General features: G+C 65.8%; 100 protein-coding genes, 2 tRNA genes and 1 riboswitch. Of the genes, 54 read left to right on the top strand and 48 right to left on the bottom strand.

Annotated elements, in window-relative coordinates:
• The first annotated feature begins 92 nt into the window (after positions 1-92).
• On the top strand, positions 93-1139 hold the full coding sequence (locus ACYVH8_RS09950; RefSeq protein WP_460488699.1) for a tyrosine-type recombinase/integrase: 1047 nt from the start codon (positions 93-95) through the stop codon (positions 1137-1139).
• 43 nt (positions 1140-1182) lie between these two features.
• Here the strand turns inward: ACYVH8_RS09950 and ACYVH8_RS09945 are convergent.
• The 8 genes from ACYVH8_RS09945 to ACYVH8_RS09910 form a co-directional block, all read right to left on the bottom strand.
• Positions 1183-1258: transfer RNA gene (locus tag ACYVH8_RS09945), tRNA-Asn, on the bottom strand.
• Positions 1259-1281: 23 nt separating this feature from the next.
• Positions 1282-1357 (bottom strand) — tRNA-Lys (locus ACYVH8_RS09940).
• A 65-nt stretch (positions 1358-1422) separates the two neighbouring features.
• Positions 1423-2172, bottom strand: coding sequence for a tRNA threonylcarbamoyladenosine dehydratase (locus ACYVH8_RS09935; RefSeq protein WP_460488698.1), 750 nt, complete (start codon positions 2170-2172; stop codon positions 1423-1425).
• 16 nt (positions 2173-2188) lie between these two features.
• The gene (locus tag ACYVH8_RS09930) at positions 2189-3304 is read right to left on the bottom strand and encodes a YeeE/YedE family protein (protein ID WP_460488697.1); all 1116 of its coding nucleotides are present in this window, start codon (positions 3302-3304) and stop codon (positions 2189-2191) included.
• 29 nt (positions 3305-3333) lie between these two features.
• Positions 3334-4110: a tol-pal system protein YbgF gene (gene ybgF, locus ACYVH8_RS09925; protein ID WP_460488696.1), complete on the bottom strand. Its 777-nt coding sequence runs from the start codon at positions 4108-4110 to the stop codon at positions 3334-3336.
• Positions 4111-4131: 21 nt separating this feature from the next.
• Positions 4132-4656: a peptidoglycan-associated lipoprotein Pal gene (gene pal, locus ACYVH8_RS09920; protein ID WP_460488695.1), complete on the bottom strand. Its 525-nt coding sequence runs from the start codon at positions 4654-4656 to the stop codon at positions 4132-4134.
• Positions 4657-4698: 42 nt separating this feature from the next.
• Complete coding sequence (gene tolB, locus ACYVH8_RS09915) at positions 4699-5988, bottom strand: Tol-Pal system beta propeller repeat protein TolB (protein ID WP_460488694.1); 1290 nt, start codon at positions 5986-5988, stop codon at positions 4699-4701.
• Positions 5988-6842 (bottom strand): glycosyltransferase family 2 protein, encoded by an 855-nt coding sequence (locus tag ACYVH8_RS09910; RefSeq protein ID WP_460488693.1) that lies wholly within the window; start codon positions 6840-6842, stop codon positions 5988-5990. Before ACYVH8_RS09910 ends, tolB begins: the two co-directional genes overlap by 1 nt.
• A gap of 70 nt (positions 6843-6912) precedes the next feature.
• On the opposite strand from ACYVH8_RS09910, the gene ACYVH8_RS09905 reads away from it, so the two are divergent.
• The 5 genes from ACYVH8_RS09905 to ACYVH8_RS09885 are packed head-to-tail and all read left to right on the top strand — an operon-like array spanning position 6913 to position 11726.
• Entirely contained in the window at positions 6913-7701 is a 789-nt protein-coding gene (locus ACYVH8_RS09905; RefSeq protein ID WP_460488692.1) for a glycosyltransferase family 2 protein, read from the top strand.
• Entirely contained in the window at positions 7701-9434 is a 1734-nt protein-coding gene (gene msbA / locus ACYVH8_RS09900) for a lipid A export permease/ATP-binding protein MsbA (RefSeq protein WP_460488691.1), read from the top strand. The genes ACYVH8_RS09905 and msbA overlap by 1 nt, the downstream gene beginning before the upstream one ends.
• A 14-nt stretch (positions 9435-9448) precedes the next feature.
• Positions 9449-10147 (top strand): polysaccharide deacetylase family protein, encoded by a 699-nt coding sequence (locus ACYVH8_RS09895; RefSeq protein WP_460488690.1) that lies wholly within the window; start codon positions 9449-9451, stop codon positions 10145-10147.
• Positions 10140-10823 carry a class I SAM-dependent methyltransferase gene (locus ACYVH8_RS09890; RefSeq protein WP_460488689.1) on the top strand — a complete coding sequence of 228 codons (684 nt, stop codon included), beginning with the start codon at positions 10140-10142 and terminating at the stop codon, positions 10821-10823. Before ACYVH8_RS09895 ends, ACYVH8_RS09890 begins: the two co-directional genes overlap by 8 nt.
• 12 nt (positions 10824-10835) lie before the next feature.
• Positions 10836-11726, top strand: a complete 891-nt coding sequence (locus ACYVH8_RS09885) for a DUF6492 family protein (RefSeq protein ID WP_460488688.1) — start codon at positions 10836-10838, stop codon at positions 11724-11726.
• Here the strand turns inward: ACYVH8_RS09885 and ACYVH8_RS09880 are convergent.
• The 15 genes from ACYVH8_RS09880 to ACYVH8_RS09810 form a co-directional block, all read right to left on the bottom strand.
• The gene (locus ACYVH8_RS09880; RefSeq protein WP_460488687.1) at positions 11723-13090 is read right to left on the bottom strand and encodes an O-antigen ligase family protein; all 1368 of its coding nucleotides are present in this window, start codon (positions 13088-13090) and stop codon (positions 11723-11725) included. The genes ACYVH8_RS09885 and ACYVH8_RS09880 overlap by 4 nt on opposite strands.
• Complete coding sequence (locus ACYVH8_RS09875; RefSeq protein ID WP_460488686.1) at positions 13060-13992, bottom strand: glycosyltransferase family 2 protein; 933 nt, start codon at positions 13990-13992, stop codon at positions 13060-13062. Before ACYVH8_RS09875 ends, ACYVH8_RS09880 begins: the two co-directional genes overlap by 31 nt.
• Positions 13989-15326 (bottom strand): glycosyltransferase, encoded by a 1338-nt coding sequence (locus ACYVH8_RS09870; RefSeq protein ID WP_460488685.1) that lies wholly within the window; start codon positions 15324-15326, stop codon positions 13989-13991. Before ACYVH8_RS09870 ends, ACYVH8_RS09875 begins: the two co-directional genes overlap by 4 nt.
• The gene (locus ACYVH8_RS09865) at positions 15326-16456 is read right to left on the bottom strand and encodes a glycosyltransferase family 4 protein (protein WP_460488684.1); all 1131 of its coding nucleotides are present in this window, start codon (positions 16454-16456) and stop codon (positions 15326-15328) included. The genes ACYVH8_RS09870 and ACYVH8_RS09865 overlap by 1 nt, the downstream gene beginning before the upstream one ends.
• 16 nt (positions 16457-16472) lie before the next feature.
• Positions 16473-16790 carry a CcdB family protein gene (locus tag ACYVH8_RS09860; protein ID WP_460488683.1) on the bottom strand — a complete coding sequence of 106 codons (318 nt, stop codon included), beginning with the start codon at positions 16788-16790 and terminating at the stop codon, positions 16473-16475.
• On the bottom strand, positions 16790-17062 hold the full coding sequence (locus tag ACYVH8_RS09855) for a type II toxin-antitoxin system CcdA family antitoxin (RefSeq protein ID WP_460488682.1): 273 nt from the start codon (positions 17060-17062) through the stop codon (positions 16790-16792). Before ACYVH8_RS09855 ends, ACYVH8_RS09860 begins: the two co-directional genes overlap by 1 nt.
• A gap of 57 nt (positions 17063-17119) precedes the next feature.
• Entirely contained in the window at positions 17120-18598 is a 1479-nt protein-coding gene (gene rng / locus ACYVH8_RS09850; RefSeq protein ID WP_460488681.1) for a ribonuclease G, read from the bottom strand.
• 161 nt (positions 18599-18759) lie between these two features.
• Positions 18760-19437, bottom strand: coding sequence for a Maf family protein (locus ACYVH8_RS09845; protein ID WP_460488680.1), 678 nt, complete (start codon positions 19435-19437; stop codon positions 18760-18762).
• Between the two features lie 5 nt (positions 19438-19442).
• Positions 19443-19910 carry a 23S rRNA (pseudouridine(1915)-N(3))-methyltransferase RlmH gene (rlmH, locus tag ACYVH8_RS09840; RefSeq protein WP_460488679.1) on the bottom strand — a complete coding sequence of 156 codons (468 nt, stop codon included), beginning with the start codon at positions 19908-19910 and terminating at the stop codon, positions 19443-19445.
• Complete coding sequence (gene rsfS, locus ACYVH8_RS09835; RefSeq protein WP_460488678.1) at positions 19907-20677, bottom strand: ribosome silencing factor; 771 nt, start codon at positions 20675-20677, stop codon at positions 19907-19909. Before rsfS ends, rlmH begins: the two co-directional genes overlap by 4 nt.
• On the bottom strand, positions 20677-21258 hold the full coding sequence (nadD, locus tag ACYVH8_RS09830; protein ID WP_460488677.1) for a nicotinate (nicotinamide) nucleotide adenylyltransferase: 582 nt from the start codon (positions 21256-21258) through the stop codon (positions 20677-20679). Before nadD ends, rsfS begins: the two co-directional genes overlap by 1 nt.
• Before the next feature lie 140 nt (positions 21259-21398).
• A complete protein-coding gene (gene hemF, locus ACYVH8_RS09825; RefSeq protein ID WP_460488676.1) occupies positions 21399-22322 on the bottom strand; it encodes an oxygen-dependent coproporphyrinogen oxidase in 924 nt (307 codons plus the stop codon).
• Positions 22323-22326: 4 nt separating this feature from the next.
• Positions 22327-22974: a 1-acyl-sn-glycerol-3-phosphate acyltransferase gene (locus ACYVH8_RS09820; RefSeq protein WP_460488675.1), complete on the bottom strand. Its 648-nt coding sequence runs from the start codon at positions 22972-22974 to the stop codon at positions 22327-22329.
• Entirely contained in the window at positions 22971-24251 is a 1281-nt protein-coding gene (gene purD, locus ACYVH8_RS09815; RefSeq protein WP_460488674.1) for a phosphoribosylamine--glycine ligase, read from the bottom strand. The genes ACYVH8_RS09820 and purD overlap by 4 nt, the downstream gene beginning before the upstream one ends.
• Positions 24252-24401: 150 nt before the next feature.
• Entirely contained in the window at positions 24402-25121 is a 720-nt protein-coding gene (locus ACYVH8_RS09810) for a YebC/PmpR family DNA-binding transcriptional regulator (protein ID WP_460488673.1), read from the bottom strand.
• Positions 25122-25180: 59 nt separating this feature from the next.
• Here ACYVH8_RS09810 and ACYVH8_RS09805 point away from each other — a divergent pair, with 59 nt between their 5' ends.
• The 3 genes from ACYVH8_RS09805 (at position 25181) to ACYVH8_RS09795 (ending at position 28980) form a co-directional block, all read left to right on the top strand.
• Positions 25181-26767 (top strand): helicase HerA-like domain-containing protein, encoded by a 1587-nt coding sequence (locus tag ACYVH8_RS09805; protein WP_460488672.1) that lies wholly within the window; start codon positions 25181-25183, stop codon positions 26765-26767.
• Between the two features lie 572 nt (positions 26768-27339).
• Positions 27340-27813, top strand: coding sequence for a TIR domain-containing protein (locus tag ACYVH8_RS09800; RefSeq protein ID WP_460488671.1), 474 nt, complete (start codon positions 27340-27342; stop codon positions 27811-27813).
• Between the two features lie 381 nt (positions 27814-28194).
• The gene (locus tag ACYVH8_RS09795) at positions 28195-28980 is read left to right on the top strand and encodes a hypothetical protein (protein WP_460488670.1); all 786 of its coding nucleotides are present in this window, start codon (positions 28195-28197) and stop codon (positions 28978-28980) included.
• 75 nt (positions 28981-29055) lie between these two features.
• On the opposite strand, the gene ACYVH8_RS09790 is transcribed toward ACYVH8_RS09795, so the two are convergent.
• A complete protein-coding gene (locus tag ACYVH8_RS09790; RefSeq protein ID WP_460488669.1) occupies positions 29056-29832 on the bottom strand; it encodes a 3-hydroxybutyrate dehydrogenase in 777 nt (258 codons plus the stop codon).
• Between the two features lie 79 nt (positions 29833-29911).
• On the opposite strand from ACYVH8_RS09790, the gene ACYVH8_RS09785 reads away from it, so the two are divergent.
• Positions 29912-30811 carry an alpha/beta fold hydrolase gene (locus ACYVH8_RS09785; RefSeq protein ID WP_460488668.1) on the top strand — a complete coding sequence of 300 codons (900 nt, stop codon included), beginning with the start codon at positions 29912-29914 and terminating at the stop codon, positions 30809-30811.
• Positions 30812-30818: 7 nt separating this feature from the next.
• The gene (locus ACYVH8_RS09780) at positions 30819-33047 is read left to right on the top strand and encodes a RelA/SpoT family protein (protein WP_460488667.1); all 2229 of its coding nucleotides are present in this window, start codon (positions 30819-30821) and stop codon (positions 33045-33047) included.
• A 143-nt stretch (positions 33048-33190) separates the two neighbouring features.
• Here ACYVH8_RS09780 and ACYVH8_RS09775 read toward each other — a convergent pair whose 3' ends face one another.
• Both ACYVH8_RS09775 and ACYVH8_RS09770 read right to left on the bottom strand, forming a co-directional pair.
• Entirely contained in the window at positions 33191-35689 is a 2499-nt protein-coding gene (locus ACYVH8_RS09775) for a protein kinase domain-containing protein (protein WP_460488666.1), read from the bottom strand.
• Between the two features lie 69 nt (positions 35690-35758).
• Positions 35759-36475, bottom strand: coding sequence for an SIMPL domain-containing protein (locus tag ACYVH8_RS09770; RefSeq protein ID WP_460488665.1), 717 nt, complete (start codon positions 36473-36475; stop codon positions 35759-35761).
• A gap of 161 nt (positions 36476-36636) precedes the next feature.
• Here ACYVH8_RS09770 and ompR point away from each other — a divergent pair, with 161 nt between their 5' ends.
• Positions 36637-37368 carry an osmolarity response regulator transcription factor OmpR gene (gene ompR, locus ACYVH8_RS09765; RefSeq protein ID WP_460488664.1) on the top strand — a complete coding sequence of 244 codons (732 nt, stop codon included), beginning with the start codon at positions 36637-36639 and terminating at the stop codon, positions 37366-37368.
• Between the two features lie 71 nt (positions 37369-37439).
• Positions 37440-38834: a sensor histidine kinase gene (locus ACYVH8_RS09760; RefSeq protein ID WP_460488703.1), complete on the top strand. Its 1395-nt coding sequence runs from the start codon at positions 37440-37442 to the stop codon at positions 38832-38834.
• A gap of 143 nt (positions 38835-38977) precedes the next feature.
• Here ACYVH8_RS09760 and ispF read toward each other — a convergent pair whose 3' ends face one another.
• Entirely contained in the window at positions 38978-39457 is a 480-nt protein-coding gene (gene ispF, locus ACYVH8_RS09755; RefSeq protein ID WP_460488663.1) for a 2-C-methyl-D-erythritol 2,4-cyclodiphosphate synthase, read from the bottom strand.
• On the bottom strand, positions 39454-40164 hold the full coding sequence (gene ispD, locus ACYVH8_RS09750) for a 2-C-methyl-D-erythritol 4-phosphate cytidylyltransferase (protein WP_460488662.1): 711 nt from the start codon (positions 40162-40164) through the stop codon (positions 39454-39456). Before ispD ends, ispF begins: the two co-directional genes overlap by 4 nt.
• A gap of 103 nt (positions 40165-40267) precedes the next feature.
• Between ispD and mfd the strand changes: the two genes are divergently transcribed.
• Together mfd and serB are read left to right on the top strand one after the other, a co-directional pair.
• Complete coding sequence (mfd, locus tag ACYVH8_RS09745; RefSeq protein WP_460488661.1) at positions 40268-43840, top strand: transcription-repair coupling factor; 3573 nt, start codon at positions 40268-40270, stop codon at positions 43838-43840.
• Between the two features lie 26 nt (positions 43841-43866).
• Positions 43867-44580: a phosphoserine phosphatase SerB gene (serB, locus tag ACYVH8_RS09740; RefSeq protein ID WP_460488702.1), complete on the top strand. Its 714-nt coding sequence runs from the start codon at positions 43867-43869 to the stop codon at positions 44578-44580.
• Between the two features lie 2 nt (positions 44581-44582).
• Here the strand turns inward: serB and ACYVH8_RS09735 are convergent, their stop codons facing one another.
• Both ACYVH8_RS09735 and ACYVH8_RS09730 read right to left on the bottom strand, forming a co-directional pair.
• A complete protein-coding gene (locus ACYVH8_RS09735; protein WP_460488660.1) occupies positions 44583-45572 on the bottom strand; it encodes a DUF481 domain-containing protein in 990 nt (329 codons plus the stop codon).
• A gap of 52 nt (positions 45573-45624) precedes the next feature.
• Positions 45625-47205, bottom strand: coding sequence for an alkaline phosphatase D family protein (locus ACYVH8_RS09730; RefSeq protein ID WP_460488659.1), 1581 nt, complete (start codon positions 47203-47205; stop codon positions 45625-45627).
• Between the two features lie 134 nt (positions 47206-47339).
• Here ACYVH8_RS09730 and ACYVH8_RS09725 point away from each other — a divergent pair, with 134 nt between their 5' ends.
• A complete protein-coding gene (locus tag ACYVH8_RS09725; RefSeq protein ID WP_460488658.1) occupies positions 47340-47549 on the top strand; it encodes a hypothetical protein in 210 nt (69 codons plus the stop codon).
• A 12-nt stretch (positions 47550-47561) separates the two neighbouring features.
• Positions 47562-47864, top strand: coding sequence for a hypothetical protein (locus tag ACYVH8_RS09720; protein WP_460488657.1), 303 nt, complete (start codon positions 47562-47564; stop codon positions 47862-47864).
• A gap of 73 nt (positions 47865-47937) precedes the next feature.
• On the opposite strand, the gene rlmB is transcribed toward ACYVH8_RS09720, so the two are convergent.
• Positions 47938-48672 (bottom strand): 23S rRNA (guanosine(2251)-2'-O)-methyltransferase RlmB, encoded by a 735-nt coding sequence (gene rlmB / locus ACYVH8_RS09715; protein ID WP_460488656.1) that lies wholly within the window; start codon positions 48670-48672, stop codon positions 47938-47940.
• Between the two features lie 217 nt (positions 48673-48889).
• On the opposite strand from rlmB, the gene ACYVH8_RS09710 reads away from it, so the two are divergent.
• The 9 genes from ACYVH8_RS09710 (at position 48890) to ACYVH8_RS09670 (ending at position 57474) form a co-directional block, all read left to right on the top strand.
• Entirely contained in the window at positions 48890-49879 is a 990-nt protein-coding gene (locus tag ACYVH8_RS09710; RefSeq protein WP_460488655.1) for a nucleoside hydrolase, read from the top strand.
• Positions 49880-49973: 94 nt separating this feature from the next.
• A complete protein-coding gene (locus ACYVH8_RS09705) occupies positions 49974-50765 on the top strand; it encodes a sulfite exporter TauE/SafE family protein (RefSeq protein ID WP_460488654.1) in 792 nt (263 codons plus the stop codon).
• 6 nt (positions 50766-50771) lie between these two features.
• The gene (locus ACYVH8_RS09700) at positions 50772-52583 is read left to right on the top strand and encodes a nitrite/sulfite reductase (protein ID WP_460488653.1); all 1812 of its coding nucleotides are present in this window, start codon (positions 50772-50774) and stop codon (positions 52581-52583) included.
• A gap of 13 nt (positions 52584-52596) precedes the next feature.
• Positions 52597-52980 (top strand): DUF934 domain-containing protein, encoded by a 384-nt coding sequence (locus tag ACYVH8_RS09695; protein ID WP_460488652.1) that lies wholly within the window; start codon positions 52597-52599, stop codon positions 52978-52980.
• Positions 52977-53606: a phosphoadenosine phosphosulfate reductase domain-containing protein gene (locus ACYVH8_RS09690; RefSeq protein ID WP_460488651.1), complete on the top strand. Its 630-nt coding sequence runs from the start codon at positions 52977-52979 to the stop codon at positions 53604-53606. The genes ACYVH8_RS09695 and ACYVH8_RS09690 overlap by 4 nt, the downstream gene beginning before the upstream one ends.
• Before the next feature lie 19 nt (positions 53607-53625).
• Positions 53626-54570 carry a sulfate adenylyltransferase subunit CysD gene (gene cysD, locus ACYVH8_RS09685; protein ID WP_460488650.1) on the top strand — a complete coding sequence of 315 codons (945 nt, stop codon included), beginning with the start codon at positions 53626-53628 and terminating at the stop codon, positions 54568-54570.
• Positions 54570-55904, top strand: a complete 1335-nt coding sequence (locus ACYVH8_RS09680) for a sulfate adenylyltransferase subunit 1 (protein ID WP_460488649.1) — start codon at positions 54570-54572, stop codon at positions 55902-55904. The genes cysD and ACYVH8_RS09680 overlap by 1 nt, the downstream gene beginning before the upstream one ends.
• Before the next feature lie 112 nt (positions 55905-56016).
• Positions 56017-56346, top strand: coding sequence for a ferredoxin FdxA (gene fdxA, locus ACYVH8_RS09675; protein WP_460488648.1), 330 nt, complete (start codon positions 56017-56019; stop codon positions 56344-56346).
• Positions 56347-56373: 27 nt separating this feature from the next.
• Positions 56374-57474 carry an NAD(P)/FAD-dependent oxidoreductase gene (locus ACYVH8_RS09670; RefSeq protein WP_460488647.1) on the top strand — a complete coding sequence of 367 codons (1101 nt, stop codon included), beginning with the start codon at positions 56374-56376 and terminating at the stop codon, positions 57472-57474.
• A 180-nt stretch (positions 57475-57654) separates the two neighbouring features.
• Positions 57655-57759: riboswitch (TPP riboswitch) on the top strand.
• A gap of 62 nt (positions 57760-57821) precedes the next feature.
• Here the strand turns inward: ACYVH8_RS09670 and thiD are convergent.
• Positions 57822-58664, bottom strand: coding sequence for a bifunctional hydroxymethylpyrimidine kinase/phosphomethylpyrimidine kinase (gene thiD / locus ACYVH8_RS09665; protein WP_460488646.1), 843 nt, complete (start codon positions 58662-58664; stop codon positions 57822-57824).
• Between the two features lie 24 nt (positions 58665-58688).
• Between thiD and ACYVH8_RS09660 the strand changes: the two genes are divergently transcribed.
• The 4 genes from ACYVH8_RS09660 (at position 58689) to ACYVH8_RS09645 (ending at position 61833) form a co-directional block, all read left to right on the top strand.
• Positions 58689-59786: an FAD-dependent oxidoreductase gene (locus ACYVH8_RS09660; RefSeq protein ID WP_460488645.1), complete on the top strand. Its 1098-nt coding sequence runs from the start codon at positions 58689-58691 to the stop codon at positions 59784-59786.
• On the top strand, positions 59783-59980 hold the full coding sequence (gene thiS / locus ACYVH8_RS09655) for a sulfur carrier protein ThiS (protein ID WP_460488644.1): 198 nt from the start codon (positions 59783-59785) through the stop codon (positions 59978-59980). The genes ACYVH8_RS09660 and thiS overlap by 4 nt, the downstream gene beginning before the upstream one ends.
• Before the next feature lie 153 nt (positions 59981-60133).
• Entirely contained in the window at positions 60134-60931 is a 798-nt protein-coding gene (locus tag ACYVH8_RS09650) for a thiazole synthase (RefSeq protein ID WP_460488643.1), read from the top strand.
• Between the two features lie 11 nt (positions 60932-60942).
• Complete coding sequence (locus tag ACYVH8_RS09645; protein WP_460488642.1) at positions 60943-61833, top strand: thiamine phosphate synthase; 891 nt, start codon at positions 60943-60945, stop codon at positions 61831-61833.
• Positions 61834-61944: 111 nt separating this feature from the next.
• Here ACYVH8_RS09645 and ACYVH8_RS09640 read toward each other — a convergent pair whose 3' ends face one another.
• From ACYVH8_RS09640 to purL, 3 genes are all read right to left on the bottom strand, one after another.
• Positions 61945-62436, bottom strand: a complete 492-nt coding sequence (locus tag ACYVH8_RS09640) for a Crp/Fnr family transcriptional regulator (protein ID WP_460488641.1) — start codon at positions 62434-62436, stop codon at positions 61945-61947.
• Between the two features lie 119 nt (positions 62437-62555).
• Positions 62556-64424: a sensor domain-containing diguanylate cyclase gene (locus ACYVH8_RS09635; RefSeq protein ID WP_460488640.1), complete on the bottom strand. Its 1869-nt coding sequence runs from the start codon at positions 64422-64424 to the stop codon at positions 62556-62558.
• A gap of 17 nt (positions 64425-64441) precedes the next feature.
• The gene (gene purL / locus ACYVH8_RS09630; RefSeq protein WP_460488639.1) at positions 64442-68437 is read right to left on the bottom strand and encodes a phosphoribosylformylglycinamidine synthase; all 3996 of its coding nucleotides are present in this window, start codon (positions 68435-68437) and stop codon (positions 64442-64444) included.
• Between the two features lie 167 nt (positions 68438-68604).
• On the opposite strand from purL, the gene map reads away from it, so the two are divergent.
• Together map and ACYVH8_RS09620 are read left to right on the top strand one after the other, a co-directional pair.
• Positions 68605-69417 carry a type I methionyl aminopeptidase gene (map, locus tag ACYVH8_RS09625; protein ID WP_460488638.1) on the top strand — a complete coding sequence of 271 codons (813 nt, stop codon included), beginning with the start codon at positions 68605-68607 and terminating at the stop codon, positions 69415-69417.
• Positions 69418-69440: 23 nt separating this feature from the next.
• Positions 69441-72032 (top strand): [protein-PII] uridylyltransferase, encoded by a 2592-nt coding sequence (locus tag ACYVH8_RS09620; RefSeq protein WP_460488637.1) that lies wholly within the window; start codon positions 69441-69443, stop codon positions 72030-72032.
• A 133-nt stretch (positions 72033-72165) separates the two neighbouring features.
• Here ACYVH8_RS09620 and def read toward each other — a convergent pair whose 3' ends face one another.
• On the bottom strand, positions 72166-72705 hold the full coding sequence (def, locus tag ACYVH8_RS09615) for a peptide deformylase (protein WP_460488636.1): 540 nt from the start codon (positions 72703-72705) through the stop codon (positions 72166-72168).
• Between the two features lie 54 nt (positions 72706-72759).
• On the opposite strand from def, the gene ACYVH8_RS09610 reads away from it, so the two are divergent.
• Positions 72760-73185, top strand: coding sequence for a YbaN family protein (locus ACYVH8_RS09610; protein WP_460488635.1), 426 nt, complete (start codon positions 72760-72762; stop codon positions 73183-73185).
• Between the two features lie 5 nt (positions 73186-73190).
• On the opposite strand, the gene ligA is transcribed toward ACYVH8_RS09610, so the two are convergent.
• The 3 genes from ligA to smc are packed head-to-tail and all read right to left on the bottom strand — an operon-like array spanning position 73191 to position 79836.
• On the bottom strand, positions 73191-75227 hold the full coding sequence (gene ligA, locus ACYVH8_RS09605) for an NAD-dependent DNA ligase LigA (RefSeq protein ID WP_460488634.1): 2037 nt from the start codon (positions 75225-75227) through the stop codon (positions 73191-73193).
• 21 nt (positions 75228-75248) lie between these two features.
• Positions 75249-76298 carry a cell division protein FtsZ gene (locus ACYVH8_RS09600; RefSeq protein ID WP_460488633.1) on the bottom strand — a complete coding sequence of 350 codons (1050 nt, stop codon included), beginning with the start codon at positions 76296-76298 and terminating at the stop codon, positions 75249-75251.
• Positions 76299-76320: 22 nt separating this feature from the next.
• Positions 76321-79836, bottom strand: a complete 3516-nt coding sequence (gene smc, locus ACYVH8_RS09595) for a chromosome segregation protein SMC (RefSeq protein ID WP_460488632.1) — start codon at positions 79834-79836, stop codon at positions 76321-76323.
• Positions 79837-80042: 206 nt separating this feature from the next.
• Between smc and ACYVH8_RS09590 the strand changes: the two genes are divergently transcribed.
• From ACYVH8_RS09590 to ACYVH8_RS09550, 9 genes are all read left to right on the top strand, one after another.
• The gene (locus ACYVH8_RS09590) at positions 80043-80711 is read left to right on the top strand and encodes a PilZ domain-containing protein (RefSeq protein ID WP_460488631.1); all 669 of its coding nucleotides are present in this window, start codon (positions 80043-80045) and stop codon (positions 80709-80711) included.
• A gap of 108 nt (positions 80712-80819) precedes the next feature.
• Entirely contained in the window at positions 80820-81572 is a 753-nt protein-coding gene (locus ACYVH8_RS09585) for an MHYT domain-containing protein (RefSeq protein ID WP_460488630.1), read from the top strand.
• Positions 81573-81647: 75 nt separating this feature from the next.
• Positions 81648-82868, top strand: coding sequence for a succinyldiaminopimelate transaminase (dapC, locus tag ACYVH8_RS09580; protein ID WP_460488629.1), 1221 nt, complete (start codon positions 81648-81650; stop codon positions 82866-82868).
• A 51-nt stretch (positions 82869-82919) separates the two neighbouring features.
• Positions 82920-83744 carry a 2,3,4,5-tetrahydropyridine-2,6-dicarboxylate N-succinyltransferase gene (dapD, locus tag ACYVH8_RS09575; protein ID WP_460488628.1) on the top strand — a complete coding sequence of 275 codons (825 nt, stop codon included), beginning with the start codon at positions 82920-82922 and terminating at the stop codon, positions 83742-83744.
• Positions 83745-83957: 213 nt separating this feature from the next.
• On the top strand, positions 83958-85100 hold the full coding sequence (locus tag ACYVH8_RS09570) for a PilT/PilU family type 4a pilus ATPase (protein WP_460488701.1): 1143 nt from the start codon (positions 83958-83960) through the stop codon (positions 85098-85100).
• A gap of 7 nt (positions 85101-85107) precedes the next feature.
• Positions 85108-86253: a succinyl-diaminopimelate desuccinylase gene (gene dapE, locus ACYVH8_RS09565; RefSeq protein ID WP_460488627.1), complete on the top strand. Its 1146-nt coding sequence runs from the start codon at positions 85108-85110 to the stop codon at positions 86251-86253.
• Positions 86254-86264: 11 nt separating this feature from the next.
• Positions 86265-87140: a 50S ribosomal protein L3 N(5)-glutamine methyltransferase gene (gene prmB / locus ACYVH8_RS09560; protein ID WP_460488626.1), complete on the top strand. Its 876-nt coding sequence runs from the start codon at positions 86265-86267 to the stop codon at positions 87138-87140.
• Positions 87137-89110: an ABC-F family ATP-binding cassette domain-containing protein gene (locus ACYVH8_RS09555; protein ID WP_460488625.1), complete on the top strand. Its 1974-nt coding sequence runs from the start codon at positions 87137-87139 to the stop codon at positions 89108-89110. Before prmB ends, ACYVH8_RS09555 begins: the two co-directional genes overlap by 4 nt.
• 69 nt (positions 89111-89179) lie before the next feature.
• Positions 89180-90223: a TRAP transporter substrate-binding protein gene (locus ACYVH8_RS09550; protein WP_460488624.1), complete on the top strand. Its 1044-nt coding sequence runs from the start codon at positions 89180-89182 to the stop codon at positions 90221-90223.
• 64 nt (positions 90224-90287) lie between these two features.
• Here the strand turns inward: ACYVH8_RS09550 and ACYVH8_RS09545 are convergent, their stop codons facing one another.
• From ACYVH8_RS09545 to acuI, 3 genes are read right to left on the bottom strand one after another with little or no spacing between them, the layout of a single operon-like run.
• On the bottom strand, positions 90288-90836 hold the full coding sequence (locus ACYVH8_RS09545) for an Lcl domain-containing protein (protein ID WP_460488623.1): 549 nt from the start codon (positions 90834-90836) through the stop codon (positions 90288-90290).
• A 25-nt stretch (positions 90837-90861) separates the two neighbouring features.
• Entirely contained in the window at positions 90862-91485 is a 624-nt protein-coding gene (locus ACYVH8_RS09540) for an isochorismatase family protein (RefSeq protein ID WP_460488622.1), read from the bottom strand.
• A 10-nt stretch (positions 91486-91495) separates the two neighbouring features.
• Complete coding sequence (acuI, locus tag ACYVH8_RS09535) at positions 91496-92473, bottom strand: acrylyl-CoA reductase (NADPH) (protein ID WP_460488621.1); 978 nt, start codon at positions 92471-92473, stop codon at positions 91496-91498.
• A gap of 106 nt (positions 92474-92579) precedes the next feature.
• On the opposite strand from acuI, the gene ACYVH8_RS09530 reads away from it, so the two are divergent.
• The 3 genes from ACYVH8_RS09530 (at position 92580) to ACYVH8_RS09520 (ending at position 94705) form a co-directional block, all read left to right on the top strand.
• Positions 92580-93197, top strand: a complete 618-nt coding sequence (locus ACYVH8_RS09530) for a C40 family peptidase (protein ID WP_460488620.1) — start codon at positions 92580-92582, stop codon at positions 93195-93197.
• Between the two features lie 93 nt (positions 93198-93290).
• A complete protein-coding gene (locus tag ACYVH8_RS09525; protein ID WP_460488619.1) occupies positions 93291-93674 on the top strand; it encodes a DUF302 domain-containing protein in 384 nt (127 codons plus the stop codon).
• Positions 93671-94705 (top strand): alpha/beta fold hydrolase, encoded by a 1035-nt coding sequence (locus ACYVH8_RS09520; RefSeq protein WP_460488618.1) that lies wholly within the window; start codon positions 93671-93673, stop codon positions 94703-94705. The genes ACYVH8_RS09525 and ACYVH8_RS09520 overlap by 4 nt, the downstream gene beginning before the upstream one ends.
• 53 nt (positions 94706-94758) lie before the next feature.
• Here ACYVH8_RS09520 and ACYVH8_RS09515 read toward each other — a convergent pair whose 3' ends face one another.
• The 4 genes from ACYVH8_RS09515 to aceE all read right to left on the bottom strand — a co-directional run bounded on the left by ACYVH8_RS09515 (position 94759) and on the right by aceE (position 101149).
• The gene (locus ACYVH8_RS09515; protein ID WP_460488617.1) at positions 94759-95034 is read right to left on the bottom strand and encodes a hypothetical protein; all 276 of its coding nucleotides are present in this window, start codon (positions 95032-95034) and stop codon (positions 94759-94761) included.
• 87 nt (positions 95035-95121) lie between these two features.
• The gene (gene lpdA / locus ACYVH8_RS09510; protein ID WP_460488616.1) at positions 95122-96951 is read right to left on the bottom strand and encodes a dihydrolipoyl dehydrogenase; all 1830 of its coding nucleotides are present in this window, start codon (positions 96949-96951) and stop codon (positions 95122-95124) included.
• Positions 96952-96960: 9 nt separating this feature from the next.
• The gene (locus tag ACYVH8_RS09505) at positions 96961-98328 is read right to left on the bottom strand and encodes a dihydrolipoyllysine-residue acetyltransferase (RefSeq protein WP_460488615.1); all 1368 of its coding nucleotides are present in this window, start codon (positions 98326-98328) and stop codon (positions 96961-96963) included.
• 97 nt (positions 98329-98425) lie between these two features.
• A complete protein-coding gene (gene aceE, locus ACYVH8_RS09500; protein ID WP_460488614.1) occupies positions 98426-101149 on the bottom strand; it encodes a pyruvate dehydrogenase (acetyl-transferring), homodimeric type in 2724 nt (907 codons plus the stop codon).
• A 164-nt stretch (positions 101150-101313) separates the two neighbouring features.
• Between aceE and ACYVH8_RS09495 the strand changes: the two genes are divergently transcribed.
• The 5 genes from ACYVH8_RS09495 (at position 101314) to ACYVH8_RS09475 (ending at position 108208) form a co-directional block, all read left to right on the top strand.
• Positions 101314-103875, top strand: a complete 2562-nt coding sequence (locus ACYVH8_RS09495; RefSeq protein WP_460488613.1) for a PAS domain-containing sensor histidine kinase — start codon at positions 101314-101316, stop codon at positions 103873-103875.
• Complete coding sequence (locus tag ACYVH8_RS09490) at positions 103872-104495, top strand: response regulator transcription factor (RefSeq protein WP_460488612.1); 624 nt, start codon at positions 103872-103874, stop codon at positions 104493-104495. The genes ACYVH8_RS09495 and ACYVH8_RS09490 overlap by 4 nt, the downstream gene beginning before the upstream one ends.
• Positions 104496-104558: 63 nt before the next feature.
• Positions 104559-105422 (top strand): bifunctional methylenetetrahydrofolate dehydrogenase/methenyltetrahydrofolate cyclohydrolase FolD, encoded by an 864-nt coding sequence (gene folD, locus ACYVH8_RS09485; protein ID WP_460488611.1) that lies wholly within the window; start codon positions 104559-104561, stop codon positions 105420-105422.
• A 68-nt stretch (positions 105423-105490) separates the two neighbouring features.
• Positions 105491-107524 (top strand): M3 family metallopeptidase, encoded by a 2034-nt coding sequence (locus ACYVH8_RS09480; protein ID WP_460488610.1) that lies wholly within the window; start codon positions 105491-105493, stop codon positions 107522-107524.
• Between the two features lie 33 nt (positions 107525-107557).
• Positions 107558-108208 (top strand): glutaredoxin domain-containing protein, encoded by a 651-nt coding sequence (locus ACYVH8_RS09475; protein WP_460488609.1) that lies wholly within the window; start codon positions 107558-107560, stop codon positions 108206-108208.
• A gap of 33 nt (positions 108209-108241) precedes the next feature.
• Here the strand turns inward: ACYVH8_RS09475 and rpiA are convergent, their stop codons facing one another.
• Positions 108242-108916, bottom strand: a complete 675-nt coding sequence (rpiA, locus tag ACYVH8_RS09470) for a ribose-5-phosphate isomerase RpiA (RefSeq protein ID WP_460488608.1) — start codon at positions 108914-108916, stop codon at positions 108242-108244.
• A gap of 59 nt (positions 108917-108975) precedes the next feature.
• On the opposite strand from rpiA, the gene ACYVH8_RS09465 reads away from it, so the two are divergent.
• A complete protein-coding gene (locus ACYVH8_RS09465; protein WP_460488607.1) occupies positions 108976-110034 on the top strand; it encodes a quinone-dependent dihydroorotate dehydrogenase in 1059 nt (352 codons plus the stop codon).
• Between the two features lie 15 nt (positions 110035-110049).
• Here the strand turns inward: ACYVH8_RS09465 and ACYVH8_RS09460 are convergent, their stop codons facing one another.
• A complete protein-coding gene (locus tag ACYVH8_RS09460) occupies positions 110050-111006 on the bottom strand; it encodes a LysR substrate-binding domain-containing protein (protein WP_460488606.1) in 957 nt (318 codons plus the stop codon).
• Positions 111007-111167: 161 nt separating this feature from the next.
• Between ACYVH8_RS09460 and ACYVH8_RS09455 the strand changes: the two genes are divergently transcribed.
• From ACYVH8_RS09455 to ACYVH8_RS09445, 3 genes are read left to right on the top strand one after another with little or no spacing between them, the layout of a single operon-like run.
• Entirely contained in the window at positions 111168-112037 is an 870-nt protein-coding gene (locus tag ACYVH8_RS09455) for an alpha/beta hydrolase (RefSeq protein WP_460488605.1), read from the top strand.
• Between the two features lie 30 nt (positions 112038-112067).
• Complete coding sequence (locus tag ACYVH8_RS09450) at positions 112068-112982, top strand: alpha/beta hydrolase (RefSeq protein ID WP_460488604.1); 915 nt, start codon at positions 112068-112070, stop codon at positions 112980-112982.
• 5 nt (positions 112983-112987) lie between these two features.
• Positions 112988-113965, top strand: a complete 978-nt coding sequence (locus ACYVH8_RS09445) for a Bug family tripartite tricarboxylate transporter substrate binding protein (RefSeq protein WP_460488603.1) — start codon at positions 112988-112990, stop codon at positions 113963-113965.
• Positions 113966-114094 lie beyond the last annotated feature (129 nt).

Raw genomic sequence — 114094 nt, 5'->3', positions numbered from 1 at the left:
TTCGGGCGGCGCTGCGTTTATGACCGGGTTGACTTGGATGCCTGGCTGGACGAACATAAGGGCGAGCGAAGACGGGCCGGAAAGGAGAATTTATGGCCCGTAATGAAGGGGTCTACCGGCGGCCGGATTCCGGTAACTGGTGGATCAATGCAACGCTCCCCGACGGCAAAAGAGTACGCCAAAGCACTGGGACTGAAAACCGAGAGGACGCCGAAGCGTATCTAGCGAAACTCAAGCTGGATGCGTACCGCGAAACCCACTTCGGGATCAAGCCTCAGCGCAGTTGGCAAGAGGCCGTGGTTCGGTATCTCGAACTGAAACAGGGACTGCGAAATATTGCGGGGGTTCGGCAGATTTGCCGCCACTTGGACCGCTACCTGGGCGACAAGCTGCTTAGCCAAATCAATGGCGACATGGTTTGGACCATCATCCAGGGCGAGCTCAAGAAGGGCAACAAGCCGGCCACGGTGAACCGCTACTTGTCAGCCGTCCGGGGCATTCTCAGAATGGCTCGCGATGAATGGCAGTGGATCGACACCATGCCCAAGATTCGCATGCTTCCTGGCGAAGTCGAGCGCGACCGCTGGTTGACGCATGAAGAGGCGGAACGGTTGATCCGCTGTTGTGCGCCCCATCTGGCGGCCCTGGTTCGGTATGCCCTGGCAACAGGCTGCCGCGCTGGCGAGATCACGGGGTTGGAATGGAACCGGGTGGACTTGAACCGCAGGACCGCCTGGCTGAACCAGACCAAGAATGGAACGCCTCGGGGAGTGCCGTTAAATGAAGATGCGATAGAGGTATTGAAGGAGCAAATCGGCAAGCATCTGCGCTACTGCTTCACCTACGAAGGCCAGCCCCTAAGGGCGGACGTGACCAACACGGCCTGGCATACAGCGTTGGAGCGAGCGGGGATCGAGGACTTCCGGTTTCATGACTTGCGCCACACCTGGGCGTCTTGGCATCGTCAGGCGGGAACCTCCTGCGACGAACTCAAGGACCTGGGCGGCTGGAAGTCGCGGAACATGGTGGACCGCTATGCCAAGTTTGCAACGGAGAATTTGTTGGCCGCAGCGTCTCGAATCGAGCGCGGGGGGAGTGGCAAGAACGTGATTGCTTTGTCACGTTTTAGTCACGGCTGAAAAGAAAAAGAGCCAGCACTTTCGTGCTAGCCCTTATCTTTATTGGCTCCTCGACCTGGGCTCGAACCAGGGACCTACGGATTAACAGTCCGGCGCTCTACCGACTGAGCTATCGAGGAATATTCGGTATTCGAATTGTAATTGGTAGGACGTGCGGGATTCGAACCTGCGACCAACGGATTAAAAGTCCGCTGCTCTACCAACTGAGCTAACGTCCCCCAGACCGGGACGCTTACGCTAGCCCCGACAAGCCTTCAATTATAGCGTGATTTTCTCATGCCTTTCAAACCAGTTTCACGATCTCATTGAGCACCCAGCCGGCCGCGCACTGGCCGAAGGTGGCCGTGACGGCCACCTGCGAACCATAGCCGCTGCAGTTGAGCGAGCCATCGCCCTCGACGGCACAGGACGCATCGGGGCCGCTGACAGCCTCGCGGCTGAACACGCAGGTCACGCCCATCTTGCGTCCCTCTCGCGCTGCGCCATGTTCCTTGCGCAGGCGGTAACGCAGCTGCGCCAGCAGCGGGTCGTGTGTGACACGGCCCAGGTCTTCGATGTCCACCGCATGCGCCAGGCGTTTGCCACCCGCGGCGCCGGCACTGATGAAAACGATCTTGCGCTTGAGCGCCCAGGCCGCCATGGCAGTCTTGGCGCGCACCTGGTCACAGGCGTCGATGACGGCGTCCACCCCCGGGGGCAGCAAAGCCGGCCAGTTGCCGGGCTCCACGAACGCCTCGATGCCCTGCACCTGGCAATCCGGGTTGATCTGTGCGATGCGATCGCGCATGGCCAGCACCTTGGCCTGGCCCAGCGTGGCCTCCAGGGCGTGGATCTGGCGGTTGATATTGGATTCGGCCACGTGGTCCAGGTCGATCAGCGTCAGACGCCCCACGCCGCTGCGCGCCAGGGCCTCCACAGCCCAGGAGCCGACCCCGCCGACTCCCACCACGGCCACATGGGCGGCACGGATGCGCTGCGCTGCGGCGACGCCGTAGAGACGGACCAGGCCGCCGAAGCGGCGCTCTGCATCCATGGCAGCAGACGTCACGTCAGGCCATGCGCTCCAGGCGCCACATCTGGTACTTGAAACCCAGCACGGCACCGGCCACGATGGCCGCAAAGGCCACCAGGCTGTTGAGCCCCAGGGTGGACAGGCCGGTCAGGCCCTGGCCGATGGTGCAGCCCATGGCGGTGACGCCGCCCACGCCCATGAGCACGGCGCCCACCAGATGGTTGGCCACGTCCTCGGTGCTGCCAAAACCCTCCCAGCGGAAGCTGCGGTCCCACAGGGCCACGATGGCGGAACCAACGATGACGCCGAAGACGGAGACGATGCCCAGAGTAAGCACCTTGCTCTTGTCGCTGTAAAACAGGAGCCAGTCCAGCGCATAGGACACCGGGGCCACAAAGCTCAGGGCTTCGGCGCGGCCCGAGTTGGTGGCGAGATAGACCTCTTCCAGGGTCTGCGGATGCTCGACCACATGGCCCAGGGAGCCGCTGACCCACCACATCGCGACGATGATGCCGCCTATGCCCAGGCCGGCCAGGAGGTTGTCGATATGCAGGAACTGTTCTCCGCGCAGGGCCCAGACGATCAGGACAAGCCCCAGGCCGAGACCGAGCAGCAAGCCAGCCAGAGCGGGCGTGAGCCCCAGGAGGGAGGAAGCCAGAGAGGGCAGATTGGCCGTGCCGGCAAAGTCCACGCTGACCCGGTCCACGGTGGCCACGCGCAGCACGGCGGTGATGCCCTTCATGGTGGCAAAACCCGCCAGGCCCATGACCAGCAGCACCACCAGGGACTTGAGGTTGCCCGCACCCACGCGCACCAGGGTCTTGCTGCCGCAGCCCGAGGCCAGCACCATGCCAAAGCCGAACAGGGCGCCACCGATGGCGGCTGAGAGCCAGAGCCAGCGGTTGCCGCCATGCAGAGTCCTGGCCGGGTCGATCAGACCGGCATAGGCCAGCAGGGCAAAACCCGCCATGGCTACGCCGATGGCCAGGCCCCACTGGCGCATGCGCGTCCAGTCGCCCATATTGATCACGTCGCTGACGGCGCCCATGGTGCAGAAATGGGTGCGCTGCGCGATGGCGCCAAAGAGCAGAGAGAGAAAAAAGGAGGCGCTCAACACCAGGGTGTTGAGCGCGGTGAGGTCGGAGGTATGCATGACCCGGATTCTAAAGCCGGGCCCAAAACCTACTTGAGCCGGGGCAGGCGCTGCTTCGCGGCGGCGGCGGCCTCGGATTGCGGATAGGCCTTGATCAGGTCTTCCAGCGTCTTGCGCGCCGCCTTGGTGTCCTTGAGCTCGACCTGGCAGTTGGCGATGGACAGCACGGCTTCAGGGCCGCGCAGGTGGTCCGGCGCCTGCGTGAGCAGGTTACGGAAGTTCTGGATGGCCACCTGGTAGTCCCGCGTGGCGTACTGGGCATTGCCCAGCCAGAAAAAGGACGATGGCGCATAACCGCTGCTGGGGTAACGCTTGAGGAACTCGACAAAGGCGGCTTGCGCTGCGACGAAGTCCCCCTTGCGGAAGATGCCCAGCGCGGCCTCGTAGTCACGCTTTTCAGCCTGGTCGGCCAGGAACTCCCGGCCATCCACCGTGACCTTGGTCGGCTCGAACTTGCGCAGGCGCTCGTCGATGCCGGCCAGCAGATCCTTCTGCTGACGCTGCATTTCGGCCACGTCGCGCGTGAGTTGCTCGTTCTGCCCGACCAGGCGGGCCATGTCGGCACGCAGGGTCTCGATCTGGGTCTGCAGATCCAGCAGGCTGCGGCGCAGCTGGGCGTTCTCTTCCGTGCTGCGCGCGGCCTGCTCGGCTGAGCGGTTTTCGGTGTCCTGACGCACACTGTCCACACGCTGGCGCAGGTCGAGGATGGCACGACGGGCCTCTTCGTCATCGAAAAGGCCCGCCTGCGCTACGGTGGCGCCGCAGGCGCACAGCAGCAGGGCTGCCAGGCGGAGGGTCTTGCGCATCGCAAAGTCTCCAGCGGGTGATCAGCGATAGCGGATTTCGGCGCGGCGGTTCTTGGCCCAGGCTGCTTCGCTGCTGCCCTGCTCGACCGGCTTTTCCTTGCCGAAGCTCACGGCCTCGATCTGGCTGTCCGCCACACCCAGCAGCACCAGCGCACGGCGCACGGCTTCGGCACGGCGCTGGCCCAGGGCCAGGTTGTACTCGCGGCCACCGCGCTCGTCGGTATGGCCTTCGATCACGACCTTGCGGCCGCGCTCGGCCTTGATATAGCCGGCATGCGCGTCGATCAGGGCCTGGAACTCGGGCTTGATGACGTAGCTGTCGTAATCGAAGTAGACCAGGCGGGACACATTGGCGATCGCTGCCTGGGACGCCTTGCCGTCATCGACCGGGGCGGCAACCGAGGTCTTGGCCACGACGCTGTCACCGGCGGTGGCGTTCGCACCGCTGGAGCGGTCCTCCACCGGGGGGTTGTCCAGGTTGACGGACGAGCAGCCGGCCATCACCAGGGTGAGTGCGCCCAATAGCGCGAGTTTCTTCATCGACATTTTTTACTCCTGTGGGATCGATCGTGAAATGGTAAAGGGTGTTCAGTTGGACGTTTTCTGGAACGGCCCCCAGTCGGGCTCCCGGATATCACCACCCTGCCCGGCCAAGCGGGCCTTGATTTTCCCGTCCAGGGTGGTGGTCATCAGGGCTTCGCGTTCCTGCTGTTTGGTCGCATAGAGAAGCAGGCGGCTGTTGGGAGCGAAACTCGGGTTCTCGTCGGCGCTGGTTTCGGTCAGGGCCGTGACATTGCCGGTCAACAACTCCATCACATGGAGTTTGAAAGCGCCGCTGACCCGGGAAATATAAGCCAGCCAGCGGCCGTCGGCGCTCAGCGTAGGGGAAATGTTGTAAGTGCCGGTAAACGTCACCCGCTCCGGGTTGCCGCCGGCGGCGGGCATGCGATAGATCTGCGGACTGCCACCGCGGTCACTGACGAAGTAGAGGAACTTGCCGTCGTGCGAATAGATGGGTTCGGTGTCGATGCTGGAGGACTGGGTCAGACGGCGCGGCTCGGCGCCCACGGTGGTCACGTCCAGCGTGTAGAGCTGCGAGCCACCGTCACGGCTCAGCGTCACGGCCAGGCTGCGCCCGTCGGGCGACCAGGCCGGCGCGCTGTTGGAGCCGCGGAAGTTGGCCACCAGACGGCGCTTGCCGCTTGCCACGTCGTGGATATAGACCACCGGCTTGCGAGACTCGAAGGACACATAGGCCAGTTGCCGGCCGTCGGTCGACCAGCTCGGGGAGATGATGGGCTCGGGGCTGGTCAGCGCGGGCTGGGCGCCCTCACCGTCGGCATCGGCCACCCAGAGGCTGTAGCGCTGCTCTGCCTTGGTGACATAGGCGATGCGGGTCGAGAAGACGCCCTTGTCCCCGGTGAGCTTCTCGTAGACGAAGTCGGCAATGCGGTGCGCGGCCAGGCGCAGATCGGCCTGGCTGACGGCATAACTCTGGCCGCCCAGGTCACGACCGGCCACCACGTCCCAGAGGCGGAAGCGCACGTCGTAACGGCCGTCGGCCAGGCGGGAGATGCTGCCGGCCACCAGGGAGTCGGCGCCGCTCTGGCGCCAGGGCACCAGGTCCGGGCGGGCGTTTTCGTCGAGCGAACCCGAGCGGGCCGCCACACTGCGGAACTGGCCGCTGCGCTCCAGATCGGCCTGCACGATGGCGCTGATCTTCTGGGGCGAGGCATCCTCGCCGCGGAAAGGCGCAAAGGCAATGGGCAACTGCGTCAGGCCCACGCCGGACACCTCCACCCGGAACTGGGCGTAGGCCGGCCAGGCGGCCAGCAGCGTGATCAAAGTCAACAGGTAGCGTCTCATCATTTTTTGCATTATCCCAGCCTTGTCATGACAACATCGTCATCCGGGCGGGCCTGAGCATAACCCGAGGCCGCACGCACGATGTCCGACTGTGCCCGCTCGCGGACCGTGCGGGCGTTCTGCGATTCCTGGTCGCGTGCGGCCTCCTTGTGCCAGAGGTGGAAGACCTCGGTCGCGCAGAAACCATTTTTGCGCGCCACGCCGGCATGGTGCAGGCGCAGCACAAAATCGGCGTCCTCGTGCCCCCAGCCGACGAAGGACTCGTCAAAACCGTCGATGCACTCGTAATCGCTGCGCCAGACACCCATATTGCAGCTGCGTATGCCCTTCCAGTAGAAGTCGGCATGCACCCGCCCGCGCCAGTCGGGCAGGCGCAGCAGATGGGTCAGCTTGCTGGCCCGGCCGCGCAGGCGCTGCCTCAGCCAGTAGAAGGCGCTGCGACCGCAGATCTGCTCGGCGCCCGAGATCACGCTGCGGGTCAGTTCGGGCGAGAGCAGCACGCGGCTGCCGTTGACGAAATGCCCGGTCGCGGCCAGCTGTTTGTGGCGGGCGATGAAATCCACCTCGGGGACGCAGTCGCCATCCATGAAGATGAGGTAGGCGTGGCGGGCGGCCGCCACGCCGCGGTTGCGGACCCTGGAGGCGGTGAAGCCGACGTCGGGATGCCAGACATGCGTCAGGCCCAGTTCACGGGCGACGGGGGCATCCAGGATGGTGCGGCGATGCTCTACACGCGAACCATCGTCCGCCACAATCACCTCGAAAGCCCGGTCGGTCTGCCGCGCCAGGCCCTGCAGCACGGCCAGCAGGGCGTCGCTGCGGTTATAGGTCGTGATGACCACGGAAACGGGCTCGGAGGGGCTCATTTTGAACTAGACTACACGACTGATATCGGCCCGCGCCACACAGGCGGGCCGCCGAATACTACCACCCCCGATGCGCCAAATTTCCGTCTACATCATCGCCTACAACGAGGCCGAAAAGGTCGCGGCCACCATCGAGAGCGCGAAGTGGGCGGACGAGATCATCGTGGTCGATTCCCACAGCACCGACGGCACACAGGACATCGCCACACGCTTGGGCGCGCGCGTCGTGCAGGTCGAATTCAAGGGCTTCGGTGACCTGCGCAATAAGGCCATTGCAGCCTGCACACACGATTGGATCTTCAGCATCGACGCCGACGAGCGCTGCACGCCCGAGGTGGCAGCCGAAGTGCGCGCCATCGCCAACGACCCGGATGCGCTGGACGTCTGGCGCGTGCCGCGGCGCAACTACTTCATGGGCCGCTGGATCCGGCATTCCGGCTGGTACCCCAACTTCCGCCAGCCGCAGCTCTTCCGCAAGGGCAAGATGAGCTACGACCTCAAGCCCGTGCACGAGGGCTACGTGCTGCACACTGACAAGCCCATCGGCACGCTGCAGAACGTGATCTGGCAGTTCCCCTTCAAGAACATGGCCGAGGTCATGCACAAGGCGAACCGTTATTCGAGCCTGGGGGCCGAGAAGATCGTGCACAAGCGGATCTCCATGGGCTCGGCCCTGGCGCACGGCATCTGGTCCTTCGTCAAGCACTATGTCTTCAAGCTCGGTTTCCTGGACGGCTGGGCCGGTTTCATGATCGCCCTGGGCAACTTCGAGGGCACCTTCTACCGCTATGTGAAGGCGCTGGAGATGCAGAAGGGTGAAGCCTGGAAGGCGCCCAGGTCACAGGCCCGCGCTCCCTGATGCCCCCGACCAATCGCTCCCTGTACCTGCGGCTGCTGTCCTACGTACGGCCGTACTGGAAAGCTTTTGCGCTGGCTGTGGTCGGCATGGTGGCCACCGCGGCAACCGAGCCGGTCTTCCCGGCCATCATGAAGTACCTGCTGGACAAAGGTTTCCAGACGAACGACCCGCGCATGGTCTGGCTGATCCCGGTGGGCATCGTGACCCTCTTTCTGGTGCGTAGTCTGTTCGTCTACTTCACCGGTTACCTGATGATGTGGATTTCCAGCCGTGTGGTCACCGATCTGCGGCGCGCCATGTTCGCCAAGCTGATCACCCTGCCCACGCAGCATTTCGACCAGCATTCGGCGGGGCAGTTGATCTCGCGACTGGTCTATGACGTCAGCCATGTCTCGGAAGCCGCCACCAGCGCACTGGTCACGATGGTCCGTGAATCCCTCACGGCGATCGCGCTTCTGGCCTATCTGCTCTACCTCGACTGGAAGCTCACCCTGATCACGCTGGCGATCGGCCCGGTCATTGCGTACACCGTGAAATCCTTCGGCAAACGCATGCGTGCGGCCAGCCAGAAGAGCATGCTGTCGATGCGTTTGATCTCCCACACCATCGAGGAAACGGTCAAGGCGCAGAAGGTGGTCAAGATATTCGGCGGGCAGGCTCATCAGGTCCAGCGTTTCGGCGACGCGACCGAGCAGTTTCGCCGCGCTCAGATGCGCGAGGCCATCCCCGCCTCCGCCACCACACCCATCACCCACATTGCGGCGGCGATCGCTGTGGCCGTCATCACCTACCTGGCATTGAGCCAGGCCACGGGCAAAGCGGGCGCCTCCGCTGGCGGTTTTGTCTCTTTCATCACGGCCATGTTGCTGCTGATTGCGCCGCTCAAGCAACTCACCACCATCAGCACGACCCTGCAGAAGGGACTGGCCGCTGCGGAAAGCGTCTTCGATCTGCTGGACACCCCCGAGGAGGCCGATGGCGGCACGCGTGTGCTTGGACAGGCCCGTGGCGACATCACTTTCGAGCAGGTCAGCTTCCGTTATCCCGGCGCCGAGCGTCTGGCACTGAACGACATCAGCTTTCATGCCGCAGCCGGGCAAAGCGTCGCACTGGTCGGAGCCTCCGGCGGCGGGAAGACCACCATCAGTGCGCTGATCCCGCGTTTTTATGCCGCCAGCGGCGGCAGGATCCTCGTGGACGGAACGGACATCCAGGACCTCACCCTGATGAGCCTGCGCCAGAACATCGCGCTCGTCAGCCAGGACGTGGTCCTGTTCAACGACACGCTGGAAGCGAATATCGCCTTTGGCACCCTGGGCACACACAGCCGTGACGACGTGATCAATGCAGCCCGGGCTGCCTACGCCTGGGAGTTCATCGAGCAACTTCCGGAGGGGCTGGACACGATGATCGGTGAAAATGGCGCCCGCCTCTCGGGCGGCCAGCGCCAACGTATCGCCATCGCGCGCGCGCTGCTGAAAAACGCCCCCATCCTGATCCTGGACGAAGCCACCTCGGCCCTGGACACCGAATCCGAGCGCCAGGTCCAGGCCGCCCTGGCGGTGCTGATGAAAGACCGCACCACCCTGGTCATCGCTCACCGCCTGAGCACCATCGAACATGCAGACCGCATCCTCGTGCTGGAGCAGGGACGCATCGTGGAAAGCGGCACGCACGCTGAGCTGCTCGCAAGCGGCGGCTATTACGCCAACCTCATACGCGTACAGACATGAACATCCCTATCCTCATGTACCACCAGATCGATGTGCCGCCGCCCAGCGGCACGCCGCTGCGTGGCCTGGTTGTGTCGCCTGGCTCGTTTGACCGCCAGATGCTGCTGCTCAAGTTACTGGGTTACCGCGGCCTGTCGATGCGGGATCTGGAGCCCTACCTCAAGGGTGAAAAAAAGGGCAAAGTCGTCGGCATCACCTTCGACGACGGCTACCAGAACAATCTGCACAACGCTCTACCGATACTGAAAAAGTTCGGCTTCACCGCCACCTGCTATGCCGTCAGCGGCATGATCGGCGGCACCAACAGCTGGGACCAAGGCCTGGTCGCCGAAAAACCTCTCATGAGCGAAGCCGACTGGGGGGCTTGGCTGGCCGGCGGCATGGATGTCGGCTCACACACCCGGACTCATGCGGACCTGAACGAGCTTGACCTCGTGCAGGCGCGTGAACAGATCGCCGACTCGAAGCGGGAACTGGAAAACACCCTGAGTTGCGAAGTGCGGCATTTCTGCTATCCCTATGGCCGCTTCGGTGTCGAGCACAGCCAACTGGCCCGGGAGGCGGGCTACGTCACGGCCACCACGACACGGCGCGGCCGTGTGCATGCGGGTGATGACCTGATGACGCTGCGCCGGGTGCTCGTGGCGCAAGCGACGCACGTACTGCATTTCTACTTGAAAATCCAGACTCAATACGAGGACCGTCGTGGTTGATTCATCTACTAATCTCTACGCTGACAAGACCAGGGAGTACTTCTCGCGGGCGCGAATGGAAATAGCCCCTCTGCTGCCGAAGGGGATCGTCTCCCCTCTGCGCGCGCTTGAAATCGGATGCTCCGAAGGGCACACACTCGAGTGGTTGAAAAAAATAGGCGTGTGCAATTGGACTGCAGGCGTAGAGCCCTATGCCGAATTGCGAGCAAGCCCGGGAGCTGTTGATCAATTCTTCAAATTGGACATCGAAAAAGCCTCGCTCAACCTCCCCCCCGCATCGGTTGACCTGATTTTGTGCTTGGATGTCCTTGAGCATCTTGTCAATCCTTGGGAGACTGTCCGCAGGCTTGATAACTTGCTCAGGCCGGGTGGTTTGTGGATTATTAGTATCCCAAACATCAGGAACTACCATATCCTCATGGACCTCGCATTCAACGGTCGGTTCGATTACACGGAGTCTGGAATTCTCGATCGTACGCATCTGCGCTTTTTCACGCGAAAATCGGCCATTGAACTCATCGAATGCAGTGGCGCCAAACATGTCATGACCATTACCGATGACGCCTCAAGATGGCAGAAGAAAATGCTCAAGGCACTCGGACTTGGGGATCTGCTTGCAAAGCAACTTATCCTGTCGGCTAGAAAAAGCGACGCACCTTACCAGCCATCAACCTGAAGCAGTCAAGCGATGGACTCTACTGTCGTACTTTATTGCAAGAGCTACAGGACCGATCTCAAACGTACTTGCAGATTGGCGAAAAGCATCGACGACTTCAATACGGAAAAAATTCCGTTTTACATCTCGATTCCTCAAAAGGATTTCGCCTTATTCAAGGAGCACTTGTCGGGACTCGATGTCAACCTCATCGAAGATGAGTCCATCATCCGAGCGAACCCTCGAATAGACGCCCAAAAGCTCGCTCAGCTTCCGGGCGGGCAATCGCAGCAGATCATCAAGTCCGAGTTTTGGCGCCTAGACATTTCCGACAGCTATGTCTGTCTTGACTCAGATTCCTTCTTTATTCGCCCATTCACGAAACGTGAATTTCTGTCAACGGATGGGACCCCGTACACCATCATTAACGAAGGTCACGATATTCTTGATCTGTCGCTCAGGACAGGAAAAACCGGCGTTATCGATGACTTCTTCAGGGAGTCCGAAAGTTTCAAGAAGATATTTGAAAGGAATGGCCCATCGTACAGCTATGGTCCGAATCCACTGATTTGGCACAAAGCTGTCTGGCAGAGCCTCGAAAAGAATTTCCTCGATACGCGTGGCATCAGCTTTCTGGAAGCGACGCTCATGAATGCTCTGGACGCAAACTGGTACGGAGAGGCATTGCTGAAGTACAAGGCAATTCCCATCATTCCCAGAGAGTCACTTTTCAAGGTCTACCACTACGCTTGGCAACTCGATATCGACAGTAGGAATCGGATCACCCCCAATGAACTTGCCAAGCTCTATTGTGGTGTGATCTATCAATCTGCCTGGGACCGCCAGATGGACTGGCCACGCGAGGCAGGCTCGCTGGGTTCGCGTCTCTCACGCCGCGTGAAGCGGCTATTTGGCAGGATTTAAATTACCGACTGCGCTTGCCTGGGTTCGACATGACGATAGCTGGCACTCAGTAGAGCGTAGGCCAAAACAAAGCCCTGCATTTCGAACATGTGATCACGAAAAACAGAGTCGGTCCAGGCGCGCAGCATCCAGAAAATCGACAGGGCAATCAGGACCAGTGCCCATTCATTCAGTTCAGAGTTGTCCCGCAGATGCATGAAGCCCTGGACGCAGAAATACGCCAGAACCCAGAAATAGAGCAGGACGCCCATCCATCCAATGGCAAGTGCCGTATCAACCCATCCATTGTGCGCATGCGCCAGTTTCAGAACCGGATCAGCACACTCCTGCCTCAACAGCTTTTCGAATGACTGCCTTGAGCCATCCAGGCCCCAAGGATGCTTGTAAGCCAATTCCAGACCCGCACGCAGTATCACTATGCGAGCGCCATCCCCATCACGCACCCCGGCGATGACGCGCTGCGCGCGTTCAGCAGGAGCAAAGCGTGAAGAAATCTCGGCTTCGATGGAAGCCGTCCCCTCGCATTCAATAAGGATCGGATCGCCCAGGAAGCCTGCTGCGAACTTGACGGTCATGTCCTGCCAGCGCGGGTCAACCTTGACCGCCACACCTATGACCGCCACGCTCGCCAGCAGCAAAGCTGCCGTGCCTCCCAATACATACCGCCGGGTCGCGCCGGCCTGGGTCAGCACCACCGCGAGAAAGACAAGCAATCCGCCCAGGACGGCAAATGCGAGCCCCGCGCGCGAGTACGCCAACGCCGGAGAAATGAGAGCGCAAGCCACGAGCAGCAGTGCCCAGAGCCGGTACCGCCTTTGGCCGGCGATCAGAGCCGTCATCAGCAGGACCACGGCCTGCCCGGCGGCATAACCCAGATCGGCATGATGACTTTCCCTCCCCCAGTAACCCCAGGGAATCTGGCCAGTCTGCAGTGCCTTCCAGGCCGCCAACGACAAGAAAACCAGCAGGGTCACGGAACTGACCAGCCCGAGATAAAACGCGGACCCTATATTTTTTTTGCGCAGCACCAACGCCGTACCGGCACCGGCCAGCATGGCCAGTATTCCGCGAGCCCACTGGCCTTCCAGGCTTTGCAATGCAACACGGTGATCGTCAGCAATGAATGGGAAAATCAGCAGATAGATCGCCCAGAGCAGAATAGGCAGGCCCAGGCGAAACTCAGGACGTATCTTTGGGAACTGCCAGACCAGGCACAGGAGCAAGGCCAGGAGGGCGACATTGCGTAGCGCAATGGTATCGGCCATGGGCAACACGGCGAGATAGATCGCCGCAAAAAGTCCGGTCCAGACTGCCGGATCGGATAGGCACGCTTTCAAAGCGTGCGTGCAACTTTGTTTTTCCATAACCATCTCTTGAAAAAGCTGCGCGGCGCATCACCGCTGAGCGCACCCAGCCGCAGTTGTCTCCTGGACTCGAGCAGGGGATTCCAGGAGCCGCCAGACTCCAATTGTTTGTAGGCCTGCAGCACCGCCAGATTGCCCAGGCGTGTATGTTCGAAGCGGGCCTCGGGATGCTTGGACTTCAGCAGCTTCTTGTTGCGTTTGATCAGTGCCCGCGCCGAGGGACTGGCCTTGAAAGTCGCACTGCCCACATGCAGGATGAACACATCCTCGGTGATCATCTGCCGGTAACCGGCCTTGGCCAGACGCAGGCTGAAATCGAAATCCTCGTAATAGCCCAGACCGAAATCCAGATCGAGGCCGCCGAGCCGGTCCCAGGCATCGCGCCGGATGGCGATGCAGAAGAAATCGCAGCGATAGGCCGGCATCAGCTGGTGCGCCGGGTTTTCGTTCAGCCACTGCCCGATCTGCAGCCAGTCTTCGTGCGTGGCACCTGGTTTCCACAGGCGTTGCCCGTTGCCTGCTGCATTGGTCACCGGCCCGAGCATGGCCACGTCGGCCGGAGCCTCGCGAACCGTACGCTTCAAAGCGTCCAGCGTGCTCATTGGGAAAACGGTGTCGTTGTTGACCAGCAGCAGCCAGCGGCCGCGTGCCTGCGCTGCCCCCCAGTTCATGCCTCCAGCGAAGCCACGATTGGTGTCGCTCAGCAGACATTTCACTTGTGGATGAGCCACGCACCAAGCGGCGGTTTTCGCGGCCGAATCGTCGGGCGACCCATTGTCGACGACCAGAACCTCGATCTCCGGGTCATCGAAGCAGGGCACCAGCGACTCCAGGCAAGCGCGCGTGGTCACATCGAAGTTGCGAAAACCGAGAACGACCAGGGACAGCAAAGGTGTCGTCACTCCGGGCTCCTCTTCAAATCAGCCACCCAGTCCAGCAGGCGCGCCACGGCAGCCTGGGTGGTGTAGGGACTGGTGCGATCGCTGTCTGGCAGGCCCGCACCGCACCAGCGGTCGAACAGCTGCACCAGTCCGCGAGAAAATTCAGACGCGCAAGCCTCTGCACCCTGTCCCGACTCGCCCGTCTGCACAACCACGTGGCCTTCGCCACGCAGCATGGCCGCCATCTGCGGATTGCGGTGCACCGTGGCCAGGATGGGACGCTGCATCCACAGGTATTCGTAGAGCTTGGAGGGGATGTATTCCTCGCAAATCGGCTCCTCACCGTGTAGCAGCAGCAGCACGTCCACGCCGCGCATGCGACGCAGGATCTGCTCGCGGCCACTTTGCCCCGTGATGGGATCGGCTTCGATGCGTCCCAGATGGCGCACACAGGCCCGCACCGGCGACAGCGCGAGCTTCGCCGCCGAGACGGCATCCAGCGGGCCACCCGTGACCTGCAGTTCGGTCGCGGCCACCAGGTCCGGTCGGCTCGCCTGCAAGGCTTCAAGCGCCAGGATGAAAGGCGTGAGATTGCGCGTGGCCGAGAGCGAGCCGAAATGTCCGACGATGAATTTCGAGTCCGGCTGGTAGGGCGGCAAGGTGCGGAACGGCGGGTCGATGCCCGGCAGCAGCATCTTGCCGCGCCCACCCAGCGCGGGGTGGCGTGCCCGCGCGCTGGCCAGGGCCTGCTCGGTGAACCAGATGGCCACGTCGGCTTCGCGGCAGATCAACGCCTCCACACGCGCCTGCATCTTCTGCTGCGCGGTATGCGGCGTGCTGCCAGGCGTGATGAAGGGGTCATGCACCTCGGCCAGCCAGGGGGTGCCCGTGGCGCGCTTCAAGGCCCGCCCGGCCAGATGGGCGGCAAAAGCGCCACCCGTGGAATAGATCAGGTCGAAGGGCTGCTGGCGCGCCAGCGCCCTGCCCGTGAGCCAGGCGCTGAACCACCAGGACCAGGAGCTTTCCACCGGGCGCAGCAGCTTCTCGATGATGAGCCCGGGCAGCAGCACGAGCGTAGCCAGGGTCATCAGCAGGCGGTAGGCGACAGGGTTGGCAAAGCGCCGGCGCAGCACATGTCGCAGCTCGAAACGCAAGCCGGCGGGCCCCGCAGGCCAGAGCTGGTGATGTTCCACCACCTTGTCCTTGCTGCCTGACACGCCGCTGAGCACCACAACTTCAATGCCGGCTTGGCGCAGGTGAGGGAGCTTGTCGGTGATGGTCTGGCTGGCGGCCCGGCCATCCATGTTGAAGGCATGGGCCAGGATGAGCCAGCGTTGCCGGGTGGGTTCAGTCATCAGGATAGGGCGGCGGCCTGCTGGTAAAGCGCTTCGTATTGTAGGGCGGCACTCTCCCAGGTATGGGCCCGAGCGAACTCCAGCCCGCAGTGGCGCAGCTTTGCGGCCAGTTCGGGCTGGTCGAGCACGGAACGCAGCAGGCCCGCCAGGGCCTGGGCATCACGCGGATCGTGCAGGAGCAGGGCTTCGTGCCGGTCCTGCAATTCGCGCGAGATGCCGCAATGCACCGGACCACTGACCACCACCGGCAGGCCGTGCGCCATGGCTTCGAGCACCACCATGGCAAAGCTGTCTTCCAGGGTGGGATGGGCCAGGCAGTCGGCCGCACGGTAGGCCGGGCCCAGCTCGTCCAGCGACCCCAGGAAATGCACCCGGGTCGCCACGCCCAGCTTGTCGGCCTGCTGCCGGTAGTGTGCAATGGGTGCCGGATTTCCGGCCACAGCCAGATGTACCTCGGCTGGCAGCTTGGCGAGTGCCTGCAGCAGCGCATCGAGCCCCTTGCGCTTGTAATCGTTGGCCACAAAAAGCAGCAGCGACGCATCGCTGGGCAGTTCCAGCTGGCGGCGCGCCATATTGCGTGTCATGGTGTCCTGCCGCAGATAGGTGCCCGGCGTGATGATCGCCAGGCGCTTGCGGCTGGCCGGATAGGCCTGTTCGCACTCGAGCTTGAGTGTCTTGGACGTCGCCACGATGACCCGCCCCGGCCTGCGCTTGAAACGCGCGCCTTCCAGGCAGACATAGGTGATCAGGCGCAGACTCAGGCACACCTTGAGCCAGCGCAGTGCGCGATCCAGGCCACGACGTCCGTGCAGCAGGTTGTGGCGCAGCGGCCGCACGTGCACGGTCTGGACCTGGCCATGCCAGGTGTTCTCGTGCGAATGCACCACATCAAAACCCTTGCGTGTGCGCCACCAGGTGGTGACGGCAAACAGCAGCTGGTTGATCCAGCGCGGCTTCTGGCTCAGGCAGAACACGGGGTGATAGTTCACCCCCTCCACGGGCTGGTTCGTTTCCTGCGCAAAAACATGGATCTCATGCCGTGCGGCCAGTTCCTGCGTGATGGCCACCGAATAGCTCTCGGCACCGCCGGCAGATCTGGAAAAAACGCGGTTGATGATGGCGATGCGCAAGCTGAGAATCCGGAAATCAGTAGCCTTGGAACAGGAAATCCAGCGCGGCGGTAATTTGTGCCTGCTCATTGGCCAGGGAAGCCGCCACAGTTTTCAGGACGCGCTGGGGCACGGCGGCCATCTTGGGCGTTTCCAGCAGGTAATCCTGATCCTCGATGCGAAGCACTGGGGTCAACCGCGTCGACAGTTTGACCTTGGGAAAATGCGCCAGACTTCTCAATGGAATCACGACCCTGCTGTCCAGACCATCCAGCAGATTACTCTGCACATCGAGGAGATAGGGGGTCGTACTGGCATGCTCACCAGGATTGGCGTACACATCAAAGCGGGCCATCAAAACGTTCTCCACTGGTCCAGCGGCAGTCCCTCGGCTTCGAGGGTGGCGTTGTAGGCCTCGATGAATCCCGCGTGCTCTTCCCGCCATCGCCGATTCTGTTCACGCCTCACGGCCTCACGCAAATACTGATCGCATAACTGAGAAACATTGAGGCGCAACTCCTTGGCTGCATCCAGCACCTCAGCGCTCAAGCTGAGGTTCGTCGCCCGCTTTCCAGCCGAACGTGTACGCGATAGACCTTCAGATGGTTTAGATTGGGGCATAGGCATCACACCCTCCATGCGCAGATTAATATGCGCATAGTCTATCACCATCAAACATGCGCATCAGAGCAGGACGATGTCGTACTGCTCCTGCCACATGGCGGCCTCGCTCTGCAGGGAGATCGGTTTGCCGATGAAGTCGGAGAGCCCCGCCAGGTGCTGGCTTTCCTCGTCCAGCAGCAGTTCGATCACCTGCGGTGCGGCCACCACCCGGAACTCGCGCGGGTTGAACTGGCGCGCTTCGCGCAGGATCTCGCGCAGGATGTCGTAGGCCACGCTGCGCGCGGTCTTGACGATGCCCTTGCCCGTGCAGCTCGGGCAGGGCTCGCACAGCATGTGGGCCAGCGATTCACGTGTGCGCTTGCGAGTCATCTCCAGCAGACCCAGCTGCGAGAAACCGCCCAGCATGGTCTTGACGCGATCCCGCGCCAGCTGCTTGCGGAACTCGGTCAGCACCGCCTCGCGATGGTCCTCGCGTGTCATGTCGATGAAGTCGGCAATGACGATGCCACCCAGGTTGCGCAGGCGCAGCTGGCGGGCAATGGCGCCGGCCGCCTCCAGATTGGTCTTGAAGATGGTGTCGTCGAAGTTGCGCGCGCCGACGAAACCGCCGGTGTTCACGTCGACCGTGGTGAGCGCCTCGGTCTGGTCCACGATCAGGTAACCACCCGACTTGAGCTCCACACGCCTGCCCAGGGCCTTGGCGATCTCCTCGTCAATGCCGAAGAGGTCGAAGATGGGCCGCTCGCCCTTGTAATGCTGCAGCTTGCCCACCGCGGCCGGCATGAACTCCATGCCGAAGGCATGCAGCGCTTCAAACTGTTCGCGTGAATCCACCTTGATGGACACCGTGTGCTCGCTCACCAGGTCACGCAACACGCGCTGCAGCAGGTTCAGGTCCAGGTGCAGCAGGGACTTCGGCGGCAGACGCATCGAAGCGTCCTTGATGCGGGCCCAGGTCTTGCGCAGGTAGGCGATGTCCTCGCCCAGCTCGGCATCGCTGGAGTCCTCGCCGTTGGTGCGCAGGATGAAGCCGCCGCCCTGCTCGCCCACCAGTTTCTGCAGGCGCGTGCGCAGCTCGTCGCGCTGGGCCAGCGGGATCTTCTGCGACACGCCAATGTGGTCGTCCTGCGGCAGGAAGACCAGCAGGCGCCCGGCGATGCTGACCTGGGTGGACAGGCGCGCGCCCTTGGTGCCGATGGGGTCCTTGATGACCTGCACCATCAACGCCTGGCCCTCGAAAACCTGTTTCTCGATCGGCACCTGAGGCTGCGATGCACGCGAGGCGCTGAGCGACTCGCCTTCGGCCGGTGGGTGCCAGACATCGGCCACATGCAGGAAGGCCGCCTTGTCCAGGCCGATGTCGATGAAAGCCGACTGCATGCCGGGCAGCACACGAGAGACCTTGCCCAGGTAGATATTGCCCACCAGACCGCGCTCGCTGGTGCGCTCCACGTGCAGTTCCTGCACGGCCGCGTTTTCCACCACGGCCACGCGCGTCTCCTGTGGCGACCAGTTGATCAGGATGTCTTCTTGTGGCACTTAAAACACCCCCAGGCTGCGCGCACTACGTGTCGCTACGCCCCCCCCCTTGCAGGGGGCGACACCAGCGGCCCGGCAGAGCCGGTTCCACGGTGTCCCTCGGTTTGGAAATCCGCTCTCGCTGGGTCGAAGGTTGAAAGTGAACATATTGACTGGCGGGGCTAGATCTTGAAGCCTAAGGACAAGAGCAATTGTGCCGTCTCGTGCATGGGCAGTCCCATGATGCCAGAGTAGGAGCCCGAGATGTGCGAGATGAAGGCGGCCGCCCTGCCCTGCACCGCGTACGCACCCGCCTTGCCCATGGGTTCGCCGCCGGCCACATAGGCGCTGATCTGCCGCCGGCTCATGGGAGCGAAGCTCACACGCGAAGTGCTCAGAACCTGCACCCGGCGGCGCGGGGTCCCGAGGGCCACGGCGGTCAGCACCCGGTGGCTGCGAGCGGCCAGCTCGCCCAGCATGCGGCGGGCATCGGCCGCATCGGCTGGCTTGCCGTAGATGGCGCGGCCCAGGGCCACGGTGGTGTCCGAACAGAGGACCGGCGCGGCCGGCAGGCCGCGGCGCCTCAGGCGCGCCAGCGCGGCATCCAGCTTGAGCTGGGTCACGCGCTGCACATAGGCGGCAGGCGCCTCGCCAGGCAGAACGGCCTCGATGCCTTCCGCGTCTTCATCCTTCCCAGGCAGCAGCAGTTCGTGGCGCACGCCCAACTGCTCCAGCAACTGGCGGCGGCGCGGGCTTTGGGACGCGAGATAGATAAATTTCCCGTTCGCCCTGAGCTTGTCGAAGGGCTCCAGGGCTTCGACGGGTTCAGCCCGAACGGAAGGGGTAGCGCGGCCGGTCATGAAGACTATTCCCGGTGATACGGATGGTTGGCGTTGATCGACCAGGCCCGGTAGAGCTGCTCGACCAGCAGCACGCGCACCATGGCGTGCGGCAGGGTCAGGTCCGAGAGGCGGATGCGTTCGTGCGCCGCCTGGCGAAACGCCGGATCCAGCCCGTCGGGGCCGCCGATGACCAGCGCCACGTCGTCACCACCGAGCTGCCAGTCCTTGAGCTTGGCCGCCAGGGCCATGGTGCTCAGCGTGGCGCCGCGCTCGTCCAGCGCGACGATGCGGGTGCCCTTGGGGATCGCTTCCTCGATGCGCTTGCGCTCGGCCGCCATCAATTGCTCCACGGTCCTGGAGCCGCGCGGTTCGGTCTTGACCGCCTTGAGTTCGGCGCGCAACTCCGGCGGGAAACGCTTGGCGTAGTCGTCCCAGGCCGTCTGCGCCCAGTCGGGCACGCGCTGGCCGACCGCGACGATCAGCAGCTTCACCGGGCCTTGCGGGTCGCCGCCTTCTTGGCCGGCGCCTTGGCTGCCCTGCTGGCCGGCCTGGCGGCGGTCTTGGCCGCCGTCTTCTTGGCCGGCGCCTTGGCCGCATTCACCTTGACGGTCTTGAGCGGGGCCCGGGCCGCGCTCTTCCTGGCTGGGGCCTTGGCCGTGCTCTTGCCGGCCGGGGCCTTGGCTGAGGCCGTTTTCTTGGCCGCCGGCTTGCCGGCTGCCTTCTTGCGGTCCTGCGCCTTCTTCTCCTCGGCCTTCTTCAGCTGGGCGCGCGAGGGATAGGCCTCGGCCACACCCTGCTTGGCGGCGCTGGCGCGCTTGAGGCTCCCGGTCTTGGCGGGGGCGGCGGCCTTGGCCGGCGCCTTCTCGGCCAGTTTGGCCGAGGGCTTGTCGGCACCGAACTTCAGGCGGATAGGCGTCTCACCCCAGAGATCTTCCAGGTGGTAATACTGGCGAATGGCCGGCTGCATGATGTGCACCACGGCCGCGCCACAGTCCACGATGATCCACTCCCCATTTTCCTCACCCTCCATGCGGGGCTTGGCAAAACCGGCATCGCGCACGGCATCGCGCACGCTGGCCGCCAGCGCCTTGGTCTGGCGGTTGGAGGTGCCCGAAGCCACCACCACACGCTCGAAGAGCGCCGAGAGTTTCTCGGTATTGAACACCTGGATGTCCTGGGCCTTCACGTCCTCCAGGCCATCGACGATGGCGCGCTGGAGCTTCTGGGTATCTTTCTTGGCAGCGGTTTCAGTGGTCATCAGGTGCTTTGATAGAGATTATGTTGTTCAATATAACGCGCAACGGCGGGGCTGACCAGTGGGGCGATGCCCTGCCGGCTGGCGACGCGGGTACGGATGCCGGTGGCGCTGATGTCCATGGCCGGCATCTGCAGCTTGCAAAAACGTCCGGTCATCTCGGGCGGCGGGACGAAGCGGGTTTCCTGGCCTGTCAGAAGATCCCGGTCAGCTACACAAATTATAGCAAGATGGACAATCTCCTTCCAATTCCGCCAGGTCGGCAGCACATCGGCCTGGTCCTTGCCCATGACCAGATGGAGATCGGCCTGCGGGTTTTCAGCCTGCAGTTCGCGCAGAGTGTCCAGGGTGTAGGAGGGGCCGGCGCGGCGGATTTCCCGGTCGTCCAGCCGCACCTGGGTCAGGCCCTCGAAAGCCAGCCGGCTCATGGCCAGGCGGTGTGTGGCATCGGTCAGCGGCCGGCTCTTGTGCCAGGCCTGGCCGGTGGGCAGCACGCGCAACTCGTCCAGCTGGAGCTGCTCGATGGCGGCCCGGGCCAGGGCGCGGTGCGCCAGATGCGGCGGATCGAAGGCGCCGCCGAACATGCCAAGTTTTCTGGGGAAGCTCTGCATTACTTGAATCCGTTCGGACTGAGCTCGTCGAAGTCCTGGTCGACGCGGATGCGGCGTTTCGACAGGCTCAACGCGAACGGGTGCATGGACATCATCGTGTAAGGAAGCAACACTCAGACCCAATCACGCCGCGGCAAAAAGCGGGTGTAGAGCCCGGCCTCGGGCGAACCCGGCGCAGGCTGCTGCTGGTAGGCCCAGCTCACCAGCGGCGGCATGGACAGCAGGATGGACTCGGTGCGGCCGCCCGACTGCAGGCCGAAGTGCGTGCCACGGTCCCAGACCAGGTTGAACTCGACGTAACGGCCCCGGCGGTAGAGCTGGAAGGCGCGTTCGCGTTCGCCATAAGCCAGCGATTTGCGGCGCTCCACGATGGGCAGGTAGGCGGCCAGGAAAGCATCGCCCAGGGCGCGCAGCATGGCGAAACTGCCCTCGAAACCCAGCTCGGAGAAGTCGTCGAAAAACACGCCGCCGACACCGCGCTGCTCATTGCGGTGCTTGAGGAAAAAATATTCATCGCACCAGGCCTTGAAGCGCGGGTACTTGTCCTCGCCAAAAGGCTGCAGCGCATCGCGGCAGACCGTATGGAAATGCACCGCGTCTTCCTCGAAGCCGTAATAAGGGGTCAGGTCCATGCCGCCGCCGAACCAGCAGACGTCCTGACCATCTTTGCCCTTGGCCGCCAGCATGCGCACGTTCATGTGCACGGTGGGCACATAGGGGTTGCGCGGGTGGAAGACCAGGGACACGCCCATGGCCTCGAAGGGCGCGCCGGCCAGTTCGGGGCGGTGCTGGGTGGCCGAAGGCGGCAACTTGAGGCCCTGCACATAGGAAAAACCGCAACCGGCCCGTTCGAACACCGGGCCGTTCTCCAGGATCATGGTCAGGCCCTGGCCCTGCAACGGTTCCCCTGGTTCCTTCTGCCAGGCATCGGCCAGGAAGCTGCCGCCGTCGATGGCGGTGATGGCCTCGGTGATGCGCTGCTGCAGGTCCTGCAGGTAGTCGCGCACGGTGTGGACGTTGGAGGCCGGAGTCGTCATGGCGTTACTTCACGATGGTTTCGCTGCGTGGCACGGTGGCGTCGAGCAGGCGGATGGGCGCGGCGTTTTCGGGCCGGCAGCCGACGGCCCCTTCCAGGGCCGTCGCGATACGCGCAAAGTCGGTGGTCTCGTCGCCGCTCAGGCGCAGGAAGCTGCGCACCGTCACTTCACGCCCGGCGTAATTGACCTTCACCAGCGCCAGCGGCACACCGGCCTGCACCGCCGTGCGGTAGAAGCCGCTGCGCCAGCCCGGAATGTACTTGCGCGTGCCTTCAGGGGCCAGCGCCAGCCAGAAATATTCGCCGCGCTCGCGCGCCGTCTGCATGCGGGCCGCGGTGTCGCTCACCACACCCTTGGCACTGGTGCGCTCCACCGGAACGCCGCCGAGGTAGCGCATCCAGTGCCCGAAAACGGGAACACGGAACAGGCTGTCCTTGCCCCAGAAACGCACGGGAATGCCGATGGTCCATTTGACGATCAGCAGGTTCACAAAATCCCAGTTGCTGGTGTGCGGATAGACCGCCAGCACACCCTGCAGGCCGGGCAGGCCCTCGAAATGCACGGACCAGCCCATGCGTCGCAACAAGCAGCGCGCCAGTGCGCTGCCGCGGAATTGCACCGGATGGGGCGGTGGGAAGTCGTTGGGGATCATCCCTTGATGGCGCGGAAGCCTATGTCGCGGCGGTACTGCATACCGTCGAAGCGTATGCCCTGCGCCAGCTCGTAGGCGCGCTGCTGGGCCTGCTTGGTCGTGTCGCCCAGGGCCGTCACGCACAGCACACGACCACCCGTGACCTGCACCTGGCCGTCCTGCAGCGCGGTGCCGGCATGGAAGACCACGCCCTCCTCCGTGTCGGCCGGCAGGCCGGTGATGACGTCACCCTTGCGCGGGTTCATGGGGTAACCAAACGCGGCCATGACCACGCCCAGGGCGATGCGGCGGTCCCAGTCCAGCTCGACCTGGTCCAGCTTGCCATCGGTGGCCGCCAGCATCACGTCCACCAGATCGCTCTTGAGTCGCATCATGATGGGCTGGGTCTCGGGGTCACCCATGCGGCAATTGAACTCCAGGGTCTTGGGCTGCCCCTGGGCGTCGATCATCAGGCCCGCGTAGAGGAAGCCGGTGTAGGGAATGCCGTCTTTCTCCATGCCGCGGATGGTCGGCAGGATGATCTCGCGCATGGCGCGCGCATGCACCTCGGGCGTGACCACGGGCGCGGGCGAATAGGCGCCCATGCCGCCGGTGTTGGGACCCCGGTCGGCGTCGAGCAGGCGTTTGTGGTCCTGGCTGGTCGCCAGGGCCACCACGTTCTTGCCGTCACACAGAACGATGAAGCTGGCCTCCTCCCCCTGGAGGAATTCCTCGATGACGACACGCGCCCCACCCGCGTTGTGGCTGACACCCAGCTTGTTGTCCAGCAGCATGAAGTCGATGGCCTCGTGCGCCTCGGCCTTGTTCATGGCCACGACCACGCCCTTGCCCGCGGCCAGGCCGTCGGCCTTGACCACGATGGGCGCGCCCATCTTGTCCACATAGGCATGGGCCGCCACCGGATCGGTGAAAGTGTCGTACGCGGCCGTGGGAATGCCGTGGCGCTTCATGAAGGCCTTGGAGAAGGCCTTGGAAGATTCGAGCTGCGCCGCCGCCTGGGTGGGTCCGAAGACGCGCAGGCCGTGGGCACGGAACTCGTCCACCACGCCGGCCGCCAGCGGCGCCTCGGGACCGACCACCGTCAAAGCTATCTTTTCCTGCTGCGCCCACTCGCGCAGGGCCTGCCCATCCGTGATGGGCAGATTGACCAGGCGCTTGTCGCGCGCGGTACCGCCATTGCCCGGCGCAACGTAAACCATCTGCACCTTGGGGGACTGGGCCAGTTTCCAGGCCAGCGCGTGTTCGCGGCCACCGCCGCCAATGACGAGTACTTTCATATCAACCTTTACCTACTGCCTGTCATGCAGGCCAACAGAGTCTAAAACCCAGCGGACACCGTGGAACCGGCTTTGCCGGGCCACTGGTGTCGCCCCCTGCAAGGGGGGTGGCAGAGCGACACGAAGTGCGCGCAGCCTGTGGGTGTTCAATCAAAGCGCTGCGTTGTGGAAAACATCCTGCACATCGTCCAGGTCTTCCAGGACGTCCAGCAGCTTCTGCATCTTGGCGGCATCGTCGCCGCTGAGTTCTATGGTGTTTTCGGGGCGCATGGTCACGCCGGCCATCTCGGCCTTGAGGCCGGCAGCCTCCAGCGCGTTCTTCACGGCCTCGAAATCATGCGGCGTGGTCAGCACCTCGATGGCGCCGTCCTCATCGCTCACCACGTCCTCGGCGCCGGCTTCCAGCGCCACTTCCATGACCTTGTCTTCATTGGTGCCCGGGGCAAAGATCAGCTGGCCGCAGTGCTTGAACTGGAAAGCCACCGAGCCTTCGGTGCCCATATTGCCGCCCTGCTTGGAAAAGGCGTGGCGCACCTCGGCCACGGTGCGCACGCGGTTGTCGGTCATGGTGTCGACGATGATGGCCGCCCCGCCGATGCCGTAACCCTCGTAGCGGATCTCGTCATAATGCACGCCTTCCTGGTTGCCAGTGGCCTTGTCGATGTTGTACTTGACGCGGTCGGCCGGCATATTGGCGGCCCGGGCCTTGTCGATCGCCAGGCGCAGGCGCGGGTTGGCGGCCGGGTCGCCGCCACCGGCGCGGGCCGCCACGGTGATTTCACGGACGATGCGGGTCCAGATCTTGCCGCGTTTTTCGTCCTGCCGCCCCTTGCGGTGTTGGATATTGGCCCATTTACTGTGTCCAGCCACGGGGAGTCCTCTGATTTTGTTAGGCTATAAAGCCTGAGATTGTACTTTTAGGGATATCCATGGCCGACCCCATCCTGATTGCGCAGCACGGCGATGTGCAATGTTTCCTGCGCCCCGACAAGGCCAATCGCCACGGCCTCATCACCGGCGCCACCGGCACCGGCAAGACCATCACCCTGCAGACCCTGGCCGAGGGCTTCTCGCGCATCGGCGTGCCGGTCTTCCTGGCCGACATCAAGGGCGACCTGACCGGCATCTCGCAGGCCGGCAAGATCGGCGACAAGCTGGCCAAGGTGCTGGCCGAACGCGGCCTGAGCGCCCCCCCATCCCAGGCCTGCCCCACCACCCTGTGGGACGTGTTCGGCGCCCAGGGCCATCCCGTGCGCGCCACCGTCAGCGACCTGGGCCCCCTGCTGCTGGGCCGCATGCTCAACCTGAACGAGACCCAGGAAGGCGTGTTGCAGCTGGTCTTCAAGATTGCCGACGACCAGGGCCTGCTGCTGCTGGACCTCAAGGACCTGCGCGCCATGTGCCAGCACGTGGGCGACAACGCCTCGCAATTCACCACCCAGTACGGCAACATCAGCGCGGCCAGCATCGGCGCCATCCAGCGCGGCCTGTTGCAGATCGAGAGCCAGGGTGGCGACAAGTTCTTCGGCGAGCCCATGCTCAACATCGCCGACTTCATGCAGACCGTGAATGTGGCCCCCCAGACGCCTGCGGCGTCGGCCCCCCGAGGGGGCGCTGCGTCATCTGGGGGCGGCCCGGCGATGACGCAGGCCCACGGCGTGGTCAACGTGCTGGCGGCCGACAAGCTCATGAATTCGCCGCGCCTCTACGCCACCTTCCTGCTCTGGCTGCTCTCCGAACTGTTCGAGCAGCTGCCCGAGGTCGGTGACCTGGACAAGCCCAAGCTGGTGTTCTTCTTCGACGAGGCCCACCTGCTTTTCAACGACTCGCCCAAGGCGCTGCTGGAACGCATCGAACTCGTGGTGCGCCTGGTGCGTTCCAAGGGCGTGGGCGTCTATTTCGTCACGCAGAACCCGCTGGACATCCCGGACACCGTGCTGGGCCAGCTGGGCAACCGCGTGCAGCACGCGCTGCGCGCCTTCACCCCGCGCGACCAGAAGGCCGTCAAATCCGCTGCCGAAACCATGCGCCCCAAGCCCGGCCTGGACATTGCAGCCGCCATCACCGAGCTGGGCGTGGGCGAGGCCCTGATCAGCCTGCTCGACGAAAAAGGCCGTCCCAGCCTGACCGAGCGCGTCTACGTGCTGCCCCCGGGCAGCCAGATCGGCCCGGTCGCACCGGAGCAGCGTCAGGCCCTGCTGGCCAACTCCGTGGTGGCCGGTGTCTACGAAAAAACCGTGGACCGTGAGTCGGCCTTCGAACGTCTGGCCAGCCGCACCCAGCAGAAACAGGCCCAGGAAAAAGCGACGGGCGAAGCCACAGCCGCAGAAAAATCCGGCGGGGGCGGTCTGCTCGACAGCCTGGGGGGCATGCTGGGCGGCGGCGCCAGGGGCACACGCGCCAGCGCGGGCGAGCAATTGATCAAGAGCGCGGCCAGTTCGATCGGCCGCGAGGTCGGGCGTCAGATCATCCGCGGGGTGCTGGGTAGCATACTGGGCGGGGGCAAGCGGCGGTAACAGCGCCCCACGGACACCAGCTGCAAGTGGTAGATTCCGCCCCACTGCCCTCCCTGCGAGCAAGAGACAAGCTGCTGTTCCTAAGGAGTCCCCGACGTGCCCACCTCGCCCCCCAACCCGCGAGCATCCGGCAATGCCCAAAAGGCTGGCGTGATCAGCGCCCAGGACACGATCGACTGGCGCATCAAGGAACTGCGCGCGTTCGATCCATCCCGGATCCATGATCGCTGGGACCCAAGTCTTGAAAGCCTGAAAAAAAGCATCAATGACGCCTTGGCCGAGGTCTTGGGAAACAACTCGCTCGACTACAAGAAATTCGAGCTTGAAGCATTCGATGCGACGCTGCCCTCGGATTTCGGCGGCCGCTATTCCACCGAAGAATTACAGCAGGCGGTCAAGGAAGGCCTGGAGAAGGCCATCGTCAACCTCAAGCGCGTGAAAGTCCTGCTGGACGNGCACCAGCACCAGCACCAGCACCAGCACCAGCACCAGCACCAGCACCAGCACCAGCACCAGCACCAGCACCAGCACCAGCACCAGCACCAGCACCAGCACCAGCACCAGCACCAGCTGTGCCCACTGTCCGCCCCGCCAACACCGCATCCGACAAGAATGTCCGCGTTGCCGTCATCTGCCACCACGATGTTCAGGCCCGCGACGCGGCCTCGGGTTTCATCGAGCGACTGGGACTGCAGGCAACGGTCCTGCCCGAGGCGCCCAAGCCCACGGATGGCGAATTCCTTGATCGACTGCAAGGTCTGCGCAACCTGGATTTCGCCGTCATCCTTTTGCCGGCGAATGCCCTGGACACGGCTACCGCGGCAAGCAAGTTACTCCCGCGGGAACTGCTGCTGGAACTTGGTTATTTGCTGGGCGCCCTGGGCCGGGCTCGCATCTGCTTTCTGTTATCGGGCAATGTGGCAAGAACACTTCCGTGGAACGACGTCGTGGGTTTGCCCATGGATGACGCAGCCTTATGGCACCTGCTGCTGGCCCGTTCCATGAAACAGGCCGGATTGGACGTGGACCTGAACCGGGCCCTCTGATCACTGCCCGTCCAGACGCATTCAGCGCTCGCGATCAAGGGCTCAAAAGCACGCCACGAGATCGGCAGCAGATCATCCCGGGGCAGGGAACACCCAGGGCGACGGGAAGAGAAAGCGGCCACGGGGCACCTCCGCTTCGCCAGGCGGTGCCAACCTGAACAACCGGAGCCCTCCCCCATGCGGCGTCCAGCCCGGCTCCCCAGTTCATGGGATGGCGCTTGCTGGAATGGAGGCAGAGACTCTCTCACACCCATTGCGTTCGACTTCGCTTGAGCGAAATGGCCTCGCAGAGCACCACGGCGGCCGCCTCCCGGAGGGCAGGACTCAAAAATATGCCGGGTTATTGCGATATCAGCTGTCACCCATCTATGGAGCCTTATCGTGAAAACACTTTTCCGACATCTGCTGCATTTCAGCCTGCTCATTTTTGCCCTGGTATCAACGCCTGTCCAGGCATTGGACTCATCCGACGGTGGCTGCACCGAGACCGACGGTTCATGGACCTGCACCGGCGACGTCATCGTTGTCACGGGCTCGTCAGACACCTTTGGCTGCAGAAAGAACCCCGCCAACTGTCTTCCCCCTCCCCCTCCACCGCCGCCTGGAGGCGGGGAAAGCGGAGGGGCCGGCCCGGGCCACGGGATTGACGTCAAGGACCGCGAAACATCCCTTGAAAATCAACTTCGCTCCATGGACTGCGCCGACCTCAAGGAGCAGGAAAGTCTCTACGCGTCCTACGTCAACATAGAAAACCAGATTCTTGCGCAGCAAAAGCAGAACCTGACGGAAGCGGAAGGCCAGATTGGCAGCGACTTCTATTCTCAAAAGGAACTGGACAGTCTGGAGCAGATCAAGAACCTGAGTTGCAGCACCTATGACATGAGCAAACAAGCGCGGCTCAACAAGCCTCGTGAATGCATCGAAAGACCGGGCAAGCCCCCCATCTGCAGAACGCCCTCCCCGAGCGCAGGGGAGCTACAGCAGCTCCAGCAATGCCGCAGCGATCAACGCGACCTTTCAACCCGTCAAAATGGTCTCGCTGAATGGAAGAATCGGAAAGCCGCCGCAGAAGCGGGCGTCCAGAAATGGACGGCCAGCGCAAATCACACGAAATCCATGCTGAGCAAGATTCGGGCCGAAATGCGCCGCAAGAAGTGCACATCCTAGGCAAACACGCTCTTCCGAACTGATCGGCGGAGTATCAAGAGAGAAGAGAGGCGGCATGCATGCCGCCTCTCTTGCTTACTGCGCCACCCATCCCCCATCCATATTCCAGGCCGCCCCCCGCACATTGTTGCCGGCGGGTGAGCAGAAGAACACGGCGAGCTCACCCAGCTCCTCCGGGGTGGTGAACTGCATGGACGGCTCCTTCTCGCCCAGCAGCAGCTTCTTGGCTTCCTCATTGGAGATCTTGAGCGCGGCGGCCTTGGCGTCCACCTGTTTCTGCACCAGCGGGGTCAGCACCCAACCCGGACAGATGGCGTTGCAGGTCACGCCCGTGGTGGCGTTTTCCAGCGCGGTCACCTTGGTCAGTCCGATCACGCCGTGCTTGGAGGCCACGTAGGCCGACTTCTCGGCCGAGGCCACCAGGCCGTGCGTGGAAGCCACGTTGATGATGCGGCCCCAGTTGGCTGCGCGCATGGCCGGCAGGGCCAGGCGCGTGGCGTGAAAGGCGCTGGTCAGGTTGATGGCGATGATGGCATCCCAACGCTCGGTGGGAAAGTCCTCGATGCGCGCCACGTGCTGGATACCGGCGTTGTTGACCAGAATATCGACACGGCCGCGCCCGAACTGCCCGGCGGCGAATTTCATCATGTCCTCGATCTCGGCCGGCTTGCTCATGTCGGCGCCGTGGTAGGCCACCTTGACGCCCAGAGCGGCGATCTCTGCCTTGGGACCCTCGACGTCGCCGAAGCCATTGAGTACGATGTCGGCGCCCTGGCGGGCCAGGGCCTTGGCGACCCCCAGGCCGATGCCGCTGGTGGAGCCGGTGACGAGAGCTGTTTTACCTTTGAGCATGCTGATATCTCCGAAGCAGTTGAGGACTGTACGTTTGAATTAGGATGATGCCAAGTGCACCCGATGAACTGATTTCACCATGTCCGAGCCTACGCTGAACTACGTAACTTGTCCCGACGCCACCGGCGGCCACCGGATGGCCTGTTGGCAATGGGGCCGCCCCGAAGCGGGGCATGTGGTGGTCTGCGTGCATGGCCTGTCGCGCCAGGGGCGCGATTTCGATACGCTGGCCCAGGCCCTGTGCGAGCGCAGCGGCGGTAGCGTGCGCGTGGTCTGCCCCGATGTGGCGGGACGCGGGCAGAGCGACTGGCTGCGTGATCCCATGGGCTACCAGATTCCCGCCTATGCGGCCGATATGGGCGTCCTGCTGGCCCAACTGCAGGCGACCACGCTGGACTGGGTGGGCACCAGCATGGGCGGGCTGATCGGCTTGGTGCTGGCCGGCCAGCCTCATCTGCCATTCAAGCTGCGCAAACTCGTGCTCAACGACGTGGGCCCGACCATCTCCTGGCAGGCCATCCAGCGCATCGGCGAATACCTGGGGGTGCCGATCCGTTTCACGTCCGTCGAACAGGCGGCCGAAGCGCTGCGCCTGATCTCCGCGGGCTTCGGACCGCACACACCCGAGCAGTGGCTGGCGCTGACCCGGCCCATGCTCAAGCCGGCCACCGACGGCAGTGGCGGCTTTGCACTGCATTACGACCCGGCGATCGCCATCCCCTTCCGCAGGCTCACGCCGGAGAGCTCAGCCCAGGGGGAAGCCGTGCTCTGGCAGCTCTACGACGCCGTCCACGCCGAGACGCTGCTGCTGCGCGGCGCCGACTCCGATCTGTTCGCGCGTGAGACCGCCTCGGCCATGACACAACGCGGCCCGCGCGCACGCCTGGTCGAATTCGCCGGCATCGGCCACGCCCCGACCCTGGTCGCCGCGGACCAGGTACAGACCGTCTGCGATTTCCTGCTCGGCGCCGGCTCCTGAGTCCCCGATGAAAAGCCACGCCTCCGAGCTGCCCGGCAGCGAGCCCCGTTCTCCGCTGCTCGCCGTCACGGCCCACAGCCTGCCCGAGCAGGCCCACGCCCTGGCACGCGCGCGCGCTTTCGCCGAACCCCTGCTGGCCAGCGAGACGCTGGACACCAGTGAGAACACGCTGACCCATGCCGATGCGGTGGCGACCATCCTCAAGGCCATCGGCGGCTCCGAGGCCATGCAGGCCGCCTGCTACCTGGTGTATGCCTGCGGCCACCTGAACAAGCCGCAGGAAACCATCACCAAGGCCTTCGGCGAGAGTTATGCCGAACTGGCCGTGGAAACCACCAAGCTGGTCCAGGTGCAGCGCCAGGCGCGCGCCGCCCAGCTGGCGGCCGAACGCAGCGGCGCGCCCGTGCCCATGGCCCAGACCAGCGCCATGCAGACCGAAAACGTGCGCAAGATGCTGCTGGCCTTCTCGCGCGACCTGCGCGTGGTGCTGCTGCGCCTGGCCTCGCGCCTGCAGACCCTGCGCTACTTCGCCGCCACCAAGCAGCCGGTGCCGCCCGGCCTGGCGGCCGAGTCGCTCAACGTGTTCGCGCCCTTGGCCAACCGCCTGGGGATCTGGGAGATCAAGTGGGAGATGGAAGACCTGTCCTTCCGCTTCCTGGAGCCCGGCACCTACAAGCAGATCGCAGGCCTGCTCGATGAAAAACGCATCGAGCGCGAGGACTACGTGCTGAGCTTGCGCGAACGGCTGGAGGTCGAGCTGCGTGCGCAGGGCGTTCCGGCCCAGGTGCAGGGCCGGCCCAAGCACATCTACAGCATCGTCAAGAAGATGCGCGGCAAGTCCCTGGACTTCGACCATGTCTACGACGTGCGCGCGCTGCGCATCATCGTGAAGTCCGTGCCCGACTGCTATGCGGCGCTGAGCTGGGTGCACAGCCAGTTCACACCGGTGACCGAGGAGTTCGACGACTACATCGCACGACCGAAGGCCAACGGTTACCAGTCCCTGCACACCATCGTGCGCGACCGCGAAGGCCGGGCCATCGAGATCCAGATCCGCACCCAGGCCATGCACGAACACGCCGAACACGGCGTGGCCGCGCACTGGGCCTACAAGGAAGCCGGCGCCAAGGGTTATTCGGGTGTCACGGCCGACAGCAGCTACGACGCCAAGATCGCCGTGCTGCGCCAGCTGCTGGCCTGGGAGCGCGATCTGTCGGGCCCGCAGCAGGCCCAGGGCGTGTTCGAGGACCGCATCTACGTGCTCACGCCCGACGCCGCCATCGTCGAGCTGCCCCAGGGCGCCACCGCGGTGGACTTTGCCTACAGCGTGCACACCAACCTGGGCCACCGCTGCCGCGGCGCGCGCGTGGACGGTGTCATGGTGCCCTTGAATACGGCCCTGAAGAACGGCCAGACCGTGGAGATCGTGGCCGCCAAGGAAGGCGGCCCCTCGCGCGACTGGCTCAACACCGAGCTGGGTTTCATGGTCAGCCCGCGCGCGCGCTCCAAGGTGCGCGCCTGGTTCAATGCCCAGGCCACGCATGAGACCATCGCACGCGGCCGCGAGGCCGTGGAAAAGCTGCTGCAACGCGAAGGCCGTACCGCCATCAAACTCGACGACCTGGCCGGTCAACTGGGCTTCGCCTCGGCCGACGCCCTGTTCGAAGTCGTGGGCAAGGACGAGTTCTCGCTGCGCAGCATCGAGGCCGTGTTGCGCCCGGTCGAGCCGACGGCGCCAGCGGACGAGCAGGCCCTGCTCAAGAAATTCAAGGGTGGGAGCAGTGCGCGCGGCGGTGTGCTGGTGGTCGGCGTCGATTCGCTGCTCACGCAGCTGGCCAAGTGCTGCAGGCCGGCGCCGCCCGACGAGATCCGCGGTTTCGTCACGCGCGGCAAGGGGGTCAGCGTGCACCGTGCCGACTGCAGCAATCTGCACCAGCTGGTGGTCCAGCACGGCGAACGCGTGATCGAGGTCGAGTGGGGTGTTCCCAAGGGCGGCGAGGCCCCGCTCTACCCGGTGGACGTGTCCATCGAAGCTTCCGACCGCCAAGGCCTGCTGCGCGACATCCTGGAAGTCTTCTCCAAGGAAAAGCTCAACGTCGTGGGTGCGCAGACGCAGACGGTCAAGGGCGTGGCGTGGATGACGCTGACGGTGGAGATTTCGGATTCGGGGCGGCTGGGGAAGGTGCTGGCGACTGTGGCGGGTTTGGCGGGTGTGCGGACGGCACGGCGGCGTTGATTTTGTCCTGCCGCGGTCTGGGATGGGGCGGCATGGTCGGGATGAGCGCCCGACAGCGGATTGGTCTCGGGCTTCACCCTGGCGCGCGGGGCCAGGACCCCGGTCTATACAGGCACGCCGGCAGGGGCGAATCGAAACGCAGGTCAGTTCGACTGCTTGAACGCCATCACCGCCTGATTGCGCAGCGTGCGCAAGAGCGCCAGTTCCCTTTCACCCAGCTGCAGTTCACCCGCTTCACCCTTGTCGGCGTAGATCAGGCCGAAGGGGGCGCCCTTGATCACCAGGGGCAGCAGCAGGAAGGTCGGCGCATGGACCGCCTGGCGGTACCAGGCCGGCAGGCGTTCGGCCACCCGCGCCTCGGTGGCGTCGCTGATCATGGTGTCGGCGCCCTTGCTGCAAACGGCGGAGAACAGGTCGCTCTTCTCCGGGTTCAGCGGAATGCGGAAGGACTTGACGATGCGCTCCACGCCCGGACCCAGGCCGAAGCGCCCCGTCAGCGCATCCTGCTTGGCATCACGCATGCAGAACACGATCTGACGAAAACCCATGGCGCGTAACATGGTCTCCAGGATCATGCGCAGGATGTCAGGCAGCTTGAAATCCTCGACCATGGCGTTGGTGATGTCCTGGATGCCCGCGGCCAGCATCTCGGCCACGCGCTGGGAATCCCGGGCCAGGGCGGCGATCTGCTCGGGCGTCACGGGCTGGGTGGCGTGCAGTTCGAAGGAACCCACCGAAACGTGGAAAGCATCGTCTGCCACAGCCGGCTCGTGCAGGGTCACGGTGCGGGGCGTCGCGCCGCCGTTGGGACCTGTCTGCAGCAGACGGGCGGCCAGCGAGTCGGGCGCCACTTTGAAGTCCATGGCGCGCGCCAACTCGGCCAGCTTGTCGCGTGCGCGCTGGGTCGCGGCCTCCATGCCCTTGTGATCGATGCCGATGCCACGCGCGTAGCGCTGGCCCACCTGGGCCACCTGGGCCTGTGCGGACCTGGGCTCGGTGTGCAAGAGGGCATCGGCCATTTCGTTCGAAGCCAGCGCAATCCAGCGCAGCCGGTCCCCAAGCTCCTTGGGCGGTGTCGACGGTGGGGAGCCGGACGGTTTTCGTATGCAGTGCTGGATGCTCTCGGGCAGGTTCCAGGCCCTGCTGATCCCCACGCCCAGCTCCTCGTAGTTGATGCCCAGCACGGTGATGGCGGCGCTGTCCTCGGACACGGGTTCCTTGCCGGACATCAGGGCGCGCACGGCGCGCGCTTCTTCGGGGAAATAGTATTCGGTCAGCAGCCGCCCCAGGTTCTGGAACATGGCGCCCAGAAAGGCCTCCTCGCCCTCGCTGCGCACGGGGCTGAGTTCGATGGCGATCGCACCGGCCATCAGCGAGCGCAGGAATTCCTCCTTCAGCAGGCTGGCATGCGTCTTGTCCTGCATGTGCTCCAGCAGCACCAGGCTCAGCGCCATGTTGCGGATGCCGTTGAATCCCACCAGTGTGACCGCGCGCGACACCGTGCTGATGGGTCCGCCGCGCGCGTACTGCGCGGTGTTGACCAGACGCAGCAGCTTGTTGGTCAAAGCCACGTCCTTGAGGATTTCGTTGGTGAGGGTGGCCACGCTCTCGCGGTCCGAGCTGGAAATGCTCTGGATGCGTACGATGGAGCCCGACATGGCCGGGAAATCGCTCTTGTGGCGCATGCGCCGCAACAGGAACTCCACCGTCCCGTTGTGGCTGTCCCTGCCAGGATCGGTCAGGGGCGTCGTCACCGGCCGCAGCCACTTCTTCAGTTCATCACGGAACACCTGGGCCGAGGGGTGGCGCTGGCGCGGGTCGCGCATCAGACCACGCAGCAGCATGGCGCGCAAGGTGTCGTCAGCCTCGCTGCCCAGATCCGCCGGCAGTTGCAGGTCCTCCAGCGCCACGCGCTGCATGGCGCGCCAGGGGTCGCGCTCGTCGATCAGGCGCCGCCCGCTGAGCGCCTCGACCAGGACCACGGCGGCGGAAAAAAGATCCATGGCCGGCGTGGGCGGTGCGCCGGTGGCGGCCTCCGGCGACATATACCCCGGGGTGCCACCCGTCTGCGCCCGCGCGCCGGCCCCGGCTCCCGCAGAGCCGCTTTCCTGCACGCGCACGGCAATGCCGAAGTCCATCACGCGCGCCCGGCCGCCGGCGTCCACCAGCACATTGGAGGGCTTGAGGTCTCGGTGCACGATGCCGGCCGCATGCGCAGCCGCCAGCGCCTCCAGCACGTCGACCATCAGGCCCACCGCCTGGGCCGGCGGCAGCGCCCCGCGCTGGTGCAGGATGGCCGCCAGGGTCTGGCCGGGCACGTACTCGAAGACCAGGTAGGGCTGCTGCTCCTGCACATCGGCTTCGAAGACCGGAATGATGTTGGGGTGGTTCAGGCGGCTGACGCTGCGCGCCTCCTGCAGCCACTGGTTCACCAGCGCGGCATCGGCGCCCTGCTCGGGCCGCAGCAGCTTGAGGGCCACCTCACGTTCCAGCCGGGGGTCGAAGGCCAGCCAGACCGTGGCCTGTCCGCCCCGTCCGATCATGCGCCGCAGATTGAAGCGCCCGATGCTGTCGCCCACCTTGGGCTCGGGCAGCGCCGCGGCGGATCGCCGGTTGTTCTGGAAAGTGGGCAGGGGCGGCATGTCATCAGCAGTGTAGACGAGTCATGCCGGCACGCCAGCCGCCACAAAGGCGTTCCGGCGCCAGGGGCGCTACTTGAGCTGCACCGTCCCGCTGACGGTGACCTGCACCTGGGCCTGGCCGGCCTCGACCGGCAGTGGCGCGTCGGAAGCCATGCTGGCCTTCGCCTCCGTGGCCATGAAACGCGGGCGGATCTGCGCACCCAGTTCCTGGCTGTTGATGTTGATCTCGCGCAGGCTGTAGCTGCTGAAGCCGAAACCGCGCGCGATCTCGCCGGCCCGGGCCCGGAAACGCTCGATGGCCTGGGCCTGGGCCTGCTGCTCCAGGCGCTCGCGCTGCTCGCGGCGCAGGCCGAAGACCGTCTGCGCCACCGCCATGCCCTGGATGCGGCCCGCCAGGGCCGCAATGCGTTCCAGATCGTTGCCGGACAGCACCAGTTCGGCCGCCCCCTGCCAGGCGCTGATGCGACCGTCACGGTTGCTGCGGGGGTAAAGACCGAAATGGCCGCTGCGCACCTCCAGGGCTCCGGGCTGGGCGGCGGGGCGGGCCTCGGCCAGGGCTGCGTCCAGCACGGCCTTGAGCTGTTGCTGCACCACAGTGGGGTCGCTGCCTTCACGCATGGCGCGCAGCGTCACGCTGAGCTGGTCCTGGCGCGCCTCCAGCGTGGCCGTGGCCGTGAACTGAACGACATCACGCGGGATCGGCCCCAGCTGGGCCTGGGCCACAGGCGTGGCCCACAGGCCGGTGGTCAGCAACAGAACGGGGCCGGAAGGAAAAAAGATTTTCATGGCGCGACTCCTGAGGCTACCGGGCATTCTTGCGGTGACGTACTTGCGCATTGGGCCGAGATTTGTAACAGTATGTCAAAGTCAGGCCTGCAGGAGGCTGAGGGCCGGTTGCGACCGGCAGAATCCGCAGGCTGTACACCGTCCAAGGCCGAGCATAGAACATGACGTCCATTTCAAGCCGCACCGACAAGATCCTGGTGGTCGATGACGACGCGCGCATCCGCGATCTGCTGCGCCGCTACCTGACGCAGGAGGGCTTCGAGGTCTTCCAGGCCGAAGACGGCAAGTCCCTCACGCGCATCCTGCTGCGCGAGACGGTCGACCTCATCGTGCTCGACCTCATGATGCCCGGTGAGGACGGCCTGTCCATCTGTCGGCGCCTGCGCGCGGCCAACGACAGGACGCCCATCATCATGCTGACGGCCAAGGTCGAGGACGTGGACCGTATCGTGGGCCTGGAAGTCGGCGCCGACGACTACCTGGGCAAGCCCTTCAACCCGCGCGAACTGCTCGCGCGCATCAACGCCGTGCTGCGCCGCCGCCCGGCGCAAGAAGCCCCTGGCGCCCCGTCGAGCGAACAGGAAGTGGTGAGCTTCGGCCCCTACACCTTCGACATGGGCGCGCGCACCCTGCGCAAGGACGGCGAAGAGCTGCCCCTGACCACCGGTGAATTCGCCATGCTCAAGGCCCTGGTGCGCCACCCGCGCCAGCCCATGTCGCGCGAGAAGCTGGCCCAGCAGGCGCGCGGCCGCGAGTTCGAGCCCTTCGACCGCAGCCTGGACGTGCAGGTTTCGCGCCTGCGCAAGCTCATCGAGGTCGATCCGGCCGCACCGCGTTACATCCAGACGGTCTGGGGCGTGGGCTACGTCTTCGTACCGGACGGTGCAGGTTGATCTTTCGCAGACATCGCTCATCCACCCCGCTGCGCCCCTCGCTGCTGGATCCGTCGCGCTGGCAGTCCGGACTGACCGAGGAACAGCACGGCAGCAGCAGCCCGCAGGAAACCACCCCGGCCGAACTCGACGGCGAGGTGCGCGACCCCACCGGTCTGAGCCTGTTCTGGCGCACTTTCTTCCTGCTGGCCCTGCTGCTGTTCGGCAGCATTCTGGCCTGGCTGCAGACCTTGCGTGCGCTGGAGTTCGAGCCGCGCGCCATCCAGACCGCGCAGCAGATCGCCTCCCTGGTCAACCTCAGCCGCGCCGCCCTGGTGCACTCCGACGCCATCATGCGCGTCTCGCTGATCAAGACCATGACCGAGAAGGAAGGCGTACGCGTGCTGCCGCGCGAGCCGAGTGACCGTTTCGAGCCCTTCGACACCGACAGCGTGAACCGACGCATCAACCAGGAGCTCACGGCCCGCCTGGGCCCGGGCACCGTGGTGGCCAACAGCGTCAACGGCAAGCCCGGCCTGTGGGTGGGCTTCGTGATCGACCGCGACAACTACTGGTTGCAGACCGACCGCTCGCGCTTCAACCAGACCGCCAGCAAGACCTGGCTGATCTGGCTGAGCACCGGCGCCCTGCTTTCGCTGGCCGGCGCGGCCATCATCGCGCGCCTGATCAACCGCCCGCTCAAGCAACTGTCCTTCGCCGCCAGCCGCATCCGCGAGGGCGACTTCGCCGCGAGCCGCCTCAACGAGCGCGTGCCCACCACCGAGATCCGCCAGGTCAACATCGGCTTCAACCGCATGGCCCAGCGCCTGGCCAAGATCGAACAGGATCGCGCCGTCATGCTGGCCGGCATCTCGCACGACCTGCGCACGCCACTCTCACGCCTGCGCCTGGAAACCGAGATGAGCGTCAACGACCCCGACGCCCAGGCCCACATGGTGGCCGACCTGGAGCAGCTCGACGCCATCATCGACAAATTCCTCGACTACGCACGTCCCGACCACGTACGCCTGGCCCCGGTCAATCTCAACGAAGTCATCCGCGCCAGCCTGTTCGCCTTCAAGGACCGCCCCGACATGCTGTTCAACCTGGACCTGCAGGACAGCGTCACGGTGCTGGCCGATACCGTGGAGCTCGGCCGCGTGATCTCCAACCTGGTGGAAAACTCGCGCCGTTACGGCAAGGACCCGGAGAGCGGCATCACCACCGTGGACATCACCACGCGCGCGCGCGACCAGTGGGTGCAGATCCGGGTGCGCGACCACGGCCCCGGCGTGGCGCCCGAGCACCTGCCCAACCTGACCAAACCCTTCTACCGCGGTGACGAAGCGCGCACCGCGGCCACCGGGGCCGGCCTGGGCCTGTCCATCGTGGACAAGACAGTGCGTCGCATGGGGGGCAAGTTCGGCCTGGGCAACAGCAGCACGGGCGGCTTCACCATCCGCATCCAGCTGCAGCAGGCGCGCTGACTTCGCCTCGCCTTGATGACGCCCGCTGCGCGGGCATGACCTCGCGCCTGCGGCGCATCGATGACGAAATGACTGAAGTCATGCGGGCGTAGCCCGCGTCATCAATGCCGCGCAGCGGCGAGGTCATGCCCGCGCAGCGGGCGTCATGCCTGGTACAGCAAGGCCACCGCGCGCGCCTCGATGCTCAGACCCTGACCCACGGGCCCCATCTTTTCCGCTGTCTTGGCCTTGACGTTGACCTGCTCCGGCGTCAGGTCCAGCAGGACCGCGATGCGCTCGCGCATGGCCGGGATGTGCGGCGCCATCTTGGGCGCCTGGGCGATGATGGTGCTGTCCACGTTGCCGATCTGCCAACCCTGGGCCCGCACACGCGCCGCAGCCTCGGCCAGCAGCACACCCGAATCGGCGCCCTTGAACTTGGCATCGGTGTCGGGAAAATGGCGACCGATGTCGCCCAGGCCGGCCGCACCGAAGAGCGCATCGGTGATGGCATGCAACAGCGCGTCGGCGTCCGAATGGCCCAGCAGGCCCTTCTCGCAGGGAATCTCGATCCCGCCCAGGATGAGCGGGCGCCCCTCAACCAGGGCGTGCACGTCCCAGCCCTCACCGACTCGAATATTCATAGCTTCTTGCCTCTGGCTTGAAGGACCGCCTCGGCCAGGGCGAAGTCCTCAGGATAGGTCACCTTGAAATTCTGCGCGCTGCCCCGGACCAGGCGCGGCGCCAGGCCCAAGGCCTCGATGGCCGAGGACTCGTCGGTCACCTCCACGCCGGCCTGCTGCAAAGCACGCTGCAGCAGGCCCAGGCGGAACATCTGCGGCGTCTGGGCCAGCCATTTGTCGCTGCGCGGCAAGGTGGCGACCACGCGGCCGTCCCGCTCCTGCTTGAGCGTGTCGGGCAGCTTGAGCGCCAGCAGGCCACCCACTTCATCCTGCGCGCAGGCCTCGATCAGTTGCGTGATCTGTTGCGGCGTGACCAGGCAGCGCGCGGCGTCATGCACCAACACCCAGTCGCCCTCAGCCGCGCCCAGGCTGCGCAGCACGGCCAGCCCATTCGTGACGCTGGCCGCACGCGTGGCGCCGCCGCAATCGGCCAGCACATAGGGGGCTGTGGCCCCGGGTTCGAGAAAACGGTCACCGGGCGCCACCACCACCAGGGTGCGCTGCAGTTGCGGCACAGCGGCAAAGGCGGCCAGGGTATGGCACACCATGGGCTGCCCGGCCACGGGCTGGTACTGCTTGGGGCCGGCGCCACCGGCACGCGAACCGCTGCCGGCGCAGGGGATGAGAGCCCAACAGAGGGCGACAGGGGAAGTGGACTGGGAGGTCATGGGAGAGATGCCATTTTAGATGGCACAACTCCACTAAAATGCGTCCCATACACCCCCTGCCCTCCGCGCAGGGGGTTTTTGCGTTTTTTGATTTGGTTTCTCGATGGACCTCCCCAAACTCCAGACCGGCAAGCGCTACACCCTGCCCCGCTCCACGGGCTCGTCCGACGCCCTGCTGCTGGCCCGCCTGGCCGAGCGCGAGCAGGCGGCCGGCCGGCTGCTGGCCATCGTCTGCGGTGACGCCACCGACGCCCAGCGCCTGATCGACGAAATCGCCTTTTTCAGCCCGGACCTGCATTGCGCCATGTTTCCCGACTGGGAAACCCTGCCCTACGACACCTTCTCGCCGCACCAGGACCTGATCAGCGAGCGCCTGGCCACGCTCTGGCGCCTCTACAAGCATGGTCAAGGCAAGCGGGAAGACACCACCGACATCGTGCTGATCCCGGCCACCACGGCGCTCTACCGCCTGGCGCCGCCCGGTTTCCTGGCCGCGCACACCTTCTCCTTCAAGGCCAACCAGAAGCTGGACGAAGCCCAGTTCCGCAGCCAGCTCACCCTGGCCGGCTACAACCACGTGACCCAGGTCGTGAGCCCCGGCGAATACGCGGTGCGCGGCGGCCTGATCGACCTCTTCCCCATGGGCTCTCCCGTGCCCTTCCGCGTGGACCTGTTCGACAACGAGGTCGACTCCATCCGCACCTTCGACCCCGACAGCCAGCGCAGCCTCTACCCCGTGCCCGAGGTGCGCCTGCTGCCCGGGCGCGAGTTCCCCATGGACGAAGACTCGCGCAAACTCTTCCGCCAACGCTGGCGTGAGCTGCTCGAGGGCGACCCCACCAAGAGCCGCCTCTACAAGGACATCGGCAACGGCGTTGCCACGGCCGGCATCGAGTACTACCTGCCGCTGTTCTTCGAGGAAACCGCCACGGTCTTCGACTACCTCGGCAGCGGCACGGACAAAGCCGCCACCTTGGTGCTGCACGGCGATCTGGAGCCCGCGCTGCAGCGCTTCTGGCAGGACACCAAGGAACGCTTCCGCCTGGCCCAGGGCGAACCCGAGCGCCCGCCCCTGCCACCCGAGGCGCTGTTCCTGGGCATCGAACAATTCTTCACCCTGGCCAACGCGCACGCGCAATTGGCCATCCGCCCCCTCTCCGTTCGCCCCGAGCCTGTCGAAGGGCTCACTGGGGCTTCGACAAGCTCAGCCCGAACGGAAATGGATGACAAGCGAGCGGATTTTGTGGAGTTTGATCCCCTGCCCGAGCTCACCGTGGTGCGCGGCGCCGAAGAGCCCTTGGCCCGGCTCAAGGACCATCTGCGCAACACCCAGCACCGCGTACTGCTGCTGGCCGAAAGCGATGGCCGCCGCGAAAGCCTGCTGGACTTCCTGCGCGCCAGCAGCGTCATCCCGCCGGCCTTCGACTCGCTCGAAGAGTTCAAGGCCAGCGAGGAAAAGCTGGGCATCGCCACCGCCGCGCTCAACGTGGGCTTCGCCTGGACCGAAGAGGGCATGGACTTCGTCACCGAGACCGAGCTCTTCGCCGCCGGTCCCAGCACGCGCCGGCGCAAGAAGCAGGAACAGGTCAGCGACGTCGAGTCGCTCATCAAGGACCTGTCCGAGCTCAAGGTCGGCGACCCGGTGGTGCACGCCAGCCACGGCATCGGCCGTTACCGCGGCCTGGTGAACATGAGCGTGAGCGGCCAGCTGCAGGACGACGGCACGCCCGAGGTGCAGGAATTCCTGCACCTGGAATATGCCGACAACGCCGTGCTCTACGTGCCGGTCAGCCAGCTGCAGCTCATCAGCCGCTACACCGGCGTCAGCGCCGATGAGGCGCCCCTGCACCGTCTGGGCTCGGGCCAGTGGGACAAGGCCAAGCGCCGCGCCGCGCAGCAGATCCGCGACGCCGCGGCCGAGCTGCTCAACATCTACGCCCGGCGCGCCGCGCGCGAAGGCCACGCCTTCCGCTTCTCGCCGCGCGACTACGAGCAGTTCGCCAACGACTTCGGTTTCGAGGAAACCGCCGACCAGCGCGCCGCCATCCACGCCGTGGTGCAGGACATGGTCAGCCCGCGCCCCATGGACCGCCTGGTCTGCGGCGACGTGGGTTTCGGCAAGACCGAGGTGGCGCTGCGCGCGGCCTTTGTCGCCGTCACCGGCGGGCGTCAGGTGGCTTTCCTCGCACCCACGACCTTGCTCGCTGAACAGCACTACCAGACCCTGGTGGACCGTTTCGCCAAGTGGCCGGTCAAGGTGGCCGAAATGAGCCGTTTCCGCTCGGGCAAGGAGATCACGGCCGCGCTCAAGGGCATCGCCGACGGCAGCGTGGACATCGTGGTCGGCACGCACAAGCTGCTGAGCGCCGACACCCAATTCAAGAACCTGGGCCTGCTCATCATCGACGAGGAACACCGCTTCGGCGTGCGCCACAAGGAAGCCGTCAAGGCCCTGCGCGCCGAGGTCGACGTGCTCACGCTGACCGCCACGCCGATTCCGCGCACCCTGGGCATGGCGCTCGAAGGCCTGCGTGATCTCTCCGTCATCGCCACCGCGCCGCAGCGCCGCCTGGCCATCAAGACCTTTGTGCGCAACGAGGACAAGGGCGTGATCCGCGAGGCCGTGCTGCGCGAACTCAAGCGCGGCGGCCAGGTCTACTTCCTGCACAACGAGGTCGAGACCATCGAGAACCGCCGGGCGCGGCTGGAGGGACTGCTGCCCGAGGCCCGCATCGGCGTGGCCCACGGCCAGATGCCCGAGCGCCAGCTCGAAGCCGTGATGCGCGACTTCGTGGCCCAGCGCACCAACCTGCTGCTGTGCTCGACCATCATCGAGACCGGCATCGACGTGCCCTCGGCCAACACCATCGTCATCAGTCGCGCCGACAAGTTCGGCCTGGCCCAGCTGCACCAGCTGCGCGGCCGCGTGGGCCGCAGCCACCACCAGGCCTACGCCTACCTCATGGTGCCCGACAAGGAAAGCCTGACCAAGCAGGCCTCGCAACGGCTCGATGCCATCCAGGCCATGGAAGAACTGGGCTCAGGCTTTTACCTGGCCATGCATGACCTGGAGATTCGCGGCGCCGGCGAGGTGCTCGGTGAAAACCAGAGCGGGAATATGCTGGAGGTGGGTTTCCAGCTCTACAACGAGATGCTCAGCGAGGCAGTGAAGAGTCTCAGAGAAGGCAAGGAGCCGGACCTGCTCTCGCCCATGAGCGTCACCACCGACATCAACCTGCACGCCCCGGCGCTCCTGCCGGACGACTACTGTGGCGACGTGCACATGCGCCTGTCCTTCTACAAGAAGCTCGCCACAGCCAAAAAGACCGAGCAGATCGACGCGCTGATGGAAGAACTGGTGGACCGCTTCGGCAAGATGCCGCCGCAGTCGCAGACCCTGATCGACGTGCACCGCCTGCGCGTGATCAGCCAGCCCTACGGCGTGGTCAAGGTCGACGCCGCGCCCCACCTCATCAACATCACCTTCCGCAAGGACGCGCCCGTGGACGGCATGAAGGTGATCGAGCTGATCCAGAAGAACAAGCACATCAAGCTGGTCGGCAACGAGAAGCTGCGCATCGAACGCGAACTGCCCGACCCCAAGTCGCGCGCCCACCTCGTGCGCGACGTGCTGCGCAGCCTGGGCGCCCCCCGCACGGACAAAGCGCCCGCCTGAACACGACCACCTCGCCCCCCTTGAACATGACGACCACCATCGAATACGCCCCCGGCCTCGTGCTGCAAGGCCTCACGCCCCCGCTGCGCCTGAGCGACTACAAGCTCATCGCCTTCGATATGGACTCCACGCTGATCAACATCGAGTGCGTGGACGAGATCGCCGACGCCGTGGGCCGCAAGGCCGAGGTGGCGGCCATCACCGAAGCCGCCATGCGCGGCGAGATCACCGACTTCAAGGACAGCCTGCGCCGCCGTGTGGCCCTGCTCCAGGGCGTGACCGTGGCCGACCTCGAAGCCGTCAAGCGCGAGCGCCTGCGCCTGAACCCCGGCGCGGCCGAGCTCGTGGCGGCCTGCAAGCAGGCCGGCATGAAAGTGCTGCTGGTCAGCGGCGGTTTCACCTGGTTTGCCGACCACGTGCAGAAGCTGCTGGACATCGACTACACCCGCTCCAATGTGCTGGAGCTGCAGGACGGCGTGCTGACCGGCCGCATGGTCGACCAGTCCTGGGGCGACATCTGCGATGGCGCCGAAAAGCGCCGCATGCTGCAACAGACCTGCGCGCAACTGGGCATTTCCACGAGGCAGGCCATCGCCATGGGTGACGGCGCCAACGACCTGCCCATGATGGGCGCGGCCGGCCTCTCCGTGGCCTACCATGCCAAGCCGAAGGTGCGCGAGCAGGCCATGGTGGCCATCCACAGCGGCGGCCTGGACCGCCTCCTCGACATCCTGCGTTAGCCTCAGCTGCCGAGCTTGACGCTCAGCCCCGTGAGGAAAAGCAGGTCGTATTTCTCGGCCGGCGCCTGCGCCAGGCTGTCGTAGCGGCCCTGCAGCTTCACGCTCAGGCTCAGGGCCTTGCTGATATCGAGCTGCAGGCCGGCGTCCAGCGTGGCGCGCGTGCCCTTGTCGTTGAACAGGCTCGGGTACAGCACGAACTTCTGCTTGAAGCGCGCCGGCGTGCCGCCCAGCTGGTGGCTGGATTCCTCACCCAGCAGGGTTTCAATCGTCTCCAGGCGGGTCTGCATCACGTCGTTGATCAGCACCCCGTTGCCGCCATAAAGGTCCTCGCGATAGCTCAGACCGCCGTAGACATCCCACTGGTCATCCCGGTCCTTGACCAGGTGACGGCCCAGGCCGCTGCTGAGCACGGTGCGCAGGTCGAGCTGCCGGATCCGGTCATGGCTGAACTCCAGCCCCACGAAGCCGAACTCCCGCGGCGTGATGTCGCGGTCGTAGCGGCCGCCCAGGCGCCACTGAAGGGCCGTGATGCTGGTCGTCACCACGCCATTGGTGACGCTGCGGGCGCGGCTCTCCAGGTACTGGGCGGACAGCGAGAGCTTGTCGTCCGGCCGCTGGTAGCTGGTGTCCAGGCCCAGGTTGAAGCTCTGGCTGTCGGTGTTGCCCGCCGACAGGGAGAAGCCTGCATTGAAGTCGCCGTCCCAGCGGCCGGCGGCCACCAGTGGCTCTGGCGGCGCCAGCGGCACGGCCCCCCCCGCAGCCGGGACCAGCACAGGAGCAGGCGCCGGAGCCGCTCGCGGCCCGGCATCGGGGGCCGCCACAGGCGCCGCGTCGGGAACGACCACCGGGGCGACGACCGTCGTCTGGACGGGCACCGCCTCCTGCGGGAGCGCCGCAGCGGCCTCGACAGCAGGGGCGGCCAGGGGCGCTTCCTGCGCCCGGACCAGGGTGGTGGCCGATAGGGCCAGCAAAAGGAACAGGGATGTCTTCATCAAGGACTCGGGATAACAGACCAGCCGGACGCTTGCGGCCCGGACCGCGCGATTATTGCCGCTCGATGCGGGGCCGGCCGGCAGCCACCTCGAAACGCGCCAGCGTGAAGGCGTCCGAGTCGGCCTGGGTGGCGTCCTGCACGGCGCGCAGCGTGGTCGTGAGGCGCCCGGGCGTGAACTCGGCCACGCCGTAGCCGCGGTACTGCGCATCGCCAAACACGAAATGCGGGTTTTCGGCCAGGCGCTCGGCGGTCTTGTCGACCGCGCCGGCGCTGGAGCGCGAACTGATGCTGGTGCCGCAGAACTCCACGCCCACCGCCGGGCTGCCGGCATCGGCGTAATCGGCCTTGACATGGCCCACCCAGTTCTCGTGCACATCGCCGCCCAGCAGCACCGGGTTGCTGACGGCGTGGCGCCGCAGCGCATCGGTCACGCGGGTGCGGGTGCCGGCATATCCGTCCCAGCCGTCGTTCCACAGGCGCTGGCCCGGGCCCGGCTGTCCATCACGCGGGCCGAACAGGGTCTGCTGCCCGATCACGTTCCAGCGCCCGGCGGAGCGGGCCAGCGCACCGTCCAGCCACTGCTCCTGCGCGGGGCCCAGGTAGCTGCGCTGCGGATCGGCCCACTCCCGGCACTGGGCCGGGTCCACCAGGCGGCCCCCCGGCCTGCCGTCCTTCAGGCAGGGCTGGCGGTCGCGGTACTGGCGGCCGTCGAGCAGGTGCAGCGTGGCCAGGCGGCCGAAAGGCACTTGCTGGTAGATGCGCAGCTCGGCCCCCTGCGCCAGCCCGGCCAGGGCCTGGGTCAGCACCGTGCTGCGCACCGGCATATGCTCGTACCAGGTCTGGTAGGCGGCGGCGCGGCGCGCGGCGAAGTTCTCCACCGTGCCCAGCACCGGCACGCCCGTACCCTCGTGCAGACCGGCGTAGTCGTTCTGCACCTCGTGGTCGTCCCAGGTCGGCAGCCAGGGACAGGCCGCGTGCATGGCCTGCAGGTCGGCATCGCTCTTGTGCAGGGCGTAACGGTCACGGTACTCGTCGAGCGTGCGCACCCAGCCGCCGGTCACGGCGCGCACGGCATGCGCGGCGCCCGGGTATTCGTAGATGTAGTCGCCCAGGAACATCACCGCATCCAGTTGCTCGGCGCGCATGTGCCGCCAGGCCGCGTAATAACCGTGTTCCCAGCGCTGGCAGGAGGCATAGCCCAGTCGCAGGCGCTTGGGGCTGGCATCTGGCCGGGGGAAGGTGCGCGTGCGCCCCACCGGGCTCACGGCCTCGCCCAGCATGAAGCGGTAGTGGTACCAGCGGTCCGGCTCCAGGCCCTCGACCTCGGCGTGCACCGTGTGCCCCAGCTCAGGGGTGGCCTGCACCTGGCCGCTGCGCGCGATGCGCGTGAAACCCTCGTCGTGTGCGATCTCCCAGCGCAGGGTCAGAGCGCGGCGCTGGGGCGTGTCAAAAACCAGCCGCGTCCACAGCACCACGCCATCGTCCGTGGGGGCGCCGCTGGCCACGCCCAGGGCAAAGGGGTCCTGCGTCAGCCGCGTGCGACTCCAGGCGCTGCGCGGCAGCCAGAGCGTGGTGGCGGTCGCGGCGGCCAGGCGCAGCAGCCGGCGACGGTCGGGGGATTCCTGGTGCATGGTCAGACGGTGAGAGAAACTGGAGCGCGGCCATCATGCCATGCCCGCGTGACAGGCCTGACCGCACGGCGGAGATCGGTTGACAGGGCCGGCCATGGGACTAAGATTCAGGCACTTGTCCGCTGGAGTCAGCCATGGCCACCGAAATTTCCTCCGCCACCCCCAGCGTTTCCACCCCGCCGAAACCGCGTGCGCCCGAGCGCAATCGCGCCGCGGAATACCGCGCCGAACAGGAACAGCAGCAGCAACGCGTCCAGCGCCAGGCTGAGAGCAACAAGCCGAAGGAGCCCGTGGTCAACACCCAAGGCCAGACCACCGGCCGCATCCTGAACGAAAAGGCCTGAGGAGAGACGGTCATGGCCACGGCCCTGCAGGGCATCAACAGCAGCACGCCCAATGCGCGGGCCCAGCTGAGCCAGTACCAGGCCCAGCTGCAGCAGGCCCGCCAGGAAGCGTCCCGGGCGGCCGACCGCGTCGCGCGCCTGGAGCAGCAGACCGATGTGGCCCGCGGCGAATCCGTGCGTGCGGACGAACGGGTGCGCGGCATCGAAGGCAATGCACCCCGCAACACGGACAACGGCGAGCAAAACCGCAACAACCGCCGCGCCATCAACAGCCTGAGCATGCTCAGCGGCACCCTGCTCGATACCGTGGTCTGAGCCGGCACCCCGCACGCGACAAGGGCCCTCATGAGGGCCCTTGTTATTTCCAGAAACCGGGCAGACCCCGTTTTCAGCCGCGCTGGCGCAAGGCTTCGTAAAGACACACGCCGCTGGCCACCGAGACGTTCAGGCTCTCCACCCCGCCCTTCATCGGGATGCCCACCAGCTCGTCGCAGGTCTTGCGCGTCAGCTGCCGCATGCCTTCGCCTTCGGCGCCCAGCACCAGGGCCGTCGGGCCCTTGAGGTCCATCTGGTAGATCGTCTTGGGCGCATCGTCGCTGGTGCCGATGCACCAGATGTTGCGTTCCTTCAGCTCGCCCAGCGTGCGCGCCAAGTTGGTCACCATGAAATAGGGCACCGTCTCGGCCGCGCCGCTGGCCACCTTGGCCACGGTGGCGTTGATGCCCACCGCATGGTCCTTGGGGGCGATCACGGCGTGCGCCCCGGCCCCGTCGGCCACGCGCAGGCAGGCGCCCAGGTTGTGCGGATCGGTCACGCCGTCGAGCACCAGCAGCAGGGGCGGCTCGCTCAGACTGTCCAGCAGATCGTCCAGCGAATGCACCTGGGCCAGGGGCTCAACGCGCGCGGCCACGCCCTGGTGACCATGGCTGCCCGCCAGCTTGGCCAGACGCAGGCCGTCGGCCTCGATCAGCCGCACACTGGCCTCCTTGGCCTTTTCCAGGAACTGGCGCATGCGCGCATCGCGCCGGGTCGGCTCGAAGTAGATCTCGATGATGGATTGCGGCGCCGTCTTGAGGCGGACGCCCACGGCGTGGAAGCCGAACAGGACTTTGGGGGAGGACATGGGGGGGATTATCCCGGTATGCTGCGGAACAGCCAGCCGATCCTCAAGATTGGACTCACCGCAAATCGCCGCAACCTGTCAAACCAGCCATACGCCAGTCACGATGCTCTACGAAATAAACGGCCTTGAAATATGGCTGATGGCAGGAAAACCCATGCTGGTGTGGGCTTCAGGCGATTGAGGGTTGTGGAGAATTGAAAAAGTTTCCACTCCCGCCATGGCCCACAAGATCATCCTCGACTGCGACCCCGGCGCCGACGACGCATGGGCGCTGTACTTTGCGCTCGCCCATCCGGAACTCGATCTGCTGGCCGTCACCACCACCTTCGGCGCTCTCACCGTGGCCCAGGCGACGCGCAATGCCCTGCTGCTCTGCGCCCTGGCCGGGCGCCCGAACCTGCCGGTCTGCAGCGGCGTGGCCACGCCCACGCGCAAGGCGACCTGGTGGCACGACCCCGAGGCCTTCGGCACCGACGGCCTGGGCGATCTGCCACGGCGACCGCCCGAAGCGCATGGCGCCGACGAACGTTCGGCCGCGCGCTGCATCGTGGAACTGGCCCACACCCACCCGGGCCAGCTGAGCCTGGTCTGTGCCGGCCCGCTGGGCAATCTGGCCCAGGCCCTGCGACTGGAGCCGCACCTGCCCGAACGGCTGGGCCAACTGGTGGTGGCCGGCGGCAGCATCCAGGCGCCGGGTGATGTGTCGCCCGTGGCCGAATCCAATTTCTGGCTCGATCCCCATGCCGCCGATCTGGTGCTGACAGCCGGCTTCAAGCTGACGATGCTGGGCCTGGACGTAAGCCAGGCCGCGCCCCTGCCCCTGGCGCTGATCGAAAAACTCGCCGCCCAGCGACCCCACCCCGCCACCGCGGCCCTGCTGCACGCCGCCCGCCAGCACGCCAGCCACCGGGCCCGTCTGGCGCCCGGAACCGCGCCGGCCTGCCCCGCCCCGGGCCTGCTGGGACTGACCTGGCTGCTCCAGCCAGGGCTGTTCAAGACCGAGGCGGGCCGCGTACGCGTGGTGCCCGACGGTCTGGCCGAGGGCCAGAGCATCATGGACAGTCGCGAGCACATCCCCTACCCCCAGCCCGGCTGGGAAGAGCAGATTCCGCGCATCCAGGCCGCCCTGCAGGTGGACGCCCCGGCCTGCCTGGCCCTGGTGGAGCGCACCCTGAGGGGCGACTGGCTGCCGGCCAAGCCCGGCTGAAAGCCTGGCCCCTGGGTTCTTTATTACTGTTACTTATAGGAATCCAAGAAAAATGTAGTTTGGGATCTGAGGGCCCGCTTTTACAGTCTCGTCCATGCATGACGTGGCGTTCATTTTTGCGGGTTTTTTCGTCGGTCTGATCGTCGGACTGACCGGGGTGGGCGGCGGCTCGCTCATGACGCCCATCCTGATCTTCTTCTTCGGCGTGAAGCCGCACCTGGCCGTCGGCACCGACCTACTGTTCGCGGCCTTCACCAAGCTCAGCGGCACCGTGCGCCTGGCCCGCCAGCGCGTGGTGGACTGGCGCATCGTCTTCCACCTCTCGGTCGGCAGCATCCCCGCGGCCCTGATCACCCTTTATTTCCTGCACCGCGTGGGCCCGGCCAACCCGGCCGTCCAGAGCCTGATGACCAGCACCCTGGGCGCGGCCCTGCTGCTGACCGCCGCCGCCACCCTGTACAAGGCCGTGCGCGGCAAGGCCCTGCCGGCCGCCCTGACCGCCGGCCAGGAGGCCGCCGCCGCCCGCCCGCGCCACTGGAGCCTGCCCCTGCTGCTGGGCGCCCTGGTGGGCACCCTGGTGACGCTGACCTCGGTGGGCGCCGGCGCCATTGGTGTCAGTGTGCTGCTGTTTGCCTATCCCCTGCTGCCGCTGCCGCGCATCGTGGCCGCCGACATCGCCTACGCCGTGCCGCTGACCCTGGTGGCCGGCCTGGGCCACGCCTCCCTGGGCTCGGTGGACTGGTCGCTGCTGGCCCTGCTGCTGGCCGGTTCCCTGCCCGGTATCTGGCTGGGCACGCACCTGATCCACCGCATCAACGAACGCGTGGTGCGCTCCATTCTTTCCGTGCTGCTGGCCTGGGCCGGTCTCAAGCTGATTGCCATCTGACCTGATATGTACCAATACACCGACTTCGACCGCCAGTTCGTGCGCCTGCGCGCCGAGCAGTACCGCGACCAGCTCGAACGCCATCTGGCCGGCCAGCTCGGCAACGAGGAGTTCCGCCCGCTGCGCCTGCAGAACGGCTGGTACGTGCAGCGCCACGCCCCCATGCTGCGCGTGGCCGTGCCCTACGGCGAACTCTCCAGCGCCCAGGTGCGCGTGCTGGCGAAAATCGCCCGCGAGTACGACCAGCCCGGTAACGAAGTCTTCCAGGGCGCGGTGGCTGCACAGAACAAGCTGGGCGACATCCAGCTGCGCGACGGCAAGGCCATCGGCAGCAGGCTGGTGACCGGCTACGCCCACTTCACGACGCGCCAGAACGTGCAGTTCAACTGGATCCCGCTGAACCAGAGCGCCGACGTCATGGACCTGCTGGCCTCGGTGGGCATGCATGGCATCCAGACCAGCGGCAACTGCATCCGCAACATCACCAGCGACGCGCTGGCCGGCATCGCCGTGGACGAGGTGGCCGACCCCCGCCCCTTCGCCGAGATCCTGCGCCAGTGGAGCACGCTGCACCCCGAATTCGCCTTCCTGCCGCGCAAGTTCAAGATCGCCATCACCGGCGCGCGCGAAGACCGCGCCGCCATCGCCTGGCACGACGTGGGCCTGCAACTGCTGCGCAACGAGGCCGGCACCCTGGGCTTCAAGGTGCTGGTGGGCGGCGGCATGGGCCGCACCCCGGTGATCGGCACCACGATCCGTGAATTCCTGCCCTGCGACCAGATCCTCAACTACACGGAAGCGGTGGTGCGGGTCTACAACCGCTGGGGCCGCCGTGACAACAAGTACAAGGCCCGCATCAAGATCCTGGTGAAGGCCGAGGGCCAGCGCTTTCATCAAGAGGTGGAAGAGGAATTCCGCCAGATCATCGAGCGCGACGGCGCGCCCCACACCATCACGGCCGCCGAGTTCGAGCGCATCAGCGCGAATTTCGTGCCGCCCACGCTGACTTGCGACCGCAAGAGCGCCGACGCCAAGATCGCCCACATCCTCAAGGCCGCGGCCGAGGACGACGTGGAGTTCGGCCGCTGGCTGCAGCGCAATGTATCCACACACAAAAACCCCGACCTGCGCGCCGTCACCCTGTCCTTCAAGCGCCTGGGCCAGTCCCCGGGTGACGCCACCGCCACCCAGCTCGACGCCGTGGCCCAACTGGCCGACCGTTACAGCGGCGGCGAGGTGCGCGTGACGCACGAACAGAACCTGCTGCTGCCCTGGGTGCGTTGCGACCAGCTCGCCGAACTCTGGCGCGAAGCCCGCCACCTGGGCCTGGCCAAACCCAATATCGGCCTGCTGACCGACATGATCGCCTGCCCCGGCGGCGACTTCTGCGACCTGGCCAACGCCCGTTCCCTGCCCCTGGCCGAGGCCATCACGGCGCGTTACCAGGACCTGGACGAGCTGGAGGACCTGGGCGAGATCGACCTGCACATCAGCGGCTGCATCAACTCCTGCGGCCATCACCACAGCGGCCACATCGGCATCCTGGGCGTGGACAAGGACGGCAAGGAGTGGTACCAGGTCACCGTGGGCGGCTCCGACGGCAAGATCTTGTCGGGCGATCCGGTGCCGGGCAAAGTCATCGGCCCCTCCTTCTCGGCCCACGAAGTGCCCGACGTGATCGAGGCCCTGCTGGACACCTACCGCGCGCAGCGCCACAGCGGCGAGAGCTTCATCGACACGCTGCGCCGCGTCGGCAGCGAACCGTTCAAACAGGCCGGCCAGCAGGCCCGCCATGAAACAGCCGCTGCCACGGCCTGAAGGAGTGCAAGTGATGAAACTGTTTTCTGCCGACACCGCGCCGACCGAACCCCAGGACCTGCAGGTGCTGGTCCTGGCCAATGACGCCGATCCGCGCGCCCTGTCCCTGAACGGCGTGGCCCGCATCGACCTGCATTTCCCCAGCTTCACCGACGGCCGCGCGCACAGCCAGGCCTTCCTGCTGCGCCGCCGCCTGGCTTACCAGGGCGAGATCCGCGCCACCGGCGACGTGCTGGTCGACCAGTTGCCCCTGCTGGCACGCAATGGTTTCGACGCCGCCGTACTCCGGGCCGACCAGGACCTGGCCGTGGCCGAGCGCCAGCTGGAGCGCTTCAAGAGCTATTACCAGGGCGACGCCGTGCAGGCGCGCCCGCGTTTCGCGCGGGAGGCCGCATGACCGCGAGCGCCATCGATTTCGCCAAGCTCAACGCCGAGCTTGGCCACGACGCCCCCGCCCTGGTGAAGTGGGCGCTGGGCCTGGGCCAGAAGGCCATCGTCACCACCAATTTCCGCCCCTTTGAGGCGGTGATCCTGCACTTGGTCACGCGCGTGCAGCCCGATGTGCCCGTGGTCTGGATGGACAACGGCTACAACACTGAGGCCACCTACCGCTACGCCGACGAGGTGACCCGCCAGCTCGGCCTGAACCTGCGCATCTACCTGCCGCTGCGCACGCGCGCACACCGCGAGGCGCTGGAAGGCCCGGTGCCCGCACTTGACGACCCGCGCCACGCCGCCTTTACCCAGGAGGTGAAGCTCGAGCCCTTCGCCCGCGCGCTGCGCGAGACTGCGCCCAAGGTCTGGTTCACCGCGCTGCGCGCCACCGACAGCGCTGTGCGCGCCCGGATGGACCCCGTGAGCCTCAACCCCGACGGCCTGATCAAGGTCGCCCCGCTGCTGCACTGGTCGTCCAAGGACCTGTACCAGTACTGCGAGATCCACGGCCTGCCCAACAACTTCGACTACGTGGACCCGACCAAGGGCGAAGAACAGCGCGAGTGCGGCCTGCACCTGGCCCACTGATACAGATCGGACCCCCACCATGAACGCCCGCGCCGAACAAGAACTACTGAACCAGACCGTGCACCATCTGAGCAATGCCCATCTCGACGCGCTCGAGGAAGAAACCATCTTCATCCTGCGCGAGGTGGCGGCCACCTTCGAGCGCCCGACCCTGCTGTTCTCGGGCGGCAAGGATTCGCTGGTCATGCTCAAGTGCGCCGAGAAGGCCTTCGGCGCCGGCCGACTGCCCTATCCGCTGCTGATGATCGACACCGGCCACAACTTCCCCGAAGTGACGGCCTTCCGCGACCAGCGCGCGACTGAGCTGGGCGCCGAACTGATCGTGCGCAACGTGGAAGACTCCATGAAACGCGGCACCGTGCGCCTGGCCCACCCGGGCGAGAGCCGCAACGTGCACCAGTCGGTCACCCTGCTGGAAGCCATCGAGGAATTCCGCTTCGACGCGCTGATCGGCGGCGCACGCCGCGACGAGGAAAAGGCCCGCGCCAAGGAGCGCATCTTCTCGCATCGCGACAGCTTCGGCCAATGGCAGCCCAAGGCCCAGCGCCCCGAGCTCTGGACCCTGTTCAACACCCGTCTGGCCCCGGGCGAACACTTCCGCGTGTTCCCCATCAGCAACTGGACCGAACTCGACGTCTGGCAGTACATCGAGCGCGAAAACATCGCCCTGCCCTCGATCTACTACACGCACAAACGTGAAGTGGTGGACCGCCGCGGCATGCTGGCCCCGGTGACCGAACTCACACCGCCGCGCGAAGGCGAACAGGTCATCGTGCGCGATGTGCGTTTCCGCACCGTGGGCGACATCACCTGCACCTGCCCGGTGGCCAGCACGGCCGCCAGTGCAGCCGACATCGTGATCGAAACCCTGGCCGCCGAGGTCAGCGAGCGCGGCGCCACGCGCATGGACGACCAGACCTCGGATGCGTCCATGGAAAAACGTAAAAAGGATGGGTATTTCTGATGGACACGACCACCACCGTTCGCCCTGAGCCTGTCGAAGGGCTCACCGGGGCTTCGACCAGCTCAGCCCGAACGGCTACCTCCTCCGCCCTGCGCTTCATCACCTGCGGTTCGGTCGACGACGGCAAAAGCACGCTGATCGGCCGCCTGCTGGTCGACACCCGCGCAGTGCTGCAGGACCATCTGGCCGGCGTGCAGCGCCAGGGACAGACCGATCTGGCCCTGCTGACCGACGGCCTCTCGGCCGAGCGCGAGCAGGGCATCACCATCGACGTGGCCTACCGCTACTTCAGCACCGAAACCCGCAAGTTCATCATCGGCGACGCGCCGGGCCATGAGCAGTACACGCGCAACATGGTCACGGCGGCGTCGAGCGCCGACGCCGCCGTGGTACTGGTGGACGCCACCAAGCTGGACTGGCAGAACCCGGCCCTGACCCTGCTGCCGCAGACACGCCGCCACAGCCTGCTGCTGCAGCTGCTGCGCGTGCCCTCCATCGTCTTCGCGGTCAACAAGCTCGACGCCGTGGGCGACGCCAAACTGGCCTTCAAGCACATCAGCGCCGCCCTGCAGGCCTTTGCCCAGAACGCCGGCCTGGACGTGCGCGCCACCGTGCCGGTTTCGGCCCTGCAGGGCTGGAACGTGGTCGATGCGCCTGAGCAGGCCGGCTGGTGCGGCTACCAGGGCCCGACTCTGCTGGACATCCTGGAACAACTGCCGGTGACGGCCGCCGACACGGCCCTGCCCCTGGCTTTCCCGGTGCAGTGGGTCGAGAAGTTCTCCTCGTCCAGCGATACGTCCCAGGGCCGCCGTGTGTTCTGGGGCCGTGTGGCCGCCGGCGGCGTGAAGGCCGGCGACACCGTGCGCATCTTCCCCAGCGGGCAGAACGCCACCGTGGCCCAGGTGCTGAACCATGTGCGCCAGCCGGGCAGCGTAGCCGCCGGGCACAGCGCAGGCATCGTGCTGGACCGCGAAGTGGACGTTTCGCGCGGCGACTGGCTGCTGGCCCAAGGCCAGGACCAGACCTCGCGTGAACTGCTGGCCACCGTGGCCTGGATGGACGACGAGCCCCTGGTGGCCGGCCGGGTCTATTGGGCCCTGCACGGACACCGCTGGGTCAAGGCCAAGGTCAAGCGCATCGTGCACCGCCTGAACATCAACACCCTGGCCGAAGAGGATGCCGCACAGCTGGAGCCCAATGCCATCGGCCACGTCGAACTGGCCCTGCAGGAGGCGATTCCGGCCCTGTCTTTTGGCCGCTCCCGCGGCCTGGGCTCGCTGATCCTGGTGGACACGGCCAGCCACCGAACCTCGGGCGCGGTGCTGGTGAATTGAGCCCGGGGGCTTGATCCAGCGCAACAACCCTGTGCATGGCAAGGGCGAGAATCGCAGGCCATTGCAAAAGCCAATAAAATCAAGGACTTTTAGTCTTAGCCAGAACTACAACATGACCCACGTCGTCACCGAATCCTGCATCCGCTGCAAATACACCGACTGTGTTGATGTCTGCCCCGTCGACTGCTTCCGCGAAGGTCCGAACTTCCTGACCATCGATCCGGACGAGTGCATCGACTGCGCGGTCTGCATCCCCGAGTGCCCGGTCAACGCCATCTACGCCGAAGAGGACGTGCCGGCCGACCAGCAGCACATGACCAAGCTCAACGCCGATCTGGCCCGACTGCCGACCTGGAAAAGCATCACCAAGCGCAAGCCCTCTCTTCCCGACGCGGATGATTGGAAAGACAAAACCGACAAGCTGAAGGAGCTGATCCGCTGAAACGCGGATCAGCCCGACCCACAGACAATGGAACCCAAACTCAGTCCCGCCGTGATCCAGACCGCCCAGGCCCATGAAGGCCCGATCGAAACCGATGCCGTCATCGTCGGTGCCGGCCCCGTCGGCCTGTTCCAGGTCTTCGAGCTCGGCCTGCTCGAAATCAAGGCCCATGTGATCGATTCGCTGGCCTATCCCGGCGGCCAGCCCATGGAGCTCTACCCCGACAAGCCGATCTACGACATCCCGGCTGTGCCCGTGTGCACGGGCAAGGAACTGACGGACTCCCTGCTCAAGCAGATCGAGCCCTTTGGCGCGACCTTTCACCTGGGCCAGGAAGTGACCGTGGTGCGCAAGCAGGACGACGGCCGCTTTTTCGTCGAGACCAGCAAGGGCACCCAGTTCCTGACCAAAACCATCTTCATCGCCGCCGGCGTGGGCGCCTTCCAGCCGCGCACGCTCAAGGTGGATGGCCTGGACAAGTTCGAAGGCACGCAGTTGCACTACCGCGTCAAGAACCCGGCCGATTTCGCCGGCAAGAATCTGGTCATCGTGGGCGGCGGCGACTCCGCCCTGGACTGGACGCTGAACTTCACGAATGAAGGCCCGAACAGGGCCGAGAGCGTGATCCTGCTGCACCGCCGCGACGGTTTCAAGGCCGCACCGGCCAGCGTGGCCAAGATGCGCGAGCTGTGCGACGCCTACGAGATGCAGTTCATCGTCGGACAGGTCACCGGCTTCGACGAAAAGGACGGCAGGCTCAGCGCCATCAAGGTCACGGGCGGCGACGGTGTCACCCGCGTGGTGCCGCTGGACGTGCTGCTGGTCTTCTTCGGCCTCTCGCCCAAGCTCGGCCCGATCGCCGAATGGGGTCTTCAGATCGAGCGCAAGCAGCTCGTGGTGGACACCGAGAAGTTCTCCACCAGCGTGCCGGGCATCTTTGCGGTGGGTGATATCAACACCTACCCCGGCAAGAAGAAGCTCATCCTCTCGGGTTTCCATGAATGCGCACTGGCCGCCTTCGGCGCCATGCCCATCATCTTCCCGGACAAGAAGGTGCACCTGCAGTACACGACCACCAGCCCCAAGCTGCACAAGGTGCTGGGCGTGGAATCACCGGTTTTCGACTGAGCCGGCGCCGGGCCGCCCCAAGACGGCGAACGCCCCCTCGGAGGGCAGCGAGGACACGAAGTGCCGAGCGTGGGGGCTCTTGCCCACGGTCAAGAAAAACCAAATCAGATCAAGCCCGCCATCCGGCGGGCTTTTTCTTTGCCCGCGCCCGGGACTAAAATAGGGCTGCGCTCCTTGGAGTGCATCCGCTAGGGGTGTTGCCACGGTGCTTGCCGCGTCGACTGAGAAAGTCCCTTTGAACCTGATTGAGGTAATGCTCACGCAGGGAAGCAGGTCAGACGCCAGGGTCCACGACCACCGGCACCGGCCCCTCCCCCTGCAGCTTCGATATGAAACGCGTGAAAGTCTCAGCGTGTGCCCGCCAAAACTCGCATGACCACCGGCGCATGGCCGTGGTTGAGCGGGCCGTGGCCCTGCCCTGTGCGCACCTCCGCTCCCGCGGCGATGGCGCCCAGGATGTAGGCGCGCGCCAGGCGCACAGCGTCCTCCAGCGCATGCCCCAGGGCCAGGTGCGCGGCGATCGCCGAGGACAGGGTGCAACCCGTGCCGTGCACGTTCTTGCTGGCGATGCGCGCCGACGCCAGGCGCAACGGATCGCGGCCGGGCTGCAGCAGCAGGTCCACCACCTCGTCGCCCTGCAGATGCCCGCCCTTGAGCAGCACGTTGGGCGCGCCCAGGGCCAGCAGTTCCTTGGCCGCGGGTTCAAGTCCCGCAATGCCGGCGATCTTGTGACCGAGCAGCAGCTCGGCCTCGTCCAGATTGGGCGTGATCACGGTGGCCAGGGGGAAGAGCTCCTTCACCAGCACGGACACGGTCTCTTCGGCGATCAGTCGGTCGCCGCTGGTGGCCACCATCACCGGGTCCAGCACCACGTGCTGCAGCCTGTGTTTGCGGATGGCCTGCGCCACCACGCGCACGATCTCGGGCGCGTGCAGCATGCCGATCTTCACGGCATCGGCGCCGATGTCTTCGAGCACGGCGTCGATCTGCGCGGCCAGAAACTCGGGCGGCACGCCGTGGATGCCGCGCACGCCCTGCGTGTTCTGCGCGGTCAGGGCCGTGATGGCCGTCATGCCGTAACAGCCCAGGGCACTGAAAGTCTTGAGGTCGGCCTGGATGCCGGCGCCGCCGCCGCTGTCCGAGCCCGCGATGGACAGCACGCGCGGGTAGTGTTTTTCGTTCCTTGTCATGAACAAAATTATCAGGCTTTTTGAATGAACGCCAAGACACCCGGTCCGCTTTCTGTTGTGCTGGGCGCCGGCCTCATGGGCCGGCTGCTGGCCTGGCAGCTCGCGCGCGCCGGCCACCGGGTGACCGTGTACGAGGCCGGTGGCACCGACGCCCAGAGCTCACCGGCACGCATTGCCGCGGCCATGCTCGCGCCCCTGGCCGAGTCCGCCATCACCGAGCCCAGCGTGGTCGAGATGGGGCGCCATGCGCTGACGCGCTGGCCCACCCTGTTGGCGCAGCTGTCGCAGCCGGTGTTTTTCCAGCAGGAAGGCACGCTGGTCCTCTGGCACCGCCAGGACGCGGCCGAGGCGCGCCGTTTTGCCAGCCAGTTGCAGGCCACCAACGAGAAAGTGCCGGCCCTGCCCAAGGTCCAGACCCTGGACGCCGCGGGGGTGAAACGACTTGAACCCAGCCTGGAAAACCGCTTCGCCCAGGGCCTCTACCTGCCCTTGGAGGCCCAGCTCGACAACCGCCAGCTGCTGGCCGCGCTGCTGCACGAGTTGCAGACCCTGGAGGTCGGTCTGCACTGGAACAGCCCGCGTGCCCCGCAGGACTTCCAGCCGGGCACGAAGGGCCAACCCGACTGGTTGTTCGACTGCCGTGGCCTGGGCGCCAACGCCGAGTGGGGCCAGTTGCGCGGCGTGCGTGGCGAGGTGGCCCGCATCCACGCGCCCGAAGTGTCACTCAGCCGCCCCACGCGCCTGATTCACCCGCGCTACCCGATCTACATCGCGCCCAAACAGGACCATCTCTTCGTGATCGGCGCCACCGAGATCGAGAGCAACGACCTTTCGCCGCCCAGCGTGCGCTCCACACTGGAACTGCTGAGCGCAGCCTACGCCGTGCACCCGGGTTTTGCCGAGGCGCGCATCCTGGAGATCGCCACCCAGTGCCGCCCCACCCTGCCCGACAACCTGCCCGCCATCCGCCGCCTCGGCCCGCGTTGCCTGCAGATCAACGGCCTGTACCGCCACGGCTTCATGATCTCACCGGCCCTGCTGGACGTGGTGCTCGAGTACGTGCAGGAGCAGACCACTACACTCGCGGGTTCGTTGGACCTGCGCATGGAAACCGTCGCATGAAAGTCATCATCAACAAACGCGAATACGAATTGGCCGCGAGCGCCACGCTGGCCGATGCCGTGGCCACCATCGAGGCCAAGCCCCCGTTTGCAGCAGCGGTCAACACCCAGTTCGTGCCCAAGACGCAATACACCCAGCAAGTTCTGAATGCGGGCGATCGCGTCGAAATCATCTCTCCCGTCACCGGCGGATGACATGGCACACCCCCAGGCTCCGCGCACTGCGTGTCGCTACGCCACCCCCCTTGCAGGGGGCAACGCCAGTGGCCCGGCAAAGCCGGTTCCACGGCGTTCCCCGACCAGGTTCCTTCAATCAAACACCACTGCCAAATAAATCGGACCACTGACATGCAGACTGTCCAAGATCCCCTCGTCCTCTACGGCGAAACTTTTCACAGCCGCCTGCTGCTGGGCACCTCGCGCTACCCCTCACCGGCTGTGCTCGAAGCCGCGGTGAAGCTGGCCAAGCCCGCCATGCTGACGGCCTCGCTGCGCCGCCAGGGTGCGGTGCCGCACGAAGCCGGCAACCCCTTCTGGGACATGCTCAAGAAGCTACAGGTGCCGGTGCTGCCCAACACCGCCGGCTGCCACAGCGTGCAGGAGGTCATCACCACGGCGCAGATGGCGCGCGAGGTCTTCGACACACCCTGGATCAAGCTGGAACTGATCGGCGACGACTACACCCTGCAACCCGACACGCTGAACCTGGTGGAAGCGGCCGACTGGCTCATCAAGGCCGGTTTCAAGGTCTTGCCCTACACCACAGAGGACCTGGTGCTGTGCCAGCGCCTGGTGGACGTGGGTTGCCAGGCCGTCATGCCCTGGGCCGCGCCCATCGGCACCGGCAAGGGGCCCGTCAATCCCTACGCCATGCGCATGCTGCGCGAGCGCCTGAACGTACCCATGATCGTGGACGCGGGCCTGGGCAAACCATCCCACGCCTGCACCGTCATGGAGTGGGGTTATGACGGCGTGCTGCTGAACACCGCCGTGGCCCTGGCCCAGGACCCGGTGGCCATGGCCGGTGCCTTTGCCGCCGCCGCCCAGGCCGGGCGCGATGCCTGGCGCTCCGGCGCCATGAACGAGCAGGACGCGGCCCAACCCTCCACGCCCGTGCTGGGCACGCCTTTCTGGCACCACACCTGATCACTCCTCCCATGTTCTCTCTGACACCCGAAGCGCAGGCCATCGTGGCCGCCCATCCGACACTGGCGCTGCCCGTCGTCGGCGAACCCGCCCTGAACTGCAGCCGCGACGACGCGGTCTACCGCCATGCCAAGCAGGCCTGCCTGGCCCTGGGTTTCATCGAGATCGACGCCGAATGCGTGGCCCTGGCCTGGCTGGCCCAGGTGCAGCGCACCGGCCACTTTGATGCAAAAACATGGCCGGACGAACCCGCCGATTTCGGTCTACGGCCCTGGCCACGCAGTGATGCTTTCCCGTCCTGTCCGAAAGCACTGGGCCTGTACGCCGTGCTGCCCGACGCCCGGTGGGTGGGCCGCATGGCGCGTGCGGGCGTACCGACCGTACAGCTGCGTTTCAAGTCCGACGATGCCGCCGCCGTGCGGCGCGAGGTGCAGGCAGCCGTGGAGGCCGTGCGCGGCACGCAGGCGCTGCTTTTCATCAACGACCACTGGCGCGAGGCCATCGCCGCTGGCGCCTACGGCGTGCACCTGGGCCAGGAGGACATGGAGATCGCCGACTTCGCCGCCATCCGCGCCGCCGGCCTGCGCCTGGGCCTGTCCAGCCACGGTTACGTCGAGATGGTGCGTGCGGACCAGTTGAGCCCCAGCTACATCGCGATGGGCGCGGTCTACCCGACCACGCTCAAACGCATGGCCACGGCAGCGCAAGGCCCGGGGCGGCTGGCCGCTTATGCCCGCCTGATGCGCCACTATCCGGGGGTGGGCATCGGCGGCATCTCGGCGGCCGAACTGCCCGAGATCAAGGCCGCGGGCGTGGGCTCGCTGGCCGTGGTGCGCGCCATCACGGCCAAGGCCAACCCCGAACAGGCGGCAGCCAGGCTGATGGCCGCGTGGGCCGCCTGAGGTCTCCGAACTTGTGAAGAAATCGTAGCGAGCGGCCCGAGCGCAAGGCGGCCGGAGCCAACACCGTTCAACGCCGCGACGGGCAAGCGCAGTAGATTTATTCGCAAGTTCTCAGGTGCTGGCGATGCGCTTGCTGACGTCCACCATGCGCGAAGCCACGATGGCGCCCAGGGCCATGGCCAGCGAGAGCGCCACATTCGGATGTTTCTTGCTCAGGGCCTCGAAATCCTCCGGGCTCATGGACCAGACCTTGCAGTTGCTGTAGGCCACCACCGAGGCGCTGCGCGGCAGGCGCGAGAAAAAGCTGCCCTCGCCCACCACGGTACCGGCGCCCAGGATGGCCAGCTGCATGAGCCCCTTGTCGGTTTTCACGTCGACCTTGAGGTTGCCCGTCTCCAGGAAATAGAGGTTGCGGTCCTGCGCGCCCTGCGAAATCAGCAGATGGCCGCGCTCGTGCTGGTGCGCATGCAGATGGTCGGCCACGATGTACCAGGACTGTGCGCCCAGATGACGGGACAGCACGCCATCCTCGGTGTTACGCGCAATGGCCGTGATCAGGCCGTTGACAGCGCTGTTCTGCGCCAGCGGATTGAAGGAATTCATCAGACACCCTTTTCTCGGGCCTGCCAGGCCCGGTCCTGTCGTTCTGCAAGGCACTCGCAGAGTATTGGGTGTCGCCCTGGGGCTGTCAAGCTCGCAAGCCCGACACCCCCGGGCTGTCCTCAGGAAGATTTGTCGGCCAGCTGGACCCGGTTGCGGCCCGCGTCCTTGGCCTGGTAAAGGGCCCTGTCGGCGCGCGAGAGCACGGCGTCGGCCGAGAGGTCGTCAGGGACGATGGCAGCGATGCCGATGCTGACCGTCATGCCCACCTCCTGCCGCCCGAAACTCAGAGGATGTTCGGCCAGCTTGTCGCAGATGCGCTGGGCAAAACCCTGGGCCGCCTGCGGCCCGCTGCCGGGCAGGATGATGGCGAATTCCTCGCCGCCCATGCGCCCGGCGATATCGATCGCACGCAACTCGTGCCGCAGGATGTTGGAAAAGTGGCGCAGGACGCTGTCGCCAGCGGCATGGCCATACTGGTCGTTGATGCGCTTGAAGTGGTCCAGGTCCAGCATCAGCACGCAGGCCTCGCTTGTGGTGCGGCGGCGCACCCGCCCCAGCTCGTCCTCCAGCCGGTGCAGGAAGTGGCGCCGGTTGGGCAGTCCCGTGAGCGCATCGGTGCTGGCCTGCTCGCGCAGATCGACCTCCAGCTTCTTGCGTTCGGTGATGTCGATGCGGCTGCCGATGATGTAACCCCGGGGGGTGCGGTGCTCGCTGAACTGCAGCCAGCGGCCGTCGGCCAGTTCCAACTCATACTGCGTCCCGTCGGCCACACGGTGCTGGCGCAGGCGCCGGGCCAGCCAGGCCTCCTCCTGGCCCAGGGCCTCTGCGTAGAGACCGCGCTGCAAGCCGGTGCGCAGGATCTCCACGAAGCTTTTGCCGGGATGGATGACATCGCGCAAACTTTTGAACAAGCGCAGATGCGCCTCATTGCACATCACGACGCGGTCCTCGGGATCGTAGATGGTGATGCCTGCCGACAGGCTGTTGATGCCCTCGCTCAGGAGTTGCAGGGCCTGGTCGGCCTCGGCCATCGCGGCCTCGCGCTGGGTCTCGATGTGGGCCATGCGCCTGAGCGTGACACCCAGCAGCAGCGCCAGCACGAGGATGAAGGCCACGACATAGGTCGCGCCGCGGTACCAGTTCTGCAGGGCATCGGCTGCGGAGATGCCGATCACGACGTAGAAGGGGTATTGATCGATCTTGCGAAAACCGTAGAGACGGTGCTCACCATCGGTGACGGCTCGGAACGCGGCCTGCCCGGCGATTTCACCCGCGTCGATGCGGGCCTGGATGGGGTTGCGCACCGGCTTGTTGAACTCGCTCTCGATCCAGGGATAACGGATCACCAGCTTGTGGTCCACGCTGCTGCGCGCAAAGGCGACGCTGCCCGGGCTCAGCCGCAAGGTGCGGAGGATCTGCTCGAAATAGCCCAGGTTCAGCGAGCCGGCGATCACGCCGATCATCCGCCCCTGCGCATCGCGCACGGGCACATAGGTGGCCACGGTCAACTGTCCCGAGACATGACCACGCACCAGCTCGGAGAAGGCGATGGTGGCCTCCGGGTGGCTTTTGAGGTGCTGGAAATCCGGCCTTTGGGCAATGCTGCCCGATCGCTGAAGGTCCTGCGGGAGCCGGGTGCCGTAGAGGATGTTGCCTTCGCCATCCCAGACGAAGATGTCGCGCAGTTCGGGGAACTGCGCCTTGTAGGGCATGAGGATGTCCGCCATGGTCTGCCGGTGGCGGGGCACGGCAGAGGTCTGCAAGGCAGCGGCCGGCGTGCGCGCCGCAATCTGGTGCAGGGTCGCATCCATGCGCCGCATGGTCGCCGACATCTGACCATCAACGGTCTGCGCCAGGTTGTCGGCGTCGTCCGAAGCACGCGCCAGCGAGGTCTGGTAGCCGAGATGGAGCAGGTAGGCCAGCACCAGCACCAGCCCGGCAAAGCCCAGCGCGAGCATGCGTGTCTGGGCGCGGGGCGTCATGAGCATGATGCGGCCTGCGGGTCTCAGCCGATCCAGCGCCGTGCGTTGCGCCAGATCTGCATCCAGGGGCTGGCGGCGCTCTTGTCCAGCGGCGTCCAGCTCATCTGGATGTTGCGGAACACGCGCTCGGGGTGCGGCATCATGGCCGTGAAACGGCCATCGGCGGTGGTGACGGCGGTCAGGCCGCCGGCGCTGCCGTTCGGGTTGCAGGGGTAGGCCTCGGTCGCGGCCCCATGGTTGTCCACGAAGCGCATGGCCGCGATGGCCTGGTCGGCCTTGCCGCGGTAGGCGAAATTGGCGTAACCCTCGCCATGCGCCACGGCAATCGGCAGGCGGCTGCCGGCCATGCCCCGGAAGAACAGGCTCGGTGATGGCAGCACCTCCACCATGGACAGGCGGGCCTCGAAGCGTTCGCTGCGGTTGGTGGTGAAACGCGGCCAGGCTTCGGCGCCCGGAATGATGTCGGCCAGTTCGGCAAACATCTGGCAGCCGTTGCACACGCCCAGGCCGAAGGTGTCGGGGCGGGCGAAGAAGGCCTGGAACTGCTCGGACAGCACCTGGTTGAAGGTGATGGAACGCGCCCAGCCGACGCCGGCGCCCAGGGTGTCGCCATAGCTGAAGCCGCCGCAGGCCACCACCCCCTTGTAGTCCTGGAGCTTGGCACGGCCGCTTTGAAGATCGGTCATGTGCACATCGTAAGCCTCGAAGCCGGCCCCGGTGAAGGCATAGGCCATCTCCACATGCGAGTTCACGCCCTGCTCACGCAGCACCGCCACCCTGGGGCGGCTCTTGAGCAGCGCCGGGGCGAGACCTTGCGCCGGATCAAAGGTGAGGTGCACGTGCAGACCCGGATCGTTGGGCGCGCCAGCCGCTGCGTGCTCCGCGTCAGCGCAGGCCGTGTTGTCACGCTGCTGGTTGATCTTCCAGCTCACGCTGTCCCAGACCTGGTGCAGGTCGGCGAGCTTGGCGCTGAACACCGGCTTGGCATCACGCCAGACCTGCAGCTCACCGACGCCGGCGCTCACAGCGCCACCGGCCGGGCGTGTCTTGCCTATGACATGGCTGAACTTCGAGAGACCCTGCTCGCGCAGCAGGGCCAGCACGGTGTCGCGGTCTTCGCTCTTCACCTGCAGCACCGCGCCCAGCTCTTCGTTGAAGAGGGCCCTGAGCGTGAGCTCGTCACGGCGCGCGCTGACCTGGTTTGCCCAGTTCTTGCTGTCACCGGCATCCATGCGGCTGTCGGAAATACCGTCGCCCTCGGTCACGAGCATGTCGACGTTGAGCGCCACACCCACGTGGCCGGCAAAGGCCATCTCGGCCACTGCCGCCAGCAGGCCGCCGTCGCTGCGGTCGTGGTAGGCCAGCAGCTTGCCCTGCGCGCGCAGGGCGTTGACGGCGTTCACGAGTTTCACGAGATCCTGCGGATCGTCCAGGTCCGGCACCACATCACCCGTCTGGTTCAGGGTCTGCGCGAGGATGGAACCCGCCATGCGGTTCTGGCCGTGGCCCAGGTCCACCAGCAGCAGGGTGGTGTCGGCCGTGTTGTTCAGTTGCGGGGTCAACGTGCCCCGCACATCGGACAGCGTGGCAAAGGCGCTCACGATCAGCGAGACCGGCGAGGTGACCTTCCTCTTGTCCGCACCGTCCTGCCACTGCGTGCGCATGGACAGGCTGTCCTTGCCCACGGGGATGGAAATACCCAGGGCCGGGCACAGTTCCATGCCCACGGCCTGCACCGTGGCGTAGAGCGCGGCGTCTTCGCCGGGCTCGCCGCAGGCGGCCATCCAGTTGGCCGAGAGCTTGACACGCGGGAGTTCGAACGGTGCGGCCAGCAGGTTGGTGATGGCCTCGGCCACGGCCATGCGGCCCGAAGCCGGGGCATCGAGCGCGGCCAGCGGCGTGCGCTCGCCCATGCTCATGGCCTCACCCTTGAAACCGGCATAGTCGGCCAGGGTCACCGCCACATCGGCCACGGGCACCTGCCAGGGGCCGACCATCTGGTCGCGGTGCGTGAGGCCGCCCACAGTGCGGTCGCCGATGGTGATCAGGAAACGCTTGGAGGCCACGGTCGGGTGGCTCAGCACCTCGATCACGGCCTTTTGCAACGCCACACCGCCGAGGTTCAGCGGCTTGAAGGTACGCGCGATGGTCTTCACATCGCGGTGCATTTTGGGTGGTTTGCCCAGCAGCACGTTCATGGGCATGTCGACCGGGCTTTCATGGCCCGCGTCAGCCAGCACCAGCTGGCGCTCTTCGGTGGCCACGCCGACCACGGCAAAGGGGCAACGCTCGCGCTCGCAGAAGGCCTGGAACTGTTCCAGCGACTCGGGCGCGATGGCCATCACATAACGTTCCTGGCTCTCGTTGCACCAGATTTCCTTGGGCGCCAGGCCCGATTCTTCGAGCGGCACCGCACGCAGGTCGAAGCGCGCGCCGCGGCCGGCGTCATTGCTCAGCTCGGGGAAGGCGTTGGACAGGCCGCCGGCGCCCACGTCGTGGATGGCCAGGATGGGGTTCTTGTCGCCCTGTGACCAGCAGTGGTTGATGACCTCCTGCGCGCGGCGCTCGATCTCGGGGTTGCCGCGCTGCACGGAATCGAAATCGAGCTCGGCCGCATTGGCGCCCGTGGCCATGGAGCTGGCCGCACCACCGCCCATGCCAATGCGCATGCCCGGGCCGCCCAGCTGGATCAACAGCGTGCCGGCCGGGAACAGGATCTTCTGGGTCTGGTCCGCGTCGATGACACCGACGCCGCCGGCGATCATGATGGGCTTGTGGTAAGCACGCTGCACAGTGTCCACATCGCTCGTGACGGCCTGCTCGTACTCGCGGAAATAACCCGCCAGATTGGGTCGGCCGAATTCGTTGTTGAAGGCCGCGCCACCCAGCGGGCCCTCGATCATGATCTGCAGCGGGCTGGCGATGTGCTCGGGCTTGCCGCCCTTTTCATCCGACCAGCCCCCCCAGAGCTTGGACACCGTGAAGCCGGTCAGGCCCGCCTTGGGACGCGAGCCGCGGCCGGTGGCGCCCTCGTCGCGGATCTCGCCGCCCGCGCCCGTGGAGGCACCGGGGAAGGGGGAAATGGCCGTCGGGTGGTTGTGCGTCTCGACCTTCATCAACACGTGGTTCACGGCCTCGGACTTCTCGTAACCCGGTGCGCCGCCCTGCCCCATACGAGCCACGAAACGCTCGACGGAGTTGCCTTCCATGATGGAGGCGTTGTCCGAATAGGCCACCACCGTGTGCTGCGGGCTGAGCTGGTGGGTGTTGCGGATCATGCCGAACATGCTGCGCGGCTGGCGCACGCCGTCAATGCTGAAGTCGGCGTTGAAGATCTTGTGGCGGCAGTGTTCGCTGTTGGCCTGGGCGAACATCATGAGCTCGACGTCGGTCGGGTTGCGCTTCAGGTCCCTGAAGGCCTGAACCAGGTACTCGATCTCGTCCTCGGCCAGGGCCAGGCCGAACTGCAGATTGGCCTTTTCCAGGGCGACACGGCCACCGCCCAGAATGTCCACATGTTCCATGGGGACCGGGTGCAGTTCGGTGAACAGGGCGCAGGCCTCGGCGCGTGTGGCCACGGCGCTTTCGGTCATGCGGTCATGCAGCTGTGCGGCCACCTGGCCCAGTTGCTCGGCGCTCAGCGCCGCCTTGCCCAGCAGGCCTGTCCTGAGCGTGAGGCGGTATTCGACCACGCGCTCCACGCGGTGCACGGCCAGGCCGCAGTTGTGGGCGATGTCGGAGGCCTTGGAGGCCCAGGGCGAGACCGTGCCCAGGCGCGGCGCCACCACCACCAGCGGGCCCTCGGCCGGGCCGGTGTAGGGATCGCCGTAAGCCAGCAGGGCGGCCAGTTGCTGCTGGAGTTCGGCCGTCGGCTCGGCGTCGCAGGCCGCCAGGTGCACATAACGCGCGGCGATGCCGCTGATCTTGTCGTGGATGCCCTGCAGGCGGGGCAGGAGTTGCTGGATGCGAAAGGGGCTGAGGGCGCTGCCGCCTTCGAAGGAGGAGATGTGCAGGGTCACAGGGGTGGCCTAGGGTGGTGTGCGGGGGGAAAGGGCAAATTTTAGCTCCGACATCACAAGCCCTTCGGGCAATTGTGAGTCTGCTCTGAAGCTGCCGCTTTACTTCGCCCCACCCCGATCAGGCCCTGACCGGCATGAAAGCGCCGCCGATGGGATAATTACGCCCCATGACGATCACCTACAAAGACGAAGCAGGAATTGCCGGCATGCGCCTGGCCTGCCGGCTGGCGGCCGAAGTGCTGGATTACCTGACCCCCCATGTGCAACCCGGCATCACCACGGGCGAAATCGACCGCCTGGCCGCCGCCTACATGAAGACCCAGGGCACGACCTCCGCCACCCTGGGCTACCAGCCCGCCGGTTATCCGCCCTACCCGGCCTCCCTGTGCACCTCGGTCAACCACGTGGTCTGCCACGGCATTCCCGGGGACAAGGCGCTCAAGAAGGGTGACATCGTCAACATCGACGTCACCGTCATCAAGGACGGCTGGTTCGGCGACACCAGCCGCATGTTCATCGTGGGCGACGCCTCCATCGCCGCCAAACGCCTGTGCTCCTTCACCTACGAGGCCATGTGGCACGGGATCGAGCAGGTCAAGCCCGGCGCCCGCTTGGGCGACATCGGCTGGGCCATCCAGAAATTCGCCGAAAGCAACGGCTTTTCCGTGGTGCGTGAGTTTTGCGGTCACGGGATCGGCCGGGTCTTCCACGAGGAGCCGCAGGTGCTGCACTACGGCAAGCCCGGCACCCTGGAGGAGCTGAAACCCGGCATGACCTTCACCATCGAGCCCATGATCAACGCCGGCAAGCGCGAGATCAAGGAACTGGGCGACGGCTGGACCATCGTCACCAAGGACCACTCACTCTCAGCCCAGTGGGAACACACGGTGCTGGTCACGCCCACCGGCTACGAGGTGCTGACGCTCTCGGCCGGCAGCCCGCCGAAGCCGGCTTTCGTCAAGGCAGCAGCCCTGGCTTGAGTCCTGCCCGCACCAGCGTCGCCATGACAGCGACCCCCCAGACCCTCCGTGAGCAGTACCGCGCCCGCAAGGCCGACCTGCTGCTGGGCGTCAGCAACAGCGGCCCCTCCACCCGCGGCGTGCACGCCGCCCTGCGCCAGCTGGCACGCCTGGCCGACGACACCCTCAAGACGCTGTGGAAGCAGGCCGGTTTCGGCCCCGGCCCGGCCCTGGTCGCCGTGGGCGGCTTCGGGCGCGGCGAACTGTTCCCCCATTCGGACATCGACGTCCTGCTGCTGCTGCCCGAAGGCCAGTCTCCGGACACGGACGAAGCCCTGCGCCAGCGCATCGAGACCTTCATCAGCAGTTGCTGGGACGCCGGCCTGGAGATCGGCTCCAGCGTGCGCACCGTCGAGGAATGTCTGGCCGAGTCCGCCAAGGACGTGACGGTGCAGACGGCGCTGCTGGAATCGCGCCTGATCTGCGGCAACGCGGCCCTGTTCAAGGGTTTTCGCTGGCGCTTCCGTCAGGCCCTGGACGCGCGCGCCTTTTTCGTCGCCAAGACGCTGGAGATGCAGCAGCGCCACAACAAGTTCGAGGACACGCCCTACGCGCTGGAGCCCAACTGCAAGGAATCCCCGGGCGGCCTGCGCGACCTGCAGATCATCCTCTGGGTGGCCCGGGCGGCCGGCTACGGCAAATCCTGGGACGAACTGGCCCGCACCGGCCTGGCCACCCCCTTCGAGGTGCGCCAGCTCAAGCGCAACGAGGCCATGCTGGAGCTGATCCGCCTGCGCCTGCACCTGATTGCCGGCCGGCGCGAAGACCGCCTGGTCTTCGACCTGCAGACGGCGGTGGCCAACACCTTCGGCTACAACTCAGATACAGCGGAAGTCCGCACCAAGGTGCGCGCCAGCGAATCGCTGATGCGCCACTACTACTGGGCCGCCAAGGCGGTGACCCAGCTCAACCAGATCCTGCTGCTCAATATCGAGGAGCGGCTCAATCCGCGCACGCAGGCACCGCGCGCCATCAACGCGCATTTCCTGGACAAGGGCGGCCTGATCGAAGTCGTCAGCGACGATCTCTACCAGCGCGAGCCGCACGCCATCCTGGAGACCTTCCTGGTCTACCAGACCACCGAGGGCGCCAAGGGCCTGTCGGCGCGCACCCTGCGCGCCCTGTACAACGCGCGCGGCCTGATGACGGCGAAGTTCCGCAAGGACCCGGTCAACCGCCGTACCTTCATGGCCATCCTGCAGCAGCCGCGCGGCATCACGCATGCCATCCGGCTCATGAACCAGACTTCCGTGCTGGGGCGCTACCTCTGGATCTTCCGGCGCATCGTGGGCCAGATGCAGCACGACCTGTTCCACGTCTACACCGTGGACCAGCACATCCTCATGGTGCTGCGAAATGTGCGGCGCTTTTTCATGGCCGAGCACGCGCACGAGTACCCCTTCTGTTCGCAACTCGGTGCCGGCTGGGACAAGCCCTGGATCCTCTATGCGGGCGCCCTCTTCCACGACATCGCCAAGGGCCGCGGCGGCGACCACTCCGACCTGGGCGCCGTGGAAGTGCGGCGTTTCGCGAGCCAGCACGGCATCAGCCGCGAGGACGCGCGCCTGATCGAGTTCCTGGTCAAGGAACACCTGTCCATGAGCCGCATCGCGCAGAAGTCCGACCTGAGCGACCCGGACGTCATCGCCGCCTTCGCCAGGCAGGTCGGCAACGAGCGTTACCTCACGGCCCTGTACCTGCTGACGGTGGCCGACATCCGCGGCACCAGCCCCAAGGTCTGGAACGCCTGGAAGGGCAAGCTGCTGGAAGACCTCTACCGCTACACCCTGCGCGCCCTGGGCGGCCACGCGCCTTCGCCCGACGCCGAGGTCGAGGCGCACAAGCGCGAGGCCCTGGTCAAGCTGGCCCTGCACAGCCTGCCGTTTGAGGCGCATAAAAAGCTCTGGGACACGCTGGACGTGGGCTATTTCATGCGCCACGACGCCGACGACATCGCCTGGCACACGCGCCACATCTCCCGCCATGTCGGCACCGACCAGCCCATCGTGCGTGCGCGCCGCTCATCCGCCGGTGAAGGCCTGCAGGTGCTGGTCTACACCGCCGACCAGCCCGACCTCTTCGCGCGCATCTGCGGTTATTTCGACCAGGGCGGCTTCAGCATCCAGGACGCGCGCATCCACACGGCGCGCAACGGCTACGCGCTCGACACCTTCCAGGTCGTCACCTCGGGCATGCAGGATCACTACCGCGAAATGACCAGCATGGTCGAGTCCGGGCTGGCCCGCGCCATCGCCGAGGCCGCGCCCCTGCCCGAACCCAGCCGCGGGCGGCTCTCTCGCCGCGTCAAGAGCTTCCCCATCACACCGCGCGTGAGCCTCAAGCCCGATGAGAAGGCCCAGCGCTGGCTGCTCAGCATCTCGGCCAGCGACCAGGCCGGCCTGCTCTACAGGGTGGCGCGCGTATTGGCCCGCCACCGCATCAATCTGCAGCTGGCCAAGGTCAACACCCTGGGCGAGCGCGTGGACGACGTCTTCCTCGTCGACGGCCCCGAGCTGCAGAACAACCGCGCCCAGATCGCCATCGAAACCGAGCTGCTGGACGTGCTGGGCTCTTGATGACGCGCTCTGCGAGCGCATGACCTCGCTGCTGCGCAGCAGCGATGACGGAATGACGCCAGTCATGCGGACTTCGCCCGCGTCATCCATGCGTCTTCTGCGCGAGGTCATGCCCGCGCAGCGGGCTTCATGCTCAGTCGTCCGCGCTGGCGTCCAGTCCCGGGAACAGCACCTCGGTGTAGCCGAACTGCGCGAAGTCGCGTACCCGCATGGGGTAGAGCTTGCCGATCAGGTGGTCACACTCGTGCTGCACCACACGGGCGTGGAAGCCGTCCACCGTGCGGTCCACCGCGTCGCCATACTGATCCAAGCCGGTGTAGCGGATGCGCTGCCAGCGTGGCACCACGCCGCGCAGACCCGGCACCGAGAGACAGCCCTCCCAGCCCAGTTGCTCCTCATCTCCCAAGGGCGTGATCACCGGATTGCACAGCACGGTGCGCGGCACCACGGGTGCATCGGGGTAACGCGGGTTGAACTCTCCGCTGCCGAAGATCACCACCTGCAGGTCCACGCCGATCTGCGGCGCCGCCAGGCCCGCGCCGTTGGCGGCCACCATGGTGTCCAGCAGATCGGTGATCAGCAAGTGCAGTGCGTCGCTGTCGAAGTCGGTCACCGGCTGGGCTACACGCAGCAGGCGCGGGTCGCCCATTTTGAGGATTTCACGAACAGTCATGGTTGGAGACGCGATAGGGAAGCCACAAGCATAAGGCCACGGCACAATGGCTGCATGCCCTTGCCACCCCCTCCCGTCCCCCGCCGCCCGCCCCTGATCCGCTGGTTCTACCTGGGCCTGGCCCTGCTGAGCCTGCTGCTGGGTGTGATCGGCATCTTTCTGCCCCTGCTGCCCACCACGCCCTTCATCCTGCTCGCAGCCTGGGCTGCGGCCCGCAGCTCGCCGCGCCTGCTGGCCTGGCTGGAGAATCACACGGCCTTCGGTCCCATGATCCGCGACTGGCGCCGCGGTGGCGTGGTGCGACGCCGCGCCAAATGGATGGCGACGGTGCTCATGTCGGCTTCGGGCCTGTACCTGCTCTGGGGCTCGCACCCGCGCTGGGCGGCCTGGCTGGCCATCGCCTGCATGGCGACCGTGGCCGTCTGGCTATGGCGGCGGCCGGAGCGTTTCGCGAACGATCCGGTTGCCACGCCGGACTGAGGGCTTCAGCCGGCGGCCGTACCCAGCAAGGCCTGCAGCCCTGCTTCATCGAGCACGGCCACGCCAAGCTCGCGCGCCTTGTCCAGCTTGCTGCCCGCTTCCGCACCCGCCACCACGTAGTCGGTCTTCTTGCTGACCGAGCCCGCCACCTTGGCGCCGGCGGCTTCCAGCATTTCCTTGGCCTGCTCGCGGCTCAGTGTGGGCAAAGTTCCGGTCAGCACAAAGGTCTTGCCGGCCAGGGGCAACCGGGCGGCCGGGCTGGGCTCGCTCTCTTCCCAACGCAGGCCGCAGGCACGCAGCTGCTCCACCACCTCACGGTTGTGTGTCTGTTGGAAGAAGGTGTGGATGCTCTGCGCCACCACGGGGCCCACGTCGGGCACCTGGAGCAACTGGTCTTCGGACGCATCCAGGATCGCGTCCAGTTTGCCGAAGTGGCGCGCCAGCGCCTTGGCCGTGGCCTCGCCCACATGGCGTATCCCTAAGCCGTAGAGGAAGCGCGGCAAGGTGGTCTGTTTGGACTGTTCCAGCGCATCGACGATGTTCTGCGCCGATTTGTCGGCCATGCGCTCCAGGCCGGCCAGCGCCACCAGACCCAGGCGGTAAAGATCGGGCAGGGTCTTGACCACGCCACCATCGACCAGTTGGTCCACCAGCTTCTCGCCCAGGCCCTCGACCTCGACAGCGCGGCGCTGCGCGAAATGCAGAATGGCCTGCTTGCGCTGGGCGCTGCAGAACAGGCCGCCCGTGCAACGGTAATCGGCCTCGTCTTCCTCACGCACAGCCGCCGAGCCGCAGACCGGGCAGATGCGCGGCATGACGAAGATCTCGGCCCCGGGCTGGCGCTTCTCTGGCAGCACGGCCACCACCTCGGGAATCACGTCGCCGGCGCGGCGCACGATGACCGTGTCGCCGACACGCACGTCCTTGCGGCGCGCCTCGTCCTCGTTGTGCAGGGTGGCATTGGTCACCGTCACGCCGCCCACAAACACCGGCGCCAGCTTGGCCACGGGCGTGAGCTTGCCGGTGCGGCCCACCTGCACTTCGATGGCCTGCACCGTGGTCAGCATCTCCTGCGCCGGGTACTTGTGCGCCACGGCCCAGCGCGGCTCGCGCGTCTTGAAGCCGAGCTGCTGCTGAAGTTGCAGGGAATTGACCTTGTAGACCACACCGTCGATGTCAAAAGGCAGGGCGTCGCGTTTGGCGCCCATGGCATGGTGAAAAGCGACCAGCCCCTCGGCGCCCTGGGCCACGACCCGTTCCGCGCAGACCGGCAGGCCCAGGGTCTGCAGGGCGTCCAGCATCTGGCTGTGCGTGGCGGGGACGGCCCAGCCCTGCACCTCGCCCAGGCCGTAGGCAAAGAAACTCAAGGGCCGCTGCGCCACCAGCGCGGGATCGAGCTGGCGGATGGCGCCCGCCGCGGTATTGCGCGGGTTGATGAAGGTCTTCTCGCCTTTCTCGCGCTGCTTTTCGTTGAGCACGTCGAAGTCGTCGCGCCGCATGTAGACCTCGCCACGGACTTCCAGCACGGACGCGTCCGCGCCCGACAGCTTCAAGGGGATCTGGCCGATGGTGCGGATGTTCTGGGTCACGTCCTCGCCGGTCTCGCCGTCGCCACGCGTGGCGGCCTGCACCAGCACGCCGCGCTCGTAGCGCAGATTGATGGCCAGGCCGTCGAATTTGAGTTCGGCTGCGTATTCGACCGGCGGATCGGATTCCAACAGACCCAGGGCTTTGCGCACGCGGGCATCGAAGTTCTGCGCACCCTGCTCCGTCGTGTCGGTCTCGGTCTCGATGGAGAGCATGGGCACGGCATGGCGCACCGGCATCAAGCCGTCCAGCACCTTGCCACCCACGCGCTGCGTGGGCGAATCAGGGGTCAGCAGCTCAGGATGCGCGGCCTCCAGCGCCTGCAGTTCACGGAACAGCCGGTCGTACTCGGCATCCGGGATTTCCGGTGCGTCGAGCACGTAATAACGGTGGGCGTGGTGGTGCAGGAGCTGGTGCAGTTCCTGCACGCGTTTCAGATCATGCGTTCTGCTCATCAGGAAATCGACAGGGGGATATCACGAAAACAAGCGTCGCGCCAGCACCGAACCGGCCGAGAGCTCGCGCTCGTCCAGCCGGTCGTAGAGGTTCTCCAGCTCGGCGCCGATCAGGTCCATGGCGTCGGTGCTCAGGGGCCGGCCGTTGTCGTCGGTGATCTGGCCGTCCATCACCTCGGCCAGGCGCGTGGCAGCCACACGCAGGCGCACATAGGGCTGCTCGGAGCGCGCGACCTGGGCCACGTCCAGACTCAGCGTCATGTCGCGGATGGCGGTCTGCGCCGGGTCGGCCGCCTGCGCGGCCTGGGGGTCGTACTGCAGACCCAGCACCGGGGGCTGGCCGCCCACGCTGGCCGGCAGCACCATGCGCCCGGGCAGCACGCCGGTCACAAAACCCAGGCGCGCAGCGTTCTGCTGCACGTAGCCGGCGCTCCAGGCCGTGTGGCGCGCGCGCAGGGTCACGCTGAGCTGCGCGTCGTGTTCGCTGGCAAAGCTGTCGAGTTCGCGCGCACGGGCCACGGCGTCCATCATGTCGGGGAACTCGGGTGTGCCGCCCACGGCATCGGCCAGGGCCTGGGTCTTCACGACGAATTCGGAGTACTCGATCTCGTTGAGCGCGCCGGCACGGTTGGCCAGCTGCACGCCGGCCTGCAGGGCGCTGTAGCGCCGGCCCGGCTGGGGCGGCTCCCAGACCCCCGTGGCATCGTCCAGGCCTTCGATGGCGTAGGGCTTGCTGCCCACACGGCGCGTGGCCGGCATGTGCTGCAGCAGGGCCTCGCCGCTGACCGGGTGCTCGAGCTCGATGGCCGCGCTGACGTCGATCAACGGGTCGAGCTGGGCCTTCCGGTCCTGCATCGTGGGCAGCAGCAGCCCCTCTTCGTCGGCACTGCCGACGGCAGCGGGTGCGGCCGGTTCCAGCGCGAATTCATCCAGGCCATGCGGCTCGACGGGCGGGGCCTCGGGTTCGGCCTGGCGTGGCTGGTTGCGCCGCGACGTCCAGGCGCCATGGGCCACCAGGGCGGCCAGCAGCAGCACGCCAGCGATGGCCAGTCCGATTTGCAGTTTGCTCATCGGTGTCAGGCTCCGGGTCGCGTCAGGCCGCCTCGGCCATGGACACGGCGGATTCCATGTCCACTGCCACGATGCGCGAAACGCCCTGCTCCTGCATGGTCACGCCGATCAACTGCTCGGCCATTTCCATGGCGATCTTGTTGTGGCTGATGAAGAGGAACTGGGTGCCACGGCTCATGCTTCTCACCAGCTTGGCATAACGCTCGGTGTTGGCGTCGTCCAGCGGCGCGTCCACCTCGTCCAGCAGACAGAAGGGGGCCGGGTTGAGCTGGAAGATGGCAAACACCAGGGCGATGGCCGTCAGCGCCTTCTCGCCGCCCGAGAGCAGGTGGATGGTCTGGTTCTTCTTGCCGGGCGGCTGGGCCATGACCTGCACGCCAGCGTCCAGGATCTCGTCGCCGGTCATGATGAGCCGGGCCTGGCCACCGCCGAAGAGTTCGGGGAACATTTTGCCGAAGTGCTCGTTGACGGTCTTGAAGGTGCCCGCCAGCAGTTCGCGCGTCTCGCCGTCGATCTTGCGGATGGCGTCTTCCAGCGTGTTCATGGCGTCGTTCAGGTCGGCCGACTGGGCGTCCAGGAAGTGCTTGCGCTCGCGCGCGCTGGCCAGCTCTTCGAGCGCGGCCAGGTTGACGGCGCCCAGGGCTGCGATCTCGCGGTTCAGGCGGTCGATCTCGCCCTGCAGGCCGGTGAGGCGCACGTTGCCGTCTGCGATGGACTTGGCGACGGCCTCCAGGTCGGCCTGGGCGTCGGCCAGCAACTGGGCGTACTGCTCGAAACCCAGGCGCGCGGCCTGTTCCTTGAGTTGCATGTCCTGGATGCGCAGCCTGAGCGGGTCGAGTTCGCGCTCGAGCTTGATGCGGCGTTCGTCGCTGGCGCGCAGCTTGTTGGTCAGGTCGTCGTATTCGCTGCGCTTGGCGCCCAGGGCCTGTTCGCGCTCCAGCTTCAGGCTCAGGGCGTTCTGCAAACCGGCCTGGGCCGCGGCGTCGGTCAGGCGGGCCAGTTCGTCGCGGGCGCGTTGCTCTTCACCGGTGATGGAGGCCGCCTGCTGCTCGGCCGTCTCGATGGCGCGCGCCAGCTCGGCGCGGCGCGCATCCAGGGTGCGCAGCGAGAAGGTGGCCTCCTGGGCCTGGCGCTCCAGGCTGCGCTGCTGCTCGCGGCAGGCATTCAGTTTGCGCTCGGCCTCCAGAACGCGCTCGTCAAGCTGGGCGTGGCGTTCCTGGCTGTCGGCCAGCTGCATGTCGAGTTCTTCGAAGCGGCCTTCGGCGGCCAAACGGCGCTCCTGCAGTTCTTCCAGCAGGGCATCGACTTCGGCCAGGTCACCGGCGATCTGCTCGCTGCGCGCGCGGGTCTGCTCGGCCAGCTGTGTGAGGCGCAGGGTCTCGACCTGCAGCTCGTGGGCGCGGCTCTGCGTTTCGCTGGCTTCGCGGCGCGCGACCACCAAGCGCTGCGAGGCGTCGGCATAGGCGGACTCGGCACGCACCAGGGCACTGCGTGCTTCTTCGTTGATGAGGGACTGGGCGCGCAGCTGCTTTTCCAGGTTCTCGATCTCCTGGGCGCGGGCCAGCAGGCCGGCCTGCTCGGAATCCTGGGCGTAGAAGCTCACACTGTGGGCGGTGACGGCGTGGCCGCTCTTCACATAAAGGGTTTCACCCGGCTGCAGCTGCGCACGCTGGGCCAGGGCTTCCTCGAAGCTCTGCGCCACATAGCAGCCTTGCAGCCAGTCCACCAGCACGGCCTTGAGGCCGGCGTCGTTCACACGCAGCAGATCGGCCAGGCGCGGCAGGCCAACGGCTTTTTCAGGCGCGGCAGCCGAGGGGGCGCTGTAGAAGGCCAGCTTGGCCGGCGGCGCGTCATTGCCGAAGGCCTTGACCATGTCGATGCGGCTGACCTCCAGTGCGCCCATGCGCTCGCGCAAGGCGGCTTCCAGGGCACTTTCCCAGCCCTGCTCGATGTGCAGTTTGGTCCACAAGGCCTGCAGGTCCGCCAAGCCGTGTTTGGCCAGCCAGGGCTGCAGCTTGCCGTCGGTCTTGACCTTCTCCTGCAGGGCCTTGAGCGCCTCCATGCGCGCCGACAGGTCGGCCTGGCGGGCCGATTCGGTGTTGACCGTGTCCTGCTGGGTGCGGCGTGCCTCGTCGAGCTGCGGCACGCTGTCCTGCAACTCATGCAGGCGCACATCGGCCACACTGGCGGTTTCGCTGGCCTGGGCCAGCTGGGCCTGCAGGCTCTGCAGGCGCGCCTCGTCAGGGGCGGCCAGGGCCTTGCGGTCGGTGTCCAGGCGCTCGCGGCGCTGGTTCAGCTGGCGGGATTGTTCCTCGATGCTGCGCTGCTCGGCGGCCAGCACCTGGATCTGCTGCTGCACCTGGGTCACGCTGCCACGCTGTTCGTTGGCGCGGCTCTGGGCCTGGCGCAGGGCCTCTTCCATGTCCGGCAGGGCCTGGGCCTGCTCTTCCAGCTGGGCGGCCAGCTCCGTGGTCTTCTCCTCGCCCACCAGGGCCAGCTCGGCCAGGCTTTCGACCTCGGCCTGGGCGTCCTGCTTGCGCGTGGCCCACTGGGCGGTCTGCTCCTTCAGGGTGATGAGGCGCTCTTCGACGCGCTGGCGGCCTTCCACCACGAAACGGATCTCGGCCTCCAGACGCCCCACTTCGGTGCTGGCCTCGTAGAGCAGGCCCTGGGCCTGGTTGACCTGGTCGCCGGCCGCGTAGTGGGCCTGACGGATGGTCTCCAGATCGGCCTCGATGTGGCGCAGGTCGGCCACGCGCGATTCGAGCTCGATGACGGCCTTCTCGCCCTCCTGCTTGATGCGGGTCTGGTCGGCCTCGGCCTCGGAGCGCCGGAGGAACCAGAGCTGCTGCTGCTTGAGCGAGACGTCGGACTGCAGGGTGTTGTACTTCTGCGCAACCTCGGCCTGGCGTTCGAGCTTCTCGAGGTTGGCGTTGAGTTCACGCAGGATGTCTTCCACCCGCGTGAGGTTTTCGCGCGTGTCGGAGAGGCGGTTCTCGGTCTCGCGACGGCGCTCCTTGTACTTGGAAACGCCGGCGGCCTCTTCCAGGAAGAGGCGCAGTTCTTCCGGCTTGGATTCGATGATGCGGCTGATGGTGCCCTGGCCGATGATGGCGTAGGCGCGCGGACCCAGACCGGTGCCCAGGAACACGTCCTGGATGTCACGCCGGCGCACGGGCTGGTTGTTGATGTAGTAGCTGCTGGTGCCGTCACGCGTCAACACGCGCTTGACGGCGATCTCTGAATACTCACGGAAGGGGCCGCCGGCGCGGTGGTCGGCATTGTCGAAGACCAGTTCCACGCTGGAACGGCTGGCCGGCTTGCGTGTGGTGGTGCCGTTGAAGATCACATCCTGCATGGACTCGCCGCGCAGCTCGCTGGCACGGCTCTCGCCCAGCACCCAGCGCACGGCGTCCATGATGTTGGACTTGCCGCAGCCGTTGGGGCCGACCACGCCCACCAGCTGCCCGGGCAGCATGAAGTTGGTCGGCTCGGCGAAGGACTTGAACCCGGAAAGCTTGATGGAAGTGAGACGCACGTTGAGAACAGTCTGATGGCGGGAACAGCCTGAAATCATACCGTCCCGGCCCGTACGAAAATCGCGCGCTCCCGTGGGATTTGTGCTACGGGAAAACCCGGGACGTTGCATTCATATGCATTGCCATGCCCCGCGTCATGGCGGTCAGCGGACGGACCGTGTAGATTCACCGGTTTTGACCTGCTCCTCATAGAAGTCCATCCACCATGAATCAGGCCGCCAGCGAAATGCCACAGAACCATGTGCAGCAAATTTCCCTCAAGGAGCTCGGCCTGCGGCCTGGCATCGCGCTGCAGGTGCGCCGCCTGGTGGAAGGGGCCAGCAAGAAGGAAGGCCAGCTCTTCGGCGCCATCGAAAACCGCGGTGTCATGGTCGGCCCGCAGGGCCCCGAGGGTGAGGACACCGGCCTGACCGAGGGTGACGTCTGCATCGTGCGCGGTTTCACCGGCCAGCACGAGTTCTCCTTCATCAGCAAGGTCCTGCAGACCTACGAGAAGCCCTTTGTCTACGCCCTGCTGGCCTACCCGACCCAGGTCGACGCGCGCCAGGTGCGCCAGTCCCTGCGCACCAAGACCGGCTGGCCCGTCACGGCACAGGGCGGCGAGCTGAGCCAGGCCGGCCAGTTGCTGGACATCAGCCTGCAAGGCGCCATGATCAGCACCCCGGCGCAGATCGCCGCCGTGGGCAAGGTCATCGCCCTCGGCATCCATTGCATGGTCGAAGGCGAGTCCGTCACCCTGGCGCTCAAGGCCTCGGTCTGCCACAGCCACCGGGCTGCGGACGGCGAAACTCACTTCACCGGCATGGCCTTCCACGGCCTGAGCCAGCAGGACAAGCTGGTCCTGCATTACCTGACCCAGACCCCGCAGGGCTGAGCCGGCAAAGCTGTGTACTTCTCCATGGAATGACGGGGAAATCTTTCGCGACCAAGCGCAACCACTGCAAACTCATTAGCATGGCGCTGCACTATTTGGAGCAAACCCATGAATCCTGAAGTCGTTTCCAGCTACGACAGCACTTACGTCTTCCTTTCTTTCCTGATCGCTTTCGCTGGTTCCTTCGTCGCCCTGACGGCCGCCCGACGCATCATCGCCCCCAGTGGCAAGATCAACAGCTTCGATCTGCTGGCCTCCACGCTGGCCCTGGGCGGCATAGGTGTGTGGACCATGCACTTCATCGGCATGAGCGCCCTGAAAATGGACCTGCGCGTGGGTTACGCCATGACCGAGACGATCACCTCCCTGCTGCTGGTCTGCCTCGCCACCGGTTTTGGCCTGAGTTATGTCGCACGCGACCCGTCCAACCGTGGCCGTCTGCTGACGGGCGGCGCCTCGCTCGGTCTGGGCGTGGCCGTGATGCATTACCTGGGCATGTACGGCATGCGCTTCGGCGGCTACATCAGCTGGTCCTTCGTCCTGGTGCTGGTCTCCGTCCTGATCGCCGTCGTTGCGGCCACGGCCGCCCTCTGGCTGGCCTTCAACACCAAGCCCCTGGCGCTGCGCGTGCTGGCGGCCGTGATCATGGCTGCTGCGGTCAATGCCATGCACTACACCGGCATGGCGGCAGCTGATTTCGTCTGCACCACGGCAGACCGCCAGAGCCTGCCCCGCAGCTTCGGGGTGATTGTGTCCACCGACCTGCCCCAGGTGGTACTGGTCATGGCCGTCGGCATCACCCTGGTACTGTCCATCGACCTGCTGGCGCAGAAATTCCTGGGCGCACCGAAAAAACACTGACGCGGAGGGCATCCGGGTGCCGCCCTGCGGCGCCCGGCGCCGGTGGTGCCGGGGAGTTCCGGGATAATTCCCCGCATGAACCCCCTGCTCCGACGATTGCAGCCCTACCCTTTCGAGCGGCTGCGACAGCTTTTTTCCGGCATCACCCCCAACCCCGCCTACCGTCCCATCAGCCTGGGCATCGGCGAGCCCAAGCACCCCACCCCCGACTTCATCAAACGCGCGCTGACCGAGGCCCTGGACACCGGCCTGACCGGCTACCCGGCCACGGCCGGTGAACCGGCGCTGAGGCAGGCCGCGGCCGGCTGGCTGCAGCGCCGTTACGGTGTCAGCGTGGACCCCGCCACGCAGGTGCTGCCGGTCAACGGCACACGCGAGGCCCTGTTCGCGCTCACGCAGACCGTGGTGGACGGCAGCAAACCCGGCGCCCGTACCGGCGCAGACGGGGCTGGCCCGTTCGTGCTCTGCCCCAACCCGTTTTATCAAATCTATGAAGGCGCTGCGTTGCTGGCCGGCGCCGATGCCTATTACGTGCCCAGCGACCCGGCACGCAATTTCGCCGTGGACTGGGACAGCGTACCCGCCGAGGTCTGGGCCCGCACCCAGCTGATCTTCGCCTGCTCGCCCGGCAACCCGACCGGGGCCGTGATGCCGCTGGACGAGTGGGAAAAGCTCTTCGAGCTCAGCGACCGTTACGGCTTCATCATCGCCTCGGACGAGTGCTACAGCGAGATCTACTTCCGCGACGAGCCGCCCCTGGGCGGGCTGGAAGCCGCCGCCCGCCTCGGCCGCAAGGACTTCAAGAACCTGATCGCCCTGACCAGCCTGTCCAAGCGCAGCAATGTGCCGGGCATGCGCAGCGGTTTCGTGGCCGGGGACGTCAACGTCATGAAGGCCTTCCTGCTCTACCGCACCTACCACGGCAGCGCCATGAGCCATGTGGTGCAGGCCGCCAGCATCGCGGCCTGGAACGACGAGACGCACGTCATCGAGAACCGCAACCTCTACCGGCAGAAATTCGCCCAGGTCACCCCCATGCTCAGCGCCGTGCTGGACGTGGCCCTGCCCGATGCCGCCTTCTACCTGTGGGCCGGCGTGAAGGGCAGCGACACCGATTTCGCACGCGATCTCTACGCTCTTTACAATGTCACTGTTCTGCCCGGCAGCTATCTGGCGCGCGAGGCCCGCGGTTTCAACCCCGGCGCCGGGCGCGTGCGCATGGCGCTGGTGGCCGAAACCGCCGAATGCGCGGAAGCGGCCGAACGTATCGTCCAGTTTGTCAAATCCAGAACTTGAAACCTTGCGGGACAGATCTTCAGCCCTGTCCCCGACTGATTAGGAAAAACAATGAGCCAGCAACTGCAACAGACCATCGAAGCCGCCTGGGACAACCGCGCCAACATCTCCGTCAAGTCCGCGCCCAAGGAAGTGATCGAAGCCGTCGAACACGTCATCTCCGAACTGAACAAGGGCCGCCTGCGCGTGGCCACGCGCGAGTCCGTCGGCAAATGGACCGTGCACCAGTGGATCAAGAAGGCCGTGCTGCTGTCCTTCCGCCTCAAGGACAACGAAGTCATCAAGGCCGGCGACCTGGGCTTCTACGACAAGGTTCAGACCAAGTTTGCCCACCTGACTGCTGAAGAGATGGCTGCCACCGGCGTGCGGGTGGTGCCACCGGCCGTGGCCCGCCGCGGCAGCTTTATTGCCAAGGGCGCCATCCTGATGCCCAGCTACGTGAACATCGGCGCCTATGTCGACGAGAACACCATGGTGGACACCTGGGCCACGGTGGGTTCCTGCGCCCAGATCGGCAAGAACGTGCACCTCTCGGGGGGCGTCGGCATCGGCGGTGTGCTGGAGCCCGTGCAGGCCGGTCCGACCATCATCGAGGACAACTGCTTCATCGGCGCGCGTTCCGAGATCGTCGAAGGCGTGGTGGTCGAGGAGAACTCGGTCATCTCCATGGGCGTGTACATCGGCCAGAGCACCAAGATCTATGACCGCGCCACCGGCGAAGTCCATTACGGCCGCGTGCCGGCCGGCTCGGTGGTGGTTTCGGGCAACCTGCCCAGCGCCGACGGCAAGTACAGCCTGTATTGCGCCGTGATCGTCAAGCGCGTGGACGCGCAGACCCGCTCCAAGACCAGCCTGAACGACCTGTTGCGCGACTGATCATCACATGGCCCCCACGCTTGCCCCTTCGTGCGCTGCGCTGAACGTGCCGTCGCAAGACGCGACGGCTCTTCGTCCGGTCCCAGCCTGCGCAGGCAGGCTCGGAGCTGCGGGCCTCAGCCCCGAGGGGGCCGTGGTCGCCTTGGGGCGGCCCGGCGGCGACCCGGTTTCCATGACGAGGCTTACCAGTATCGGAGAAAGAAAATGAGCACGATGGGCACGATGGAACGGATCCTGCGATTGATGTCCGAGAAAAAAGCCTCGGACATCTATCTTTCGGCCCACTCGCCGGCGCTCATCCGCATCAACGGCCAGTGCGTGCCGATCAACAACCAGGCCCTGCCGGCCGATGCGCCGCGCAACCTGCTGGCCGAAATCATCCCCGAAGAACGCCTGGCCGAGCTCGACGCCTACAGCGAACTCAATATGGGCTTCCCGCTGCAGGGCGTCGGGCGCTTCCGTCTGAGCGCCATGCGCCAGCGCGGTACGGTGGCGGCCGTGATCCGTTTCGTCTCGGGCGAGATCCCCTCCCTGGGTTCGCTCTCGCTGCCGCCCATCCTGGACGACCTCATCATGGAAAAGCGCGGCCTGATCCTCATGGTGGGCGCCACCGGCATGGGCAAGAGCACCACGCTGGCGGCCATGATCGACTACCGCAACGAGAACGCCTCGGGCCACATCCTGACCATCGAGGACCCGATCGAATACCTGTTCAAGAACAAGCGTTCCGTGGTCAACCAGCGCGAGATCGGCGCCGACACCAAGAACCTGGGCACGGCCCTGCAGAACGCGCTGCGCCAGGCGCCCGATGTGATCATGATCGGTGAAATCCGCGACCGCGAGACCATGTCGGCCGCCATCGCCTACGCCCAGTCGGGCCACCTCTGCCTGGCCACCATGCACGCCAACAACAGCTACCAGGCCCTGAACCGGATCCTGAGCTTCTACCCGGTGGAAGTGCGCCAGACCATGCTGGGTGACCTCTCCAGTGCGCTCAAGGCCATCGTCTCGCAGCGCCTGCTGCGCACCACGACGGGCAGCCGCACGCCGGCGGTGGAAATCATGCTCAACACCAAGCTGATCTCGGACCTGATCGAGAAGGGCGACTTCTCCAGCATCAAGGAGGCCATGGAAAAAGCCATGGCCGAAGGCTCGCAGAACTTCGAACAGGACATCGCCCGCCTCATCACAGACGGCGTGGTCGACCGCAAGGAAGGCCTGGCCAATTCCGACTCGCCCACCAACCTCATGTGGCGCCTGCAAAATGACTTCAAGAAACCGGCCGCCCAGGCCGCAGATGAGCATGTGGATGACGAGCCGTCCTTTACTGAGATCACGCTGGACGTGAAGCACTGAGCCCCGCATGTCCCGTACCCTGCAACTGACCGAACAGCTGATCGCACGTCCCTCCGTCACCCCGGATGACGCCGGCTGCCAGGCCCTGCTGGCCGAACGCCTGCAGCCGCTGGGTTTTGTCTGCGAGACCATCGTCAGCGGTCCGGCCGATTTCCGCGTCACCAACCTCTGGGCCAAGCGTCTGACCCGGCCCGGCGCGCCGCTGCTGGCCTTTGCCGGCCACACCGACGTGGTCCCCACCGGCCCGGTGGCGCAGTGGAGCCAGGACCCCTTCACACCCACGCACCGTGGCGGCATGCTCTACGGCCGCGGCAGCAGCGACATGAAGGCCTCGATCGCCGCCTTTGTGGTCGCCGTGGAGGAGTTCCTCGCCACCCAGCCCCAGGCCCCGCTCAACATCGCCCTGCTGCTGACCAGCGACGAGGAAGGCCCGGCCGTGGACGGCACGGTCAAGGTCTGCGAAGCACTGAAGGCGCGCGGCGAGAAGCTGGACTACTGCATCGTCGGCGAGCCCACCTCGGTGCAGCGCACCGGCGACATGATCAAGAACGGCCGCCGGGGCACCATGAGCGGCAAGCTTACGGTCAAGGGCGTGCAGGGCCACATCGCCTACCCGCACCTGGCCCGCAACCCCATCCACCAGTTCGCCCCGGTGCTGGCCGAGCTGACCGCCATCGAATGGGACCGGGGCAACGATTTCTTCCCGCCCACGACCTGGCAGGTCAGCAACATCCATGGCGGCACCGGCGCCAGCAACGTCATCCCCGGCGCCGTGGTGGTGGACTTCAACTTCCGCTTCTGCACCGAGTCCACGCCGCAAAGCCTGCAGCAGCGACTCACTGCCGTACTGAATAAGCACGAGTTGGAGTACGACCTCACGTGGACCATCGGCGGTCTGCCCTTCCTGACCACCCCGGGCACCCTGGTCAACGCGGTGCGCGAGGCCATCCGCGCCGAAACCGGCATCGAAACCGAGCTCTCCACCAGCGGCGGCACCAGCGACGGCCGTTTCATCGCCCAGATCTGCCCGCAGGTCATCGAACTCGGTCCGACCAACGCCACCATCCACAAGATCGACGAACATGTTCCGGTGGCCGACATCGAGCCGCTGAAGAACATCTACCGGCGTGTGCTGGAAAAGCTGGCGCAATGAGCCCTGCCAGCATGACATTGCCGACCGTGATCGAACTGATCGAGGCCGGCGCAAAGCAGCTCACCGCCGCCGGCGTGGCCTACGGTCACGGCACCAGCAATGCCTTTGACGAGGCCGCCTGGCTGGTGCTCTGGCAGCTGGGCCTGCCGCTCGATGAGCTCGACGCGGTGGCGGATCGCCCGGTCAGACCGGAAGAGCAGGCCAAGGTCGCCGCCCTGCTGCAAGAACGCATCAGCACGCGCAAGCCTGCGGCCTACCTGACCCGCGAGGCCTGGCTGCAGGGCGTTCCCTTCTACGTGGACGAACGCGCCATCGTGCCGCGCAGCTTCATCGCCGAACTGCTGGCCGACGGCAACATCGACGCCTGGCTGGGCCTGCACACGCAACGCGTGCTGGACCTGTGCACCGGCAACGGCAGCCTGGCCGTGCTGGCCGCCCTGGCCTGGCCCGACGTCACGGTGGACGCTGCCGACCTCTCGGACGACGCCCTGGCCGTGGCCCGCATCAACGTCGACAAACACGGTCTGCAGGACCGCATCACCCTGCTGCGGTCCGACGGGCTGGCCCAGGTGCAGGGCCCTTACGACCTGATCCTGTGCAACCCGCCTTACGTGAATGCGCAGAGCATGGCCGCCCTGCCCGCCGAGTACCGCGCCGAACCCGAGCTGGCCCTGGCCGGTGGCAGCGATGGCATGGACTTCATCCGCCGCCTGCTGGCCGAGGCCCCGGCGCAGCTGAGCGAACACGCCGTGCTGGTCCTGGAGATCGGCAACGAGCGCGAGCACTTCGAGGCGGCTTTCCCGCGCCTGGAAGCTGCCTGGCTGGAAACAAGTGCAGGCGACGAACAAGTCCTGCTGATAACGCGCGAAGCGCTGCTGAAAAAATGATCACCCTGAAAAATGTCACCCTGCGCCGCGGCGCCAGGGTGTTGCTCGATGCTGCCTCCGTCACCGTCAATCCCGGCGAAAAAGTCGGCCTGGTGGGACGCAACGGCGCCGGCAAGTCCACCCTGTTCGCCCTGCTCAACGGCACCCTGCACGAGGACAGCGGCGACTGCAGCATCCCGGCGCAATGGCGCCTGGCCCAGGTGGCCCAGGACATGCCCGAGACGGCCGAGAGCGCCACCGACTTCGTGATCGCCGGCGACACGCGCCTGGCCGCCGCGCAAGCCGAGGTGCTGGCCGCCGAAGCCACCGACGACGGCGAGCGCATGGGGCACGCCTATATGGAGCTGCACGATGCCGGCGCCCATGACGCTTCGGCCCGTGCGCAGGCGCTGATCCTGGGCCTGGGCTTTCGCACCACGGAGCTCGACAAGCCCGTCAACAGCTTCTCCGGCGGCTGGCGCATGCGCCTGCAGCTGGCGCGCGCGCTGATGTGTCCCTCCGACCTGCTGCTGCTGGACGAACCCACCAACCACCTGGACCTCGACGCCCTGGTCTGGCTGGAAGCCTGGCTGCAGCGTTACACCGGCACCATGCTGGTCATCAGCCACGACCGCGAGTTTCTGGACGCCGTGACCAACGTGACGGTGCACATCGAAACCGCCAAGCTCAATCGCTACGGCGGCAACTACACCAAGTTCGAGGACATGCGGGCCGAGAAGATGGAACTGCAGCAGGCGTCCTACGCCAAGCAGCAGGAGAAGATCGCTCACCTGAAGAAGTTCATCGACCGATTCAAGGCCCAGGCCAGCAAGGCCAAGCAGGCCCAGAGTCGCGTCAAGGCCCTGGACCGCATGGAGAAGATCGGCCCGCTGCTGGCCGAGGCCGAATTCACCTTCGAGTTCAAGGAACCGGCCAACCTGCCCAATCCCATGCTGTCCATGCAGGGCCTGGCCTTCGGTTACCCGCCACCAGAAGATGCACCCGTCGGCACACCGCCCACGGTGATCGTGAAAAACGTCGGCAAGTCGGTGCTGGCCGGCCAGCGCATCGGCATCCTGGGCGCCAACGGCCAGGGCAAGTCCACCGTGGTCAAGACCATCGCGCGCGACCTGGCCCCGCTGGCGGGAGAGATCATCGAGGGCAAGGGCCTGTCCATCGGTTATTTCGCCCAGCAGGAGCTCGACGTGCTGCGCCCGCCGGACACGCCGCTGGAGCACATGATCCGCCTGGTCAAGGACACCACGGCCCGCGGCGCGCTCAGCGGCCAGGCCACGCGCGAGCAAGACCTGCGCAGCTTCCTGGGCAGCTTCAATTTCACGGGTGACCAGGTCAAGCAGACCGTGGGCACCATGAGCGGCGGCGAGAAGGCCCGTCTGGTGCTGTGCATGCTGGTCTGGCAGCGCCCCAATCTGCTGCTGCTGGACGAGCCCACCAATCACCTGGACCTGGCCACGCGCGAGGCCCTGGGCATGGCGCTCAACGAATTCGAAGGCACGGTGATGCTGGTCAGCCACGACCGCGCCCTGCTGCGCGCCGTCTGCGACGAGTTCTGGCTGGTCTCACGCGGTGGCATCAGCCCCTTCGATGGCGACCTGGACGATTACCAGCGTTACCTGCTCGACGAGGCCAAGCGCCAGCGCGAGGCCCTCAAGGAAGCCCATGCGGCTGCATCCGCTGCCGCCAGCGCACCACCGCCCCCGGTGGCAGCTGTCGCCGAGCCCGTACGCCCGCGGCGCGAGGACAACCGCAGCCGCCAGCTGCGCAAGGAACTGGAACTGTGCGAGGCCCGCATGGCCGAACTGGGCCAGGAAAAAGCCGCGCTGGAAGAACGGCTCTCCGGTGAACCCGGCATCGACGAGATCAATGAACTCGGCAAGCGCCTGGGCGCGCTTCAGGACGAACTCGATCAACTCGAAGAGCGCTGGCTGGAACTCGGCAACACGCTGGATGCAGCCTGGTCCGGAGTTTGAGGGAAAGCCCCAGCACCTGCCCCTGCGAATTTCAGCTAAGGTCCGCCTGACAAACCGAGGAAGCCCACCATGATCCAGCGCCGTTCCCTGCTTAAATCCACCGCAGCTGCTGCCGCGCTCGGTGTCCCGACCTTGGGCCTGACCCAGCAGAGCGTGACCCTCAAGTTCCATACCTTCATGGCGCCCCTGTCGGCCGTCTGGCTGACCATGCACAAGCCCTGGATGGACAAGGTCGAGAAAGAATCGGGTGGCCGCATCAAGTTCGAGGCCTACCCGGCCATGCAGTTGGGCGGCACGCCGGTGCAACTTTACGATCAGGCCCGCGACGGTGTGGTCGACGTGGTCTGGACGCTGCCTGGCAACACGGCCGGCCGTTTCCCGCGCATCGAAGTGTTCGAACTGCCCTTCATGCTCAACAACGCCGAGGCCACCTCCAAGGCCTACTGGGAATACATGCAGACCGTCGCGGCGGACGAGTTCAAGGACACGCACCCGATCGCCCTGCACGTGCACGGCCCCGGCATGTTCCACACCAAGAGCAAACAGATCAAGACCCCGGACGACCTCAGGGGTCTGAAGATGCGCGGCCCGACCCGCCAGGTCACCAAGCTGCTGCAGGCGGTCGGCGCCACGCCGGTGGGCATGCCGCTGCCGCAGATCCCGGACGCCCTGTCCAAGGGCACCATCGACGGCTGCGTGATCCCCTGGGAAGTGGTGCCGGCCGTCAAGGTGCACGAGCTGACCAAGTTTCACACCGAGTTCCCGGCCGGCCACCCGGGCCTCTACACCACGACCTTCGTGATGACCATGAACAAGGCCAAGTACGAGTCACTGGCGCCGGACCTCAAGAAGGTCATCGACAACAACTCCGGTCTGGCCACCTCGGCCTGGCTGGGCAGGCAGCAGCAGGAAAGCGACATCCCGGGCCGCAAGTCAGCGGTCGAGCGCGGCAACACCATCTACACCCTGAACCAGGCCGAAGCCCAGGAGTTTGTCAAACGCTCGGCGGCGGTAGAAAAAGAATGGGTGGCCGACATGGACAAGCGCGGTTTCGACGGCAAGAAGCTGCTGGACACCGCCCGGGCCCTGATCGCCAAACACGGCAAGGCCTGAACGACCCGCCCCCGATGAAAAAAGCGCCCGACGGGCGCTTTTTTTACATCCGGCTGCGGCTACTTCAGAACTGCGGGCGCACCAGCCTGACCACCAGCGGGGTACGCCGGCCCACATCGCCCCGAGCTTCTCCGGTGCCCATGTGCAGGGCCCAGCCCTGCTGCACGCCCAACTGGTCCTGTGTGCCGGCACGGCCCTGTTGAATGTTGCCGTAATGGTAGGGATTGGCCTGCGTCGTGTCGATCCGCGAGGTGCTGGTCCAGTACCAGTCCTGCGGCGCGGCGGGAAACAGCGCCCGGCCCTGCTCACTGGCGGCCCAGCGTCGCAATTCCGTCAGGCGCGGCAAGCGCCAGGCCACGCCTTCGGCCTTGAAACGGGCCGTGGCCAGGGCCACGGCTTCGCCATGCGTCATCTCACGCGGCTGTCCGGTGCAGGTCTTGCCATTCCAGGCCATGCCCTCCACGCAGCGGGGCCAGGCCAGCTTGCTGCGCGGATCGATCACGTAGCGGCCGTCGGCCGTCGGGGCCGGACTGGCCGCCGTCAGGGACGTGGTCTGCGCGGCGGCGGGGCCAGCCAGCAGCAAGAACAGGCCTGTCGATAGAACACGCTTCATGATCCGCCTTTGCAGGCGCCGGGCATCAGGCGCCCGCCTTCACCACCCGGAGCACATCCTCGAAAGCCGGATGCCCGGCCGAGCGCAGCCACTCGAAGGCCACCATCTCGGTCGTCACCAGCTCGGCCCCGGCGCCGGCCAGGCGGTCGAAGGCCGCATCGCGGTTGCGTTCCGTACGCGAACCGCAGGCGTCCGTCACGACCCAGACCTCGAACTCGTCGTCGAGCAGATCCAGCGCCGTCTGCAGCAGGCAGACATGGGCCTCGCAACCCGCGATGACGATGGTGTTGCGCTCGGACGCAGGTTGGGCGGATTTCTGCAAATGCTTGGGCAGGCTGCGCGCATTGCCCTGCGGGGCACGCGCCGGCGGACGCAGCAGCTCGGCCAGGCCGTCGGCCACCGCGCTGAAGCTCATCTTGGCAAAGGTCTTGCCGCCGGCCTGCGCGATCAGGGCCTGCAACTCCGGCACGGTCGCACCCAGGCTGGCCGGGTTTTCTTCGGTGGCGAAGGTCGGCAGCTTGAACAGGCGTGCCATCTGCGCGAGACGGCGGGCATTGGCCAGCACGCCTGGGCCTTCGTGGATGACGGGCATGAGCTTGCCCTGGTAATCGACCAGCAGCAGTTGGGAGTCTTCGGGTTCGAGCAGCATCCTGTTTCCTTCAGGCGATCCGGACCACCACGCGGCCGCGTACCTGGCCGGCCATGAGCTGCCGGGCCTTGGCAATGGCGCCTTCCAACGGCACCTCCTCGACCATGCGCTCCAGCAGGGCCGGATCGAGATCGCGCGCCAGGCGATCCCAGGCACGCTGACGCTTCACCAGGGAAGCCATCACGGAATCGATGCCCACCAGCGTGACGCCGCGCAGGATGAAGGGCATCACCGTGGTGGGCAGGTCCATGCCCTGGGCCAGGCCGCAGGCCGCCACCACGCCGCCGTAGCGCGTCTGCGCCAGCGCGTTGGCCAGGGTGTGCGAGCCCACGGCATCGACCACCGCGGCCCAGCGCTCTTTCTGGAAGGGCTTGCCGGCAGCGCTCAACTCGGCGCGGTCGATGATGGCGCTGGCCCCCAGCGCCATCAGGTAATCCGCTTCGGCCGCCTTGCCGGTGGCGGCCACAACCCGGTAGCCGAGCCTGCCCAGCAGGGCCACGGCCACACTGCCCACCCCCCCGGTGGCGCCCGTCACCAGCACCTCGCCGGCAGCGGGCAACACGCCGTGGTCTTCCAACGCGAGCACGCAGAGCATGGCGGTGTAGCCGGCCGTGCCGATGGCCATGGCCTGGCGCGGCGTGAAGGCCGCCGGCAGCCTGACCAGCCAGTCCCCCTTGAGGCGCGCCTTACCGGCCAGGCAGCCCCAATGGGTCTCGCCCACGCCCCAGCCGTTGTGCACAAAGGCATCACCCGCCCTCCAGGCAGGGTGGCTGGATTCCAGCACCGTGCCGGCGCCGTCGATGCCGGCCACCATGGGCCAATGGCGCACCACCGGGCCTTTGTTGCAAATGGCCAGACCGTCCTTGTAATTGAGCGTGGAGTACTGCAGGGCCACCGTGACGTCGCCAGCGGGCAGGTGCGTCTCATCGACATGCTCCAGCGAGGCCTGGAATCCGTTGGCATTGTCCAACACGAGAGCTTTGAACATGGGTCGGTCTATTTGGCAATAATTTATTTAAAATCAATTACTTATCGTGTTTATCACGAAAAAGCTTTAATTGACAGGGGCAAGCGCACCGCCCTATGCTAACCGCATGCGTCACGCTTGTGTTGCCCTCCTGCTGAGCCTGCTCGCCTGCGCGCGCGCGGGTGCCAACGACGCGGGCGACGACCTGGACCGTTTTCTCAGTGCCCGCGGGCTGGTGGAGCAGCCCGCCAGCACAGCAGCGGCCCGGCCCCAGCCACCGGCCGCGCTGCCGAGCGACAGCCGGACCCAGGCCTCCGCCGAAGACGGAACGCAGCATATGTCCGGCCTGGTGGTGGCCGCCATGGGCGCCCTGGGCGTGGCTTACCGGCGCGGTGGCAACAACTACGGCTCCGGCTTTGACTGCAGCGGTTTTGTGCGCGCCCTCTATGAGCAGAATTTCGGGCTGCAACTGCCGCGCCGCGCCGCCGAGCAGGCCGCCGCGACGCAGGCCATCACCCGCGCGGATCTGCAGCCGGGTGACCTGGTCTTCTTCAACACCCTGGGCCCGACCCACAGCCACGTCGGGATCTATGTCGGTGATCACCGCTTCATCCATTCGCCCAAGTCCGGCGCGGTGGTGCGCATCGAGGACATGCGCGTGAACTACTGGAACCGGCGTTTTGACGGCGCCCGCCGTGTCGTCCAGTCCTCCACCGCGGCGGGACCGCGCGACACCGGCTACTGAAAAGACCGGGCGGCGCGTGCGGCCGCCTTCCACATACCTCGGGGGGAATGCGGCACAATGCCGCGTTCCAGCCAGACTTCAAAAGGAATCACCATGTTCTACACCGTCGACACCGCCAAATCCTTCGAACAGGCCGCCACCGATCTGGACGCCGCCGTCAAACGCCACGGCTTCGGCGTGCTGCACGTCCACGACATCGGCAACACCCTGCGCAGCAAGGGCCTGAGCTTCACCGAGAGCTGCCGCGTCTTCGAGGTCTGCAACCCGGCCCAGGCGGCCAAGGTGCTGGCCAGCGACATGCAGATGAACATGGCCTTGCCCTGCCGCATTTCCGTCTACACTGAAAAAGGCAAGACGAAGATCGGCATGATCAAGCCCACCGACATGCTGGCCATGCTCTCCCAGGACCCGGCCCTGAGCCAGGTGGCCCGGGAAGTCGACGAGAAAACCACCCTGATGATCAACGAGGCGAAATGATTCCACCTGCCCTGCACCGATTCCTGCGCCAGACAGCGGTCCTGCTGCTGGCTGGCGGTTGCCTCTGGGCCCAGGCCCAGGACAGCAGCCCCAGCTACGCCGGTGCAGAGCCGTTGGGCACGGCCATGGAAAACTGGGCCTACCCCTACCCGGTGCAGATGCTGCAATTCGAGATGGAAGGCCGGCCGGTGCGGATGGCCTACATGGACGTGAAACCGGAGCACCCCAACGGCCAGACCCTGCTGCTCCTGCACGGCAAGAATTTCAGCGCTGATTACTGGGCCAACACCATGCGCGTCATGTCGGGCTACGGCTACCGCGTGATCGCGCCGGACCAGATCGGCTTCGGCAAGTCGGCCAAGCCCGAGATGCGCTACACCTTCGGCATACTGGCCGAGAACACGGTGCGGCTGCTGGACCACCTACGGATCAACCGGGTCACGGTCATCGCCAACAGCATGGGCGGCATGCTCGGTGTGCATTTCGCGCGCCGTTATCCGGAACGCGTGATCGCCCTGGTGCTGGAAAACCCGCTGGGCCTGGAAGACTATGGAGCCAGCATCCCGCCCCAACAGATCTCCAACCTCGTGAAGCTGGAAATGGCGCAGACACCGGCCAGCTACCGCAACTTCGTCAAGGGCTACTTCCCGGTCTGGAAACCCGACTTCGAGCGCTACGTCGAGCAGTTCGCCCGTGTGCAGTTCAGCGGGGACTACCCGCACTTCGCCCTGGTATCGGCCCTGACCTACCAGATGATCTACGAAGGCCCGATCATCAACGAGCTGCCCCAGCTCAAGGTGCCCACGCTGCTGATCATCGGCCAGAACGACCGCACGGTCTTCGGCCGCCGTTTCGCGCCGCCCGAAGTGGTCAAGCCCATGGGCAATTTCCCTGTGATGGGCCGCGCCGCACAGCAGCGCATCCCGGGATCCGTGCTCAAGGAGTTCAACGGCGTGGGCCATGTGCCGCACCTGGAACAGCCTGAGCGTTTCCACGCCGTCATCATCGACTTCATCTACGGCAAAAAATAAACCGCTGCAGGCGCAACGCCTTCAGGGTCATTGCCGGGGTCGTGTGAAGCGGCTCACTTGTCCGCGGACTTCTCTGCCCCGCTTTTCTTGCCCGCCGCCTTGTCCTGGATCCAGTGGTCGGCAGGCTTGAACACCTTGTCGTTCACGACATCGAAGGCCTTGCCCACGGCCTTGTTGGTGGCCGAGGCGCCTTTCTGGATGCCTTGCTCCGCCGCCTCACCGCCTTTCTTGGTGGTGCGCGCGGCCTTGTCCACGAAGCGCTCTTCCTCGGCGTGCAAACCGGTCACAAGGGTAGCCAACAGCCAGCCGAGCAGAAAAATTTTCTTCATCGCAGTTTCTCCTTTTCAAGCAAAAAGGTGGATGCACGGACGTGCAAAAACCCTCTCCGAAAACCGGGCTGCAAGGGCCTGAACAGCCTACTTGCGGGCCGGCGGCAGATCGGTGCAGGAACCGTGCGCCACTTCCGCGGCCATGCCGATGCTCTCGCCCAGCGTGGGATGGGGATGGATGGTCTTGCCGATATCCACCGCGTCGACCCCCATCTCGATGGCCAGCGCGATCTCGCCGATCATGTCGCCCGCGTGCGTGCCGACGATGCCGCCGCCGACGATGCGGTGCGTTTCCTCGTCGAACAGCAATTTGGTGAAACCCTCGTCGCGGCCATTGGCGATGGCGCGGCCCGAAGCCGTCCAGGGGAACAGGCCCTTCTTGACCTTCAGCCCTTGCGCCTTGGCCTGGTCCTCGGTCAGGCCCACCCAGGCCACTTCGGGGTCGGTGTAGGCCACGCTGGGGATGACACGGGCGTTGAAGGCGGCACTGGCCAGTTCCTTGTTGCCCTGCAGTTCACCGGCGATGACCTCGGCCGCCACATGCGCCTCGTGCACCGCCTTGTGCGCCAGCATGGGCTGGCCCACGATGTCACCGATGGCGAAGATGTGCGGCACATTGGTACGCATCTGGATGTCCACCGGGATGAAACCGCGGTCGGTCACGGACACACCGGCCTTGTCGGCGGCGATCTTCTTGCCGTTGGGACTGCGGCCCACGGCCTGCAGCACCAGGTCGTAGGTCTGCGGGGGCGGGGCCTTGCCACCCGGCTCGGCGCTCTCGAACGTCACCTCGATACCCTGGGGCGTGGCTTTCGCCCCTACCGTCTTGGTCTTGAGCATGATGTTGTCGAAACGCGGCGCGTTCATCTTCTGCCAGACCTTGACCAGGTCGCGGTCGGCGCCCTGCATCAGGCCGTCCAGCATCTCGACCACGTCCAGGCGCGCGCCCAGGGTGCTGTAGACCGTGCCCATCTCCAGGCCGATGATGCCGCCGCCCAGGATCAGCATGCGCTTGGGCACTTCCTTGAGCGCCAGGGCGCCGGTGCTGTCCACCACACGCGGGTCGTCGGGCATGAAGGGCAGGCGCACGGCCTGCGAGCCGGCCGCGATGATGGCCTTCTTGAAGGCGATGACCTGTTTCTTGCCGCTCTTGTCCTGCGCCGTGCCGGTGGTCTCCTCCACTTCCACATGGTTGGGGCCGACAAAGGCGCCGTAACCCCGCACGACCGTGACCTTGCGCATCTTGGCCATGGCGGCCAGGCCGCCGGTGAGCTTGCCCACCACTTTTTCCTTGTGGCCGCGCAGCTTGTCGATGTTGAGCACCGGCTTGCCAAAGTCCACGCCCAGCGCGCTCATGTGGCTGACCTCGTCCATCACGGCCGCCACGTGCAGCAGGGCCTTGGACGGAATGCAACCCACATTGAGGCAGACGCCACCCAGGGCAGCGTAGCGCTCGACCAGCACGACCTTGAGGCCCAGATCGGCCGCGCGGAAGGCCGCCGAGTAACCGCCAGGACCGGCGCCCAGCACCAGCAGGTCGCAATCCAGATCGGCGCTGCCGCCGAAGCTGGCCGCGACCGGAGCGGGTGCAGAGGATGAAGGGCTTTTCGAGCCCTCCCCCGTGACGGGGGAGGGTTGGGGTGGGGGTGAGCCAGCTTGCCCCGAAGGGGAACTCGTGTCGCTGCTTTCAAGCAGCAACACGAGAGACCCTTCTTTGACCTTGTCGCCGATCTTGACCTTGAGCTCCTTGACCACCCCGCCCTGGCTGGCCGGGATTTCCATGGAGGCCTTGTCGGACTCCACGGTGATCAGGCTCTGCTCGGGTTTGATGGTGTCGCCGGCTTTGACCAGCAGCTCGATGACTGCGACCGATTCGAAGTCGCCGATGTCCGGGACCTTGATTTCTATGAGTGCCATCGGTTTTCCTTACAGTAAAACGCGGCGGAAATCGCCGAGCACCTGGGCCAGATAGGCATTGAAACGCGCACCCGCCGCACCATCGATCACACGGTGGTCATACGACAGCGAGAGCGGCAGGGTCAGGCGCGGCTGGAAGGCCTTGCCGTCCCAGACCGGCTTCATCGCACCCCTGGACAGGCCCAGGATGGCCACTTCCGGCGCGTTGATGAGCGGCGTGAAGTAGGTGGTGCCGATACCACCGAGCGAAGAGATCGAGAAGGTGCCGCCTTGCATGTCGGCCCCACCCAGCTTGCCGTCGCGTGCCTTCTTGGACAGTTCGGCCATCTCGGCGGAAATCTCCACCAGGCCCTTCTGGTCGGCGTTCTTGAGCACGGGCACCACGAGGCCATTGGGCGTGTCGGCCGCGAAGCCGATGTTCCAGTAGTTCTTCAGAACGAGCTGATCACCGTCGAGGCTGGCATTGAACTCGGGGAATTTCTTGAGCGCCGCCACCGCCGCCTTGATGACAAAGGCCAGCATGGTGAACTTGATGCCCGCCTTTTCGTTCTCTTTGTTGAGTTGCACGCGCAGGGCTTCCAGCTCGGTGATGTCGGCATCTTCGTAGCTGGTGACATGCGGGATCATGACCCAGTTGCGGTGCAGATTGGCGCCGCTGATCTTCTTGATGCGCGAAAGCTCCTTGCGCTCGACCGGGCCGAACTTGGCGAAGTCCACCTTGGGCCAGGGCAGCAGGCCCAGGCCGGCGCCATCGCCGCCACCCGACGAAGCCGCGCCCATGGCCTGGGTGCGCGCCGCGCCACTCATCACGGCCTTGCTGAAGTTCTTGACGTCTTCATCGACGATGCGGCCCTTGGGGCCGCTGCCCTTGACCTCTTCGAGCGGCACGCCGAGCTCGCGCGCGAACTTGCGCACCGAGGGGCTGGCATGCGGCAGCTGGCCCTTGGGGGCCGTCGGATCATGGGCCGGCACGGCGGCAGACGCCACAGGAGCGGGCGCAGCCACCGGCACCGCGGCAACTGCAGCGGCCACGGGGGCAGACGCGGGCACGGTGACCGCAGTGGTTTTGGCCCCCTCCCCCGTGACGGGGGAGGTTTGGGGTGGGGATGAGCTTGTCTGGCCCGCAGGGGAACTCGTTTCGCTGCTGTCAAGCAGCAAGACGAGTGACCCCATGGCGATTTTGTCGCCGATCTTGACCTTGAGCTCCTTGACCACACCGGCGTGGCTGGAGGGGATCTCCATCGAGGCCTTGTCGGATTCGACCGTGATGAGGGACTGCTCGGCCTTCACCGTGTCGCCCGGCTTGACCAGCAGCTCGATGACCGCGACGGACTCGAAGTCACCGATGTCCGGCACCTTGATTTCTACGATAGCCATGTTTGTTCTTCCTTGTTGGGCCGGGACGACCTTGTGGCTTCGGCTCACATCGCTGCGCGATACAAGCCTTCACCGCAAAGTGCGTCCCGTTCTACGCTCAGGCGTAGAGGGGATTCACTTTGTCAACCTTGATCTTGTACTTGGCGATGGCCTCGGCCACCTTCTCCATCGGCATCGCGCCTTCCTCGGCCAGGGCCTTGAGTGCGGCCACCACGATGTAGTGGCGGTTGACCTCGAAGTGCTCGCGCAGCTTGCTGCGGAAGTCGCTGCGGCCGAAACCGTCGGTGCCCAGCACCTTGTAGGTCCGGCCCTTGGGGATGTAGGGGCGGATCTGCTCGGAGAAGGTCTTGACGTAGTCGGTCGAGGCGATCACCGGGCCGGCATGCGGCTCCAGTTGCTGCGTGACGAAGGGCGCGCGCTGCTTGCCCGTCGGGTGCAGCAGGTTCCATCGCTCGCAGTCCTGGCCGTCGCGGGCCAGCTCGTTGAAGCTGGGGCAGCTCCAGACGTTGGCGGCCACGCCCCAGTCCTTCTCCAGCAATTCCTTGGCGAACATCGATTCGCGCAGGATGGTGCCCGAACCCAGCAGATTCACCTGCGGCGTCTTCTTGCCAGCCTTGGCTTCCTGCAGCAGGTACATGCCCTTGATGATCTGCTCTTCCGTGCCGGTCTTCAGGCCCGGCATGGCGTAGTTTTCATTGAGCAGGGTCAGGTAGAAGAAGACATTGTCCTGCTTCTCCACCATGCGCTTCAGGCCATGGTGCAGGATGATGCCCACCTCGTGCGCGAAAGTCGGGTCGTAGCTCACGCAGTTCGGGATGGTGCTGGCCAGCACCTGGCTGTGGCCGTCCTCGTGCTGCAGGCCCTCGCCGTTGAGCGTGGTGCGCCCGGAGGTGCCGCCCAGCAGGAAACCACGCGCCTGCATGTCGCCGGCCGCCCAGGCCAGATCGCCCACGCGCTGCAGGCCGAACATGGAGTAGTAGATGTAGAAGGGGATCATGATGCGGTTGTTCGTCGAATACGACGTTGCCGCGGCGATCCAGCTGCAGATGCCACCCGCCTCGTTGATGCCTTCCTGCAGGATCTGGCCGGCCTTGTCTTCCTTGTAGTACATGACCTGGTCCTTGTCGACCGGGGTGTACTTCTGCCCTTCCGGGTTGTAGATGCCGATCTGGCGGAACAGGCCTTCCATGCCGAAGGTGCGCGCCTCGTCCACCAGGATGGGCACCACACGCGGGCCCAGGGCCTGGTCGCGCAGCAGCTGCGTCAGGAAACGCACATAGGCCTGGGTGGTGGAGATCTCGCGGCCCTCGGCCGTGGCGTCCAGCACGGACTTGAAGGTCTCCAGCGGGGGCACCGTGAACTTCTCGCTCGACACGGCGCGGCGCTTGGGCAGGTAACCGCCCAGGGCCTTGCGGCGCTCGTGCAGGTACTTCATCTCCGGCGTATCGTCGGCCGGCTTGTAGAAAGGGATCTTGGACAGTTCGCTGTCGGGGATCGGGATGTTGAAACGGTCGCGCATGTAGCGGATGTCGTCATCGCCGAGCTTCTTGGTCTGATGGGCCGTGTTCTTGCCCTCGCCGGCCTTGCCCATGCCCCAGCCCTTGACGGTCTTGACCAGCAGCACGGTGGGGCCGCCCTGGGTGTTGTGGGCCTTGTGGAAAGCCGCATAGACCTTCTGCGCGTCGTGGCCGCCGCGACGCAGGTTCCAGACGTCCTGGTCGCTCATCTTGGACACCATCTCCAGGGTGCGCGGATCGCGCCCGAAGAAGTTCTTGCGCACGAAAGCACCGTCATTGGCCTTGAAGGCCTGGTAGTCGCCGTCCAGCGTGTCCATCATGATCTTGCGCAGCGCGCCGTCCTTGTCGCGCGCGAGCAGCTCGTCCCACTCCTTGCCCCAGATCAGCTTGATCACGTTCCAGCCGGCGCCGCGGAACTCGCCTTCGAGCTCCTGGATGATCTTGCCGTTGCCGCGCACCGGGCCGTCCAGACGCTGCAGATTGCAGTTGACGACGAAGACCAGGTTGTCGAGCTTTTCGCGCGCGGCCAGGCCGATGGCGCCCAGGCTTTCGGGTTCGTCCATCTCACCGTCGCCGCAGAAGACCCAGACCTTGCGCTGGCTGGTGTCGGCAATGCCGCGGGCGTGCAGGTACTTGAGGAAACGCGCCTGGTAGATCGACATGATGGGCCCCAGGCCCATCGACACGGTGGGAAACTGCCAGAAACCGGGCATCAGCTTGGGATGCGGGTAGCTGGACAGGCCCTTGCCGTCGACTTCCTGGCGGAAATTCAGCATCTGCTCTTCGCTGATGCGGCCTTCAAGATAGGCGCGGGCGTAGATGCCGGGGGATGAGTGGCCCTGGATGTAGAGCAGGTCGCCACCGTGGGTGCCACCCTCGTCCGTGTTGTCGCCATGCCAGAAATGGTTGAAGCCGGCCGCGAACATGTGCGCCAGGGACTGAAAGGAACTGATGTGGCCACCCAGGTCCCCGCCGTCGGCCGGGTCCAGGCGATTGGCCTTCACCACCATGGCCATGGCGTTCCAGCGCATATAGGCGCGCAGGCGGCCTTCCAGGTCCAGATTGCCGGGGCTGTGCGCCTCCTGGTCCGGCTCGATGCTGTTGACGTAGCCGGTGGTGGCCGAGAAGGGCATGTCGATGCTGTGCTCGCGCGCATGCTCCAGCAACTGTTCGAGCAGGTAATGGGCGCGCTCGGGCCCCTCCTGCGCAATCACCGCCTCAAGGGCGTGCTTCCATTCAAGGGTTTCCTGGCTGTCGAGATCTTCGGCGTTGAGTCCAGACAGGTTCTGGGGCAGGGCTGACATGCTTGTCTCCTCTTGGTTTCAGGCTAGGAACAGGTTGCTTAGCCAATGTAGATCGATACGAGAGTTTCTCATAATTTTCGCGAAATTTTAAGCTGTGCTTTTCTATTTCACATTATGAATTAAAAAAAGACCGCCTGAAGTCATACGGAATACACTGGCCGGACATGAATACACGTCTGAGCACACGGCTGGCTTCGCTGCGCGAATTCCCCGCGCTGCTGCACCTGCAGCAGTGGTGGCGCCAGCAGTCCCCGCACCGCCAGGACCGCTACGCCATGCTGGCGCCACTCCTGGCGGTGCTGCTCTTCCTCGCCGCTATCGTCGCCGCCTTCGGCTATCTGCGGCTCGAAGAAATGGAACGCGAACAGGAGGCGGTGCGGCGTGACGTGGAATACGCCCAGCAGCGCATGCGCCTGCGCCTGCTGGAGCGCCAGGAGGAACTGGTGCGTCTGGCCCAGGAAATCTCCGGTCAGGAGATCGACACCGACCAGTTCCGCAACCGCGCCAATGCCCTCCTCACTCAGTATCCCGAGTTGCAAGGCCTGAGCTGGCTCGACGAGCGCCGCCGTCTGCGCGCTGCACACGGTAATCCCAGTCTCGCCCACAGCCTGACCAACAGTCCCGCGCGCGCTGGCGCACGGCCCGAAAAACCCAGCGACACCGAAAACGCCTTTGCCCTGGCGCGCGAACTGCGCCAGCCCATTTACGTCCAACGCAGCGCCACGCCCGACGGCACCGCGCTGCTGGAGCTGCACCTGCCCCTGTACAGCCGCACCCGCTTCAGCGGCGTGCTGCTGGCCGAATATTCGCTGGACACCCTGTATCGCTATGGCGTGCCCTCGGAGGTCTCGGCGCGTTACGCCGTCTCGCTGCGCGACTCCCGCGGCGAGGTGCTGGCCGGCAGCAGCGCACCCAAACGCAACCGGGCCGGCCAGTGGCTGGGCTGGGCCGCCAGCGCGAACGAATACGAGGTGCCGGTCTCGCCCGTGGGCAACGGCCTGGTGCTGCACGCCCAGGCCTACCGCGCCTCGCTGGGTGTGATCGGCAGCGGCCTGTTCTGGCTGGTCGGCACGCTCAGCGCGATGACGGCCTGGATGCTGATCGCCAACTGGCGCCACACGCGCCGGCGCATGCAGGCCCAGCATGCCCTGGTGCTGGAGACCAATTTCCGCCGCGCCATGGAGAATTCCATGCCCACCGGCATGCGCGCGTTGGACCTGCAGGGCCGCATCACCTACGTCAACGCGGCCTTCTGCCAGATGACGGGCTGGAGCGAACGCGAGCTGGTCGGCTGCACGGCCCCCTTCCCCTACTGGCCCGAGGAAGACCGCGACATGCTGATGGGTCGGCTGGAGGACGAACTCACCGGCCGCGTCACCCCGGGCGGTTTCCAGGTGCGCGTCAAGCGCAAGGACAGCACCCTGTTCGACGCCCGCATCTATGTCTCGCCGCTGATCGACGCGCGCGGCCTGCAGACCGGCTGGATGACCTCGATGACCGACATCACCGAGCCCAACCGCGTACGCGAGCAACTCTACGCCTCCTACGAGCGCTTCACCACCGTGCTGGAGGCCCTGGACGCCTCGGTCTCGGTGGCGCCGCTGGGCACGGATGAACTGCTGTTCGCCAACAAGCTCTACCGGCTCTGGTTCCAGGAGCAGAGCAGCGGCCATGTGCGCCTGTCCACCCAGGCCGGCATGCCGGCCCGCCTGAGCAGCGAGGACAGCCAGGACAGCGTGGATGGCCTGATGGGCATGCCCACCAGCGCCCTGCCCGATGCCGAGGTCGAAAACGCCGAGGTCTACGTCGAAGAACTCGACAAATGGCTGGAAGTGCGCACGCGTTACCTGACCTGGGTGGATGGCCGCCTGGCGCAGATGGTGATCGCCACCGACATCACGCCGCGCCGCCTGGCCGAGGCCCAGTCTGCCGCCCAGGCCGAGCGCGCCCAGACCGCCAGCCGCCTGATCACCATGGGCGAGATGGCCTCCAGCGTGGCACACGAACTGAACCAGCCGCTGACCGCCATCAACAACTACTGCAACGGCATGGTCTCGCGCATCAAGGCGCAGCAGATCTCCGAGGAGGACCTGCTGGGTGCGCTGGAGAAGACCGCCAAGCAGGCCCAGCGCGCCGGCCAGATCATCCAGCGCATCCGTTCCTTCGTGAAACGCAGCGAACCCAACCGCACGCTCTCCGAAATCACGGTCATGGTCAACGAGGCGGTGGAGCTGGCCGAGATCGAGCTGCGGCGTTACAACGTGCGCCTGAGCTATTTCATGGCCGACCTGCCCCCCGTGCTGGTCGATCCCATCCTGATCGAGCAGGTGCTGGTCAACCTGCTGAAGAACGCGGCCGAATCCATCGTTCATGCCCAGCGCCCGCCCCAGCAACGCCGGGTGGAACTGCACGTGCTGCCGGCCAGCGTGGAGGGCAAGCCGGTGGTGGAGTTCACCGTGACCGACACCGGTCGCGGCATCGCCCCCGAGGTCATGGCGCGCCTGTACGAAGCCTTCCACACGACCAAGGCGGAAGGCATGGGCATCGGCCTGTCCCTGTGCCGCTCCATCGTCGAATCACACCAGGGTCGGATGAAAGCCGAGAACCTCTACAATGGACCTGAAGTCACGGGCTGCCGTTTCACCTTCTGGCTGCCCGTGGACGGACCAGAGGCTGCGTCGGCCCCTCTACAACTGCAAGCAGAAAAATCTCAGGTTAGAGCATGAGTCTGATTCCAAAAAAGGGCACGGTCTATGTGGTCGACGACGACGAGGCCGTGCGCGATTCGCTGCAATGGCTGCTCGAGGGCAAGGACTACCGGGTGCGCTGCTTCGACTCGGCCGAGTCCTTCCTGAACCGCTACGATCCGCGCGAGGTGGCCTGCCTGATCGTCGACATCCGCATGGAGGGCATGACCGGGCTGGAGCTGCAGAACCGCCTGATCGAAAGCCATTCACCCCTGCCCGTCGTCTTCATCACCGGCCACGGCGACGTGCCCATGGCGGTGGACACCATGAAAAAGGGTGCCATGGACTTCATCCAGAAACCCTTCAAGGAAGACCAGCTGGTCACCCTGGTCGAACGCATGCTGGAGCGCGCCCGCGACACCTTCAGCGTGCACCAGCAGGCCGCCAGCCGCGACGCCCTGCTGGCCAAGCTCACGCTGCGCGAAAGCCAGGTGCTCGAACGCATCGTGGCCGGCCGCCTGAACAAGCAGATCGCCGACGACCTGGGCATCAGCATCAAGACGGTGGAGGCGCACCGCGCCAACATCATGGAGAAGCTCAACGCCAACACCGTGGCCGACCTGCTCAAGATCGCCCTGGGACAAGCCGCCAAGGCCTGACCCGCTCCGCACGAATCCGACGCCCGCCACCGCGGGCGTTTTTACTTGAATGAAGACGACGACATGACCCAGACCTCCGCCCGCCTGATCGACGGCAACGCCCTCTCCAAGCAACTGCGCGGCGATGTCGCCCAGCGCGCCGCCGCCCTCAAGGCGCGCGGCATCACGCCCGGCCTGGCCGTGGTCCTGGTCGGCGACAACCCGGCCTCCCAGGTCTACGTGCGCAACAAGGTCAAGGCCTGCGAGGACAGTGGATTGCACTCGGTGCTGGAAAAGTACGAGGCCTCCATGACCGAAGCCCAGCTGCTGGCGCGCGTCGACGCTCTCAACAACGATCCGGCCATCCACGGCATCCTGGTCCAGCTGCCCCTGCCAGCCCACATCGATGCGCACAAGGTCATCGAGTCGATTTCCCCGGCCAAGGACGTGGATGGCTTCCACGTCGCCAGCGCCGGCGCCCTGATGGTCGGCCAGCCCGGTTTCTGGCCCTGCACGCCCTATGGCTGCATGAAGATGCTGGAAAGCATCGGCTACGAGCTCAAGGGCAAACATGCCGTGGTCATCGGCCGCTCCAATATCGTGGGCAAGCCCATGGCCCTGATGCTGCTGCAGAAAAACGCCACCGTGACTGTCTGCCACAGCGGCACGAAGGACCTGAAAGCCATGACCCTGCAGGCGGACGTGGTGGTCGCCGCCGTCGGCAAGCGCAACGTGCTCACCGCCGACATGGTCAAGCCCGGCGCCGTGGTGATCGACGTGGGCATGAATCGCAACGACGAAGGCAAGCTCTGCGGCGACGTCGATTTCGACGGGGTCAAGCAGGCGGCCGGCTGGATCACCCCCGTACCCGGCGGCGTCGGCCCCATGACCATCACCATGCTGCTGGTCAACACCCTGGAAGCCGCCGAACGCATGGCAGCGGGCTGATCGGGATCATCGGCAAAAGCTATGAGGCCCCGGCTTGAATCGGGCCGGCTTGACCGCACAATGCAGGCATGAGCAATCCCCTCCTCGACACCTCCGGCCTTCCCCTGTTTGACCGCATCCGCCCGGAGCACGTGGCCCCGGCCATGGACACCCTGCTACAAGCGGCGGACGCCGCCCTGGAGCGCGTCACCGCGCCGGACTTCCCGGCCGACTGGTCGGCCATCGCGCGCGATCTGGACGTGGCCACCGAAAACCTGGGCCGCGCCTGGGGCGCCATCAGCCATCTCAACAGCGTGGCCGACACCCCCGAGCTGCGCGCGGCCTACAACGAGGCCCTGCCGCGTGTGACCGAGTTCTGGACCCGTCTGGGTGCAGACGAACGGCTCTACGCCAAATACAAGGCCATCGCCCCCGCGACCTTGAACCCGGAACAGCGCCAGGCGCACCGGAATGCCCTGCGCAACTTCGTGCTGGGCGGTGCTGACCTGCGCGGCGCCGCCAAGGAACGCTATGCACAGATCCAGGAACGCCAGGCCGAACTGAGCCAGAAGTTCAGCGAGAACACGCTGGACGCGACCGATGCCTGGTCCTATTACGCGAGCCACAGTGAGCTCAAAGGCGTGCCCGACGACGTGCAACAGGCGGCACGCGCGGCTGCGCAAGCCGAAGGCAAGGACGGCCACAAGCTCACGCTCAAGATGCCCTGCTACCTGCCGGTCATGCAATTCGCCAAGAGCAGCGACCTGCGCCACAAGCTCTACCGCGCCTACACCACGCGCGCCTCCGACCAGGCCGAAGGCGATGGTGCCAAGTTCGACAACAGCGCCCTGATCCGCGAGATCCTGGCCCTGCGCCAGGAAGAAGCCCGGTTGCTGGGCTACCTCAACTTCGGCGAAGTCTCGGTGGTTCCCAAGATGGCCGAGTCGCCCGAGCAGGTGGTGCGATTCCTGCGCGATCTGGCGCTCAAGGCTCGCCCCTACGCCGAACAGGACGTCGCCGACCTGCGTGCCTACGCCCGTGCCGAGCTGGGCCTGAACGACCCGCAACCCTGGGACTGGCCCTACGTTGCCGAGCGCCTGAAGGAGGCGCGTTACGCCTTCAGCGAACAGGAGGTCAAGCAGTACTTCACGGCGCCGCGCGTGCTCGCCGGCCTGTTCAAGATCATCGAGACCCTGTTCGAGGTGTCGATCCGGCCCGACACGGCCCCGGTCTGGCACCCGGCCGTGGTCTTCTACCGCATCGAACGCGGCGGTCACCTGGTCGGCCAGTTCTACCTGGACCAGCCCGCCCGCCCCGGCAAACGCGGCGGCGCCTGGATGGACGATGTGCGTTCACGCTGGCTGCGCCCCGACAACGGCCAGCTGCAGATGCCGGTGGCCCATCTGGTCTGCAACTTCGCCGACGGTGTGGGGGACAAGCCGCCCCTGCTCACGCACGACGATGTCATCACCCTCTTCCACGAATTCGGCCACGGCCTGCACCACCTGCTGACCCAGGTCAACGAGCGTGATGTCTCGGGCATCAGCGGGGTGGAGTGGGACGCGGTGGAATTGCCCAGCCAGTTCATGGAGAACTTCTGCTGGGAATGGGACGTGCTCAAGCACATGACGGCCCATGTCGATACCGGTGAGTCCCTGCCGCGCGCCCTGTACGACAAGATGATCGCGGCCAAAAACTTCCAGAGCGGCCTGCAGACCCTGCGCCAGATCGAGTTTGCGCTGTTCGACATGCTGCTGCACACCGAGCACGACCCACAACAGGACTTCATGCCCCTGCTCGACCTGGTGCGCGCCGAGGTGGCCGTGCTGCAGCCGCCGGCCTGGAGCCGCACGGCCCACACCTTCAGCCACATCTTTGCCGGCGGTTATGCGGCCGGCTACTACAGCTACAAATGGGCCGAAGTGCTCAGCGCCGACGCCTACGCCGCCTTTGAGGAAAACCCGGGCCCGGAGGGCTTGCCGAATGTGCAAACCGGGCGAAAATACCGTCAGGCCATCCTGGAGGCCGGGGGCAGCCGCCCGGCCATCGAATCCTTCAAGGCCTTCCGCGGGCGCGAGCCCAGCCTGGACGCACTGTTGCGGCACCAGGGCATGGCCCGCTGACAGCGAAGCTGCACATAAGGAATAATCAGGCGCATGAAGACCACACACCGATTCCGCCACGCAGCCCTGCTGGCCGCGGCTGCCGTCTTGGCCCTCCTCCCGGTTCTGGCCTCGACCCAGGGCATCTACCGCATCGTCGGCCCGGACGGCCGGGTCACTTTCTCCGACAAACCGCCCACCAGCAGCGAAAAGGCCACGGCCCTGAGCCCGAGCGGCCGTTCCAGCGAGAACGGCGCCGCCGGCGAACTGCCCTTCGAACTGCGCGAAGCCATGAACCGCTACCCGGTCACGCTTTACAGCGGGAAAAACTGCGAGCCCTGCAATGCAGCGCGCAACCTGCTGAACTCACGCGGCATACCCCATACCGAGCGCACTGTCACAACTTCACAAGATGTCGAAGCACTCAGGCGCCTGGGCATTGAGGCCACAGTGCCTACCGCCACCATCGGCGGCCAGCGCCTCAAGGGCTTTTCCGAAGGTGAGTGGAATGACTTCCTTGACGCTGCGGGCTATCCCAAAACCTCCCGCTTGCCCTCCGGCTACCGTAATCCGCCGATTGGCCCACTGGCCCCCCCTGCGGAAGCGGCTGCCACGCCCGCTGAACGCCCGGCCGCACCACCGGTAACACCCATTGCCCCGGCGCCCGGGCCGACACCGGACAATCCCACCGGCATCGTTTTCTGATCCACCAGGGGCCCTCGCAAGGCCCTTGTGCTTTCAGTACGTCAGCGTCTTCACGCCACCGGCCGTGCCCAGCAGACAGACCTGGGCGCGCTGGTGCGCGAACACGCCCACCGTCAGCACACCCGGCCACTGGCTGACCTCGGTCTCGAAGGCCAGCGGTTTTTTGATCTGCAGCCCGGTCACGTCCAGGATATGCAGGCCGTTGTCGGTCACCAGGGGCTGCCCGTCCTTCAGGCGCAGCCTGGCCGTGCCGCCCAGGGCCGCGAACTGGCGGACCAGGCGCTGGGTCGCCATGGGGATCACCTCCACCGGCAGCGGGAACTTGCCCAGCACCTCGACCCGCTTGGACTCGTCGGCGATGCAGACAAAACGGCGCGACTGGGCGGCCACGATCTTTTCGCGCGTGAGCGCCGCACCGCCGCCCTTGATCATGTTGCCCTGGCCATCAATCTCGTCGGCGCCATCGATGTAGACCGCGAGCTCGCCCACCTCGTTGGCATCAAAGACCGGGATGCCCAGGGCCCGCAGGCGTTCGGTACTGGCGACGGAACTCGATACCGCCCCCTTGATCCGGTCTTTCATGCCGGCCAGCGCCTCGATGAACTTGTTGACCGTGGAGCCGGTGCCGACCCCGACGATTTCGCCGGGAACCACGTAGTGCAGGGCCGCCTGGCCAACCTGGGCCTTGAGTTCGTCTTGGGTGAGCATATTGATCGATGAGGTGAGGGATTGATCTGGGAAAATCGGGAAAACACCGGAATTATGCGATGTCCCTGATCCCCTACGCCCTCTCCCGCGCCATGCTGTTCCGCCTCGACCCCGAGGCCGCGCACGATCTCACCATCGCCATGATGGCGCGCACGCAAAATACGCCGCTGGCCTGCGCCTACAGCAAGCCCCGCGTGGAAGACCCGATCACCCTGGCCGGCTTGCGTTTCCCCAACCGCGTCGGCATGGCCGCCGGCCTGGACAAGAACGCGCGCTGCATCGACGGTCTGGGCGCCATGGGTTTCGGTTTTGTCGAGGTCGGCACCGTGACGCCGCTGGCCCAGCCGGGCAATCCCAGGCCACGCATGTTCCGCCTGCCGACGGCGCACGCGCTGATCAACCGCATGGGTTTCAACAACGAGGGCCTGGACGCTTTCCTCGCCAACGTGCAGCGCGCCAGCTTCCGCCGCAAAAGCGGCAGCCCCCTGCTGCTGGGCCTGAACATCGGCAAGAACGCCGTCACCCCCATCGAGCGCGCGACCGATGACTACCTGATCGGACTGAGCGGCGTCTATCCGCACGCCGACTACGTCACGATCAATATTTCCAGCCCCAACACCAAGAACCTGCGCGCGCTGCAAAGTGACGAGGCCCTGGACGCTCTGCTCGGCGCCATCGCCGCCCGACGTGAACAGCTGGCCCAACAGCACGGCAAACGTGTACCTCTCTTCGTGAAAATCGCCCCCGATCTGGACGAGGAGCAGGTGAAGGTCATTGCTGCGACCCTGTTGCGCCACGGCATGGATGGCGTGATCGCCACCAACACCACGCTCAGCCGCGAGGCGGTTCAAGGTTTGCCGCATGCCGAGGAAACGGGTGGTCTCTCGGGCGCTCCGGTGCTCGAGATGAGCAACCGCGTGATCCGCCAGTTGCGCACGGCACTGGGCCCGGACTACCCCATCATCGGCGTGGGCGGCATCCTGGGCGCCGCAGACGCCGTGAGCAAGATCGAGGCCGGCGCCGACCTGGTGCAGATCTATACGGGGTTGATCTACCAGGGCCCGGATCTCGTGCAGCAGTCTGCGCTCGCGATCAAGGACCTGCGTCCATCGCGCTGAACCCGCGCGGTGCGCTCAGGCCGCAGCCTTGGCGCTGCGCTCCTCCCTGGCAAGCTCGGATCCGGGCAGCGGCTGATCCCAGGAAGGTTCGCCGGCGAAACGCTCGGCGAGGAACTGTACGAAGTTGCGGATGCGTTCGGGCAACCGGCGATCCGGCAGGAACACGGCATACAGCGTGCTCTCCTGCAGCGCGTACTCAGGGAACAGATGGACCAGCCGGCCGGCCACGATGTGCTCGCTGGCCGCGAAAGACGGCAAGACGGCGACGCCCACACCGGACACGGCGGCATCGACGATGCCCTCGGCCACATTCGCACGCAGATTGCCCGACACATTGACGGTGAGTTCGCCCTCGCGCCCGCGGAAGCGCCATTCATGGCCCTTGGGCTTGTCATAGACCAGGCAGTTGCAATTCAGCAGATCCCGCGGGGTGCGTGGCGTGGCGTGGGCCGCCAGATAGGCCGGCGCGGCCACCACGACCCAGCGGCAGGGCGCCAGCCGGCGCGCGACCAGATTGCTCAGGCGTGGCTCTTCGGCCAGCCGCACCACCAGATCGGCGCTGCCCGAGATCAGGTCGGCAAAGCGTTCCGAGAGGGTGACATCGATCTGGATCGAGGGGTTGTGCAGCAGGAATTCACGCACGGCCGGCAGCAGATGCAGGCGCCCGAAGGTGATGGCCGTGCTGATACGGATCAGGCCGTGGGAGCCACGCGAGAGCTCCTCGACATCGCGCACGGCTTCTCCTGCGTCGGCCACGATGCGTGCGCAGCGCTCGTAGAAGCGCTCGCCTGCCTGGGTCAGGCCCAGCTTGCGGGTGCTGCGGTTGAGCAGTTTCACGCCCAGCGACGCCTCGAGCTCCTGGATGTGGCGGCTCGCCAAGGCCTTGGAAATGCCGCAGCGATCGGCGGCCACGGTGAAGCTCTTGGCGTCCACCACCGCCACAAAGGTGGCCAGGGCGTTCAGATCACGCATCGCACTCTACCCGTAAACAATGAATTCACAGAAACCCGTTTCACAAGCCAGAGCCTAAAAGTATATTCGTCCGGAGCTTGTACGCTGTACCTGCGCCCTTGCACGGCTGCCCTGCCCATCCTTGAAAGACCGATATCGTGATCTGGAGCGAAGAATATTCCGTGACCCGCGAGGGCGTTCAACTGCATGTGTTCCGCAAGCGGGCCCAGGCACCCGTGGCAGGCGAAACGCCACGGCCGGTGCTGATGCTGGTGCACGGCTCCACCGTCTCGGGCCGCAACACTTATGACCTGCAGGTGCCCGGCGGCAAGGACTACTCGGTGATGGACTATTTTGCCGGGCGCGGTTATGACGTCTGGACCCTGGACCACGAGGGCTACGGCCGCTCGGGCTGGTCGGGCCGCGGCAACAGCGACATCAAGACCGGCGCCAGGGACCTGGCCGCCGCCATTCCCCTGGTGCTGCAGAAGACCGGCGCGCAAAAGATCAATCTCTTCGGTTCGTCCTCGGGTGCGCTGCGCGCCTGCCTGTACACGGCCGAACACCCGGAGACTGTCGAGCGGCTCGGCCTCTCGGCCCTGGTCTACACGGGCGCCGGCTCCCCCACGCTGGAGCAGCGCCGCAAGAAGCTGCCCGAATACTCGGCCAGCCCGCGCCGCAAGGTGGACCTGGCCTTCTACGAAGGCATGTTCAATCGCGACAAGCCCGGCAGCAGCGAGGACATCGTGCCCAAGGCCATCGCTGCAGCCGAACTGCCCCTCGTCAGCGAAGTGCCCACCGGCACCTATGTGGACATGTGCGCCAAGCTGCCGGTGGCCACGCCCGAGGCCATCCCCTGCCCCGTGCTGGTGATCCGCGGTGAATACGACGGCATCGCGGCCGAACCGGACCTGCTGGACTTCTTCGCCCGCCTGCCCACCAAGGACAAGGAGTTCGTGGTGCTCTCAGGCATCGCTCACAACCCGATGATGGGCGTGCAGCGCTACAAATTCCATTACGCGCTCGAGACCTTTCTGCGCCGACCCGTCTGAGCAGCCAATCACATCCGAGGAAACAAGACCATGGCACATGTGCAATGGACCGGTGGCATCGAACACTGGACCCGCAAGGGCGAGATCAAGCTCTTTCTCTGGCAGAAACCGGCCAACCCCAAGGTGCCCCACGCCGGCACCCTCCTCTTCGTCCACGGCTCGTCCATGGCCTCGCAGCCGACCTTCGACCTCTCGGTCCCCGGCCGGCCGCATTCTTCGGCCATGGACTGGTTCGCCGAACGGGGCTTCGACACCTGGTGCATGGACAACGAGGGTTATGGTCGCTCCGACAAGCACCGTCCGATCAACTTCGACATCAGCAACGGTGCCGATGACCTGGCGGCCGGCAGCGAGTACATCCTGAGGACCACCGGTGCCGGCAAACTGATGGTCTACGGCATCTCCTCCGGGGCGCTCAAGGCCGCGCTGTTTGCCGAGCGCCACCCCGAACGCGTCGCCCGCCTCGCGCTGGACGCCTTCGTCTGGACCGGCGCAGGCAGCCCCACCCTCACCGAGCGCAAGAAGAAGCTGCCGGAATTTCTGGCGAAGAACCAGCGCCCGATCGATCGCGCCTTCGTGCACAGCATCTTCAACCGCGACCATCCGGGCTGCGCCGACGAGGCCACCAAGGAGGCCTTCGCCGATGCCATCCTGACGCTGGACGACTCCATGCCGACCGGCACCTATGTCGACATGTGTTCGAAACTGCCGGTGGTCGAGCCGCGCAACATCAAGGCGGCCACGCTGATCATGCGCGGCGAGTTCGATGGTATCGCCAGCCTGGACGATCTGCTGAAGTTCTACCAGCTGCTGCCCGGCACGAGCAAGCAGTTCAGCATGATGGAGGGTATCTCCCATGCCAGCTTCCAGCAAAAGAACTATCTAATGGTTTACGCCATCCTGCACGGCTTTTTCGCCATGCCCGAACCTGACTACAAGGGGTAATCATCATGATCGCAAGCTTCTCCATCCGTCGTCTTTTCCTGGGCTCGCTGCTCGTGCTGGCCGCCGGCAGCGCCGCTGCACAGGGCTATCCGAACCGCCCCGTCAAGATCATCGTGCCCTTCGGTCCTGGCGGCTTCACCGACGTCGTCGCGCGCATCCTGGGCCTGAAGCTCGGCGCGGCCATGGGCGGCTCCTTCGTGATCGAGAACAAACCCGGCGCCGGCTCCACCATCGGCGCCGACCAGGTCGCCAAGTCGGCCCCCGATGGCTACACCCTGGTCATGATCTCCTCGACCCACACGATCAGCCCTTCGATCTACAAGACGATTCCCTACGACCCGATCAAGAGCTTCACCCCCATCAGCAAACTGGTGGATTCCGCCTACGTGCTCGTGATCAACCCCGCCAAGGTGCCGGCCAACAACGTGAAGGAATTCATCGCGCTGTCCAAGGCCCAGCCTGACACCCTGCGCTACGCCTCCTCGGGCAACGGCAGCACGCAGCACCTGATGGGCAGCCTGTTCATTTCGATGACCGATGCCAAGCTGCAGCACATCCCCTACCGGGGCAGCAATCTGGCCATGACCGACCTGATCGGCGGCGTGGTGGAAAGCAGCTTTGCCGGCGTCACCAACGCCCTGCCCCATCTGGCCAGCGGCAAGCTCAAGGCTCTGGCCGTGACCACGGCCACCCGCGCCCCGCAGATGCCCGACGTGCCCACCCTGCAGGAAGCCGGCGTGCCCGGCTACGACGCCAGCAACTGGCTGGCCCTGCTGGGGCCGGCCGGCATGCCCAAGGAGATCGTGCAACGCCTCAACAACGAGATCGCCAAGCTCATGGCCCAGCCCGACACGCAGAAGGCCCTGTTCGACGCAGGCGTACAGGTCAGCCTGTCGACCCCCGAAGGTCTGACCCAGCTCATGCAGGACGAGACCGTCAAGTGGGGCAAAATCGTCAAGGATGCGGGCGTCCGGATCGACTAGTAGACTGTAACGATTGAATCGGTAGTAATGCGCCGTGACAGATCGCAATACTTCCATTTCACGGGTTTGGGTTGCTCGTTGTACTTGCGGATGTATCGCATGAGCTTTCTCTTGAGGTCTTGCACGGAA

It is taken from the genome of Curvibacter fontanus (genome assembly GCF_054780335.1).
The sequence above is the reverse complement of the archived record's forward strand: the minus strand, read 5'-3'. Positions and strand labels throughout refer to the sequence as shown.

Bases quoted from the DNA above. Each gene is read 5' to 3' on its own strand.
- ACYVH8_RS09950 (WP_460488699.1), top strand. From the start codon at position 93: ATGGCCCGTAATGAAGGGGTCTACCGGCGGCCGGATTCCGGTAACTGG.
- ACYVH8_RS09935 (WP_460488698.1), bottom strand. From the start codon at position 2,172: ATGGATGCAGAGCGCCGCTTCGGCGGCCTGGTCCGTCTCTACGGCGTC.
- ACYVH8_RS09930 (WP_460488697.1), bottom strand. From the start codon at position 3,304: ATGCATACCTCCGACCTCACCGCGCTCAACACCCTGGTGTTGAGCGCC.
- ybgF (WP_460488696.1), bottom strand. From the start codon at position 4,110: ATGCGCAAGACCCTCCGCCTGGCAGCCCTGCTGCTGTGCGCCTGCGGC.
- pal (WP_460488695.1), bottom strand. From the start codon at position 4,656: ATGTCGATGAAGAAACTCGCGCTATTGGGCGCACTCACCCTGGTGATG.
- tolB (WP_460488694.1), bottom strand. From the start codon at position 5,988: ATGCAAAAAATGATGAGACGCTACCTGTTGACTTTGATCACGCTGCTG.
- ACYVH8_RS09910 (WP_460488693.1), bottom strand. From the start codon at position 6,842: ATGAGCCCCTCCGAGCCCGTTTCCGTGGTCATCACGACCTATAACCGC.
- ACYVH8_RS09905 (WP_460488692.1), top strand. From the start codon at position 6,913: ATGCGCCAAATTTCCGTCTACATCATCGCCTACAACGAGGCCGAAAAG.
- msbA (WP_460488691.1), top strand. From the start codon at position 7,701: ATGCCCCCGACCAATCGCTCCCTGTACCTGCGGCTGCTGTCCTACGTA.
- ACYVH8_RS09895 (WP_460488690.1), top strand. From the start codon at position 9,449: ATGTACCACCAGATCGATGTGCCGCCGCCCAGCGGCACGCCGCTGCGT.
- ACYVH8_RS09885 (WP_460488688.1), top strand. From the start codon at position 10,836: ATGGACTCTACTGTCGTACTTTATTGCAAGAGCTACAGGACCGATCTC.
- ACYVH8_RS09880 (WP_460488687.1), bottom strand. From the start codon at position 13,090: ATGGAAAAACAAAGTTGCACGCACGCTTTGAAAGCGTGCCTATCCGAT.
- ACYVH8_RS09870 (WP_460488685.1), bottom strand. From the start codon at position 15,326: ATGACTGAACCCACCCGGCAACGCTGGCTCATCCTGGCCCATGCCTTC.
- ACYVH8_RS09860 (WP_460488683.1), bottom strand. From the start codon at position 16,790: ATGGCCCGCTTTGATGTGTACGCCAATCCTGGTGAGCATGCCAGTACG.
- ACYVH8_RS09855 (WP_460488682.1), bottom strand. From the start codon at position 17,062: ATGCCTATGCCCCAATCTAAACCATCTGAAGGTCTATCGCGTACACGT.
- ACYVH8_RS09845 (WP_460488680.1), bottom strand. From the start codon at position 19,437: ATGACCGGCCGCGCTACCCCTTCCGTTCGGGCTGAACCCGTCGAAGCC.
- rsfS (WP_460488678.1), bottom strand. From the start codon at position 20,677: ATGACCACTGAAACCGCTGCCAAGAAAGATACCCAGAAGCTCCAGCGC.
- nadD (WP_460488677.1), bottom strand. From the start codon at position 21,258: ATGTTCGGCGGCGCCTTCGATCCGCCGCATCTGGCGCACCGCGCCCTG.
- hemF (WP_460488676.1), bottom strand. From the start codon at position 22,322: ATGACGACTCCGGCCTCCAACGTCCACACCGTGCGCGACTACCTGCAG.
- ACYVH8_RS09820 (WP_460488675.1), bottom strand. From the start codon at position 22,974: ATGATCCCCAACGACTTCCCACCGCCCCATCCGGTGCAATTCCGCGGC.
- purD (WP_460488674.1), bottom strand. From the start codon at position 24,251: ATGAAAGTACTCGTCATTGGCGGCGGTGGCCGCGAACACGCGCTGGCC.
- ACYVH8_RS09805 (WP_460488672.1), top strand. From the start codon at position 25,181: ATGGCCGACCCCATCCTGATTGCGCAGCACGGCGATGTGCAATGTTTC.
- ACYVH8_RS09790 (WP_460488669.1), bottom strand. From the start codon at position 29,832: ATGCTCAAAGGTAAAACAGCTCTCGTCACCGGCTCCACCAGCGGCATC.
- ACYVH8_RS09785 (WP_460488668.1), top strand. From the start codon at position 29,912: ATGTCCGAGCCTACGCTGAACTACGTAACTTGTCCCGACGCCACCGGC.
- ACYVH8_RS09780 (WP_460488667.1), top strand. From the start codon at position 30,819: ATGAAAAGCCACGCCTCCGAGCTGCCCGGCAGCGAGCCCCGTTCTCCG.
- ACYVH8_RS09775 (WP_460488666.1), bottom strand. From the start codon at position 35,689: ATGCCGCCCCTGCCCACTTTCCAGAACAACCGGCGATCCGCCGCGGCG.
- ACYVH8_RS09770 (WP_460488665.1), bottom strand. From the start codon at position 36,475: ATGAAAATCTTTTTTCCTTCCGGCCCCGTTCTGTTGCTGACCACCGGC.
- ompR (WP_460488664.1), top strand. From the start codon at position 36,637: ATGACGTCCATTTCAAGCCGCACCGACAAGATCCTGGTGGTCGATGAC.
- ispF (WP_460488663.1), bottom strand. From the start codon at position 39,457: ATGAATATTCGAGTCGGTGAGGGCTGGGACGTGCACGCCCTGGTTGAG.
- ispD (WP_460488662.1), bottom strand. From the start codon at position 40,164: ATGACCTCCCAGTCCACTTCCCCTGTCGCCCTCTGTTGGGCTCTCATC.
- mfd (WP_460488661.1), top strand. From the start codon at position 40,268: ATGGACCTCCCCAAACTCCAGACCGGCAAGCGCTACACCCTGCCCCGC.
- serB (WP_460488702.1), top strand. From the start codon at position 43,867: ATGACGACCACCATCGAATACGCCCCCGGCCTCGTGCTGCAAGGCCTC.
- ACYVH8_RS09735 (WP_460488660.1), bottom strand. From the start codon at position 45,572: ATGAAGACATCCCTGTTCCTTTTGCTGGCCCTATCGGCCACCACCCTG.
- ACYVH8_RS09730 (WP_460488659.1), bottom strand. From the start codon at position 47,205: ATGCACCAGGAATCCCCCGACCGTCGCCGGCTGCTGCGCCTGGCCGCC.
- ACYVH8_RS09725 (WP_460488658.1), top strand. From the start codon at position 47,340: ATGGCCACCGAAATTTCCTCCGCCACCCCCAGCGTTTCCACCCCGCCG.
- ACYVH8_RS09720 (WP_460488657.1), top strand. From the start codon at position 47,562: ATGGCCACGGCCCTGCAGGGCATCAACAGCAGCACGCCCAATGCGCGG.
- rlmB (WP_460488656.1), bottom strand. From the start codon at position 48,672: ATGTCCTCCCCCAAAGTCCTGTTCGGCTTCCACGCCGTGGGCGTCCGC.
- ACYVH8_RS09710 (WP_460488655.1), top strand. From the start codon at position 48,890: ATGGCCCACAAGATCATCCTCGACTGCGACCCCGGCGCCGACGACGCA.
- ACYVH8_RS09705 (WP_460488654.1), top strand. From the start codon at position 49,974: ATGCATGACGTGGCGTTCATTTTTGCGGGTTTTTTCGTCGGTCTGATC.
- ACYVH8_RS09700 (WP_460488653.1), top strand. From the start codon at position 50,772: ATGTACCAATACACCGACTTCGACCGCCAGTTCGTGCGCCTGCGCGCC.
- ACYVH8_RS09695 (WP_460488652.1), top strand. From the start codon at position 52,597: ATGAAACTGTTTTCTGCCGACACCGCGCCGACCGAACCCCAGGACCTG.
- ACYVH8_RS09690 (WP_460488651.1), top strand. From the start codon at position 52,977: ATGACCGCGAGCGCCATCGATTTCGCCAAGCTCAACGCCGAGCTTGGC.
- cysD (WP_460488650.1), top strand. From the start codon at position 53,626: ATGAACGCCCGCGCCGAACAAGAACTACTGAACCAGACCGTGCACCAT.
- ACYVH8_RS09680 (WP_460488649.1), top strand. From the start codon at position 54,570: ATGGACACGACCACCACCGTTCGCCCTGAGCCTGTCGAAGGGCTCACC.
- fdxA (WP_460488648.1), top strand. From the start codon at position 56,017: ATGACCCACGTCGTCACCGAATCCTGCATCCGCTGCAAATACACCGAC.
- ACYVH8_RS09670 (WP_460488647.1), top strand. From the start codon at position 56,374: ATGGAACCCAAACTCAGTCCCGCCGTGATCCAGACCGCCCAGGCCCAT.
- thiD (WP_460488646.1), bottom strand. From the start codon at position 58,664: ATGACAAGGAACGAAAAACACTACCCGCGCGTGCTGTCCATCGCGGGC.
- ACYVH8_RS09660 (WP_460488645.1), top strand. From the start codon at position 58,689: ATGAACGCCAAGACACCCGGTCCGCTTTCTGTTGTGCTGGGCGCCGGC.
- thiS (WP_460488644.1), top strand. From the start codon at position 59,783: ATGAAAGTCATCATCAACAAACGCGAATACGAATTGGCCGCGAGCGCC.
- ACYVH8_RS09650 (WP_460488643.1), top strand. From the start codon at position 60,134: ATGCAGACTGTCCAAGATCCCCTCGTCCTCTACGGCGAAACTTTTCAC.
- ACYVH8_RS09645 (WP_460488642.1), top strand. From the start codon at position 60,943: ATGTTCTCTCTGACACCCGAAGCGCAGGCCATCGTGGCCGCCCATCCG.
- ACYVH8_RS09640 (WP_460488641.1), bottom strand. From the start codon at position 62,436: ATGAATTCCTTCAATCCGCTGGCGCAGAACAGCGCTGTCAACGGCCTG.
- ACYVH8_RS09635 (WP_460488640.1), bottom strand. From the start codon at position 64,424: ATGCTCATGACGCCCCGCGCCCAGACACGCATGCTCGCGCTGGGCTTT.
- map (WP_460488638.1), top strand. From the start codon at position 68,605: ATGACGATCACCTACAAAGACGAAGCAGGAATTGCCGGCATGCGCCTG.
- ACYVH8_RS09620 (WP_460488637.1), top strand. From the start codon at position 69,441: ATGACAGCGACCCCCCAGACCCTCCGTGAGCAGTACCGCGCCCGCAAG.
- def (WP_460488636.1), bottom strand. From the start codon at position 72,705: ATGACTGTTCGTGAAATCCTCAAAATGGGCGACCCGCGCCTGCTGCGT.
- ACYVH8_RS09610 (WP_460488635.1), top strand. From the start codon at position 72,760: ATGCCCTTGCCACCCCCTCCCGTCCCCCGCCGCCCGCCCCTGATCCGC.
- ligA (WP_460488634.1), bottom strand. From the start codon at position 75,227: ATGAGCAGAACGCATGATCTGAAACGCGTGCAGGAACTGCACCAGCTC.
- ACYVH8_RS09600 (WP_460488633.1), bottom strand. From the start codon at position 76,298: ATGAGCAAACTGCAAATCGGACTGGCCATCGCTGGCGTGCTGCTGCTG.
- ACYVH8_RS09590 (WP_460488631.1), top strand. From the start codon at position 80,043: ATGAATCAGGCCGCCAGCGAAATGCCACAGAACCATGTGCAGCAAATT.
- ACYVH8_RS09585 (WP_460488630.1), top strand. From the start codon at position 80,820: ATGAATCCTGAAGTCGTTTCCAGCTACGACAGCACTTACGTCTTCCTT.
- dapC (WP_460488629.1), top strand. From the start codon at position 81,648: ATGAACCCCCTGCTCCGACGATTGCAGCCCTACCCTTTCGAGCGGCTG.
- dapD (WP_460488628.1), top strand. From the start codon at position 82,920: ATGAGCCAGCAACTGCAACAGACCATCGAAGCCGCCTGGGACAACCGC.
- ACYVH8_RS09570 (WP_460488701.1), top strand. From the start codon at position 83,958: ATGGGCACGATGGAACGGATCCTGCGATTGATGTCCGAGAAAAAAGCC.
- dapE (WP_460488627.1), top strand. From the start codon at position 85,108: ATGTCCCGTACCCTGCAACTGACCGAACAGCTGATCGCACGTCCCTCC.
- prmB (WP_460488626.1), top strand. From the start codon at position 86,265: ATGACATTGCCGACCGTGATCGAACTGATCGAGGCCGGCGCAAAGCAG.
- ACYVH8_RS09555 (WP_460488625.1), top strand. From the start codon at position 87,137: ATGATCACCCTGAAAAATGTCACCCTGCGCCGCGGCGCCAGGGTGTTG.
- ACYVH8_RS09550 (WP_460488624.1), top strand. From the start codon at position 89,180: ATGATCCAGCGCCGTTCCCTGCTTAAATCCACCGCAGCTGCTGCCGCG.
- ACYVH8_RS09545 (WP_460488623.1), bottom strand. From the start codon at position 90,836: ATGAAGCGTGTTCTATCGACAGGCCTGTTCTTGCTGCTGGCTGGCCCC.
- ACYVH8_RS09540 (WP_460488622.1), bottom strand. From the start codon at position 91,485: ATGCTGCTCGAACCCGAAGACTCCCAACTGCTGCTGGTCGATTACCAG.
- acuI (WP_460488621.1), bottom strand. From the start codon at position 92,473: ATGTTCAAAGCTCTCGTGTTGGACAATGCCAACGGATTCCAGGCCTCG.
- ACYVH8_RS09530 (WP_460488620.1), top strand. From the start codon at position 92,580: ATGCGTCACGCTTGTGTTGCCCTCCTGCTGAGCCTGCTCGCCTGCGCG.
- ACYVH8_RS09525 (WP_460488619.1), top strand. From the start codon at position 93,291: ATGTTCTACACCGTCGACACCGCCAAATCCTTCGAACAGGCCGCCACC.
- ACYVH8_RS09520 (WP_460488618.1), top strand. From the start codon at position 93,671: ATGATTCCACCTGCCCTGCACCGATTCCTGCGCCAGACAGCGGTCCTG.
- ACYVH8_RS09515 (WP_460488617.1), bottom strand. From the start codon at position 95,034: ATGAAGAAAATTTTTCTGCTCGGCTGGCTGTTGGCTACCCTTGTGACC.
- lpdA (WP_460488616.1), bottom strand. From the start codon at position 96,951: ATGGCACTCATAGAAATCAAGGTCCCGGACATCGGCGACTTCGAATCG.
- ACYVH8_RS09505 (WP_460488615.1), bottom strand. From the start codon at position 98,328: ATGGCTATCGTAGAAATCAAGGTGCCGGACATCGGTGACTTCGAGTCC.
- aceE (WP_460488614.1), bottom strand. From the start codon at position 101,149: ATGTCAGCCCTGCCCCAGAACCTGTCTGGACTCAACGCCGAAGATCTC.
- ACYVH8_RS09495 (WP_460488613.1), top strand. From the start codon at position 101,314: ATGAATACACGTCTGAGCACACGGCTGGCTTCGCTGCGCGAATTCCCC.
- ACYVH8_RS09490 (WP_460488612.1), top strand. From the start codon at position 103,872: ATGAGTCTGATTCCAAAAAAGGGCACGGTCTATGTGGTCGACGACGAC.
- folD (WP_460488611.1), top strand. From the start codon at position 104,559: ATGACCCAGACCTCCGCCCGCCTGATCGACGGCAACGCCCTCTCCAAG.
- ACYVH8_RS09480 (WP_460488610.1), top strand. From the start codon at position 105,491: ATGAGCAATCCCCTCCTCGACACCTCCGGCCTTCCCCTGTTTGACCGC.
- ACYVH8_RS09475 (WP_460488609.1), top strand. From the start codon at position 107,558: ATGAAGACCACACACCGATTCCGCCACGCAGCCCTGCTGGCCGCGGCT.
- rpiA (WP_460488608.1), bottom strand. From the start codon at position 108,916: ATGCTCACCCAAGACGAACTCAAGGCCCAGGTTGGCCAGGCGGCCCTG.
- ACYVH8_RS09465 (WP_460488607.1), top strand. From the start codon at position 108,976: ATGTCCCTGATCCCCTACGCCCTCTCCCGCGCCATGCTGTTCCGCCTC.
- ACYVH8_RS09460 (WP_460488606.1), bottom strand. From the start codon at position 111,006: ATGCGTGATCTGAACGCCCTGGCCACCTTTGTGGCGGTGGTGGACGCC.
- ACYVH8_RS09450 (WP_460488604.1), top strand. From the start codon at position 112,068: ATGGCACATGTGCAATGGACCGGTGGCATCGAACACTGGACCCGCAAG.
- ACYVH8_RS09445 (WP_460488603.1), top strand. From the start codon at position 112,988: ATGATCGCAAGCTTCTCCATCCGTCGTCTTTTCCTGGGCTCGCTGCTC.